General features: G+C 38.8%; 98 protein-coding genes and 2 pseudogenes (1 of these 100 only partly in view). 69 read left to right on the top strand and 31 right to left on the bottom strand.

The annotated features are described in order from the left end of the window. The first annotated feature begins 57 nt into the window (after positions 1-57). The 10 genes from RCG21_RS01020 (at position 58) to RCG21_RS00975 (ending at position 10,296) form a co-directional block, all read left to right on the top strand. Entirely contained in the window at positions 58-510 is a 453-nt protein-coding gene (locus RCG21_RS01020) for a NanQ anomerase/TabA/YiaL family protein (protein ID WP_308912771.1), read from the top strand. Positions 511-521: 11 nt separating this feature from the next. Continuing rightward, complete coding sequence (locus RCG21_RS01015; protein ID WP_308912770.1) at positions 522-2,183, top strand: FAD-binding protein; 1,662 nt, start codon at positions 522-524, stop codon at positions 2,181-2,183. A gap of 129 nt (positions 2,184-2,312) precedes the next feature. After that, complete coding sequence (locus RCG21_RS01010; RefSeq protein WP_308912769.1) at positions 2,313-3,227, top strand: dihydrodipicolinate synthase family protein; 915 nt, start codon at positions 2,313-2,315, stop codon at positions 3,225-3,227. Between the two features lies 1 nt (position 3,228). Beyond that, positions 3,229-3,867, top strand: a complete 639-nt coding sequence (locus RCG21_RS01005; protein ID WP_308912768.1) for an SGNH/GDSL hydrolase family protein — start codon at positions 3,229-3,231, stop codon at positions 3,865-3,867. A 14-nt stretch (positions 3,868-3,881) separates the two neighbouring features. Further along, the gene (locus tag RCG21_RS01000) at positions 3,882-5,264 is read left to right on the top strand and encodes an ABC transporter substrate-binding protein (RefSeq protein ID WP_308912767.1); all 1,383 of its coding nucleotides are present in this window, start codon (positions 3,882-3,884) and stop codon (positions 5,262-5,264) included. Positions 5,265-5,333: 69 nt separating this feature from the next. Beyond that, the gene (locus RCG21_RS00995; RefSeq protein ID WP_308912766.1) at positions 5,334-6,209 is read left to right on the top strand and encodes a carbohydrate ABC transporter permease; all 876 of its coding nucleotides are present in this window, start codon (positions 5,334-5,336) and stop codon (positions 6,207-6,209) included. Positions 6,210-6,211: 2 nt separating this feature from the next. After that, positions 6,212-7,060 carry a carbohydrate ABC transporter permease gene (locus RCG21_RS00990; protein WP_308912765.1) on the top strand — a complete coding sequence of 283 codons (849 nt, stop codon included), beginning with the start codon at positions 6,212-6,214 and terminating at the stop codon, positions 7,058-7,060. A gap of 717 nt (positions 7,061-7,777) precedes the next feature. Continuing rightward, entirely contained in the window at positions 7,778-8,467 is a 690-nt protein-coding gene (locus RCG21_RS00985; protein ID WP_308912764.1) for an N-acetylmannosamine-6-phosphate 2-epimerase, read from the top strand. 75 nt (positions 8,468-8,542) lie between these two features. Then, positions 8,543-9,430 (top strand): ROK family protein, encoded by an 888-nt coding sequence (locus RCG21_RS00980; RefSeq protein ID WP_308912763.1) that lies wholly within the window; start codon positions 8,543-8,545, stop codon positions 9,428-9,430. A 14-nt stretch (positions 9,431-9,444) separates the two neighbouring features. Further along, positions 9,445-10,296, top strand: a complete 852-nt coding sequence (locus RCG21_RS00975; protein WP_308912762.1) for a MurR/RpiR family transcriptional regulator — start codon at positions 9,445-9,447, stop codon at positions 10,294-10,296. A gap of 650 nt (positions 10,297-10,946) precedes the next feature. On the opposite strand, the gene RCG21_RS00970 is transcribed toward RCG21_RS00975, so the two are convergent. Both RCG21_RS00970 and gudD read right to left on the bottom strand, forming a co-directional pair. Then, positions 10,947-11,648, bottom strand: a complete 702-nt coding sequence (locus RCG21_RS00970) for a FadR/GntR family transcriptional regulator (RefSeq protein ID WP_308912761.1) — start codon at positions 11,646-11,648, stop codon at positions 10,947-10,949. 131 nt (positions 11,649-11,779) lie between these two features. Continuing rightward, complete coding sequence (gudD, locus tag RCG21_RS00965; RefSeq protein WP_308912760.1) at positions 11,780-13,138, bottom strand: glucarate dehydratase; 1,359 nt, start codon at positions 13,136-13,138, stop codon at positions 11,780-11,782. A gap of 230 nt (positions 13,139-13,368) precedes the next feature. On the opposite strand from gudD, the gene kdgD reads away from it, so the two are divergent. The 8 genes and pseudogenes from kdgD (at position 13,369) to RCG21_RS00925 (ending at position 23,365) form a co-directional block, all read left to right on the top strand. Continuing rightward, a complete protein-coding gene (gene kdgD, locus RCG21_RS00960) occupies positions 13,369-14,313 on the top strand; it encodes a 5-dehydro-4-deoxyglucarate dehydratase (RefSeq protein ID WP_308912759.1) in 945 nt (314 codons plus the stop codon). Next, a complete protein-coding gene (gucD, locus tag RCG21_RS00955) occupies positions 14,314-15,777 on the top strand; it encodes an alpha-ketoglutaric semialdehyde dehydrogenase GucD (RefSeq protein WP_308912758.1) in 1,464 nt (487 codons plus the stop codon). Positions 15,778-15,792: 15 nt separating this feature from the next. Beyond that, positions 15,793-17,327 (top strand): annotated as a pseudogene (gene garD / locus RCG21_RS00950) (galactarate dehydratase). Between the two features lie 522 nt (positions 17,328-17,849). After that, positions 17,850-19,232 (top strand): glucarate dehydratase family protein, encoded by a 1,383-nt coding sequence (locus RCG21_RS00945; RefSeq protein ID WP_372512738.1) that lies wholly within the window; start codon positions 17,850-17,852, stop codon positions 19,230-19,232. A gap of 232 nt (positions 19,233-19,464) precedes the next feature. Next, on the top strand, positions 19,465-20,784 hold the full coding sequence (locus RCG21_RS00940) for an MFS transporter (RefSeq protein ID WP_308912756.1): 1,320 nt from the start codon (positions 19,465-19,467) through the stop codon (positions 20,782-20,784). 134 nt (positions 20,785-20,918) lie between these two features. Next, positions 20,919-21,737: a sugar nucleotide-binding protein gene (locus RCG21_RS00935; RefSeq protein ID WP_308912755.1), complete on the top strand. Its 819-nt coding sequence runs from the start codon at positions 20,919-20,921 to the stop codon at positions 21,735-21,737. Between the two features lie 117 nt (positions 21,738-21,854). Then, positions 21,855-22,343 (top strand): DinB family protein, encoded by a 489-nt coding sequence (locus RCG21_RS00930; RefSeq protein WP_308912754.1) that lies wholly within the window; start codon positions 21,855-21,857, stop codon positions 22,341-22,343. A 59-nt stretch (positions 22,344-22,402) separates the two neighbouring features. Next, complete coding sequence (locus RCG21_RS00925) at positions 22,403-23,365, top strand: NAD(P)H-dependent glycerol-3-phosphate dehydrogenase (RefSeq protein ID WP_308912753.1); 963 nt, start codon at positions 22,403-22,405, stop codon at positions 23,363-23,365. Between the two features lie 171 nt (positions 23,366-23,536). On the opposite strand, the gene RCG21_RS00920 is transcribed toward RCG21_RS00925, so the two are convergent. Further along, on the bottom strand, positions 23,537-24,079 hold the full coding sequence (locus RCG21_RS00920; protein WP_308914234.1) for a flavodoxin family protein: 543 nt from the start codon (positions 24,077-24,079) through the stop codon (positions 23,537-23,539). Between the two features lie 169 nt (positions 24,080-24,248). Here RCG21_RS00920 and RCG21_RS00915 point away from each other — a divergent pair, with 169 nt between their 5' ends. Next, entirely contained in the window at positions 24,249-25,478 is a 1,230-nt protein-coding gene (locus RCG21_RS00915; protein ID WP_308912752.1) for an ATP-binding protein, read from the top strand. Positions 25,479-25,809: 331 nt separating this feature from the next. On the opposite strand, the gene RCG21_RS00910 is transcribed toward RCG21_RS00915, so the two are convergent. The 3 genes from RCG21_RS00910 to RCG21_RS00900 all read right to left on the bottom strand — a co-directional run bounded on the left by RCG21_RS00910 (position 25,810) and on the right by RCG21_RS00900 (position 29,559). After that, the gene (locus RCG21_RS00910) at positions 25,810-26,268 is read right to left on the bottom strand and encodes a DUF2306 domain-containing protein (protein WP_308912751.1); all 459 of its coding nucleotides are present in this window, start codon (positions 26,266-26,268) and stop codon (positions 25,810-25,812) included. 258 nt (positions 26,269-26,526) lie between these two features. Beyond that, the gene (locus tag RCG21_RS00905) at positions 26,527-27,984 is read right to left on the bottom strand and encodes a C40 family peptidase (protein ID WP_308912750.1); all 1,458 of its coding nucleotides are present in this window, start codon (positions 27,982-27,984) and stop codon (positions 26,527-26,529) included. 219 nt (positions 27,985-28,203) lie between these two features. Then, positions 28,204-29,559, bottom strand: coding sequence for an Ig-like domain-containing protein (locus RCG21_RS00900; RefSeq protein ID WP_308912749.1), 1,356 nt, complete (start codon positions 29,557-29,559; stop codon positions 28,204-28,206). A gap of 236 nt (positions 29,560-29,795) precedes the next feature. Between RCG21_RS00900 and RCG21_RS00895 the strand changes: the two genes are divergently transcribed. Beyond that, the gene (locus tag RCG21_RS00895) at positions 29,796-29,954 is read left to right on the top strand and encodes a YwzD family small protein (RefSeq protein WP_308912748.1); all 159 of its coding nucleotides are present in this window, start codon (positions 29,796-29,798) and stop codon (positions 29,952-29,954) included. 89 nt (positions 29,955-30,043) lie between these two features. On the opposite strand, the gene RCG21_RS00890 is transcribed toward RCG21_RS00895, so the two are convergent. Then, positions 30,044-30,208: an aspartyl-phosphate phosphatase Spo0E family protein gene (locus RCG21_RS00890; RefSeq protein WP_133333064.1), complete on the bottom strand. Its 165-nt coding sequence runs from the start codon at positions 30,206-30,208 to the stop codon at positions 30,044-30,046. Positions 30,209-30,401: 193 nt separating this feature from the next. On the opposite strand from RCG21_RS00890, the gene RCG21_RS00885 reads away from it, so the two are divergent. From RCG21_RS00885 to RCG21_RS00795, 19 genes are all read left to right on the top strand, one after another. Beyond that, the gene (locus tag RCG21_RS00885; RefSeq protein ID WP_308912747.1) at positions 30,402-32,423 is read left to right on the top strand and encodes a PAS domain-containing hybrid sensor histidine kinase/response regulator; all 2,022 of its coding nucleotides are present in this window, start codon (positions 30,402-30,404) and stop codon (positions 32,421-32,423) included. A gap of 65 nt (positions 32,424-32,488) precedes the next feature. Further along, positions 32,489-33,220 carry a LytR/AlgR family response regulator transcription factor gene (locus RCG21_RS00880; RefSeq protein ID WP_308912746.1) on the top strand — a complete coding sequence of 244 codons (732 nt, stop codon included), beginning with the start codon at positions 32,489-32,491 and terminating at the stop codon, positions 33,218-33,220. Positions 33,221-33,970: 750 nt separating this feature from the next. Beyond that, on the top strand, positions 33,971-34,705 hold the full coding sequence (locus tag RCG21_RS00875; protein ID WP_308912745.1) for a YveK family protein: 735 nt from the start codon (positions 33,971-33,973) through the stop codon (positions 34,703-34,705). Next, complete coding sequence (locus tag RCG21_RS00870) at positions 34,695-35,399, top strand: CpsD/CapB family tyrosine-protein kinase (protein ID WP_308912744.1); 705 nt, start codon at positions 34,695-34,697, stop codon at positions 35,397-35,399. The genes RCG21_RS00875 and RCG21_RS00870 overlap by 11 nt, the downstream gene beginning before the upstream one ends. A gap of 100 nt (positions 35,400-35,499) precedes the next feature. Beyond that, on the top strand, positions 35,500-36,264 hold the full coding sequence (locus tag RCG21_RS00865; RefSeq protein WP_308912743.1) for a tyrosine-protein phosphatase: 765 nt from the start codon (positions 35,500-35,502) through the stop codon (positions 36,262-36,264). A 307-nt stretch (positions 36,265-36,571) separates the two neighbouring features. Next, the gene (gene galU, locus RCG21_RS00860; protein WP_308912742.1) at positions 36,572-37,465 is read left to right on the top strand and encodes a UTP--glucose-1-phosphate uridylyltransferase GalU; all 894 of its coding nucleotides are present in this window, start codon (positions 36,572-36,574) and stop codon (positions 37,463-37,465) included. A gap of 18 nt (positions 37,466-37,483) precedes the next feature. After that, positions 37,484-38,155 (top strand): sugar transferase, encoded by a 672-nt coding sequence (locus RCG21_RS00855; protein ID WP_372512543.1) that lies wholly within the window; start codon positions 37,484-37,486, stop codon positions 38,153-38,155. 194 nt (positions 38,156-38,349) lie between these two features. After that, positions 38,350-39,942, top strand: coding sequence for a murein biosynthesis integral membrane protein MurJ (gene murJ / locus RCG21_RS00850; protein ID WP_308912741.1), 1,593 nt, complete (start codon positions 38,350-38,352; stop codon positions 39,940-39,942). Between the two features lie 12 nt (positions 39,943-39,954). Next, positions 39,955-41,076, top strand: coding sequence for a glycosyltransferase (locus tag RCG21_RS00845; protein ID WP_308912740.1), 1,122 nt, complete (start codon positions 39,955-39,957; stop codon positions 41,074-41,076). 36 nt (positions 41,077-41,112) lie between these two features. Continuing rightward, the gene (locus tag RCG21_RS00840; protein ID WP_308912739.1) at positions 41,113-42,246 is read left to right on the top strand and encodes a glycosyltransferase family 4 protein; all 1,134 of its coding nucleotides are present in this window, start codon (positions 41,113-41,115) and stop codon (positions 42,244-42,246) included. 14 nt (positions 42,247-42,260) lie between these two features. Further along, entirely contained in the window at positions 42,261-43,397 is a 1,137-nt protein-coding gene (locus RCG21_RS00835; protein WP_308912738.1) for a glycosyltransferase family 4 protein, read from the top strand. Positions 43,398-43,659: 262 nt separating this feature from the next. Continuing rightward, entirely contained in the window at positions 43,660-44,793 is a 1,134-nt protein-coding gene (locus tag RCG21_RS00830) for a glycosyltransferase family 4 protein (protein WP_308912737.1), read from the top strand. Between the two features lie 100 nt (positions 44,794-44,893). Continuing rightward, a complete protein-coding gene (locus RCG21_RS00825) occupies positions 44,894-46,273 on the top strand; it encodes a sugar phosphate nucleotidyltransferase (RefSeq protein ID WP_308912736.1) in 1,380 nt (459 codons plus the stop codon). A 152-nt stretch (positions 46,274-46,425) separates the two neighbouring features. Next, the gene (locus RCG21_RS00820; protein ID WP_308912735.1) at positions 46,426-46,941 is read left to right on the top strand and encodes a serine O-acetyltransferase; all 516 of its coding nucleotides are present in this window, start codon (positions 46,426-46,428) and stop codon (positions 46,939-46,941) included. Between the two features lie 436 nt (positions 46,942-47,377). After that, positions 47,378-48,697 (top strand): UDP-glucose dehydrogenase family protein, encoded by a 1,320-nt coding sequence (locus RCG21_RS00815; protein ID WP_308912734.1) that lies wholly within the window; start codon positions 47,378-47,380, stop codon positions 48,695-48,697. Positions 48,698-49,732: 1,035 nt separating this feature from the next. Next, on the top strand, positions 49,733-51,070 hold the full coding sequence (wzy, locus tag RCG21_RS00810; protein WP_308914232.1) for an O-antigen polysaccharide polymerase Wzy: 1,338 nt from the start codon (positions 49,733-49,735) through the stop codon (positions 51,068-51,070). Positions 51,071-51,219: 149 nt separating this feature from the next. Continuing rightward, positions 51,220-52,881, top strand: coding sequence for a right-handed parallel beta-helix repeat-containing protein (locus tag RCG21_RS00805; protein ID WP_308912733.1), 1,662 nt, complete (start codon positions 51,220-51,222; stop codon positions 52,879-52,881). A 568-nt stretch (positions 52,882-53,449) separates the two neighbouring features. Then, positions 53,450-53,941, top strand: a complete 492-nt coding sequence (epsC, locus tag RCG21_RS00800) for a serine O-acetyltransferase EpsC (protein WP_308912732.1) — start codon at positions 53,450-53,452, stop codon at positions 53,939-53,941. Positions 53,942-54,344: 403 nt separating this feature from the next. Further along, positions 54,345-56,081: a phospho-sugar mutase gene (locus RCG21_RS00795; protein WP_308912731.1), complete on the top strand. Its 1,737-nt coding sequence runs from the start codon at positions 54,345-54,347 to the stop codon at positions 56,079-56,081. A gap of 1,048 nt (positions 56,082-57,129) precedes the next feature. On the opposite strand, the gene RCG21_RS00790 is transcribed toward RCG21_RS00795, so the two are convergent. The 3 genes from RCG21_RS00790 to RCG21_RS00780 form a co-directional block, all read right to left on the bottom strand. Beyond that, a complete protein-coding gene (locus tag RCG21_RS00790; protein WP_308912730.1) occupies positions 57,130-58,098 on the bottom strand; it encodes an LCP family protein in 969 nt (322 codons plus the stop codon). A gap of 435 nt (positions 58,099-58,533) precedes the next feature. Continuing rightward, the gene (locus tag RCG21_RS00785) at positions 58,534-60,312 is read right to left on the bottom strand and encodes a carbohydrate-binding protein (protein WP_308912729.1); all 1,779 of its coding nucleotides are present in this window, start codon (positions 60,310-60,312) and stop codon (positions 58,534-58,536) included. Positions 60,313-60,651: 339 nt separating this feature from the next. Next, positions 60,652-61,671, bottom strand: a complete 1,020-nt coding sequence (locus RCG21_RS00780) for a LacI family DNA-binding transcriptional regulator (RefSeq protein ID WP_308912728.1) — start codon at positions 61,669-61,671, stop codon at positions 60,652-60,654. A 459-nt stretch (positions 61,672-62,130) separates the two neighbouring features. On the opposite strand from RCG21_RS00780, the gene RCG21_RS00775 reads away from it, so the two are divergent. The 13 genes from RCG21_RS00775 (at position 62,131) to RCG21_RS00715 (ending at position 78,615) form a co-directional block, all read left to right on the top strand. Next, complete coding sequence (locus RCG21_RS00775; RefSeq protein ID WP_308912727.1) at positions 62,131-63,456, top strand: extracellular solute-binding protein; 1,326 nt, start codon at positions 62,131-62,133, stop codon at positions 63,454-63,456. Next, positions 63,456-64,334 (top strand): carbohydrate ABC transporter permease, encoded by an 879-nt coding sequence (locus RCG21_RS00770; protein WP_308912726.1) that lies wholly within the window; start codon positions 63,456-63,458, stop codon positions 64,332-64,334. The genes RCG21_RS00775 and RCG21_RS00770 overlap by 1 nt, the downstream gene beginning before the upstream one ends. After that, complete coding sequence (locus RCG21_RS00765) at positions 64,321-65,151, top strand: carbohydrate ABC transporter permease (RefSeq protein ID WP_308912725.1); 831 nt, start codon at positions 64,321-64,323, stop codon at positions 65,149-65,151. The genes RCG21_RS00770 and RCG21_RS00765 overlap by 14 nt, the downstream gene beginning before the upstream one ends. 20 nt (positions 65,152-65,171) lie before the next feature. Beyond that, entirely contained in the window at positions 65,172-66,767 is a 1,596-nt protein-coding gene (locus RCG21_RS00760; protein WP_308912724.1) for an alpha-glucosidase, read from the top strand. Further along, positions 66,764-67,708, top strand: a complete 945-nt coding sequence (locus RCG21_RS00755) for an MTP-1 family protein (protein ID WP_308912723.1) — start codon at positions 66,764-66,766, stop codon at positions 67,706-67,708. The genes RCG21_RS00760 and RCG21_RS00755 overlap by 4 nt, the downstream gene beginning before the upstream one ends. Positions 67,709-67,838: 130 nt before the next feature. Further along, positions 67,839-68,906 carry a BtaManbiosPhlase gene (locus RCG21_RS00750; RefSeq protein ID WP_308912722.1) on the top strand — a complete coding sequence of 356 codons (1,068 nt, stop codon included), beginning with the start codon at positions 67,839-67,841 and terminating at the stop codon, positions 68,904-68,906. A gap of 72 nt (positions 68,907-68,978) precedes the next feature. Continuing rightward, positions 68,979-71,501: a beta-mannosidase gene (locus RCG21_RS00745; RefSeq protein ID WP_308912721.1), complete on the top strand. Its 2,523-nt coding sequence runs from the start codon at positions 68,979-68,981 to the stop codon at positions 71,499-71,501. Positions 71,502-71,506: 5 nt separating this feature from the next. Continuing rightward, positions 71,507-72,499, top strand: coding sequence for a zinc-dependent alcohol dehydrogenase family protein (locus tag RCG21_RS00740; RefSeq protein ID WP_308912720.1), 993 nt, complete (start codon positions 71,507-71,509; stop codon positions 72,497-72,499). Positions 72,500-72,547: 48 nt separating this feature from the next. Beyond that, on the top strand, positions 72,548-73,759 hold the full coding sequence (locus tag RCG21_RS00735; RefSeq protein WP_308912719.1) for an MFS transporter: 1,212 nt from the start codon (positions 72,548-72,550) through the stop codon (positions 73,757-73,759). A 28-nt stretch (positions 73,760-73,787) separates the two neighbouring features. Then, on the top strand, positions 73,788-74,660 hold the full coding sequence (locus tag RCG21_RS00730) for an ROK family protein (RefSeq protein ID WP_308912718.1): 873 nt from the start codon (positions 73,788-73,790) through the stop codon (positions 74,658-74,660). A 10-nt stretch (positions 74,661-74,670) separates the two neighbouring features. Next, positions 74,671-75,633 (top strand): mannose-6-phosphate isomerase, class I, encoded by a 963-nt coding sequence (gene manA / locus RCG21_RS00725; RefSeq protein WP_372512541.1) that lies wholly within the window; start codon positions 74,671-74,673, stop codon positions 75,631-75,633. A gap of 1,312 nt (positions 75,634-76,945) precedes the next feature. After that, positions 76,946-77,146 (top strand): DUF3311 domain-containing protein, encoded by a 201-nt coding sequence (locus tag RCG21_RS00720; protein WP_133333086.1) that lies wholly within the window; start codon positions 76,946-76,948, stop codon positions 77,144-77,146. Continuing rightward, complete coding sequence (locus RCG21_RS00715; protein WP_308912716.1) at positions 77,143-78,615, top strand: sodium:solute symporter family protein; 1,473 nt, start codon at positions 77,143-77,145, stop codon at positions 78,613-78,615. Before RCG21_RS00720 ends, RCG21_RS00715 begins: the two co-directional genes overlap by 4 nt. A gap of 531 nt (positions 78,616-79,146) precedes the next feature. On the opposite strand, the gene RCG21_RS00710 is transcribed toward RCG21_RS00715, so the two are convergent. Then, positions 79,147-79,821, bottom strand: a complete 675-nt coding sequence (locus RCG21_RS00710) for a hypothetical protein (protein ID WP_308912715.1) — start codon at positions 79,819-79,821, stop codon at positions 79,147-79,149. Between the two features lie 363 nt (positions 79,822-80,184). Here RCG21_RS00710 and RCG21_RS00705 point away from each other — a divergent pair, with 363 nt between their 5' ends. After that, positions 80,185-80,967, top strand: a complete 783-nt coding sequence (locus RCG21_RS00705; protein WP_308914231.1) for a class I SAM-dependent methyltransferase — start codon at positions 80,185-80,187, stop codon at positions 80,965-80,967. A 259-nt stretch (positions 80,968-81,226) separates the two neighbouring features. Continuing rightward, on the top strand, positions 81,227-81,724 hold the full coding sequence (vanZ-A, locus tag RCG21_RS00700) for a glycopeptide resistance protein VanZ-A (RefSeq protein WP_308912714.1): 498 nt from the start codon (positions 81,227-81,229) through the stop codon (positions 81,722-81,724). Between the two features lie 110 nt (positions 81,725-81,834). Here the strand turns inward: vanZ-A and RCG21_RS00695 are convergent, their stop codons facing one another. From RCG21_RS00695 to RCG21_RS00655, 9 genes are all read right to left on the bottom strand, one after another. Continuing rightward, complete coding sequence (locus RCG21_RS00695) at positions 81,835-82,287, bottom strand: hypothetical protein (RefSeq protein ID WP_308912713.1); 453 nt, start codon at positions 82,285-82,287, stop codon at positions 81,835-81,837. 93 nt (positions 82,288-82,380) lie between these two features. After that, a complete protein-coding gene (locus tag RCG21_RS00690) occupies positions 82,381-82,989 on the bottom strand; it encodes a DnaB-like helicase C-terminal domain-containing protein (RefSeq protein WP_308914230.1) in 609 nt (202 codons plus the stop codon). 2 nt (positions 82,990-82,991) lie between these two features. Next, positions 82,992-83,615, bottom strand: a complete 624-nt coding sequence (locus RCG21_RS00685; protein WP_308912712.1) for a DnaB-like helicase C-terminal domain-containing protein — start codon at positions 83,613-83,615, stop codon at positions 82,992-82,994. Beyond that, positions 83,615-84,106, bottom strand: coding sequence for a DnaD domain-containing protein (locus tag RCG21_RS00680; protein WP_308912711.1), 492 nt, complete (start codon positions 84,104-84,106; stop codon positions 83,615-83,617). The genes RCG21_RS00685 and RCG21_RS00680 overlap by 1 nt, the downstream gene beginning before the upstream one ends. 120 nt (positions 84,107-84,226) lie before the next feature. Continuing rightward, positions 84,227-84,598, bottom strand: coding sequence for a replication protein (locus RCG21_RS00675; protein WP_308912710.1), 372 nt, complete (start codon positions 84,596-84,598; stop codon positions 84,227-84,229). A 100-nt stretch (positions 84,599-84,698) separates the two neighbouring features. Further along, positions 84,699-85,220, bottom strand: a complete 522-nt coding sequence (locus tag RCG21_RS00670) for a competence protein ComK (RefSeq protein WP_308912709.1) — start codon at positions 85,218-85,220, stop codon at positions 84,699-84,701. Between the two features lie 292 nt (positions 85,221-85,512). After that, positions 85,513-85,743 (bottom strand): helix-turn-helix domain-containing protein, encoded by a 231-nt coding sequence (locus RCG21_RS00665; protein WP_308912708.1) that lies wholly within the window; start codon positions 85,741-85,743, stop codon positions 85,513-85,515. Between the two features lie 293 nt (positions 85,744-86,036). Further along, the gene (locus RCG21_RS00660) at positions 86,037-86,303 is read right to left on the bottom strand and encodes a helix-turn-helix domain-containing protein (RefSeq protein WP_235824714.1); all 267 of its coding nucleotides are present in this window, start codon (positions 86,301-86,303) and stop codon (positions 86,037-86,039) included. Positions 86,304-86,918: 615 nt separating this feature from the next. Next, positions 86,919-87,272 (bottom strand): DUF898 family protein, encoded by a 354-nt coding sequence (locus RCG21_RS00655; protein WP_133333095.1) that lies wholly within the window; start codon positions 87,270-87,272, stop codon positions 86,919-86,921. A gap of 220 nt (positions 87,273-87,492) precedes the next feature. Between RCG21_RS00655 and RCG21_RS00650 the strand changes: the two genes are divergently transcribed. The 6 genes from RCG21_RS00650 (at position 87,493) to hutG (ending at position 94,471) form a co-directional block, all read left to right on the top strand. After that, entirely contained in the window at positions 87,493-89,496 is a 2,004-nt protein-coding gene (locus tag RCG21_RS00650) for a transporter substrate-binding domain-containing protein (protein ID WP_133333096.1), read from the top strand. Continuing rightward, positions 89,489-90,844 (top strand): sigma-54-dependent transcriptional regulator, encoded by a 1,356-nt coding sequence (locus RCG21_RS00645; RefSeq protein WP_133333097.1) that lies wholly within the window; start codon positions 89,489-89,491, stop codon positions 90,842-90,844. The genes RCG21_RS00650 and RCG21_RS00645 overlap by 8 nt, the downstream gene beginning before the upstream one ends. 147 nt (positions 90,845-90,991) lie before the next feature. Then, complete coding sequence (locus RCG21_RS00640) at positions 90,992-91,801, top strand: transporter substrate-binding domain-containing protein (RefSeq protein ID WP_308912707.1); 810 nt, start codon at positions 90,992-90,994, stop codon at positions 91,799-91,801. Positions 91,802-91,852: 51 nt separating this feature from the next. Continuing rightward, on the top strand, positions 91,853-92,521 hold the full coding sequence (locus tag RCG21_RS00635) for an amino acid ABC transporter permease (RefSeq protein WP_133333099.1): 669 nt from the start codon (positions 91,853-91,855) through the stop codon (positions 92,519-92,521). Next, positions 92,518-93,276 carry an amino acid ABC transporter ATP-binding protein gene (locus RCG21_RS00630; RefSeq protein WP_133333100.1) on the top strand — a complete coding sequence of 253 codons (759 nt, stop codon included), beginning with the start codon at positions 92,518-92,520 and terminating at the stop codon, positions 93,274-93,276. Before RCG21_RS00635 ends, RCG21_RS00630 begins: the two co-directional genes overlap by 4 nt. A gap of 127 nt (positions 93,277-93,403) precedes the next feature. Then, positions 93,404-94,471 (top strand): formimidoylglutamase, encoded by a 1,068-nt coding sequence (gene hutG, locus RCG21_RS00625; protein ID WP_308912706.1) that lies wholly within the window; start codon positions 93,404-93,406, stop codon positions 94,469-94,471. Between the two features lie 191 nt (positions 94,472-94,662). Here hutG and srtD read toward each other — a convergent pair whose 3' ends face one another. The 3 genes from srtD to RCG21_RS00610 form a co-directional block, all read right to left on the bottom strand. Then, complete coding sequence (gene srtD, locus RCG21_RS00620; protein WP_308912705.1) at positions 94,663-95,331, bottom strand: class D sortase, LPxTATN-specific; 669 nt, start codon at positions 95,329-95,331, stop codon at positions 94,663-94,665. A gap of 1 nt (position 95,332) precedes the next feature. Continuing rightward, a complete protein-coding gene (locus RCG21_RS00615; RefSeq protein ID WP_308912704.1) occupies positions 95,333-96,442 on the bottom strand; it encodes a processed acidic surface protein in 1,110 nt (369 codons plus the stop codon). Positions 96,443-97,158: 716 nt separating this feature from the next. Beyond that, positions 97,159-98,514 carry a glycosyltransferase family 2 protein gene (locus RCG21_RS00610; RefSeq protein ID WP_308912703.1) on the bottom strand — a complete coding sequence of 452 codons (1,356 nt, stop codon included), beginning with the start codon at positions 98,512-98,514 and terminating at the stop codon, positions 97,159-97,161. Positions 98,515-98,883: 369 nt separating this feature from the next. Between RCG21_RS00610 and RCG21_RS00605 the strand changes: the two genes are divergently transcribed. Next, positions 98,884-99,006, top strand: a complete 123-nt coding sequence (locus tag RCG21_RS00605) for a hypothetical protein (RefSeq protein WP_308912702.1) — start codon at positions 98,884-98,886, stop codon at positions 99,004-99,006. 466 nt (positions 99,007-99,472) lie between these two features. Here RCG21_RS00605 and RCG21_RS00600 read toward each other — a convergent pair whose 3' ends face one another. Further along, on the bottom strand, positions 99,473-99,757 hold the full coding sequence (locus tag RCG21_RS00600) for a hypothetical protein (protein ID WP_308912701.1): 285 nt from the start codon (positions 99,755-99,757) through the stop codon (positions 99,473-99,475). Between the two features lie 476 nt (positions 99,758-100,233). Between RCG21_RS00600 and RCG21_RS00595 the strand changes: the two genes are divergently transcribed. After that, positions 100,234-101,349, top strand: a complete 1,116-nt coding sequence (locus RCG21_RS00595) for a PepSY-associated TM helix domain-containing protein (RefSeq protein WP_308912700.1) — start codon at positions 100,234-100,236, stop codon at positions 101,347-101,349. Between the two features lie 276 nt (positions 101,350-101,625). On the opposite strand, the gene RCG21_RS00590 is transcribed toward RCG21_RS00595, so the two are convergent. Together RCG21_RS00590 and RCG21_RS00585 are read right to left on the bottom strand one after the other, a co-directional pair. After that, entirely contained in the window at positions 101,626-101,754 is a 129-nt protein-coding gene (locus tag RCG21_RS00590; protein ID WP_308912699.1) for a hypothetical protein, read from the bottom strand. Further along, complete coding sequence (locus RCG21_RS00585) at positions 101,751-101,984, bottom strand: hypothetical protein (protein WP_308912698.1); 234 nt, start codon at positions 101,982-101,984, stop codon at positions 101,751-101,753. The genes RCG21_RS00590 and RCG21_RS00585 overlap by 4 nt, the downstream gene beginning before the upstream one ends. A 961-nt stretch (positions 101,985-102,945) precedes the next feature. On the opposite strand from RCG21_RS00585, the gene RCG21_RS00580 reads away from it, so the two are divergent. Further along, positions 102,946-104,418: a DHA2 family efflux MFS transporter permease subunit gene (locus RCG21_RS00580; protein WP_308912697.1), complete on the top strand. Its 1,473-nt coding sequence runs from the start codon at positions 102,946-102,948 to the stop codon at positions 104,416-104,418. A 436-nt stretch (positions 104,419-104,854) separates the two neighbouring features. Continuing rightward, positions 104,855-105,058, top strand: a complete 204-nt coding sequence (locus tag RCG21_RS00575; protein WP_308912696.1) for a 5'-nucleotidase C-terminal domain-containing protein — start codon at positions 104,855-104,857, stop codon at positions 105,056-105,058. Between the two features lie 216 nt (positions 105,059-105,274). Here the strand turns inward: RCG21_RS00575 and RCG21_RS00570 are convergent, their stop codons facing one another. Beyond that, the gene (locus RCG21_RS00570; RefSeq protein WP_028401851.1) at positions 105,275-105,475 is read right to left on the bottom strand and encodes a cold-shock protein; all 201 of its coding nucleotides are present in this window, start codon (positions 105,473-105,475) and stop codon (positions 105,275-105,277) included. Positions 105,476-105,658: 183 nt separating this feature from the next. Then, positions 105,659-106,132, bottom strand: coding sequence for a hypothetical protein (locus tag RCG21_RS00565; RefSeq protein ID WP_308912695.1), 474 nt, complete (start codon positions 106,130-106,132; stop codon positions 105,659-105,661). Positions 106,133-106,538: 406 nt separating this feature from the next. On the opposite strand from RCG21_RS00565, the gene RCG21_RS00560 reads away from it, so the two are divergent. Both RCG21_RS00560 and RCG21_RS00555 read left to right on the top strand, forming a co-directional pair. Then, positions 106,539-107,660, top strand: a complete 1,122-nt coding sequence (locus RCG21_RS00560; protein ID WP_308912694.1) for a hypothetical protein — start codon at positions 106,539-106,541, stop codon at positions 107,658-107,660. A gap of 36 nt (positions 107,661-107,696) precedes the next feature. Then, positions 107,697-108,698 (top strand): GH25 family lysozyme, encoded by a 1,002-nt coding sequence (locus RCG21_RS00555; RefSeq protein WP_308912693.1) that lies wholly within the window; start codon positions 107,697-107,699, stop codon positions 108,696-108,698. A gap of 332 nt (positions 108,699-109,030) precedes the next feature. Here the strand turns inward: RCG21_RS00555 and RCG21_RS00550 are convergent, their stop codons facing one another. Then, on the bottom strand, positions 109,031-109,987 hold the full coding sequence (locus RCG21_RS00550) for a DMT family transporter (RefSeq protein WP_308912692.1): 957 nt from the start codon (positions 109,985-109,987) through the stop codon (positions 109,031-109,033). A gap of 469 nt (positions 109,988-110,456) precedes the next feature. Between RCG21_RS00550 and RCG21_RS00545 the strand changes: the two genes are divergently transcribed. Further along, on the top strand, positions 110,457-110,897 hold the full coding sequence (locus tag RCG21_RS00545; protein ID WP_308912691.1) for an SRPBCC family protein: 441 nt from the start codon (positions 110,457-110,459) through the stop codon (positions 110,895-110,897). 351 nt (positions 110,898-111,248) lie between these two features. Here the strand turns inward: RCG21_RS00545 and RCG21_RS00540 are convergent, their stop codons facing one another. Together RCG21_RS00540 and RCG21_RS00535 are read right to left on the bottom strand one after the other, a co-directional pair. Beyond that, complete coding sequence (locus tag RCG21_RS00540; RefSeq protein WP_308912690.1) at positions 111,249-112,238, bottom strand: glycoside hydrolase family 43 protein; 990 nt, start codon at positions 112,236-112,238, stop codon at positions 111,249-111,251. A 142-nt stretch (positions 112,239-112,380) separates the two neighbouring features. Further along, the gene (locus tag RCG21_RS00535) at positions 112,381-113,541 is read right to left on the bottom strand and encodes an ROK family protein (protein WP_308912689.1); all 1,161 of its coding nucleotides are present in this window, start codon (positions 113,539-113,541) and stop codon (positions 112,381-112,383) included. A 306-nt stretch (positions 113,542-113,847) separates the two neighbouring features. Between RCG21_RS00535 and xylA the strand changes: the two genes are divergently transcribed. Together xylA and xylB are read left to right on the top strand one after the other, a co-directional pair. Continuing rightward, the gene (gene xylA / locus RCG21_RS00530) at positions 113,848-115,179 is read left to right on the top strand and encodes a xylose isomerase (RefSeq protein WP_308912688.1); all 1,332 of its coding nucleotides are present in this window, start codon (positions 113,848-113,850) and stop codon (positions 115,177-115,179) included. Between the two features lie 67 nt (positions 115,180-115,246). Further along, positions 115,247-115,343 (top strand): annotated as a pseudogene (gene xylB / locus RCG21_RS00525) (xylulokinase) (it continues 1,402 nt past the right edge of the window).

Raw genomic sequence — 115,343 nt, 5'->3', positions numbered from 1 at the left:
ATCCCCCTATGCTATCCTAAACTTGAAAACGAATCCATAAAAAAGGGGCTAATAAGGATGATTGTTGATCACATCCGTAATTTTCATTTCTATAAAGGTATCCATGAAAGAATCAATCAAGCAATCGACTATATCCAACAAACCGATTTCACAAACCTCCAACCTGGCACACATGAAATCGACGGCGAAAACCTATTCTTTAATCTCATAGAATACGAAACCAAAACCCCGCAAGAACGCTTCTGGGAATCACATAAAAAGTATCTAGATGTTCATTATCTATTGGAAGGAACAGAACAAATTGGCTTCGAGCCGTTCGACCAAATGGAAGTCAAACAACCATACGATGAACAAGACGACTACTATCTACTCGAAGGCAACCTAAAATCAGCGGCCACATTACAAAAGGGAAACTTCATGATTCTCTTCCCACAAGATGCCCATATGACCGGAATCAAGGTCGACACATCGGAAAAAGTAAGAAAAATAGTGTTCAAAATAAAAATTTAGGGGGTGAGCTCATGAACCTCCATGAAACCATCACAACCGATGTACTCGTCGTAGGAAGCGGCATCGCTGGTCTTAAAGTGAGCATCGAGCTGGCCAAAGCCGGTAAAACCGTCATCATGTCGACCAAAACGCAAGTTTGTTCCGGCTCAAGCTTCTATCCCCTGAAAGCCTCCCTAGGAACACAGGTGACCAAGGATCATCAAGACAAAGAAGTATTTTTACAAGACATAGAGGCGGTTAGCCATCACATGCATGACAAAGAAATGGCTCAAATCTATGTGAATGAAATCCAGGAACGGGTCCAAGAATTTCCGGAAATCGGGATTGAGCCTTATAAACTGCCTGACGATCGCAAGGCCTGCTTTGCGGAACATAGCCGGACCATCTACATGCTGAGAGACTGGGACCAAATCCGCGATAATGTGAAAACGATTTTCAACCATTACCCTAATATTTCGTTATACGAAAAGTCTGCCGTGATTTCCTTAATCAAGACCGGCAACAAGGTAACCGGAGCTTTCCTATTGGACCACGATAATCACCTTATCATGATCCATTGTAAGGCAGTCATCTTGGCAACAGGCGGTTTCGGGAATCTTTACAAGCATAACTTAAACCCAAATGATGTCGATGGATCGGGGCATATCCTAGCGCTAGAAGCAGGAGCAAGTCTCGTAAATATGGAGTTTATTCAATTCATCCCGGGATTCACCGCACCAAAATATAAGACATTATGGGGCGAGCACACCCTGAATTATTGTAAAGATTTTGTGGATAAAGAAGGGAACAGTATTTTAGAAAAAGTGCTTCCTGACGGGCTCACGAAGCAAGAATGCTTGGAAATCCGGAGTACACATGGGCCATTTACCCACTCTCTCCCGTCAAAATACTTTGATATCGCGATGATGAAAGAAATTATCCGAACCAAAAGCGAAGCAGGTTTCGAGCTTGTCTTTGATGAGGCGATTTATGAGGATCAGCGAGATTTCTATACGATCTATCTTAATTGGCTGAAAGAAAGAGGAATCAATCTTGTGACGGACGCTTGCAAAATTGCTCCTTTTGCGCATGCTAGTAATGGCGGGGTCAAGGTGGATAGCTGTGGACGGACCTCTGTACCAGGACTTTATGCAATCGGTGAGCTCGCAGGAGGAATTGAAGGAGCTAATCGATTGGGAGGAAATTCTACAGGTTCCTGTATGGTTTTTGGAAAAAGAGCCGCCCAGAATTGTCTGGATTATGTGAACAATGGCCGGCTTGAACCGCTTGATATCCAAGCGGCAATCGATCAATTAAACAAGTCCATTCCAAAGACATCCGAGAAGTCCATCACCCCACATCAAGTAATCGAAGAAATCCGGGAACTCATGTGGTTGAAGGCAAATGTGATTCGAGATGAAAAAAATCTAACATCCGCCCTAAAAAAGGTAACCGAATTAAAGGCCTCATTCAATATGAGTCTTCATGTACAGAACGAAAATGAACGAAAAAGTGCATTTAAAGCAAGAAATTTTTTGCTGCTTTCGGAAATTCTGTTAAAGGCAATGTTGGAAAGAAGAGAGAGCAGGGGGGCCCATTATCGCGAAGATTTTCCGAATGAGGACGAAAATTTTCAAAAACGATTATGGATCTCCTTAAAAAACAAAGAAGTAACTCTGGAGTTTCGGGCATAATTTTCAAAAAGGAGAATATTTTTTCCAAAATAAATTAAATTGGTGAAAATTATTTACAGAACCACTCAAGCGTGATATATTTACTTTGTAAACGGTACCAATAAATTCATTTCCAGGTGGCGAAGATAAATGACAAATCAAAAATTTAAAGGTGTTTTTCCAGCATTCTATGCGTGCTACGACGATGCAGGAGAAATATCAGAGAGCCGTACAAAGGATCTTTGTAACTATCTTTATGAAAAAGGGGTTCAAGGTCTTTATGTAAGCGGAAGTTCTGGAGAATGCATTTACCATAACCTTGATGAAAGAAAAGCGACATTAAAATATGTGGCCGAAACCGTAAAAGGGAAGCTGACGCTCATCGCTCATGTTGGAGCACCTTCCACAAGAGACAGTGTGGAATTAGCAAAATATGCGGAAGAGCTTGGCTATGATGCCTTATCCGCCATCCCGCCGATCTACTTTAAACTTCCTGAAAGTTCAATCTATAAGTATTGGACGGACATTATGGATGCAGCGGAGCTACCATTCATCATCTATAACATTCCACAAACAACTGGGTACAATCTATCCATGAATCTATTCAAGCAATTAATTGAGAATAAAAAAGTAATGGGTGTTAAAAACTCTTCGATGCCAGCGATGGACATTGAACGCTTTAAGGCAGCAGCAGGCGAAGACTTTATCGTCTTTAACGGACCTGACGAACAATATGTGGCCGGAAGAATCATTGGGGCTGATAGCGGAATTGGCGGAACCTATGCAGCGATGCCGGAGTTATTTTTAAAAGCCGAACAATTTGTTTCAACCGGAAACTTTGAACAAGCAAGAAGCATTCAACGAGATATCAATGACATTATTATCGCTTTATGTTCCTTAAATGGTTCCATGTATTCCGTCATTAAAGAAGTTCTTAAATTAAATGGCGTCAATGTTGGAAGCGTTCGAGCACCTTTTGAGCCGGTACACGGAGAGGATTTAAATAATATCCCGGCAATTAAAGAGATGATCGACCAAGCAATTCTAAAATACGGAAAAAACTAACATGAAGCGAAGAATTGTCTGCTTCGGAGATTCAAATACATGGGGTTTTGATGCCGCAACGATGGGGAGATTTCCTGAAGGAGTCAGATGGACCAGCTTGCTGGCTGAAGGATTAGGCGATGACTTTCAAGTTGTCGAGGAAGGACTTTCCGGCCGAACAAGCGTCGTAGACGATCCATTGTTTGAAGGCCTAAACGGTTTAACCTATCTTCATCCTTGTTTAATGAGTCATGCGCCACTTGAGTTGGTGGTGATCATGCTTGGAACCAATGATACAAAGGAAAGATTTAATCTCACTTCTTTTAATATCGCTCAAGGAATTGCCAGGCTCGCCCTTAAGGCGAAAAGTACTCCAGCGGGCTTGAATGGCGCACCACCTAAAGTGTTAGTAATGGCGCCGCCTCCCATTGGGAAAGAGTACCTTGACACTGAAGTAGGAAAGTCAATGGGGAAAAATTGTGATCGGAAATCAGCTGAACTGCCCAATCATTTAAAGGAGCTGCTGCAGCTGCAAGAAACTGAGTTTCTCGATTTAAGCGGTCATGTTCCGATGAATACCATTGATTACATGCATTTGAATCAAGAAGGACATCAGCTTTTAGCCAAGATTGTCCTTCAAAAAATAAAAAACATGCTATAAAGGGGGAAAAAGGAATGTTGAAAAAACGCTTTCTGGCCACCGCTTTGACTGGTGTGCTTGCACTTGGAGCTTTAGCCGGTTGTGCAAACAAAGAAACAAGTAAATCAGATGTAGGGGCAAATGGGAAAAAGACAGTTGAATTGTCGCTTATGTTAACACCGCAATGGAAGGGAGTCATGGACCCTACAGAAAAAGGGGCAGACTACGACAGCTTCTTCAAGTACGCGGCAGATAAGTTCTCCAAACAGTATAAAGATTACGATGTAAAAGTGAAGGTAGAAGTAGTAGCTGCTGAACAAAGGGATGAACTCTTAAATGTTAAGTTAAACGGCGGCACTCCTCCAGATATCTTCTTTGAAAACACATTCGCAATGGGTGATTATGCACATCGCGGTGCATTAGTTCCATTAAACGATATTGTCGATGATGCGGCGAAGAAAGACATTGACCAAAAGTACTGGGATAGTGTGACGTTCGGCAAGGATGTTTACTTCTATCCATTCTCTCATATGCCAGGAACCTTAGCGTACAACGCGGATATGTTCAAGGCGGCAGGACTTGAAAAGTATCTTGGTGGCAAGGATGAAATCAAGACTTGGACGTTAAAAGATTATGAAACCATCCTCAATGCGTTGAAGAAGGATTTACCGAAGGATAAGTATCCAATGGCGCTATATGCGTTAAATAACCAAGGCGATACGTGGAACCTAGCTTATTTAAGAATGTTTGGTAATAAGTTCTTCGATGACAAAGGCAACATTATCCTTGATGATGCAAACGGAGTGAAGGCAGCAAAATGGTTAAAGAAAATCTATGATGCCGGATTAACAAACCCAGGTGCAGAATCGGTTTCATCTAATGATGCCAATGCCATGTTCCAAAACCAGAAGCTCGCGATCAGCTTCACAAACTCTGTACTCTTTAACAATGCAAAAGCAGATATGGCAGCAGGTAAAGCACCTAAGTTTGATATCCGACTTGCAAATATTCCATCTGAAAGCGGCGATCCGTTAACCTTTACGTATGTATCAGGTGCTGCTGTTTTCAATACAAAGGACAAAATAAGAATTAAAGTAAGTAAAGATTTTGTTAAATTCTTCTCAACAGATCCTGAACTCGTGAAAGCTTCAAAAAATGGAGTTCCAGTAAGGACTTCTGTAGCAAATGAATTCAAGTCTCAAAATCCATTATTCGCAGCATACGATAAAAACGCAAAGTATTTGTTCAACTTTACTGGCAGTGTTCCAGGCTACAGCGAGCTAAGACAGGCTTTATATCCAGAGCTTCAAGCATTATTAACTGGACAAAAATCAGCGGAACAAGCTGTGAAAGACTATCAGAAAAATGGTAATGGAATTATTGAAAATGCAAGGGCCAACTCAGTTATCAAACAATAGCCCTGTAAACTTTAAAAATTTAAGCCCCTTAAAATCAGGGGCTTAAATTTTAGAAAGGTAATGGTTACGATGAAATTCAATAAGCATACTTTCAAAGAAAATATGACAGGGTATCTATTTGTAGCTCCACAACTTTTACTCTTCTTAGTATTTCTTGTTTATCCCATCATTGAAGGAATTCGGCTAAGCTTGTTCAGAATTAATTACACCAATGAGGTATTTGTCGGATTTGAAAACTACACTAGACTTTTTCAGGATCCTGTTTTTGTAAAATCTACGATTAACACCGTTGTTTTCGTTATCTTCATTGTTGCCTTAACGGTCATATTTTCTCTATTTGTTGCATCGGCTGTTTTTGATAAAAATGCAAAATATGTTTCCTTTATCCGAGGAGCCTACTATATCCCTGTAATGGTTTCGATGGTTGTCATGAGTATGATCTGGAGTTTCTTACTAAATCCAGCCAATGGACTGATCCCGTACGTGGCAAAACAACTGGATTTTTCAAATGTGAACTTTTTAGGGAATCCCCATACGGTATTACCGGTGATCATTTTCGTTACGTTTGCAACCAATGTAGGTCAAGCGATTATCCTTTACATTGCGTCGATGATCGGGGTACCAAAGGAACTATTTGAAGCAGCAGAAGTGGATGGGGCAAGCAGAACGACCATCATCATGAAAATTCTCATTCCCATGGTCAAACCTACTACCATCTATATCACGATTATGAACATTATTGCCGTCTTAAAGATATTCGTTGTCATTCAACTATTAACGGGTGGCGGACCAAACAATGCTTCTACGACTCTTATGTATTTCTTATACAATAATGCCTTTAAGTATAATCAGCTTGGTGTGGCTTCTGCAGTAGGTGTGATTATGTTCTTAATTACATTAATATTATCGGTTCCACAATTAAGAGCAATGTTTAAGAAAGATTAGAGGTGAATTCGCATGAAAACGAAAAACAAGAAAAAAGAGAAACCGTTGACGTAATCGCCAATGCTATCATCATTTTCTTTGCTGTCCTAAATATATTTCCTCTTTATTGGCTTTTTACTAGTTCCTTAAAGAACAGTTCGGATGTTATCAAAATGCCTCCTGATTGGTTTCCGAAAACGATGTCCTTTAGTAACTATGCGGACGTATTCCAGAACCAGCCGGCATTAAGATGGACATTTAACAGTATTATTGTCTCACTGGTTACAACCGTAGCGGTGATCATTGTCAGCTCACTTGCTGCTTATGCGTTCTCAAAGTTGAAGTTTAAAGGGAAAAATGTTATTTATATCATTTTTATATCCAGTTTAATGATTCCAAAAGAGGTCATGATCGTTCCTTTATTCAGGATTATTCAGGAGTTTGGAATGGTAAATTCACTAAATGGCATGATTTGGCCGAATGTTGCCACAGCCTTTGGAGTATTTCTGCTTAAGGGATTTTTTGATACGATACCTGATTCACTACGAGAAGCGGCCCGGATTGACGGAGCAGGGGAGTTTTATACTTTTTATAAAATTATCTTGCCGATTGTAAAACCCGGAATTGGGGCGTTATTCATCCTGAATTTTGTTCAGGTATGGAACGATTACCTCTGGCAGTTAATTGTCGGCCAAGAGGAAACTTCAAAAACGTTAATGGTCGGAATTGCATCCTTGATGCAGGATTTAAGTCCAAACTTTGCTTATAAGATGGCCGGAGCTACGGTGGCTGCTGTGCCAATGCTCGTAATCTTTATCCTATTCCAACGGTATTTTACAAAAGGATTGGCGATTGGGGCAGAAAAGGGATGAACCTTGGAGTTTATCGAGGGTATGAGAGCCAAAACGCATGAGGATATAGGAAGATTTGGTGTTCATCGAGGGTATGAGAGCCAAATCTCATGAAGAGATGGGATAATTTGGTGTTCATCGGCGGTATGAGAGCCAGAACGCATGAGAAGATAGGAAGATTTTGTGTTCATCATCGGTATGAAAGCCAAAACGCATGAGGAGATAGGAAGATTTGGTGTTCATCGAGGGTATGAAAGCCAAATCTCATGAAGAGATGGGATGATTTTGTGTTCATCGGCGGTATGAGAGCCAGAACGCATGAGGAGATAGGAAGATTTGGTGTTCATCGGCGGTATGAGAGCCAAAACGCATGAGGAGATAGGAAGATTTGGTGTTCATCGAGGGTATGAAAGCCAAATCTCATGAAGAGATGGGATGATTTTGTGTTCATCGGCGGTATGAAAGCCAAAACGCATGATAATATAGGGAAATTTTGTGTTCATCGGCGGTATGAAAGCCAAAACGCATGAGGAGATAGGAAGATTTGATGTTCATCATCGGTATGAAAGCCAAAATGCATGAGGAGATAGGAAGATTTGGTGTTCATCAGCGATATGAAAGCCAAAACCCATGAGGAGATAGGAAGATTTGATGTTCATCGGATTGACTCGCAGATCTCCACGGAAAGCAAATCAAATACCAGCCATTTTTTAAATAATCAACTGGAGATGCTTTGAAATGAAGAACAAGGAACAATTATTCGAAAAAATTAAAGGAAAGCTCATCGTGTCCTGTCAAGCACTGCCAGAGGAGCCACTTCACAGCTCTTATATCATGGGAAGGATGGCGTACGCTGCGATGCTTGGCGGAGCGTGTGGGATACGCGCGAATAGCGTGGAAGATATTCGTGAAATTAAAAAAACCGTTTCCTTGCCGATCATTGGAATTATTAAACGTGTTTATGAGGGATCGGAAGTCTTTATCACCCCTACGATGGAAGAAATTGAATTGCTTTATCAAGAGGGAGTCGATATCATTGCATTAGATGCAACGGATCGGATCAGACCGGATGGCAAGACCATTCATGAAATTTTTCCAATCATCCGCAAAAAGTATCCAGACCAAATCTTTATGGCCGATTGCTCCACCTATGAAGAAGGGGAATTAGCGTACGAATTAGGCTTTGATTGTATCGGGACAACGTTAAGCGGTTATACCTCCTACACACACGGTCAGAAACTGCCTGATGTTGAGTTAATAGGGAGATTAAAAAGAGATTTTGAGCTTCCGATTATCGCAGAAGGCGGGATTTGGTCCCCGGAGGATTTGAAGGCTGCTTTTGAACGAGGCGCCCATACAGCAGTTGTGGGTTCAGCGATTACGAGACCGATGGAGATCACAAAAAGGTTTATTCAAGCGATATCTTAGATACAAGCTATAAATCCCACGGGTGATTCTCGTGGGATTTATACCGCCTTAGGAAATGGGTAAAGGGTGAGAAACTTGAAAATATTAGCTGCTGATATTGGTGGAACCTCGATTAAGCTGGGAATTTCCGATGAAAAAGGAAATTTGGCTGTCTTTAAAGAATATGATACGGAAAGCAAAAAAGGCGGAAAATTTGTCGTTGAAAAGCTCATGCAAATTATATCCGAATATGATGGCTTTGATGCCATCGGAATCAGTACAGCCGGTCAGGTGGATCGAGAGCAGGGCTGCATTATTTATGCCAATGAAAATATCCCCAACTATACGGGAACGCGGTTAAAGGATCTGTTAGAAGAAAAATTTAAGGTTCCCGTTAAAGTAGAGAATGACGTGAATGCGGCTGCTTTGGGAGAACAGTATTTTGGTGCCGGCCGGGATTTTCAGGATTTTCTTTGTTTGACCTATGGAACCGGTATCGGCGGTGCCATCATTCAAAATAACGAATTTTATTCAGGATATAATGGGGTAGCGGCTGAATTTGGGCATATCTTGACCCATCCTAAAGGACTGCCGTGTAACTGCGGTGGACAAGGCTGTTATGAACAATATGCCTCCACGACCGCCTTGGTGCGGATGGCAAAAGAAGTGGATCCGGAGTGCCTGAATGGAAAAGTCATTTTTGAAAAACTTTACCACGGTGACAGCCTGATGATCGATGTGCTCAATCATTGGGTATTTGAAGTGGCTATCGGACTTACTTCGTTGGTCCACATCTTTAACCCCCGTGCAATCATCATTGGCGGCGGTGTAATGGAACAGGAAATTTTGGTGAAGATGGTGGCGGCTGAAGTACGGGAGTTAATCATGGAAAGCTTTTCCGATGTAAAAATCTTAAAAGCTTCTCTTGGAAATAAAGCTGGAATTCTTGGGGCGGTTTCGCTTCATCTGAGAAGTGGGAACTAGAAGGAGTGCTATGTATGTCAAAAGTAGATATTTTTTCATTGATTCGTTCAAACTACAATGCCTTTACGAAATCTGAAAAAAAGGTAGCCGACTATATTCTTGAACATATGCAGGATGTCATCTACATGTCGATTACCGACCTTGCGGATGCATGCAATGTCGGCGAGGCCAGTGTATTTCGATTTTGCAAAACCATGAATTTAAAAGGCTATCAGGAATTTAAAATTGCCTTAGCCCATAGTACCCAAGATGAAGAAACGCAGCAAATGTCCGGCGAAATTACTCAGCAGGATACGATCGGCGAATTAGCCTCGAAAATTTTAGCGACGAATATCAACGCGCTAACAGAAACCTCGAATCTCATTAATGAGACAGATATTTCGAAGGCAATTGATTGTTTCATTCAGGCAGACCGGGTTCACTTTTTTGGCGTAGGGTCTTCGTTGATGACGGCAATGGAAGCGAAGAATAAGTTTATGAGGATCACGAATAAAACGGAATGTTCGATTGATTCCCATCTGCAAATTATGTCTGCTTCGTTAATGACAGACAGGGATGTGGCGGTTGCGATCTCCTATTCAGGATCCACGAAGGATACGATTGATGTCGCAAAGGCAGCAAAGGAAAGAGGAGCAAAAGTCATTTCGATTACCCGGTTCGCGAAATCACCCTTAACCAATTACGCAGATATTACCCTGCTTTGCGGATCAAACGAAGGACCGCTCCAAGGCGGCAGCCTCTCTGCCAAAATCTCACAGCTCTACCTGCTCGACATCCTATATGCCGAATTCTTCAGAAGAAACTACAAAGAATCAACACTCAACAAAGAAGAAACCGCAAAAGCCGTTATTGAGAAAATGCTATAAGAATTTGACAAAAATCGGGTGGTGCCTGGCACCACCCGATTTTTGTCGAACAGTAATAAACCATTGAGAACCGTCCCCGTGGATCTTTCGGCCAGAGTGGTGGGTAAACGAGCAAAACCGGAGTGTAAAGTCACGAAACCGGTGGATAAAGGCAATATTTGCAGATTTGTAGGAAAAGCGTGGATGGAAGTTTACTAAAAAGGAAATTTTCCTTTAAAAAAAGGTATTTAAGCCTGGTAGAGGCCTCTTAATGAGGAAGACTTTATCGAAGTGGAGGGTATTTCGCCCAAAGCGGATGGTAAACGAGCAAAACCGGAGTGTAAAGTCACGAAACCGGTGGATAAAGGCAAGGTTTGCAGATCTGTAGGAAAAGCGTGGATGGAAATTTACTAAAAAGGAAATTTTCCTTTAAAAAAAGGTATTTAAGCCTGGTAGAGGCCTCTTAATGAGGAGGACTTTATCGAAGTGGAAGGTATTTCGCCCAAAGAGGATGGTAAACGAGCAAAACCGGAGTGTAAATCCACAAAAGCGGAGGGTAAAGTCCCAATACGGAGCGGCTCTTAAATAGGGGCTCATCTCCCCATGCTGAATAGGTCCTATACATAAAAAAAATCGGGTGATTCACCACCCGAATTTTACCGAAAACAACTCTAATTTATTTGTGAATGTTGAAGTATTTTCTGACGGACATAGTCTAGATGTTTGTACATTTGGTTGAAGGCCTCATGTGGGTTGTGCGCTGCGAGCGCTTCGTAGATGCCTTGGTGAAAGGCTACGGTTAGGTCGCGTTCCCTGTACTGGATGAGGCTATCCGTTTTCTCATGGGTAATCAGCAGGGAGTCAATCATCCCCTCGACAATTGGATTATTTGCACTCATGGCAATAATCCGATGAAATTCCTTGTCGGCCTCACCGTAATTATTATCTTTGCTATTCTTGATGGTCTCAATGGTTTCCTGCAGTCTCGCTAGATCTTCATCCTTAATTTTTTCAGCTGCAATCGTCACAAGTCCAAGTTCAAGAGACATCCGCGCTTCAATGATGGCGGGTAAGTTATCCGTAGCCAGTGCTAACATGATTGAGAAGGGATAGGACCCGACTTTATTATTAAAAAAAGTACCTTCCCGCGTCTTCCGTGTAATCACACCAAGCGTTTCAAGTGAACTAAGCGCCTCGCGTAAAACCGGCCGGCTTACATCGAGTTCCTTCATCAGTTCCATTTCAGGCGGCAGTTTGTCACCTGACTTCATTTGCCCGCTGACGAGCAGCTGCACAATCTGGTCGACGACTTGTTTGGAAAGGGTATTCCGGCTTACCGATTGAACCTCTAGTTTCTTTGCTGATGGTTCCAAAGTATAACACCTCTAATTGACTCCATTAATAGTCATATTGTAATACAATTATACTAACATATTTCCATTTATTAAAGACATATTAAAAAAATAGTGCGCTCCTCGATATCGAGAAACGCACCCTAAAAAAATTATCGAACCAGGCAAGGCTTTTTAGGATCAAACGTCCAGTTCGGAACCAGGTACTGCATACCAATGGCATCATCGCGGGAGCCAAGCCCTTTTTGTTGATAAAGCTGATGCGCTTTCTCGATCCGTTCCATATCAATTTCAACTCCCAGACCCGGTTTCGCAGGGACATCCACCATACCGCCGACAATCTTGAAAGGCTCTTTGGTTAGACGCTGCCCGTCCTGCCAAATCCAGTGAGTATCAATCGCCGTGATTCTCCCAGGCGCCGCCGCTGCAACGTGGGTAAACATCGCCAGTGAAATATCAAAGTGGTTATTGGAGTGCGATCCCCATGTCAGACCCCATTCATGACACATTTGCGCAACGCGAACAGAGCCCTGCATCGTCCAAAAATGTGGATCGGCCAGAGGGATGTCCACAGACTGAAGCTGAATCGAATGCCCCATTTGCCGCCAGTCGGTGGCAATCATATTCGTTGCGGTCGGGAGTCCTGTTGCCCGTCTAAATTCTGTCATGATCTCGCGGCCGGAGAAGCCGTTTTCTGCACCACATGGATCTTCCGCATAGGCTAAAACATGATGTTGATCCCGGCAAAGTCGAATCGCGTCCTGTAATAACCAGCCGCCATTTGGATCAAGCGTAATGCGAGCCTCAGGGAAGCGCTCCGCAAGCGCCGTTACGGCCTCAATCTCTTCTTCACCCCGTAAGACTCCGCCTTTTAATTTGAAATCATTAAATCCATAGCGCTCACGGGCCGCTTCCGCCAAACGTACAATCGCTTCCGGTGCTAACGCTTCTTCGTGACGAAGGCGGAACCAGTCATCTTCCGCTTCCGGTGCGCTTAAATACTCAAGATCCGTTTTCTTGCGATCTCCTACATAAAATAAGTACCCTAACATTTCTACCTTGTCGCGTTGTTGGCCTTCACCGAGAAGAGCGGCAACAGGAACTTGCAGATATTGTCCGACTAAGTCAAGGAGGGAAGCTTCTAACGCCGTAACCGCATGAATCGTGGTGCGGAGGTCGAAGGTTTGAAGTCCTCTTCCTGCTGTGTCACGGTCCGCAAACTGGTTTCGAATCGTAGTTAAAATATTTTTGTATGTACCAATCGATTGTCCAATCACGAATGGTTTCGTATCTTCGAGGGTCTGACGGATTTTTTCGCCGCCTGGAACCTCTCCGACTCCGGTATTTCCTGCATTATCCTTTAGAATGACAATGTTGCGTGTAAAGTAAGGGGCATGGGCGCCGCTCAAATTAAGAAGCATGCTGTCATGTCCGGCAACGGGAACTACCAGCATTTCTGTAATAATCGGTGTACTTGTTTTTTTAGCGTCTTGAACGAATTGTGCTTCCATATCTATCACTCCTTTTAGTAGTAGAACATTGCTTACCTTCTTTCAAAAAGAGACCGGTTACAAAATATGAAAGAAGAGGCGGTAAACATTTATTTTTCTCAAATGGTAAGACAAATAAAATTGTTTGTCAATCATTTGATTTTTAAATTTCAGAAAATAAATAATTGACCGATTAATTTATTTGTCTTACAATAAAACAAACGAACAACCAAACAAAAGGAGGAACAAGGATGACGACAACACGTAAGGCTCCAACAGGAATTTTGGGATTTCCAGTTGCGCCTTTTACCGAAAACAACCAACTGGATGAAAAGGGACTTGCTACGAATATTCAATTTTTAATAGAGGAAGGGCTTGAAGCGATCTTTGTAGCTTGTGGAGCTGGAGAATATCAATCAATAAGTAAAGAAGAATATGAAGCAATGATCGATGTGGCTGTATCTGTTTCAGGCGGAAAGGTACCTGTGTATACAGGGGTTGGCGGCAATATTCAAACTTCTTTAGAGTTTGCGAAGATCTCGGCAGATAAAGGGGCCGATGGCTATTTGATCCTGCCTCCATACCTAGTGGCAGGGGAACAGCAAGGCTTAGCGGGTTATTTTAAAACGATTGCGGAAAGTACCGATTTAAATGCAATTGTCTACCAACGGGATCAGGTTTCTTTATCCGTTTCTGCTTTGGAAGCGCTGGCAGAAGTTCCTCAGGTAGTCGGAGTGAAAGATGGTTTAGGAGATATGGAGCTAAATACGATTCTAACCCAAACCTTTGGAAAGCGCTTTAGCTGGCTGAATGGAATGCCATTAGCGGAAGTAACGATGCCGGCTTTTGTTCCACTTGGCTTTGACTCTTACTCATCGGCGATTTCGAATTACATCCCGCACATCTCGAGGAAATTTTACCAAGCGCTATTGGACGGGGAGCAGGAAGTCGTACAAGACATATTACAACAAGTGATCTTACCTATTAATAATATTCGCCGCCAGGGCAAGGGCTATGCGGTATCACTGATTAAAGCCGGTATGGAAATTATGGGATTGCCAGTAGGGGAAACCGTAAGACTTCCAATTCTTCCGGTAGAAAAAGAACATTATAGAGAACTAGAATCGATTTTGAACAAAGCCATCGATCTTTATCCAAAAAACATACTCGTTCAATCCATAAAAGGAGACTTATAGATGACCACAACTGTTCAAACAAAAACCTATCTTAACTATATTAACGGTGAATGGATCGCTTCAGCTTCTAATGAAGTAGACAAAAGTATCAATCCAGCAAACAGCCAAGAAATTGTCGGCTATGTACAAAAATCAACCGAGGATGATTTGAACCGTGCGGTCAACGCCGCAAAACAAGCCAAAGAGAACTGGCGCAAACTTTCAGGTGCGGCGCGCGGCGAGTACCTCTATAAAGCAGCTGCCATTCTTGAAAAACGGATCGATGAGATTGCTGAATGCGCAACAAGAGAAATGGGAAAAACCTTTGCCGAAACAAAAGGGGAAACAGCCCGCGGGATTGCCATCCTGAAGTATTATGCAGGGGAAGGCATGCGCAAGGTGGGTGATGTGATTCCATCCACTGACAGCAGCGCACTGATGTTTACAACACGTGTTCCGCTTGGAGTTGTAGGGGTGATCACACCATGGAACTTCCCAATTGCGATCCCAATTTGGAAAATGGCACCGGCACTAGTTTACGGGAATACCATTGTTGTCAAGCCTGCAACGGAAACCGCTGTTACCCTTGCAAAAATTATCGAGTGCTTTGAAGAAGCAGGTTTCCCTGCTGGTGTCGTGAATATGGTCACAGGACCAGGAAGTGTGATTGGACAAGGGATCGCCGATCATGAGGATATTAACGGGATTACCTTTACGGGTTCAAACGGTGTTGGAAAAAGAATTGGGCAGGCTGCCTTAAAGCGCGGGGCCAAATACCAGCTGGAAATGGGCGGGAAAAACCCAGTGATTGTGGCAGCAGATGCCGATCTTGACCTCGCAGTAGAAGCCGTCATTGCCGGTGCCTTCCGATCCACTGGGCAAAAATGTACGGCAACCAGCCGCGTGATCGTGGAACAAGGAATTTACGAAGAATTCAAAGAAAAGCTTGTGCAAAAAACACAAGAGATTACAATTGGAAATGGACTCGACAGCACGGTATGGATGGGGCCAAGCGCAAGTGAAAGCCAGCTCAACACCGTTCTATCCTACATAGAGAAAGGGCTCGAGGAAGGCGCCGAACTGCTTACCGGCGGAAAACGCGTCGTAGAAGGAGAATTGGCCAACGGCTTCTATGTAGAACCAACCATTTTCGATCACTGTACAGAGGATATGGCGATTGTACAGGAAGAAATCTTTGGACCTGTCATTGCACTCTTGAAGGCTGAATCCGTAGAGGATGCCCTGAAGATTGCGAACAATGTACAGTATGGCTTGAGCGCTTCGATTTTTACCACAAACATTCAGCATTTGCTTTCCTTCGTCAATGACATGGAAGCAGGGTTGATTCGGGTTAATGCAGAAAGTGCCGGGGTTGAACTGCAAGCGCCATTCGGAGGCATGAAAAATTCCAGCTCGCATTCCCGTGAACAAGGAGAAGCAGCAAAAGAGTTCTTTACATCGATTAAAACAGTTTTTGTTAAATAAAAATACGGGAGGACCATGAACTTGAAAACGATGGTAAAAGAAACACCTCTTTATATTCAAGTAAATGAAAAAGATAATGTCGCCATCGTCGTGAATACGGGGGGCTTAGAACCTGGGACAGTTTTCTCCTGTGGACTCCAACTGATCGACAGAATCCCTCAGGGGCATAAAGTCGCTTTAACCGATATCCAGGAAGATGAAGCGATTATCCGCTACGGGGAAGTGATTGGATATGCAGCTGCCTTCATTCAGAAAGGCAGCTGGGTGGAAGAGTCCCTAGTAAAACTACCAACCTCTCCCAATTTAAACGAGTTACCGATCGCCAATCAGGTTCCCGAAGCGTTGCCTCCATTAGAAGGCTATACGTTTCAAGGGTTTCGGAATCAGGATGGCAGTGCCGGAACCAAGAATATTTTAGGAATTACCACAAGTGTTCAATGTGTGGTCGGCGTTCTTGATTTTGTTGTTCGAAAAATAAAAGCCGAGATTTTACCGAAGTATCCCAATGTCGATGACGTCGTGGCCTTAAACCATAGCTATGGATGCGGGGTAGCGATCAATGCCCCTGAAGCTGAAATTCCGATTCGAACGATTACCAACCTAGCCAAACACCCGAATTTCGGGGAGAAGCAATGGTCATTGGTCTGGGATGTGAGAAGCTCTCACCAATTCGAATCACTCCGGACCGGAATGAAGCCGATATCCTCTCGCTTCAAGATCAGCAAGGGATGATGGGCATGGTTCAATCGATTATGGAGATGGCAGAAGAGAGATTAATCCGATTAAATAGAAGGAAACGGGAAACCTGTCCGGTTTCGGATCTAGTCATCGGCCTTCAATGCGGCGGAAGTGACGCCTTCTCAGGTGTCACGGCGAATCCAGCCGTTGGTTATGCAGCTGATTTATTGGTTCGGGCCGGGGCAACGGTATTATTTTCAGAAGTTACCGAAGTACGCGATGCGATTCATTTATTAACTCCGCGGGCCATCAACGAAGAAGTAGGAAATGCGTTAATTCGTGAAATGGATTGGTATGATCAGTATCTGTCCAAAGGGGAAGTAGACAGATCGGCGAATCCATCTCCAGGGAATAAAAAGGGCGGATTAGCCAATGTCGTGGAAAAATCATTAGGTTCGATTGCCAAGTCAGGGAAAAGTCCGATTTCCGGCGTTCTTGCACCTGGCGAGAAGGCAACTGAAAAAGGGTTGATTTTTGCCGCTACTCCTGCCAGTGATTTTGTCTGTGGAACCTTACAGCTCGCTTCAGGGATGCATCTTCAAGTGTTTACAACCGGAAGAGGAACGCCTTATGGACTGGCGATGGCACCAGTCGTGAAGGTGGCTACTCGTAACGCGTTGGCAGAGCATTGGGACGATTTGATTGATATCAATGCTGGTACGATTGCGACGGGAGAAAGAACGATCGAAGAAGTCGGCTGGGAGATTTTCCACTTTATTTTGGAAGTAGTAAGCGGACGGAAGAAAACGTGGACGGAGCATTGGGGATTGCACAATGACTTAGCCTTGTTTAATCCAGCTCCGATTACATGATCCTTAGAAAATCTCTGTTTATAGGCGACAATTCGGTCTTTCATCCACCTGTTTTGTCGCCAATGAATCTAATAGGAGACATTTTGGGGGGAATCCCCCTGAAAAAATAGCTATTTTCATAGATTTACTTAAAAAAAGTACACATTCAAAAAGATTTATCTGCGGAAAATGAACATTTATCTGCGTTGCTGGGGCATTTATCTGCGATACTCAGCCTTTTATCTGCGAAGCTTTAAAAAGCAAACATTTTTTAGAAATGAGTCCGGATGCGCTAAATTGATAGCGCTGTCACACGACTTTTTGAAAAGCAGTTTTTTACTAAAAAGAAGAAAGGTTGATTTCCGCTTCAGGATGCTCGCTTTCCGCGGGACAGGCGGTGAGCCTCCTCGGTGCTTAAGCGCCTGTGGGGTCTCACCTGTCCCGCTGCTCCCGCAGGAGTCTCGCACCTTCTGCTCCAATCAACATCGCACATAACTTTTTAACAACACCAATCTTTTAGAAAATAGCCTTTTGAAAAAATGTATAAGTGAATCAAGCCAGGAAGGATGGTATGGAATGAGAAGACAAGGATCCCCCATCATCACAGATATGAAAGTGATCCCAGTTGCAGGATATGATAGTGCACTACTTACCCTAAGCGGCTGTCATGGACCTTTTTTTACCCGTAATATTGTGATCTTAGAAGATGAAACGGGGAATAAGGGAATCGGTGAGATTCATGGCGGCGAAGACATTACGAGAATGCTAGAAAGTTATCGCCCATTTGTCGTAGGCCAAGAAATTGCCAATTATCGAGGCTGCCTTACGGCCATAAGAAGCGGAGGCTTAAGTGTAAAGGGTGACTCTGGTGAAGGGTTACAAGGATTAAACTTAGCCAATTTGAAATTTGTCGTCCAGGCAGAAGCAGCAGTCGAATGCGCGATGATGGACTTACTTGGAAAATTCGTGAACCAGCCCATCGCCGCTCTCCTGGGCGATGGAGGCCAGCAGCGGACAGAAGTTCCGTTCCTAGGCTATTTATTCTATATCGCGGATAGCGAAAAAATGAATATGCCTTATTTACGCGAAACACAATGGAAGGATGAGTGGGATCGTGTAAGACGAATGGAAACCTTAACGCCTGAAGGAATTGTTTCGCAAGCAAAAGCAGCCCATCGCCGTTATGGATTTACCAATTTCAAATTAAAAGGCGGGGTCTTGAGCGGCGACGAAGAAATGGAAGCAATTCAAGCGTTACATGAAGCCTTCCCTGAGGCAAGAATCAACCTAGATCCAAACGGGGCTTGGTCCTTAGAAGAAGCCATAAGGCTTTGCAAAGGAAAACATGATATTCTTGCCTATATTGAAGACCCATGCGGTCCTGAAGCTGGATTCTCCAGCCGTGAGATTATGGCTGAATTCAAAGATGCAACGGGGCTGCCGGTTGCGACCAATATGATTGCGACCAATTGGCGCCAATTCCATCATGCCGCTGCACTTCGAGCTGTGGATATTGTGTTAGCCGACCCTCACTTCTGGACATTAAATGGAAGCATTCGGATGGCTTATTTATTGAAGGACTGGGGGTTAACATGGGGGTCCCACTCCAATAACCACTTTGATATTACCTTAGCAGCGTTTGCGCAGGTTGCAGCTGCGGCACCAGGAAATATCTCGCCGATCGATACCCACTATATTTGGCAGGATGGTCAAGAATTATGTGACAATCCGATGCAAATAAGAGATGGAGTCATTAAACTGCCTGATTTACCTGGTCTGGGTGTCGAAATCAATATGGATAAGGTTATGAAAGCAAATGAATTATATCATCGATTACCGTACCATGATCGGGATGATACCATTTCGATGCAATATCTCATTAAAGATTGGCAATACCACTCCAAGAAACCGTGTTTGGTGAGATAAAGAATGAAAAAACGATTGAACTGAAATCATATTCTGGTAAAAAAGTACAATGTTGATTGGAGCGGAAGGCACGAAGACTCCTGTGGGAGTACGGGACAGGGGAGACCCCGCAGGAGCGAAGCGACGAGGAGGCTCCCCGAACCGCCCACGGAAGGCGAAGTGCCTGGAGCGGTATTTCAACCATCCATAAATAATAGTAGATTCGTGTTTTCAAAGAATAGGAGGAAAGTTAATGAATAATAGCAGTGCTCAACGGATAAGCCCTGAGGGTCAGAACCTTAAACAATCCAAAGTCCGGTATTTGATCCTTACCATGTTATTTATCGTTACGATTATTAACTATATCGACCGTTCTGCTCTTGGTATCGCTGCTCCCGTCATGCGAGAAGACCTCGCTTTTGACGCGGTAAAAATGGGAATTGCCTTTTCCGCCTTTAACTGGGCGTACACGATTTTTAACATCCCAGGCGGGTGGCTGCTGGATCGATTTGGCGCTCGAAATGTTTATGGAATTGCCTTATTATTATGGTCCGCTTGTACGTTTTTCCAAGGATTTATTACTACATTAGTTGGATTATTCATTTTAAGATTTTTAGTGGGTATAACAGAAGCTCCATCCTTTCCAGGAAACAGCCGATTAACCACTATGTGGTTTCCGCAGCATGAACGTGGAAGAGCTGTATCGATTTATAACTCCGCACAATTTTTTGGATTAGCACTTTTTACACCGGTTATGACATGGATTTTAAAAGATTTCGGCTGGAGTCATGTATTCTGGGTATCAGGTGGAGCAGGAATCGTGATGGCAATCCTATGGTTTAAGTTTGTCCGTGAACCTTATAATCATCCACGTGTCAATCAAGCAGAAATTGATTATATTAACTCAGGCGGCGGACTCGCCAATGAAGAACAAAAACGAAAATGGAAATGGTCGGATGTTCGTTTGTTGTTGACCAATCGACAAATGGCTGGGATTTATATTGGCCAGTACGCAATGAATACGATTGTATGGTTTTTCTTAACTTGGTTCCCTACGTATCTTGTAGAGGAGAAGGGCTTGACACTCATTCAAACAGGTTTTGCAGCATCGATTCCGTATGTGGGAGCATTTTTTGGAGGGCTTTTCGGAGGATTTATTTCTGACGCCATATTGAAAAGAGGAAAATCACTCGCTGTGGCACGTAAAACTCCAATCATTGCGGGATTTCTTTTGTCAAGCAGTATCGTATTGGCGAACTACACTTCAAATATTTCGATTATTATCATTATTATGACGGTTTCCTTTTTCGCAAAAGGGATGGCAGGGATTACTTGGTCCCTTGTCGGTGATATGGCACCGAAAGAATTGGTTGGTTTAACCGGCGGTATCTTCAATACGATCGGGAATACGGCAGGAATTGTTACACCATTAGTAATCGGATTGATCTTTGCTAAAACCCATTCCTTTAACGGCGCCCTCATCTTTGTCGCCAGCATCATGTTGATCGGAGCCCTATCCTACATCTTCATCGTAAACAAACCGGAAAGACTTGAATTAGCAGATAAAAAATAATCATTTTCGACAAAAATCGGGTGGTGCCTGTCACCACCCGATTTTTGTCGAACAGTATAGTTGAAAATCGCGTATCTTTTTACTGTATTCGATCGTTTAATTATAAAAGCATGTTGATGAATGGGGGAAGTACGATGGAAAAGGTTCTTATTCTTGGTGCAAGTGGTCTTGTTGGGAGAGCTTTAACGGATGAATTAAAGGTTGGTTTTGACGTATATGGAACTTATTCAACAACGTTACCCAGTCTCCCTGATGGTAAGCAGTTTCAATTGGAAGTTAAGCAAACCGATAAGCTGGAGGAAATCGTCCACTCCCTTAAACCCGATATTGTTATTTCTTGCCTAAGGGGAGACTTTGATGATCAGCTCAAGTTTCATAAAGAATTGGCTGAAGAGTTGCGCAATGAGAATGGTCGTTTGTATTTCTTTTCTACCACAAACGTGTTTGATGGCGACTATTCTAGACCCTACACCGAAACAGATCTACCTTTTTCCCAATCCGATTATGGAAACTTCAAAATTGAATGCGAAAAGATGCTGAAGGAAATTTTAGCCGAGCGAGCAAACATTATCCGGATCCCAGCGATATGGGGGAAGGATTCTCCAAGATACAATGCAATCAAAGAAAGTATAAAGAGTCAAAAAATGATTGATGTGTACAGCAATCTCGTTTGTAACAATCTTTTAGATATTCAGTTAGCCAAGCAACTTCGATTCATTATGGAAAATAAGCTAAAAGGGATTTTTCACTTAGGTTCAGTGGATAAGATGACGCAAGGTCAATTTTATGAACAGATAACAAGCAAGCTAGAACGAGACTTGAGCCTATTACGAACCCACTTGTTTCAGGAAAAGGCTGACACTTTTTATTTTTCATTGAAGTCAAATCGAAAGGATATGCCAAGCTCTCTTCAAAGTACGAATATGGATATTATTTCTTACCTGCTGGGATAAATGGGGTTGCAGATCGCAGCCCCTATTTGATTGACCTGACGTAGAAGCGAATTAGGAGAAGGTATTTTTTTACACATATGGAATAAGTAATAGTATTCCTTGAAAGTAGGTGGCATGATGAATCAAAACGAATATGAATGGGTCCGACAAACCCGCGGCACACTATTAGACTTTTGTGCGCAACTAAATCCCAATGATTTTACTCACCAACATGGCTTCGCTTTGCAAAGTGTACGGGACACATTGATACATATAGCAGATTGTTACTATGCATGGCTTGGCTCATTTGTTTTAGAAAAGACAAAGAAGCCGATTACTCCAAAGGAGGAACGGGATCAATTTAATTTGGAAAAAATAAAGGACCGTTTCGAACAGGTAGATTCGATTGTAAATGAGGTATTTGAACTTCCAAGAAATCAATTAAATGAGATGATGGAAAAAAAGATCCCTTGGAGAGAGGCACCAGAAATGCTATCCATCACAACTGGAAAATTGCTCATACATACCATTACACATGAATTCCATCACAAGGGGCAAATTGTCGCCATGTTACGCCAAATGGGGTATGAACCCCCGAACACCGATGTATTAGGGACAGAAGATTAAGGGTTTTAGTTTTTTACAAGTAAGGATGGATAAATTTTAAAAAAGCTGAGGGTGAAATCGTGAATATTTCGGTTTTAGGTTGTGGACGTTGGGGAACCTTTTTGGCATGGTATACGAATAAAATTGGACACAATGTTCAATTATGGGGCAGAGAAAACTCCAGAAATTTCATTGGATTAAAGGAAACCAGAAGAAATGATTACCTGTCATTACCAGAAGAGATCAAACTGACGAATTCATTGGAAAAGGCCGTATCATTTGCTGAAATCATCATCATATCCATTAGTGCACAAGAATTACGCTCATTTGCAACTCGATTAAGCTCGCTCAATGAAATACAAGGCAAAACATTTGTTTTATGCATGAAAGGATTAGAGGCGGAAAGCGGAAAAAGACTTTCTCAAGTATTTGGGGAAGAAGTCGGGAAAAATGTAAATCTAGCCGTTTGGGTAGGGCCTGGACATGTACAGGATTTTGTGAATCATATTCCAAATTGTATGGTGATCGGTTCTGACAATATTGAAGTAACGAAAAAAATAGTCCAAGAATTGAACAGTGATTTAATTCGATTCTACTATGGGCAAGACTTGATTGGAAATGAAATTGGGGCTGCGACAAAAAATGTGATCGGGATTGCCGCAGGAATGTTGGATGGATTACATTATAGCAGTTTAAAAGGCTCACTGATGGCAAGGGGAACAAGGGAAATCTCTCGTCTCGTCAGGGCAATGGGTGGAAATGATGTAACGGTATATGGATTAAGTCATCTAGGAGACTATGAAGCAACATTATTTTCAGATCATAGTCATAATCGAAAATTTGGACAGGCATTAGTGGAAGGAAAAAAGTTTGGGAAATTAGCAGAAGGTGTTGCAACCATAAAGGCATTAAGAACATTATCCATTCAATATGACGTTCAACTTCCGATTAGTCAGGCATTATATGAGATCATATTTGAAAGTAAAAATGCGGAAGAAACCTTAAAAGATTTATTTTTAAGACCTGTGAAATTTGAGTTTTAACCATATCTTTTTCATGATGATTCAAGGTTACGACGCCTTATAAATAGGCTGTTTCGGCAAGAATGTTGTTTTTTCGAAAAGAACCTTTAAATAAGAACCCTAAGATTATCCTAAATCAAGGCAAGCACGCGTATTGTGCTTGCCTTTTACTTTGAAACGCAGCTTTTCAAGTTAGTTTTTAAGTTTCAATTGAAGCTGTTCAGCAGCATATAAGGCAGTTTTGTCCTGCTGGATATCCCCAGGCTTATTGCCCTCACCAATCACATACCCGGCAAACTCCATCCCCATAAAATCAAAAATATGCTTGAATTGCTGGATCATCGGCAGCCCCTTCACATAAGGATTATCCCCGCCAACAGCCACCACATAGGCCTTCTTCGCAGCCATCTGCTTCTTAAAGTCAGGATACTTCGCATCCCGCATCGAATGCGACCAGCGATCAATGAAGTTCTTCATCGTCCCCGACATACTGTACCAATAAACCGGCGTCGCAAAAATCAACGTGTCATGCTCTAAAACCCGGTCCATCACAGCATTATAGTCATCGCCGCGATCTTGGAATCCGGCTTCATCATGGCGCGCATCCTCAATCGGCAAAATCGAAAAATCCCTCAAGTTGATTCTCTCCACATCCAACCCGCGAATCGCATGCTCGGTCAGTGCTTCCGTATTCCCATTTGGACGAGTTCCCCCGTAAAGAACCGCAATTGACATCTGTTCCATCTCCTTTATAAATGGATTTCCCTTCCATCATACCAAAAATTAACCGAAACTCACCAAGCCGTGCTCGAATCGACAAAAACATACATAAAACTACCATTACCACCAAATTTCCCATCAGTGATATAATTTAAGAAAAAGAGAATCGTAAGAGGGCAAGGCCATGAGGAAATCAGGACAAATCACGCTCGTAGGTATTTCGCTATTATTTACTTTATTTCAAAAAATGTATCACCAACAAGTATTTTTCACCCTTGATTTTTTGATTTTCACCGTGATTGCATGGATTGTAGGCTATCAATATGACAAGGCACGTTTTTTTGCCAAAAAGGTCCGGGAGAGTGAGTGCAGCTATAAAAAACTCATCGATTCTTTGCCGAACCCCGTTTACATTTTAAGTGACCAAAAACTACTTTATGTCAACCAAGCCGTTGTCAGGACAGCAGGAGTAAAAATCAAGGAAGAACTGATTGGGAAATCAATTTTTGATTTTATCGTCCCAGAATATCAAGAACGTGCACAAGAAAGGTACAAACAGATTAATAAAGAAAAACAACCGGTCAACACCATCGAATACAAGGCAAAACGTCTAGACGGTTCAACCTTTTTCTTTGAAGTCTCTTCTATGTACATAGTGTTTGGCGGGAAAGAGGCCGTGCTTTGCATTGGAAAGGACATCTCCGAACGCAAAGAAGAAACGGAACAGCTGCTGCAAAAATCCGAAAAGCTCGCTCTTCTCGGGCAAATGGCAGCCGGGATTGCCCACGAAATCCGCAATCCACTCACATCGATCCGCGGCTTTATCCAGCTATTCAAGTCTGGGGAAACGCACCCGGATTACTTTGATATTGTCCTCACAGAGCTCGACCGGATTAACAGCATCGTCGGTGAATTCCTCGTTCTTGCTAAACCAACTGCCGCGGTTTTTATTGAAAAAGATGTGAAAAATTTAATCAAAGACGTCGTCACCCTAATCAATAACCAGTCGATTTTGAACAATGTCCAGATTTACGTCGAGTTCGACAGCGACCTGCCAATGGTGATGTGTGAGGAGAATCAGCTTAAACAGGTCTTTCTTAACCTGATGAAGAATGCGATCGAGGCGATGCCCACTGGCGGCCAAATTGACGTAAAGGTCAAGCGAAAAGAGGACGGCAAGATTTTGATTCAGATCATCGACCAGGGCGTAGGGATTCCCGAAGACCGGATTTCGACACTCGGCGAGCCGTTTTACACCACAAAGGAAAAAGGCACCGGCCTCGGACTGATGACCTGTTACAAAATCATCGAAAGCCATAACGGCGAAATTAAGATTACAAGTGTCTTAGACGAGGGTACTACGGTTGAGGTCACGCTGCCAACGATTACGCAGCCGTTGTTGGTGGTGTCGTAAGGGAATCACGGCTCTAGATTACATAAATAATTTGGATTTATGTTCCTTTTTTAGAGTTTTATGTTCCATTTGCAGCAATATATGTTCCAATCGAATTTTTTCAATTCATAAAGCCAGGCGGATGCCTGGCTTAGGTCACTTTTTCGTTGAATTTTAATGGATTAGACTATTATTCGAGGAATCTCACCCTTTTTAATTCCCTTTTTCAGAAGGCTTTCTACCTTATGTTCCATTCCAATCACATTATGGTCCGTTTTCCTCGTATATGTTCCATTTACTACAATATATGTTCCAAACCATCCATCCTATGTACCGATCTTTTTATTGATCGTTATCTCCGCCTAGGCCGATACCGTCGCCCAACCCTCATAATCAGCGGAGTCCCGACAACGGTCGGTAAGAACCAAAACACCAAAACAGGCCACTCCTTCAACACAGGAATCCTCGGAACATTCACCACCAACGTCGCCGTCACAATCCCAATATACGACCCCAGCATCCCCCCGATATGCGCACCCAACCAATTCTTCCACTTCCGCTTAACCGCCACATACCCATACAAAGCAAGACCATAAGAAAACAACGCAATATAAAACAAATACTGACTCTCCTGCCAATGAAGCACAGACATCACCAATGCCGTCACAAACACCAACACATACGCCCCATGATACACCTCACCAGACATCGTATGCCGGCCCTTCCTCTTCCTCGCAAACATGGCCAGCAACCCACTAACCAAACAAACCGCTCCCGTCACAATATGCGTCACCAAAAACACAGAAAACAATCATCATTCCCCCTAAACTGATCCATAAGCTAGAAAAATACCGATATCCACGACAAAACATCATATGAAAAAGAACCCATCCACATTCCCACTACCTTTTCCAGCGTCCAAAGCCAAACCTCAACCTTAAGAAAGCTAGAAGTAGGGAACTGAGACTAACCCAACAATCTGGGCTTAGCAAAAAAAAAGAAGACAGCGAAAATCTCACGATTTTCATCAAAAAAACCAGCCCCCTTAAATGAGGACTGGCTACGTAAATCAATAGAATCTCTTAAAACTAGCAAAATGCTCTTTGAAATAAGAGATGCTTAGGCTGGAAGTGGCAATACCGCGATCTGGATCGGCGTGGATGAATTGATTGTTGCCGATGTAGATTCCGACATGGGAGATGCCACTTTTATAGGTATTTTCAAAGAATACAAGATCGCCGGCTTTCGGCTTATCCACATAATAAGAACGGTTGTAGTAGCCATCGGCTGTTAAGCGGCCGATTTCGATGCCAGCCTGGTTGGCGACATAATAAATAAAGCCGCTGCAATCAAAGCCTGACGGAGTGCTGCCGGCCCAGACATACGGGATGCCCATTAGGCTTTTCGCCGTGCTGACGATTTTGGCCGATACATCGCCACTTGAGGACGGCTTCTGTGTCTGTGTCTGAGTCGGGTTTTCGGTCTGAGTCGACTCTGTTACAGATACAGAAGAACCCTTAATCTTTAATTTCTGACCGACATAAATCTGGTCGGAACTGAGGTGGTTCAATGTCTTCAACTCTGCAACCGTCATCCCGGCTTTACGGGCAATCCCGCCTAAAGTGTCGCCGCTTTTCACGATATAATCCGTCGCATCTGCCGGAGGTGTCTGTGGTTGATCAGGCTGCACAGAAGGCTTGTCCTGCTGAGTGGGTGGTTCAGCAGCAACAGGCTTACCGGTTACTTTCAACTTTTGTCCAACACGAATCAAATTGGACTTCAAGCCATTAAGTGACTTCAACTCTGCCAAACTCAACCCAAATTGCTTGGCAATCTTGCCTAGTGTATCACCCGATTTGACTGTATAGGTGGACACGTTTTGATTCGTTGAAGTGGTCGTAGTGGTAGTGGTGGTCTGCGCCTTACCAGGAACCTTCAACTTTTGGCCAACATAAATCCGATCAGACTTCAAGTTGTTTAACTTTTTTAATTCCGAAACAGTGGTTCTATATTTCACTGCAATCTTACTCAAACTGTCGCCACTTTGTACAACGTAAGTAGACGTAGTGGTTTTGGAAGGAGTGGACTGCTTCTTATCAACCGACACCGTTGTATAGGTTGCACCCGATGATCCTGAAATCTTCAACACCTGGCCAGGATAAATGATTGTGCTATCAAGCGCATTCCACAGCTTTAAATCGCCAACGCTTACATCATATTTATTGGCAATCTTAATCAAGGCATCTCCACTTTTAACGGTATACGTCTTTACAGGGGAGGATGTCTTAGTAACTGATGTCGTTTTTATCTTTGTATCTGGGAGCTTAAGTTTCTGGTTGATTTGTAGAAAATCTGATTTTAAACCATTCAATGCCATTAATGTGTGTACACTGGTGTTATATTTCGAGGCAATATGTGATAGGTTGTCACCCTTTTTGACTGTATATGTACTAGCGTGTGCCGTCCCTGCGTAAACTGCTGATAAAACGGCTGCTGTCGAAACCGCACGGACTATTGTTTTCTTCATTGAGTCCCTTCACCTCTCTAATTTTTTCACTTTTTAAATATTTTATCATAGTTTGCTAGTGTTTCGGGGCGCAAAATTGAAAAAGATGACAAAAGAGGCAAGATTTTGTGAGAAAGGGGGAGTTTTTGGCTGGGAGAATCGTAGGTGAAAGGGGGTGAAATTGTAAAATTGCGCATAGGTAAAAAGACACTGCTTTTCAGCAATGCCTTGATCAACAGATTATTTAACCTTTATTTTAACAACCTTAGTGTTCCCGGCTGCATCTTTCGCCGTAATTGTTAATACTGTATTTTTTTTCTGGGCTTTAATCTTTAATTTGTAATAACCCTTAGTGTCAGCTTTTCCTTTTGCCAACGTTTTGCTGCCAGCTTTCACGGTTACCGAAACTCTTGCTTCTGTTTTACCGCTAACATATTTACTCGTTTTATAAACTGTATTCACTTTTAAAGCTGGCGAAGTTTTATCTACGACCGTAACAGTCGATGCTTTACTTACATTATTACTCTTGTCAGTAGCCGTAACATACAATTTTGTTCCGGCTTTTACGGGCTTAATCGAAACTTTAAAGTTCCCGTATTTGTCTGTATTCGTTGTAGCGAACGATTTGCTTCCGTTTTTAATCGTAATTTTCGAATACGCTTCGGCTTTACCGGAAATGGACTTATCATTATCATCGACACGATTGACCTTTGGCGGGGCTGGCGGGGTCTTATCCTTTACCGTTAGCGTCGTTGACTTGCTGACATTTCCGGCAGCATCTTCAGCAGTAAAGGTTAATTTCGTCCCAGCTTTAAATGGCTTCGCAAGGTTCACTTTAAACGTACCGGTTTTGTCTGTGGTCACGGTTGTGTACTTTACAGTTCCATTTTTAATCGTTACTTTTGAACTCGCTTCGGCTTTTCCGGAAACCGTTTTATCATTGTCGTCAATTGGGTCCACTTTTGGTGCATCCGGGGCAGTTTCATCGACCATAGCGGCAAAGAGCAAGTATTGATCGTAGGAAACATAATCATCCAAGTTGGCTGCTGCAATATAATACGTTCCTGGTTCGACCGGCAAAAACTGATAAACAATGCCGTCTTCCGAGTCGGCATATTCAGGCTCGACCATTTCTCCGCTTGGATCAAATAAGCCAAATCCGAATCTGGTTAAGCCGTCAATAGGATTAAGTGCGCCAGCAAGAAATAAATATCCAGGTTCGATCACGTTGATTGCAAAAAGATCAAAATCACCATCGCGGGAACCATTGAAACTAAAATCGCCCACAACACCGGTCCCTAATTTAAGCGGGTTGGCCAGCTCAGGCGAATCGTTTGGTTCCTGCTCGATTATGTAGTCGATATCACTCTTGGTTGCAAGACTGCGAAACCCCTCTTTTGACGTTTTGTTCAACATTCTGCTAACATCAAGGTTTTTAAGCTTTGAATCTTTGAAATTTACATGATGGATACTAGATAATTCTGCTACACTTTTTTGCACATCTGCAGATGGACTGGCGGCAAAGGCGGTGGTTGACTGGAATCCAGTTAATAATAGAGCGGCCGCTATCCCAGCATAAGCGATCTTCTTTTTCAAAACATCTTCCCCCAACTAATTATATTTTCCTAGTAAGTATATCACGGTTGTAAAATTATGTATCTTTAAATAAAAATTGTTATTTCTACAATTTCTCCTAAGGGTTGTTCAATAATTTTCTATTAATCTCCAAAATTCACAATAATTCTTTTTATTTCGACTGGTAATCTATTTACATTTCAAAGAGTTAGAGATAAAATTGGGAATTAGGATGATAGTAGGAGGCGACGAAGAACGTGGAAGGCAAGGAGAAGAAAAAACGTTCTGTGGAGCAACAAGTATTTTCAGAAATCATCAAGAACGCTTATGAAAAAGGTATAACAGATCGCAATCTAACCGTACATAAGTTATTAAAAGACTTAGAAACCGAACTGAAAAATATGAGGGTAAGTTAAAAAGATAAAGGAGTCGAAAACATTCGACATCCTTTTATCTTTTTTTATTTTTCCGTCTTAAAAAAGGAGCATTCTCAGGTGAAGAAAATCTACCGAGACTGCTCCTTATTTTCTGCAGTGGTTAATAATAAATGGATGAGAGAATCCAGCTCTTGATTGCATTTAATGGCTTCAGGGGAAGTAATCCCATAGGTTTCCACCAAATCAGCCAAGTCTTTTTTATATTTTTCAATCGTTATGATCAAATGTTGCATGATTTCCGCTCCTTATGAAGCATCTAAATAAGCCAAAGTTAATATTATCATTAAATTTGAAATTTTAAATATCGAGATTCCCATATGGACCAATTCTGGATTATAATGCGGTTAAAGAAGGTTAAATTGAGGAATCCTTGACATGAAAGAGTAAAATTTGTAACAAAGGCGTTACAAAGAAAGTGTGAGAGCCGTGACCCCAAATGTAATCATGCTTGTCGTATTAATAGCCGTTACGGCCCTCGCAGCGTTTGCTGCCTGTGCCATACTGTCCAACAGGCTGGGTTCAAGCGAGCAAAAAAAGAAGTTTCGGAAGCAAACAGAACTAGAAACCGAAATCAAAAAAGCTAAACAAGACTTGCTCCATACGATTCAAAAGCAGCAAGGGTTAACCTTAAAATATGTAAAAAGCGACGATCGATACATTCATACTTTGTGTGAAGGTGAACTGCTAGCCAAATTAGGACTTTCTTCTGAAACAGTAGTAGGAAAAGATTTGCGCGATTTTTTACCACAGAACTACGCGGAAGAAAAGCTTCAGTCCTATCGAAAAGCCTGGGAAGGGGAGCAGGTAAACTACGAGCAAAGACTAAATGGAGTCGACTACCTAGTCAGTTTACGCCCGGTTTTCGAGAATGGCCAAGTGGTGGAAGTGATTGGTTCGGGTGTCGATATTACCCCGCAAAAGGAACACGAAAAAAGACTGAAAGAATCATTTGCCTTAGGAAGAACGTTAATTGATAGTCTGCCACTCGGCATCCTTGTAGTGGATCAAGAGAAGAAAATCATCGCGATCAACGAGGCATGTGGCAAAATGTTTCAATTAGACCAACCGATTCAGTCCTACATGGGAAAAAATGTGGCAGATTACCACCATGTTTATTTTGAACATGTCGAAAAAGAGGGAAAAAGGGTAGGGGAAATGATCCGGAATCATCAGCCCGTAGTGGACGAAGTCTCCTTTAAAGGCGGAAGAATCCTGAGGAGAAGCTACCGCCCTTTTTATATGGAGGAGGAGCTAAAGGGACATCTATGGACATTTGAAGACATTACCGAGCGAAAAAGAATGGAGTTGGCCAATCGAAAGGCCAAGGAAGAAGCAGAAAAAGCAAATCAAGCCAAATCCGAATTCCTATCCAATATGAGTCATGAACTGCGGACACCGTTAAATGGAATTCTTGGATTTTATCAGCTGCTTGAATTGGATGAAACGCTGAACGATAAGCAGCGGGGATTTGTGGCGGAAATCGGTAAGGGCGGACGCCATCTGTTAGAGTTAATCAATGAAATCCTCGACCTTTCCCGAATTGAAGCAGGAAAACTAAAGATTTCGCCGAAGAGGGTCAACATCAACGAATTGATGAAGGAGTGCATCGATTTCACACGTCCATCGGCCGATCAGAAAGGAATCCACATCAGCTATCAAGAAAATGCCGCAACAGACCAATATGTGGTGGCAGATCCTGTTCGTTTGCGGCAGATTATCTTGAATTTAGTAGATAATGCGATAAAATACAACCGAGATAACGGGGAAATTTTGATCGAATATACGAGCCAGGAGGGTTTTCTCTCCGTTCATATCAAGGATACCGGTATCGGTATTCCAAAGGAAAAACAGGACGAGGTGTTTGAACCCTTCTATCGGATTGACCATTCCTCTGTGGAAGGGGCAGGAATCGGACTTTCGGTTGTCAAGCGTCTCCTGGCCTTAATGGGCGGCCGGATGGGGGTAGAAAGCGAGATGGGAAAGGGCAGTGATTTTTGGTTTAGCCTCCCATTGGCCAATCATCATGAGGGGTCAAAAGAAGACACGATTGTACAGGATGCCAAAAACCCCCAAAAACGGGAGCGGACAAAAGTATTATATATCGAGGACAATCTCGCCAATATGCAATTGGTTCATGAGATATTTGAGACGTTTGAAGGAGTATCGTTGAATTCGGCGTTAACCGGCGCGGAAGGAATCAAAGCAGCCCGCGAGCAATTGCCTGATGTAATCCTATGTGATCTCCATCTCCCTGATGTAAGTGGATTTGAAGTCCTCAAAGCACTAAAGGCAAATCCGAAAACCGCCGACATCCCGATTCTGGCGGTAAGTGCGAATGCGATGGAGGAAAACATCCATCGGGCATTGGAGGCAGGTTTTTTGGAATATATCACAAAACCGCTGGATATTGCCTCTTTTATTCAGCAAATTTCCAAGCATTTAGTTTAATGCATAGTTTTCAATAGAGAAGCCAAAATATGGATGGGTAGGCTTCGTTTAAATGGGGGATCAAAATGGAAGAGATTAAGGTGGTCATTGCCGATGATGATCCTTCTTCGAGAATGCTTTTAGCACAATTTACAAAGCTTTTGCCCGACTATACCGTTGCCGGGGAAGCAGCCAGCGGCAATGAGTTGCTTGAATTAGTCATGAAAGAAAAACCGGAAATTGTTTTATTGGATATCCAGATGCCGGACCTAAATGGTGTGGAGGCAGCAAGGGCCTGCAAAATGATTGCTCCTTCTGTACATATCATTTTTACAACGGGTCACGAAGAGTATGCAGTGGAAGCGTTTAACCTTTCAGCGGTGGATTATCTAGTCAAACCGATTGAGAGGACCCGCTTTTTTATGGCGCTGGAAAAGGCAAGGAAGTCGATTGCAGCAGCGAAAGCCATCGAAGTAAGAGCGGCAAAGATGGAATGGAAACGGCTTGCGATTAAATCGAATCAAACCTTTGCCTATGTACCAGTGGAAGAAATTCTCTTTATTGAAAAAGAGGGAAGAAAATCGGTCGTTCATACGGTGGATGAGCGGTTTGAAACGCATGAACCGCTTCTAGATCTTGAGGAACGGCTTCCTGATTATTTTCATAAAACCCACCGTTCCTATCTGGTAAACTTGAAGAAAATAGTTAAAATCGAGGCATTAGGCGAGACCTATTCAGCACACTTTGCCAACTGTGAAAAAACAGCCTATATTTCTAAATTGAAAATCAACGAAATTCATCGATTGATGGGGACGTGAGGAGGTCTTTTAACGTGAGTAAAAGGCCTTTTTAGTTTGGGGAATTCATGGACCTTTAACACCTGAAATGATTTGTCCATTCAATACTATTCGTTTGTGAAACTAATATAGCAATCCTATTAAATTTCACCAACATCATATAGCCATGGATGTCAAAGACTCCTCACTTCATACCTCCTTTACCGCATTTCAATCCGGTATTCCCCCATATGAGGACCTTTCTATTTAAAATTGTAAATTTAGTGTTAAGATTATCTATGGTTTATTCCAACGCTTCATAAGTAGTGGTACTCTTAATCTAGTTGACACACAGTAGATGAGCTTTTTGAACCATGAGCCTCTTCTGTAGCTTGAGAAGCTCTCCGACTATTTTCATAAACTCACCGCTCCTATCAAGTCAACTTGAAGAAATAGAAGCCTTAGGGGAGTCCTATTCGACACATTTCGTCAGCTCTGAAAAAACAACCAATATTTCGATATTCAAAATCAACGAGGTTCATCGATTGATGGGGACATGTTGAAGGTCTTTTTCATTAAGTAAAAGGCCTATTTGCTTTGAATGTAAATACCATTTTGTGGAAAAAACACCCTCAAAGGATGAAAATATGCCAATTTCCTCATCCCCCTTCTAATTTCTTACAAAAGGGTGTTAAATAAGATATATGATAAATATTCGACAACTTACGTAAAACAATGCCAATTTGTGATATAATACACAGTGTTTTGAGTCAATTATTTTAGGAGGACAAAATGGAAGAGACCATAAGTTTAAAAGAATTGTTGGAGACCTTGAAAAAACGCATAGTTTTGATCGTTTCCATAACCTTGATTGCGGCAATAGCCAGTGGCGTCATTAGTTATTTTTACTTAACCCCAATCTATCAAGCTTCTACACAAATTCTTGTAAGCCAAACCAAAGACAAAAATTCAATATACAACCCGAATGAAGTACAAACAAACCTGCAACTCATCAATACTTATATTGGTATTATTAAAAGTCCGGTTATTTTAGAGAAAGTAGCAGAAGAACTGAATTCAGGCATCACCGCGGATCAAATCAGCAAAGAAATCACCGTTGCAAATGAAACAAACTCACAACTAATTAATATCACCATTCAAGATGCGAATGCGCAACAAGCAGCAGATATTGCCAATACAACGACAAAAGTAGTCCAAAAAGAAATTGTCAAAAATTTGAAAGCCGACAATGTTACGATTTGGTCAGAGGCCAAAGTTTCTGACAACCCATCTCCGGTAAAACCAAGAAAATTATTAAATATTGCAATCGCAACTGTTGTTGGATTAATGACGGGCGTAGGACTCTCTTTCTTACTTGAATACTTTAATAACACGATTAAAAACGAACAAGATGTTGAAAATATTCTAGAACTTCCGATTTTAGGGGTTATTGCGACCATTGATGACAAGGCGATAGAAAATGCACAGGCACGCAAAGCAAAAAGGGGTGAGACGATTGGCTCTTAGAAAGAACAAGAAAACAAACAATAAAGACACAAGTAGAAAGCTAGTGACGATGATTGATCCAAAGTCGCCAATCTCTGAACAATACCGAACAATCCGTACCAATATTCAATATTCAGCGGTAGATGGTGATATAAAAACCATCATGGTAACATCATCTGGTCCGGCAGAGGGAAAATCAACGACCGCTGCAAACCTTGCTGTAGCATTCTCTCAACTTGGTAAAAAAGTACTACTTGTGGATGCAGACCTACGTAAACCAACGGTTCACCATACATTCAGACAAAACAACATCCATGGTTTTACAACCGTACTGACTAAACAATCAACTCTTGAAAAAACGATTATAGAAACACAGGAAGATGATTTATTTATCTTGACGTGCGGACCAATCCCACCCAATCCTGCGGAACTATTAAGCTCGAAATCAATGGAACAATTTATGATCGAAGCAAAAGAAATCTTTGATTATATTATTTTCGATACGCCACCATTATTAGCGGTTGCGGATGCCCATATCCTAGCGAATCAATGCGATGGCTCCATCCTAGTGGTATACAGTGAAAAGACGGAAATTGACCAAGCGAAAAAGGGTAAGGAATTACTACAAAATGCCCATAGTAAGCTCTTAGGTGTGGTATTAAACCATAAAGAGGTTCAAAAAGGCGAATATTACTATTATTATGGTGCGAAATAATAAGGATTCGACAAAACCTCACCCTTTACGTTGATTTGTGACAGTGTTACTATTAAAAATGTCATAGAATTTACGCATTTTAATGGAAAGGGTGGGACTTATGGTCGATTTGCATTGTCATATATTACCCGGTATGGATGATGGGGCAAAGGATCTATCTGAAAGTATAAAGATGGCCAAAAAAGCAGTTGATCAAGGAATCCACACCATTGTTGCTACCCCGCACCATTTAAATAACAAATATGAAAACCCAAAACAACAGATTCTAAAAAAAGTAGAACAACTAAATCAGGCATTGACCGAAGAGAAGATTGATTTAAAAATTCTCCCGGGCCAAGAAACCAGAATCTTCGGTGAAATGTTGGATGCCTATGAGATTGGAGAAATCCTGCCGGTTAACCATACCCAATATATCTTGGTGGAATTTCCATCAGGCCACGTCCCACGATATACGGAGAGGTTATTTTATGACTTGCAAATGAGCGGACTGATCCCAGTGATTGTCCATCCGGAACGGAATCAAGAAATCATCGAGCAGCCAGAAATTCTCTATCAACTTGTGAAAAAGGGAGCATTATCCCAAGTCACAGCTTCAAGCATCACAGGGGACTTTGGAAAGAAAATCAAAACCTTTTCACTCCAATTGATTGAAGCGAACCTCACCCATTTCATTGCTTCTGATGCTCATAACACAAACACTCGTACATTCAAGATGCGAGAAGCATTCGATATTGTTCAAACAAAGTACGGGAACGACTTCGTTTATATGTTTGATGAAAATGCAGCTCACTTAATAGAAGGTCAGCATGTCTATAAAGAAATACCAGAAAAGGTCAAAAAGAAGAAGCTTTTTAAATTCTTTTAACTTAGTAAGCCGATGAGAATTTACCCAAATAATGATTTATTTTCAGGTATATTCACCTGATCGGCGACGCTTCCTGTCCGTTATCCATGGGAGCACTCGGTCATACTGTGGGAGGAAACGGTAATCCTCCTTAGACGCGAGTCGTCAAGAGTATGATGTGAGGGCGGGTTAGATGCCCATTTTAAATAAAAAAAATAAATATCTAATGAAAGAATAAGTATGAAAGCACTTGCAATTCCATTAAGTATTTATTTTTTGCGAAAGCATTTAGATACATGAAAAATACACTAATAAGGAGGAAATACCCTTGAAAAGAGTAAGAAAAGCAATTATCCCAGCAGCTGGATTGGGCACAAGATTTTTACCAGCAACGAAAGCAATGCCAAAAGAAATGTTACCAATCGTTGATAAGCCAACTATCCAATACATAGTGGAAGAAGCGGTTGCATCCGGTATTGAGGATATCATCATTGTAACAGGTAAAGGAAAACGGGCAATTGAGGATCATTTTGACTACGCTCCTGAGCTTGAACAGAACTTAGTTGAAAAAGGAAAATTTGACCTGTTGGATCGTGTTCAATATTCTACTAATCTTGCAGATATCCATTATATCCGCCAAAAAGAACCAAAAGGACTTGGACATGCTGTTTGGTGTGCCAGGAACTTTATCGGTAATGAACCATTTGCCGTCCTTTTAGGTGATGATATTGTTCAAAGCGAGACACCTTGCTTACGACAATTAATTAATCAATATGAAGAAACCTTTTCTTCAGTAATTGGAGTACAAACTGTTTCCGATTCAGAAACACACCGATATGGTATTGTCGATCCTTCTACTCAAGAAGGCCGCCGTTATCAAGTTAGTAATTTGGTAGAAAAACCAAAACCAGGGACAGCACCATCGAACTTAGCGATTATGGGACGTTATATTTTAACGCCAGAAATTTTTATGTTCCTTGACCGCCAAGAAAAAGGGGCTGGTGGAGAAATTCAATTAACCGATGCAATTCAAAAGTTAAATGAAATCCAACGAGTTTTTGCATATGATTTCGAAGGCACGAGATATGACGTTGGTGAGAAATTTGGTTTTGTTAAAACAACCATTGAATTTGCTTTACAGCATGAAGACCTCCATGATGATATGCTAGATTACTTGAAAAATCTAGTTTCCAAATTAGAACCAGAAAAAGCTTTGGTATAGAAAGGGAAGGGGTCAAGGTTGTCGAATCTAGCAAATCAAGAAGAAGGCTATTTAAATAAGCAAAAGTTACTGGTTAGTGAGAGAAAACCCTATCTTCTTACAAAGAGATTAATTGACATAATAGGCTCATTATGTGGAATTATTTTATTAAGTTTCCTATTTATAATTGTAGCCATACTTATTAAGATAGAGGATCCAAAGGGGACCATCTTTTTCGCCCAAAAACGTGTGGGGTTAAATGGCGAGGAATTTAAAATGTTTAAATTCCGTTCGATGGTTTCAAATGCTGAGGAAAAGCTGCAAGAATTACTCAAGTACAATGAACTTTCCGGTGCAATGTTTAAAATGAAAGATGATCCCCGTATTACAAAAGTAGGGAAGTTTATTAGAAAGACGAGTATAGATGAGCTTCCACAGCTTTTTAATGTATTAAAAGGGGATATGAGTTTAGTTGGCCCACGGCCACCCCTTCCAAGAGAAGTTGCTGAATATACCAATTATGATAAGCAACGTTTATTAGTAACACCTGGATGTACAGGTTTATGGCAAGTAAGTGCACGTAACAGTGTTGGATTTAAGGAAATGGTAGAGCTTGATCTTGAATATATTAAAACTAGGAATACGTTTTTTGATATAAAAATTATTTTTAAAACAGCTTTAGTGTTATTTGGTTCGAAAAATGCATTCTGATTAATAAAATAAGAAATAGCAATAAACTTATTGTTATTTCAGGAACTCAAGGCTTTTCTGATGATTAGCCTTTATTTTATCTATTTTAACAATATTTATTAAACAAATTAACTTTCTGAAATACTGCCTCTTTTTTGGCCTTTATTTGTATTACTTTTTGTTTAGTAGTGTATATGTAATAGGAGTTGAGCTTTTTGGCTAAAACATCAACTAAGAGATCAACAATATTGATTGCTATCCTTACATTATTTAGTGCAGTTTTAGGATTTGGTAGAGAATCGTATACTGCCTATCTTTTTGGGGCATCGTCATTAACAGATGTATACTTTGTAGCGGGGATGGTTCCTGATGTAATTGCTGGTTGGATAGGGTATACGTTAACAAGAGCAATAGTTCCAAGTATTAAAAAGGAAATAAATAACAAGGGTTCCTCTGCAAAATTAATCAGTGCTACTTTTTATATAACTTTAATAACTTCAATTGTTCTTTCAATAATAACTTTTTTTAGTAAGAAAGAAATTCTTTCAACTTTAGCCTCAAATTTTAATGAAGTACAGTATTCAGTTGGATCAAATATGTTGGGGATAATGGTGATAGCAATTGTATTCTCGTCTCTTTCTGGTGTTTTATGGGGGATTCATAATGCGTATGAAGAATTTTCTTATCCTGCATTGACTGGTGTTTTATACAACTTATTATTTCTTATTACACTAGTATTACTACAACGTTGGTTTGGTATTTATTCATTAGCAATTGGCTTAGTAGCTGGAGGAATAGGGAAATTTATTATTCAGTTTGTTCCTCTTTTTAAAAAGAAAATACTCAATTTGAGATTTAGAGTTTGGCATACGGAAATGCCACTTGTATTTCAATCAATGATTCCAATTTTTTTAAGTCAGCTAGTTGGTCAAATTAATCAGGTTGTAGATAGGATAGTAGCGTCTGGACTTCCACAAGGCCAGCTAAGTGACTTGAATTTTGCATCGAAACTAGGGATGCTTCCAATAAGCTTAATAGGAAGTTCTATAGCAACAACTATTTATTCGCGGTTTGTTACCCATACCTTAGAGAAGGATGAAGTGGAATTAAAAAGATTAATAAGTCTTGGCTTAGGTTGGATGTGCTTTTTCGGAATAGTGATTTTTAGTGGTTTATTTTTCTATAAAAACACTTTAATATCAATATTTTATTATCATGGGAAATTTGCTATTAATGATGTATTTCTTTCTGCAAAGCCTATGGCTGTTTATGGGATTTTTTCAACAGCATATTTGTTTGTCCCAATTCTAATTCACTTTTTCTATGCTAGAAATGAAGGAAAGTTTGTTTTAATTTCCTCTGCTATTGCAGTTGGTTTTTATGTTTTTACAAGTTCTACATTCGTTGAATATTTAGGAATAATTGGTTTGGCTTTAGCAAATGGTTTATCCCAATTAATATATGTAACAATAATGTACAGTACAATGATAAAAAGGCTGAATTGGAGCTTTAGAAGTAGTATTAAGTCAATATTAAATATAGGTTTTCCATCAGGAATAGCATTTTTGATAGGTGTTGTTATAGTTTGTATGACATGGAAAGAGCCAGAATTGGGAAATAAATTAACTATTACAATTAGAGGCGCTTTAGGACTATTTGCTGGTTGTCTAAGTGTACTGATTTATAGTAAGTTGAATCCCAATAATCCAACCTGTACTTTTGTTCTAAACTTCATTTCAAAGATTCAAACTTTAACCCGCAGGGTTTTAAGTAAGTTGAAAAGTAAATTATTAGGTTATGGTAGTTAGAGGTGTGTATAATTGAAATTTAATGAAGGAAAATCTTTAAAAAGGATTTTAATACTACGGGGAAGTTCTCAATATGTTTCCCCAAAAACATATAATGTACAAGAGATTGGTCTTGCAAAAGCTTTGGTGAAATTAGGATGGAATGTTGTAATTGTTTCATCTGGACCGCAAGAATGTAATCTAAAAATAGATGAAAATATTGAGTGGATTGAATTAAAGCGAATTGGTAAAACTTTTGGTTTTCCTAAAGGTGTAGATAAAATTATAAAAGATTTTAAGCCTGATATAATACAATGTCAGGATATCACAAATCTAGCGACTTATCAGGCTTTACTATCAAAGATTAAGCTAAGAGTTCCACTTGTTATTTCCCTTGGGGAATACAAAACCAATGGATTTTTAAAGTCAATCTTTACTCATATAACAGCTCGGTCAATTAAAAATCATACTTCAGCCGTTCTTTGTAAAACAAAATCAGCGATGGAATTTTCAAAAAGGCTAGGTTTAAATTCAACCTTTTATGCTCCTGTGGGAATTGATCGAAACGTTTATGTTGAAAAAGAAGATTTTGATGATTGGTGGATTAGCGAATTACAGACCAGAAAAAGAAATGGAGAACAAATTTTATGTCACATTGGTAGACTGGATAAATTAGACAATGTTGAATTTATTATTAGTGTTCTCAAAAAGTTACCAAAAAACTTTTCACTTCTTCTTATAGGTGAACCAAAAGAATTTGTAAATAAATTTATAGATAATGAAATCAAAAAAAGGTTAATTATAACAGGAGCAGTTCCAAACAAGTTTATTGGCATTGCTCTTTCAAATTCTGATCTCTATCTAGCATGTTCTAAGTATGAAATATTTGGAATGTCCGCAGCAGAAAGTATATTTCATGGCTGCCCCGTATTTGGATACTCAACAGGTGGAATTAAAGAAATTGTAAGGCCAGATCATAATGGTTGGTTATTATCGGAGCGCGACTCTAATGAGTGGGCAAATAAGATAAAAAGCATATTTTCTCATGAAGAAATGGATAATATGAAAAGAAATTGTATGGAGAGCGGAGAAAGCCTCACATGGGATTTTAGAGCAATAATATATAACCAGATATATATAAAATTTATAAATTAGATTATTCTTAAAGGCATTAGGAAAGGAGAAAATTTCTTGGACTTAATAAAAGTGTTGTTTTTTGATCAGTCTGCTAGAATGGGAGGCGCTGAAAAAGTCTTATTTGATTTGCTAGAGAATATAAATCGATCTAAAATATATCCAATTCTCGTTTCACCATCTGGGGAATTAGCTAATAAAGTTCGTGGGCTCAATATTGAATGCATTGAACTAATGGAATTTGAAAATGTAGAAACCACAAGGAAAAGAATGAGAATCCGTGATATTTTTAAAACCATTAAGTTAGTATATAAGCTGAATAATATAATAAATGATGTTCAACCTGATATATTATTTACTAATTCTGTTAAAGCGCATGTATTGGTAAACTATAAAAAAAGAAGAATTCCAAGTATTATCAGATTACATGATTATCCTTCAAGTTTTGGAAGTATATCAGTTAAAATTCTAAAAAACGCATTGAACAATGTAGATAAAATTAGCTGTGTCTCACAAAGTGTTGCAAATGATTTAGGCAAATTATTTCCCAATTGTATTGATAAGTTAAAGGTAACTTACAACGGAATATATAAAAAAACAAATAATTGTAAAAAGCATTTTAAAAAGCCAAGAGTTGTAGTTGCTGGTTGGCTTTTTAGTTGGAAGGGTTTTGATACCTTTATAGAAGCGATGGAGAAATTATCACCCAAAATACCTGATTGGGAGTTCGTAATTGCGGGTGAAGCTGCTAGAGATGTAGAGGAAAGTTTATCCTATAAGGAATTATTATATAAAAGGGTTAATTCCTCATTATATAAAGAAAAATTTGTTTTAAATGGTGGTTATAAATCCTTAGAGGAAATTATCTGTTGTTCAGAACATTGTATATTTGTTCAACCATCAATTAAACCTGATCCACTTCCAACAGTAATCTTGGAAGCCTCTACTTTGGCAGTCCCTACCGTTGCTTCTGATCTAGGTGGAAGTAAAGAAATAATAGAAGATATGGTTTCAGGCAGGCTTATCTCTCCGCATGCCGATGAATTAGCAAATTCGGTAATGGAATTAGTTAGTGATTTAAACCTTCGGGTTAAGTATGGGAATAAAATGAATTTTGAATGTAATAGGAAATTTTCCATGGAAAATTATATCAGGTCAATAACTGAAACTATTGAAAATATAATAAGATAAAGTGAGAGATATAAATGGTTAAAAAGAAAAATGTACTTATTATTAATTCGGGTAGTACACCAATACCACCAACATCCGGAGGAGCGGTTCAACAAGTTTTATTCGATATAGCTTGTGGTTTAATTAATAGAGGATGGGATGTTGGGATATTGACCCCATCTACAAGAGAATCAGAGAGAGAAGGGAAAAAGTGGAACGATAAAATAAGATGGTATTATATACCTGGTTTGGTCAAGTCTGGTGGGATTAAGGGTATATTAAATTCTATTTCTAGTATAAAAAAGAGTTTAAGAAATGTAAATCCGGATGAATATAAAAATATAATAATTTTTGACCCGTATATAGCAAGTGCTGTTTATAAATGGAATAGACATTCAAAAATAATTTGGAGTGCTCACAACGGTAGAGAAAAAACAAAACTTTTAACCAATTTATGGACTAGAAATGTAGAGGATATAGTTTGTATTACAGAATTTTTAAAGAGGGAATTTGTGGAAATAACTAATAGAAGTAAAGATTCAATTAAGGTTATAAATAATCCATTACAAAATTATTGGTTAACAGATAGGATATCACTAGATTATCAACCTAATTCAATATTATTTTGTGGAAGAATTGTGCCTCAAAAAGGACTGGATATTTTAATTAGTGCACTTGAGACTCTATCGGATGATATTAAGAGAAAAATTCAACTAGGAATTGTAGGAAGCACTCATTTTTACGGTGCTAAGGAGTCTAGTTATTCAAAAGCAGTAAGGGAACAAGTTGAAAATAGTGGATTAAACTATAAATGGCACGGATATGTAAGCCATAATAATTTAATTGAGCTATATGATCAATACGACATCTTGGCAGTTCCAAGCAACTGGGACGAACCAGCTACCTTAGTTGCACCCGAAGGGCAAGCAAGAGGGTGTAAAATTGTGGCAACAACAGCAGGAGGATTACCCGAAATGATAGCTCCAGTATGGAGAGATTATTTGGCTGCTCCTGGCGATATAAATGCATTAGCAAATTCTATTCAAAACATTATAAATCTAAACGATGAAAAATCACAATCATTTAAATTAGAGGCATTGAAATGGCTAAGAGAAAAAGTTGGTTTTGAAGAAGTTATTACGAAGTGGGAGAAACTCATATTAGAGGATTAGTTGCACAATAAAATATTTAATAAGTAATTTTATTTATGTAGATAGTAACGTTGAAATATGTAAATAAATAAACTTTTTAAAAATGCCTTTTTAATTCCTTTGATTTTAATTAATTTTCAAATCCATTTTAAACATATATAGGAAACTTAAAGATGTATTAATAAATTTATCTACGGTTTTTTTAGATTTATCATTACATTAATGAATTTTTTTTAGCTTTATAATAATTTTAGTTTTAAGGTAGTCGGGGGTTTTTTATACTATGAAGATAGCAATTATTCATGATTGGTTAGTAACTTATGCTGGTGCAGAAAAGGTACTTGAACAAATGCTTGAGGTCTTTCCTGAAGCTGATTTATATAGTGTAGTAGACTTTATTGAGGAAAATCAAAGGGATTTTATTAAAAACAAAAATGTAAAAACTACGTTTATCCAAAACCTCCCTTTTGCGAGAAAAAAGTATAGAAGCTATTTACCTTTAATGCCACTTGCTATAGAACAACTTGATTTGTCAAATTATGAAATTATTATTTCAAGTTCCCACGCTGTTGCAAAAGGAGTAATAACTGGACCGGATCAATTGCATATCTCCTATGTACATTCTCCTATTAGATATGCTTGGGACCTACAACATCAATATTTAAGAGAATCAAATTTGACAAGTGGAGTTAAAGGTTTATTAGCAAAATATTTTCTTCATAAAATAAGAAATTGGGATTATCGCACATCAAATGGAGTTGATATATTTATGTCAAACTCTTCTTTTATTTCTAGGAGAATATGGAAGGTGTATAGACGGGAATCAAGGGTCTTATATCCTCCAGTTGATGTTTCTAATTTCACAATGAAAAGCGATAAATCTGATTACTATGTAACAGCTTCCAGAATGGTACCATATAAAAAGATTGATATAATAGTAGAAGCATTTTCCAAAATGCCCGATAAAAAACTAGTGGTAATTGGTGATGGACCAGATTTTAATAAAATACAAAGAGTAGCTGGGCAAAATGTTAAATTATTAGGATATCAACCTTTTAATGTTTTAAAAAAACATATGCAAAACGCAAAGGCTTTTGTATTTGCTGCTGAAGAGGATTTTGGAATTACACCAGTTGAAGCTCAAGCTTGTGGAACACCTGTTATTGCATACGGAAAAGGTGGGGCTTTGGAAACCGTGAATGGGTTGGAAACCTTCAATCAACCAACAGGTTTACATTTTTATAGTCAAACGCCTGAGGATATTATTAATGCTATAAGTAAGTTTGAAGAAAATCAACAGTTATTTAAGGCGGAAAATTGTCGGCAAAACGCACTAAGGTTTTCCGAAAATCATTTTAAAGATGAGTTTAAAAAGGTTGTTGAAACAGAATACAAAAAAAGAAATAAAAAAATTTAATTTTTTAATTTAGGACAAAACGAAATTTGAAATTTTAAAATAAAAACCAATAAATAAGAATTCCAACTGTGGGCCTTAATGATTTAGGAGGAAATTAAAAATGAATTTAGTATTACTATCAGGAGGGTCTGGAAAACGTTTATGGCCATTATCAAATGATGCTCGATCTAAACAATTTTTGAAGGTTTTGCAAAAAGAAAATAATGAATTAGAATCTATGATACAACGAGTTTGGGGACAATTAGATAAATTAGGACTAACTAAATCGGCAGTTATCGCTACAAGTAAAACACAAGTAGAAATGATTCGTAATCATATTGGAAAGGGAATATCGATAATTGTTGAGCCGGAAAGAAGGGACACCTTTCCAGCAATCGCATTAGCAGCTTCATTTTTGTATTCTAATAAAAAAATAAGTCGTGATGATGTAGTTGGTGTTTTACCTGTTGACTCATATGTAGAAGATAAATTCTTTGCTAGATTACTAGATTTAGAGGATGTTTTATTAACTTCTAATGCTGATTTAGCATTAATCGGCGTGAAACCTACTTTCCCTTCTGAAAAATACGGTTATATTGTACCAAAAAAAGAACAATTAATAAAAGATGTTATAAGTGTAAGTCATTTTAAAGAAAAACCTAAATTAGAAGAGGCCAGGTTGCTATTGAAACAAAAAGCACTTTGGAATTGTGGTGTATTTGCTTTTAAATTAGATAAGGTTTTATCTTTATTAGAAGAAAAAGGATTACCTGTAAAATACGAAGAATTATCAAAAATGTATAATCATTTACCAAAGATAAGTTTTGATTACGAAGTAGTGGAGAAGACTGAAAATATTGTAACGCTTCCATATAACGGCGAGTGGAAGGACTTAGGTACTTGGAATACTTTGACTGAAGAAATGGCAAAACCTATTATTGGAAGAGCAAAAATGAGTTACGATTCAAGTAATACACATATAATCAATGAGTTAGATATTCCTGTTTCTGTACTAGGTTTATCAAATATTCTTGTTGCTGCAAGTCCTGACGGAATATTAGTGACAGATAAAGAAGCAAGCCCACGGGTAAAAGAATTGGTTGGAGATTTGGAACAAAGACCTATGTATGAGGAACGTCGATGGGGATGGTATCGTGTGCTTGATCATACAAAATATGATGAACAAACAGAAGTATTAACAAAACGTATTAATATTTCAACTGGAAAAAACTTAAGTTATCAATATCATAATTACCGTAGGGAAATTTGGACAATTCTTAAGGGAGAAGGTATCCTCTTTTTAAGTGGGGAGTTTAAAATGCTTAAACCTGGAGATATAGTTGAAATTCCTGTTGGTACTAAACATGCAATAAAAGCTGTGACTGATCTAGAATTGATTGAAGTGCAAATTGGCAGTCAATTAGTTGAAGAAGATAATAATCGTATCCTTTTAAAATGGGAGGATATCGAAGAATTAAGCTATTCGGTAAATAAAAGATAATTTAAGATGGTTGCTATTGTTAGTGACCATTTTTTTGTTTAGAATCCAATTATTAGTAAATGAGGAATTAGACATCAAATAAAAATCAACCGGTAGATTCGTAAATATTTGCGGTCAAAGTTTCATTTATGAGATTAAAGAGGGGTTGGGCTATGGAAAATTTAAAAAGGGATATAAAAGTTAACAAATTTAGCGACCCAACCAAGGCCTGTTTATTTATTACATACAGGCTTGGTAATTGGGTTTATTATAATTTGAAAATTCCCTTATTCAGGGAATTAGTGTTATTTATCTATAAAATTTTAGATTTAATTTTTATTAGAATAATCAACAATGCTCAAATTCCAGCTAGAGCAAAAATTGGAGGTGGCTTAAGACTTCCGCATGGAGGAAACGGCATTATTATTCATCCAAATGCAGAGATTGGAGAAAATTGTACCATTTTTCATCAGGTTACAATTGGCTATAAAGATTCTCCTACAAAAAGTTATGGACCACCAATCTTAAAAAATAGTGTATATGTAGGAGCAGGTGCTAAGATATTAGGTGATATTATAATAGAAGATGAATCGATTATTGGGGCAAATGCAGTGGTCGTTAAAAATGTACCTTTGAAGTCAACAGCCGTTGGCATACCAGCGCAAATTATTAAGCAAGCTAAAAAGTGAAAAAATGAGATCATTTAATTATGTGGATTAGGAATTAATAGTAACAATTAATTTGAAAAGGGAGGGGATTGAGTATACATTCGTCCTTTCCTTTGTATTATTTATCCAAGTAAAAAAGAAAAATGGGTACTCTGTAGATTTAATATTACTTGAGTTAGAATATATTAGATGAAACCAAGAAAAGTATATTTTAAACTGTAATTGTTTAATATATTTATAAAATAAAAGTAGGCACTTAACAATCTTTTTTGGAAATTAAAGATTATTATCTTTTAATAGCTTATATATTGGTTTTATTATAAATATCCTTTTAATCTATAGATAACTAAAAATATTAAATTTATTTCCCATTGGGTAATAAATTTTTTAGATAAATATTATTTCAAGTGGAAAATATCATAATATAAATAATTCTTTTAGAAGGTGGAATAAAAAAGTGAAAATTGCAGTCGCTGGAACAGGTTATGTTGGCTTAGTCACTGGTGTTTGTCTTGCGGAAATGGGACATTCAGTTTTTTGTGTTGATATAGATGAGGGCAAAGTTGCATTAATGAGTTCTGGAATTAGTCCTATATATGAACCTGGACTTGAAGAAATAATGGTTAAAAATATGGATAAATTAAACTTTACGACCAACTACAAAGAAGCATACAAAGATGCAGATGTGATTTTCATTGGTGTAGGAACCCCGGAAAAACACGATGGTTCAGCAAATTTATGCTATGTTTATTCAGCTGCTGAACAAATTGCTGAAAGTATAGAGAAAGATTGTGTTATCGTAGTAAAATCTACTGTTCCAATAGGAACCAATGATAAAATTGAGGATATAATTAAAACAAAATTAGTTCACAATGTAAATGTATCAGTTGCTTCTAATCCAGAGTTTTTATCACAAGGAACGGCTGTAAGAGATACCTTACATGCTTCTAGGATAGTTATTGGGGTAGAGGATTCATCGGCAGGGGAAGTATTAAAGGAAGTTTATAAGAATTTTGGAGCACCTATCTTGGTTACTAACAGAAAAAGTGCAGAAATGATTAAATATGCTTCAAATGATTTTCTTGCTTTAAAAATTTCCTTTATCAATGAAATTGCAAACCTTTGTGAAATAATTGGTGCAAATGTTGATGATGTTGCAATTGGAATGGGATATGATAATAGAATTGGAAATAGATTCTTAAATTCAGGAATTGGTTATGGGGGATCTTGTTTCCCAAAAGATACAAAAGCATTACATTGGCTAGCAAATTTCCATGATTATGAACTAAAAACAATTAAGGCAGCCATTGATGTTAACGAAAACCAAAAATTAAAATTAATTAAGAAATCCCGGAAATACTTTGATAGTTTAAAGGGTTTAAATGTTGCGGTATTAGGATTAACGTTTAAACCTGGTACAGATGATTTAAGGGAAGCTCCATCACTTGTTAATATTCCAATTATGCTAGAGGATGGTGCAAAAGTAAAAGCTTGGGATCCTGTTGGTATCAATAGCTTTCAAAAATTACATCCGGATAATATCACGTATTGTTATACAATTGAAGATACTCTTAAGGATGCTGATGTTTGCTTTATTTTTACCGAATGGGATGAGGTTAAAGACCTTGACTTATCAAAATATAGCAAACTAATGAAGAACCCAATTATTTTAGATGGGAGAAATTGTTACAGTTTAACTAGTGTTAAAAATGCGAACATTATATATGATTCTATCGGAAGAGAGACTATTAATAGTTTAGAGACTTTACTAGTATAGAAGAGTCTAGGGTTGAACATTGTACTAATAAACCCTTGCCTATAAATCTAGGCAAGGGTTTATTAGTTTTACTTGATTATAGATGGGTCCAAATTGAAACTATATTTCAAAATAACTAAAAAAAATTTATTAAAATCGATTATATAATAATAAAATACACTAGATAAAAAAGTCTTAGAATAAGAAAATACAGAATGACTTGGTTAGGGATTCTCAGAAGAGTGATTTCTATTTAATAGATTAGATAAAGGGTTAAAAGGAAAATTACTTTAAGTTGAGAGCATAAAAGCTTGCTGAAGGATAGCTTTTATAAACACTTAGAATTTGGCACAGGTGGCATGTTGAAAAACTTGAACCTGGAATTAATCGATTAAATATTTTTGCTAACTGTAGAGCAACAAAGGGAGACTTGCTCAATATATCACAGAACAAGGTGAAGATACAAAATAGTAGGGTTAGGTAATTGCCTATGATTCCCGTACAATTAACTACAACAGGGGGTGGTTTTTCAGCCCTACATTTAATTGATACACCAATTAAACAGGTCTCTACTCAGCACATTATTATTGTGAATGGTGGAAACATTCTAGTTGAAGGTGGTTATTGGACATGGAATTCCACTCCTCAAGTTGTATCAGCTTTCGTAGTAAAAAATTTTAAATGCCGGTAGGCTATGGTTTGCGCCTATAGCTTAAATTCTCTAGTGTCGTAAGTTTCACTGGTTATATAAATTATTATATTTATCTTTTCTGTTCATTGAATAGTTTGGTTAAAAATGGATAAAACGGGGAATTTCATCCCTACTTGGTACCGAAAAAGGGTATTGTTAAAAACAGACCCTTTTGTCAATTAAGAGTAAAAGTGGATTCAGTTCAAGTAACTGCTTGTATCGCGCCATATTAATCCACAATATAATCTTCGTTCCGGAAATGGAAAATAAATACAGGTGTGGCGTAATTTCGTGAAAAAGGATATAATTCTTTAGTCTGTTTAGTTAAAAGTATAAGTAGGGGGTGAGGGAAAAGTGGTAATTTTATCATTATTATTGACATTAGCAGTACCTTTTTTTGTAATCTGTTTCGAACAAGTCGCCAAATTAAAATTGCAGCTTGGTTTTTTATAATTATGCAACTGGTTGGCGTTTATCCTCGTGCATTAATAACTAATAGTGGATTAGATTCGTATATTGGGCCACATAGCAATGAATGGATTGAAAAAACTTATGTAGTTTTAATACTGTATAACTTATTTTTCTTAGTAGGAATATTTTTGAGCCAATTGATATTAAATCGAAAAACAATTAAAAACAATCAAACATCGGTTGAGTCAAGCCTGTATAGCGATTTAAAGAAATATGTTGGACCAAATGGTATGTTGTTATCTTTAATAATTTGTTCACTTCCTGGAGTAATTTTATTACTTACAAACCATAGTACATTAATTAATGATTCAGATATTGCTAATACACGGGCACAAACACAAGGTGCAGGACCCAAAATTATTCTTACTGAAGTACCATTTATGGCAGTTGCAATTTGGTATTCCTTCAAAAAAGGGATTGTCAAATGGAAATGGTGGATATGTACATTATTTTTGTTAATTTTATCACTTCTTTCAGGAAGTCGGTCTCAAACGTTAGATTTTATTTTAGTTTTAGTCGCTTTACGATTTATCCAAACTGATTTAAAACTTAAAATTAGAACTATATTATCACTTTCTATTCTTGGATTTATTCTTGTATACGTGGGTTGGATTATAGTATATGCCAGAGGTATGATGAGAGATTTCGGAGGATCCTTCTTTATGTGGGCTTCTTCCGCAATTAAAGATAACCCTATAAATGTATTTAATCTTCTTACACGTAAATCATTAAATGGTTATGATGGGTTAGTTTCGGTAGTGGGTACCGTTCCTTCATATTTTAATTTTCATCCAGGACAATTATGGTTTGAAATGCTGACGATTTTGGTGCCAAGATCGTTATGGCCCGGAAAATGGGATGTTGATTTAGTTAGTAACTTCACACAGATAGTTTGGGGATGGGGAGCAGGAGGAAACTTTGTTACAGGCGCTGGTGCATTATTCATAGATAGCGGAATGTTAGGTGTTGCATTAGGTTCTCTATTGATTGGAATTCTCACTTCTTTTATATGTAGAGCTCGTGTCGCGGAAAATACTAATCATTGGTTTGCTAAAGTTGCTGTGGCGGTATGGTGTTTTTTTCTAGCCAGGTTTACATTTGCTGGGGGAGCAATGGATGCCAATGTAGCTGGACGTATGCTAATTGAAGCTATTTTTATATTTATCGTGGTTAAATTTGTCACATCTTATATAATTGTAGTTAAACCTCAATACAAAATAGAAAAACATTAAAAATTTTTTAAATGACTCATTTTAGCACCTTTAAAGGGCTTTTTCTTTTGTCGACTAATGGTTAATTTTCAATAGTCGGTTATTTTGAAAATTAGCTTTCTTTATAGAAAGCTAGTATTAAAGTATAATAATTTTTCGAGGTGAATACTTTGAATCGAAGAAATTTTATAATATTACTTTTGATACTTGCTTTCTTTTTTGGCTACACAATTCATAAAAAGATCTCAGAAAAAATAGATGCTGTTCCAAGTCAGTTGGCATATATGATAAATCATAAAAAGGAAATAAGCGTTAAATCATTCGGTGCAAAAGGTGATTGTGTACTTGATTCGAACGGTAATTATGAATCAGGCACGGATGATACTCAAGCTTTTATTAAGGCTATTAAAGCGGTTCCCGCTGGTGGAGTACTATTAGTTCCACCCGGAAAATATTACATTAGTTCTATTAATTTAAATAGAGGAAATATAACCATTTCTGGTTATGGTGCAACTTTAGTTACATCAATTGATGTTTCTACTGGTTCCAATGTGTTCCAATTAGAGGGGGATAACATTAGCTTAATTGGACTTAGGCTTATGACAGCGACTCCATTTAATGTGGACACGACTACAAAAGCACCGTCAAGTGCAGGAGGTTTAATGATTCGTTTAGGATCTACTACTGCCTTTCATTCAAATATTCTTGTTCGTGATGTTACAACCAATGGCGGTTTTGGTGGAATTGATATACAACGTTCAAGTAATGTGCGTGTAATAAATTGTCATGTTATAAATGCAATAGGAAATGGAATTAATTTTGCAAATTGTCCAAAAGACATATGGTGCGAGGGGAATACCGTTCAAAATACACGTGATGACAGTATTATTTGTGTTTGTGATGTAAGCTTTACGCAAGGAACAGAAAACTGGATTGTTAGAAATAATAAAGTAGAAAAAAGCTATGCAAAAGGTATTGGTTCATCGGGTGTTAGTTCAGCTATTATTGCAAATAATAACATTAAAAACACATGGTCAGCGGGTATTCTTATATTTCAGGATACTTATTACAAACTTGCAAAGAGCCAGAACGTAAAGATTAAGGGTAACACAATTATTGATGCTGGTAAAAACTTCGGACCAGACCAATTTAAAATAACTGTTTCAACGAGTAACGATGGTGTTTATGTTTACAATGACACAAAAAATGTTGAGGTAATTGATAACAGCATTATTTCTCCTTCACGCTTTGGAATTAATATTGGTAATGGTGCAAAAGCGGTTAAAATCGGTAACAATGAAATTTTAGCTACAGGTTCAACAGGAATTTCAATTGGAGATGCAAATAATACGAGTTATAATTCAGCTTTGGATATCACGTTAACAGATAATACCATTATTGATACACAAGGACATGGTATTTCAATAGGAGGAGTAAACGGAGCACATATTACACGAAATAAAGTAAAATCCTGGTTAGATGGAAGCAGAAGTATTTACATTAAAAACGCTCAAAATATGTTGGTTGCTGAAAATACCTCGAATAACAAGATAACGTCTGTTTGGTCACCTAACCACTACTATTTTGCAGGTCAGTATATCGTTCCAGCTACATTTAATGGACACGCTTATAAATGTATAATTAGTGGTCTTTCAGGTTCAACTGAGCCATCATGGAATATAGCAGGCGGTAAAAATAAAGATGGAGGAGTAGCATGGTTTGATTATGGGAAAAAAATTACTAGAGGTATTCCTGGAACTCCTTACGTAGATGGTAATGGCTCATCTGTAGATGTTCAAGTAACAACGGATAATCATTCATTAAATAACTAATTCGAACTTGGTGAATTAGATAAATGATTATGTATATTAAACAAAAAGGAGACTATCCAGTCACTCAAACGGAATAGTCTCCTTTTTTTAAATAGTTTCGTTACCGCAGAATTCACCATCTTCTGAACGAACTTTTAAATTTTATTTGTTTCAATAAAAATGTGTCCCTTTGTGATGGGGACAAAAGTTTTACAAGTTGGACAGTTATACTCTATTGAATAAATTTATACCATTGTTTTACCCCCCTTTTACTTATCTACCAAATTCAACATAAGGGGGGGGTTTCTGTACAATGTAATTCAATATTTAATAGATTGGATAAAAAATATTCTTGTGAACTCAAAGAGATAATACCTTCCTCCCCTAAATGTGATGCTCACATTTCTATTTCTGAGTTTTTACCATTAGACAAAGACTATAATATTATTTCTTAATTGATATTTTGTATTGGTGCAGTATAGTTAGGCGTGTATTTCTTACGTGATGAAGTGGGGAGGGAATTGTAAAAAGTACAATATTAAAAAGATTAGATTAAAAGCCAATTGGAAGTTTATGGGGGGATATTGTAATGAATTTACCAAAGAAGTTGTATCATTTTATCGTAAACCCAGGTGTACAAGCTATTGTTATTCACAGATTAGCTCATTTGCTGTGGAATCACCGATTAAAACCATTAGCACGTTTTATTACTATGCTTAGCCGTTCTTTTACTGGTATTGAAATTGAACCGGGAGCCAAGTTGTCTAAAACAGTAACCATCAGCCATGGAATGGGCGTTGTAATTGGTGGCGATTCAATTATAAAAGATAATGTAGTAATTAGACAGAATGTAACTCTTGGTGCGAAAGACGACAAAAATACAGATGGCTATAGGTATCATCCAACAATAGATAATAATGTTTCTATTGGAGCCGGCACTGTGATACTTGGACCAATCACAGTTGGAGAACACTCAATTATTGGTGCGAATTCTGTTGTAACAAAAGATGTACCACCTTATTCCGTTGTTGCGGGCGCGCCGGCAAGGGTGATAAAAATGCGTAATAAAGATTCCGTATGACCAAATTCTCGGGAATTGTAAAATGTAGTCAAAAAATAAATAAGAGTTATTTCGAATAAAAAAATTAATTCTTAAAAGTTGCATATTTGGCCAATAACGACATAATTATTTCGTATTTTGGCACGGTAAATTACACAATATTAGTAATTAAAGGGTGCCTTTTATGAATGCAGGAGAGCAGTATATTTTCTAAAGTTACTACTGTCATTTAAGGGGTTCCGATTAACTAATATGTAGAAATTGATTTATTGGGAATTTAAATGTTCATACTTTCAAATTATATAAAAAAACGTATTAAAAATTAATGTGGGTATTTTTTTGTAGAAAGATAATGATTAAAATAGTTACAGACTTACTAAAAAATAAAACTTTTTATAGGGCTATAGAGGAAGGGGAGTTTAGGTTGACTTGGCTAGATAACTCAGAAAAATGGTTTTCATTTACTAGATTAGATCAAGAATTAAGAGGGAAATTACGTGAAGAGGAAAGTAATAAAAGTTTACTAGAAGACAGTTTTTATAAACACCTAGAATTCGGTACAGGAGGTATGAGAGGAGAGCTTGGTCCTGGAATCAATCGCTTAAATATTTACACGATCCGTAGAGCAGCAGAAGGACTTGCTCTATACATCACAGAACAAGGTGAGAAAGCCAAACAACGTGGAGTGGTTATCGCTTATGATTCCCGCCATAAATCACCTGAGTTTGCTTTAGAGGTTGCTAAAACAATTGGCAAGCATGGGGTTAAGGCATATGTGTTTGAAGAACTTCATCCAACACCGGTTCTTTCATTTGCTGTTCGTTATTTAAATGCTTTTTCCGGAGTCGTGATTACGGCGAGCCATAATCCACCTGAATACAATGGCTTCAAAGTTTATGGGGAAGATGGCGGCCAGCTTCCACCTGAAGCAGCAGATACCATTATCAAATATGTAAACGCTGTTGAAAATGAGCTTACAGTAGAAGTTGCCCAAGAGCAGGAGCTTCTTGCAAGTGGTTTATTAACCTACATAGGTGAAGAAGTTGATAACGCTTATATTGAACAATTAAAAACATTGCAGCTAAATCCAGAGCTAGTAGCCAATGTAGCAAAGGATCTGAAGATTGTATATTCCCCGTTACATGGTACAGGAAATAAGCCGGTTCGTGCCGGACTAAAAGCATTTGGGTTTGAAAATGTTACGGTTGTAAAGGAACAGGAATTGCCGGATGCGAATTTTTCAACTGTTACCTCTCCAAACCCGGAAGAGCATGCTGCTTTCAAGTTAGCCATCCAATATGGGGAACAAATCAATGCGGATATCCTCATGGCAACAGACCCAGATGCAGACCGTTTAGGAGTAGCGGTTAAAAATAACGATGGAGAATATGTCGTTTTAACCGGTAACCAAATGGGGGCTTTAATGCTTGAGTATCTTCTTTCTCAAAAGCAAGCAAAGGGGATCCTTCCAGATAATGGAGTGGTGATTAAAACCATTGTGACATCCGAAATTGGCCGTGCCATTGCGGAACATTATGGCATGGGCGCGATAGATACTCTAACAGGCTTCAAATTCATTGGAGAAAAGATTAATGAGTTTGAACAGACTGGAAAGAATACCTTCCTCTTTGGATACGAAGAAAGCTATGGTTATTTGATCGGCGACTTTGTCCGTGATAAGGATGCGGTCCAATCGGCCATTTTTGCAGCGGAAGTGGCTGCTTATTATAAATCTAAAGGCATGACCATGTATGAAGGCTTACTGGCTATTTTTGAAAAGTATGGTTTCTATAAAGAAGGTCTTCAATCGATTACCTTGAAAGGAAAAGATGGGGCAGAACAGATTGCTGCATTAATGGATACCTTTAGAAATGAAAGTTTAAAAGAAATGGCTGGAATAGAAGTTACGGCTAGTGAAGACTATTCGACTTCTTTAAGGGTTGAAAAGGGTGTTGAGAGTTTAATCGATTTACCTCAATCGAACGTTTTAAAATACTATTTAGCAGATGGTTCATGGTTCTGCCTTCGTCCTTCTGGAACAGAGCCAAAAGCGAAGTTCTATTTTGCGGTGAAAGGTGAATCGTTGGAGGATAGTCAAGAGAAGCTTTTATCACTTCAAGAGGCTTTGATGCAGAAGGTAAATGATATATTAGCTCGATAATCTTCTTTTTAGGTTTGAATTATAAATAGCGGCACCCTTGTTGTTAATGGCAAGGGTGCCATCTTTTCGTGATGTCTTAATTGATGGAGGAGGGGGATTATTTATATATATAAATGGGGTATTCAAAATTTAATAATATAGGTAAATAAAATGGAAACAAAAAAGCAGATCAAATAGCCCGTAAGGGTTATCTATACATCCCCGAGGTTTCATAACACGAACTTAACTGGCTATCGTTCTAACAAAAAGAGATTGCCCCCATCAGAAACTATCACCCCCTCGTAAAACATCCCGCAATAGCCGGAAAACTCTTGAATTCCTTCTTCATGTCCCGAAACGAAATGACACCATTTCCTCTAGTAAGCTCCAAATCTAGCGGATATTCGTGACAGTTCAATGGAGCTTTATTAAAGGATTGGACATAGAATTGGATGGCCTCTTCCTGACTGTTCGCATAGATAAAGGCAAATGCCTACTTGTTCATCTTTAGGGAATAGATTCCAACCGTATGAACACCTAATACATTGTGTTGAATCATTCCCGCATTCCCCTTTCTTTTTAATGCGTTGAAAACAGAAGGTGCCTCTGTAAATAAGATGAGGTTCTGTAGATTATTTTCATAGTTTTTCCTGAAACTGCATGGCCTCTTGCTCAGATATCCCAGTGCTGAGGCTTTCTAATGTAGCCATGATTCTGAGCAGTTCCAAAGAAATGTTCCCTTGCGTGTAATCCTTCCAAAAATGACCACTATCAGCTCTGAATTTTTTATATGCCGTATTGAAATCAGGCATGGAGGGCCAATTTTAAAAAGTATGAAGCAGGGCATTGGCAAAAGGGACCTGATGATCATGCAACGTATCATCCAAATCGAAGAAAACAGCTTTAATCTCTATCACGAACTCCTTTCAATCTCAATCAAAAAGAGATACAAACTCTTACTCGATTATACATCAAAGCCGAACAGTGACAGGCACCGCTGAAATTTGTCGAATTAAAAAAATCGCAAAGTGACAATGATGATTCATGTCACTTTGCGATTTTTTCCCCGTTAAAAGTACTTGGACATTATTCCTTTTATTTGCTGCGAATCCAAAACAATCTCTGCGTTGTTTGCTTTTAGGATATCATCGTACATGGTTTGACCTACACCGTGTAATTGGTAGTACGTCAATTGTTTGTTGGGATTAAAGTCTTTTACCGATAGACCAAGGCTTAGCATATCGGATGTCGACATATTGGTTGCTACAACAAAATCCGGGATTGATTGGATCAATGAAGGCAGTTTTGTTAGATTACTTGGATCTAACGCCTTTTTTGCAATTCCCTTCATCGCCTCTTCTTGCAATTGTTGGCGGCCATATTCTCCATTTTTTAGTGAATAGCGTTCGTGCACTACCTCTGTCACCATTTTTCCATCGAAACGATGAGTGCCGGCTTGGATCACTTTATTTTTATTTTCTTTATACCATGGATGGGTTAAGGTCACATTGAAAGGAACATGCATATCAATGCCGCCTATAGCGTCCACCATCGATTGGAAACCCCAATAATTGGTTTCTACATAGTAGTTAATCGGAACCCCAGTAAGTTCTCCAACTGCTTTGACGGCCGCCTCTACGCCTGCTTTTTTTCCTTTTGTCGCCTGCATGATATATTGGACACTTGTCAGTTTTGTGTAGCCATAGCCATCTAAATGAACCCGTGTATCACGCGGAATACTGACTGCATGGTATTGATTCTTTTGTAAATCGACATGGACGAGCATCATCGAGTCAGAGTGACCGGCTTTATCCCCCTTTCTCTGGTCAGATCCTATTAATAACACGTTAAACACACCGTTTTTTGGCGGTTTTACGGTTTGATTGGTATTAGCTGAACTAACCACGGGGACATTTTTGAAATGATTTTTGGGCTGCAATTGTTGATACCCAATAGCAAGGGCTGCAATCGCAATCACCATAACACCCAAAATACTAAAACCAACGATTTTTCGTTTACTTTTACGTTTTTTCTCCATGATTTCCTCCATTGTATAGGACTAGATTAGGAAACTATAAAATATATAAAACAAACCCAAAGCGGTATGCTGATCAAACAACCCCAGAATAAGCCTTTAAAAAAGTAATTTGGCATTAAACCGTCTACCTTCTTTCCATTGCCTATTAGGGTATTATAAGTAGAATATTTTAAAAAAACATAAATCACAAATTAAACTTTCATTAATCCCCTGCAAGGTTCGACAACTTTTTTATGGAAATAATGGTAGAAATCTTTATATATCAAAGGTTTTAGTGATTCTAATCAAACGTTTGTTTAAAGAAAAATTTGCTCGAGGATTGTCCTTTTACGACAGATATTAAGAAGAATGGCTAAGAGCTATCTTTAATGATGCTATATAAAGAAAGCTCACCTATAAAAATATAAGTGAGCTTGAAGAAATAGAAAAAATATATTATTTTTCTTTATATTCTTTAACAAAATTTTTCTTATGAATAAAGTCCCGCTCTAGTTTAATCCTATTATTCTCTGTTTGAAAGAGTACGGATTCTACTGCAGGCTGAACAATAATATTGTCTAAGTGTACTGTTGTGCTTTTTCTGCCGCGTATTGAAACAGTGATTGTATTACTGCCTGCATTCAGTTCAGCAAATTTTCCAACCTTCACAAGTGTTAAATAGTCTGTGTCAGGTGAATCGGCAACATTAGAACTTCCAACCAGATTGTTATTTACATATACATCTACGAAAAGGTCACCTTGAGGGAGATGTTTCTTTTCAACTGCAGCATATAAAATAACATCTTCTTTTTTATTGCTATTATATGTTGTTTGGAGACTGTCCCCAGGAACCAATCCTACGATGTCGCCGCTATAGGATGCGTCACCCGTCCATGTGCTTTCTGGTTTTATGATTTGCGGATTGCCATTAGACGTTGAGAACTGCTCTGCTTCTAGCACAGAGTTTGTATGTCGCTTGGTTGTTTTTGCATATAAATATTTTTGTGCATCTGGGAGGTTACGGATGGATTGTAAAGCCATTAAAGCTTCAATCGTGGATTCCGCACCGGAATTCATATTCACTTTTTTCGTCACCCCGTTAATGCCATCATAGCCTCTGCCGGTGTTTGGATCATACATCACAAATTGTGCATCATTGTTTCCGGTAAACCAGGATGCGGCTAAACCTGCATATTTTGCATAGGTTTTATTATGGGTCACCTTTGAAAGTTCAGAAAATCCTTGTACAAGCATATCGACTCCATAAGCAATTTGTTCATCCTTTGCCATGGTCGGAGCCATTTCTTTTATCATGCCCGTAACAAGAATATGAGTAAACAGATAATCTGCCTCTTTTTTAGCGGATTGAATCCATTTTGGTTTATGTAAAACATTACCCGCTTTCGCTAATGCGAAGGTTTGTGAGCTTCCCCAGGCATGCCATAGTGTTAGTGATCCGCCCCAATCAAGATGTGCACTGTATGGATATTCATCAAAACTACCGAACTGAAACTTTGTTAACCCTTCCCCAATCTTGATCATAGAATCTTTTACGACAGGGTTATGGTTGATAGAATAATATTCTGATAGTCCCAATAAGGCATTGGACATCGCATCGAATCCATCAATCCAGGCAGGAACCTGATATCCATGAATCGTTGTATATTCTCCGTATTTTTCGTTTAATTTCTTTTGAAGAGCTTTGTTTGCAAGTAAAAAGCTATTGTTTAATTCTTTTGCAAATGCTGGATCGGCTTTGCTGAATACTTTATATCCATATCCTAATGCCCAGGTTCCTCTTGCTGCCCACCAGTCAAATGATTTTTTGCTGGTAGAACCCGTCTTATTAATCGACAGATCCTTGTTGATGAAGTTATAGAACTCCCCATCCTCAGCCTGCATGTACATGACAAAGTTGAGAGCGTTTCTTGCTTTTTCAAGAGAATCCTTATTTTTTGTCTGTACATAGTCATTTAAATAGACGATTGTGGCATGGGCGACATCATCTACACATGCAATTCCTTCTCCCGATGCATCTACCCATTGATAGTTAGGATATTCAGAATAAATATGGGTGAAGAGCATGTCTTTTCCATCAATCGTGACTTCTTCATTAAGAAAATTGAGATGAGATAAATTGATGTTGATTCCTGGATTTTGTGTTTCCTTAGCAGAAACTGGAGATACAAAAGATAATAAAAGAATAAGAGAAAGTAAAATCTTGATTTTCTTCAAAAAAACCACTCCTAAATAAAATGAATTTAACTCATTGATTTCTTGTGGCCCTTTGTGTCGAATCACATGATGTACTAACTGAGAGGGAGTGTCAGATCCATCCTCCTTTCAAAAATGATTGCAAGCGTTAACAAAAAGGGATGTTTCATTACATAAAGAGACTTTGTAACGTTACCATATGTTAACAAAAAACATTATAATTCTTGTATATTTAAAAAGTCAAATCACTTTTTTGAATTTTCAAACTATTTTGAGGGCAAAATAGAGTTGGTGAGGGTGGGAAGACCAATAAAAAAAGCCTGCTTTTTCTTAAAAGCGGGCTTTTTTATCGAACTCAAATTACTCTTTTTTATTTGAAGTCGATTCTCTCACAATTAACTTGGTTGGCAATAGGATTTCATGAACTGGTTCAGCTTTATTCTCCATCCGCCAGCAAAGCTGCTCAACTGCTTTGCTGCCATAGTAATTTAAATCGATATCCATCGTGGTTATTTTTGGGATGGCAATTTGGGATAGCTGCCCATTATCAAAGCTGCAGACAGAGGCATCTTCTGGCACTTTAAAGCCCTTTTGCTGTAATCCTGATGTGACAAGGAAGCCAAGTCCGTCATTTACAGTAAACCATCCTGAAGGCTTAGTCGACAGGCTGTCGAAAATATGATGGATTCCCTCTTGATCTTCCTGGGCATTTGCAAAAATAAACTCCGGATTTGGTTCAATTCTATATCTTTTTAAAGCGAGTAGATAGCCTTCTAATCGTTCCTGGTAGCTAGGAGAAATGTCCACATTGCCGACAAAGGCGATGTCACGATGCCCAAACTGGATTAAATGTTCAACTGCCGTATAAGCACCAAATCGATTATTCGTTAAAATCGAATCTGCCTGCAGATAGGGGGAGTGATGGTCAATTAATACGGTAGGAATACCCGTGTCGATTATTTTTGCAATATAATCTGTGCTGATATGAGATAAAATTAAAATTCCATCCATCTCATGATTGGCTAGCAAGGAGGGAAGCTGCAGTTTCTCTTTTGCTTCCTGATTAATGGATTCAATAAATAAATTCATTCCTCGTTCTCTTACTTCTTTTTCAACGCTTAAGTAAATTTCACCGAAAAAGCTTTTGAGGGAAAAGGCGTATTCCGAAGCGATTAAGGCAATATTTCTAGGGTTCTTTTGATCAAGTTGATTTTGTTTCCTTGTTGTTGAATAGCGATAGCCAAGTTCCTCAGCTGTCATTTGAACAAGACGCCTTGTTTCCTCACTTACTCCTGGTTTCCCAGACAATGCTTGAGAAACCGAATTTTTCGATATATTTAGGTGGTCTGCGATATCCTGCATGGACACTTTTTTATTCATATCTAAATGTTCTCCCTTTATTGATCACGATCAAGTCAATTTACATAATTTATTTTGTAATTATATTGTAACGTTACAAAATGGATAATTCAACATTATATTAAAAGATTAATTAGGGAAATTTTGTTTTGTTTTTGTAAATTTTTCTTAAAATTATGTTTGACATTACAAAATCACGGTGTAATAATGTAATTGTAATGTTGGTTATTGCATTACAGAATTATTTGTAATGATAAAATCGTTTTAGAAGTGAGGGATTTTGGCACATATTCCATTTTTAAAGTTCATTACACTTTTTATTTTACTTTTTTTTAAAAGACAATGATAGCGCTGCCAATCATTTTTTCGCGGATCATTGGATTTCAGTTTTTATTAGATTACTAGTTTGAATGAAAACAACATTTTTTCAGATCAAATTGCTAAATTTGGTAATGATATTTAATAATCGGAGGGGTTAGGATGAAAATTAAAAAAGTGGCGTCTGTATTGTTTGCAGCTTCCCTTACTCTTGGCGGACTGGCAGCTTGCTCTACTGGAAACACCGATACAAAAACGGCAAGTTCAAAGGATGGGGTAACAACCATTGATTTCTGGGCTGCACCAAACCCAACACAGCAAGTGTATTGGAAGGAAGTAGCTTCGGAGTTTACGAAAGAAAATCCTAAAATCAAAGTGAATGTAAGTCCAATGAAGGAAAGTCCAACATCAGAGGCAAGTATTCAATCAGCCATTGCAGGGAAAAGTGCTCCAACGATGTCGGAAAATATTAACCGCGGTTTTGCGGCCCAATTGTCTGATAGTAAAGCATTGGTACCTTTAGACACATTAGATGGTTGGGATAAAGTAAAACAAGAACGTCATATGGAAAACACGATGAAGGGCTGGGAGTTTGCTGACGGTCATCAGTATGTACTGCCAATCTACTCCAATGCGATGTTATTTGGCTGGAGAATCGATATTTTGAAAAAGCTAGGCTTTAATGAGCCGCCAAAAACCTATAGCGAAATGTTAGATGTAGCAAAGAAATTAAAAGAAAAATATCCGGATAAATATGTTTGGGCGAAAGCAGACCTTGCTGACCCAACTGCATGGAAAAGATGGTTTGACTTCTTCATGCTCTATGATGCGGCTTCCAATGGTAACAAGTTTGTCGAAGGAACGAAATTCACAGGTGACCAACAAGCCGGAGAAAAAGTACTTGGTTTAATGAACGATCTTAATAAGGAAAAAGCTTTATTAACAAGACAAGCAAAAGATCCATTTGAATCTGGATTAGGGGTATTCATTGATGTTGGTCCATGGACGATTCCATACTGGGCAGATAAATATCCTAATATGAAATTTAACGAAACGTATACATTAACTACGCCGCCAGTTCCGGATGGTATGGATACAACAAATGTTAAGACATTTGCTGATACAAAAGGTCTTGTCATTTACGCTTCTGCAACAAAAGAACAACAGCAAGCAGCAATGAAATTCATTCAATGGGTGTATTCAAATCCTGATAATGATGTGAAATGGCTTGAAAAAACAAGCTTGCCACCTGCTCGTGATGATTTAACAACAAATGATGCCTTTAAAGCGTTCTTTGATAAAAACCCAGCATTACAACCATATGCTGCAGCCGTTCCAAATGCGATTCCGCCAATGGATAACGCAAAATACAATGATATTCAGACCTTAATTGGTCAACAAGCTTTCAATCCAGTTGTAAAAGGTGAGAAAGATCCGAAAGCTGGATGGGAAGATATGCAAAAGGCAATTGAGGGGGCTCTTAAATAATGAGCACAAAGCAAGGAAGGTTGGGCTGGCTATTTGCCAGTCCTTATCTTATATATGCGGTCGTATTTTTTCTCATCCCACTTGTGTGGTCCCTGTTTTTATCGTTTACAGATTGGAATTTAATTGCACCGACGTTTAGTTTTGTAGGAATTGCAAATTATGCCGCAGCCTTTAAAAGTCCGGGTGTGCAAAGTGCATTTTTCGTTGCGTTTAAATTTATGGCTTTATTTGTGCCAATGGTTGTGGCTTCATCGATTATTGTGGCTCTAATCATTCATGGATTGCCAAAATTTAAAGGCGTGTTTTTAATCGGCTTCTTCCTGCCGTATTTAGCTTCCGGTGTTGTATCATCGCTGATCGTAAAAGGGATTTTATCCTACAACAGTCCGGTGAATGAATTTTTGCGAAAGTCTCTTGGCTTGGATATTGACTGGCTCGGTACACCTTTTGCCGCACTGTTCGTCGTGGCGCTGATTATTGCATGGAAGTTCACTGGATACTATGCCCTGATTTTAACATCCGGTTTTGAAAGCATTAGTAAAGAAGTCTATGAAGCGGCGCTAATTGATGGAGTTAACCCATGGCAGCGTTTTTGGAAAATTACCTTTCCACTCTTATACCCTGCATTATTTACGGTGTTAATCTTAGCGATTGGAGTTACCTTCGGGATCTTCACCGAAGTGTATCAATTAACAGGCGGCGGACCAGACTTTGCAACCAATACATGGCAAATGGAGATTTTTACACGTGCATTTTCAAATCTTCAAGCAGGCTATGCTTCTGCTATTGCGATTATCGCTTCCGTTGTCACGTTTATTTCCATTTTCATTATCCGAAAACTTTTAGAATTGTGGGGGAAACGAAATGGCTGGAGCTAAGAATAAAGGATTGTGGTTTCGTTACCTGATTGCCATTGTTCTCTTATTGATTATGATTTTTCCTTATATTTATATGGTCTTGAATTCTTTTGCTGATTGGGATCAAGTGGATAAAAAACTGTTTCCGACTCATTTCACAATGAAATCGTATCACTGGTTGTTAGCTGGGGGAGAAGCGGTTATTCCAAGACCTTGGCTACATGCATTTTTTAATAGCTTTGTCGTTTCAGCTGTATCTACACTTTTGATGATGGCCACTGGGATTATGGTGGCCTATGCGTTAGCGAAAATCCAGTTTAAAGGTAGGGATACAATCAACAACGTCATTCTTTTTCAAATGTTCTTCCCGGCGATCATTCTATTAATTCCAACGTTCCTAGTCATTCAACGCATTGGAATGTATGACTCTTACTGGGGAATGATTTTGCCGAAGGCCGTTAGTTTATGGGCAGTATTTATGTATACAAACTTCTTCAAGGCAATACCGGATACATTTATTGAAGCGGCGAAATTGGACGGGGCTAGTGATCTGCAAATTATGTTCAAAATCGTCATGCCGATGTCTAAATCGATTACAACGGTTATCTTCTTGTTCTTGTTCATGGAAAGATGGACAGAGCTTTTATGGGATATGTTGGTGGTAAAAAGCGATAATATGCTCACACTGAATGTTCTCTTGTCGCAAATGTTCGGTCCATATGGCGGATATCCAGGTCCGATGTATGCGGCATCTGTATTACTAACACTACCAATTATTATCATCTTCTTGCTATTTGCGAAAAAGTTCCAAGAGGGAATGCAGTTTACTCTTAAATAACAGAAGTGGAGCCTTTATAAATGACGAAGTGGTGGAAACAATCCGTTTTTTATGAAATTTATATGCCGAGCTTTAAGGATGGAAATGGGGATGGAATCGGTGACTTTGCCGGAATTTCCTCCAAGCTTGATTATTTAAAAGACCTGGGAGTCAATGGCTTGTGGCTTACTCCCTTTTATCCATCTCCCAAGGTCGATAATGGCTATGATATCGCGGATTATTATGAAATTGATTCGGATTATGGCACGATGGCTGATTTTGAGGTTTTTATTAAAGAGGCTCATCAGCGGGGGATTAGGGTGATTGCTGATTTAGTGTTGAACCACACTTCTTCTGCGCATCCATGGTTTCAAGAGTCTAAGTCATCCAAGGATCATCCGAAACGGGATTGGTATTTATGGAGGAATGAGCCAAATAATTGGGAATCGTTCTTTGGCGGCTCTGCCTGGGAATATGACGAGACGACGGGGCAATATTATTACCATGCTTTTGCTAAGGAACAGGTCGATTTAAATTGGACCAATCCTGAAGTGAAAAAGGCGATGTTTGACGTCATGAAGTTTTGGCTGGAAAAGGAAGTAGACGGCTTCCGTCTGGATGTAATCAACTTTTTAAAGGTGAATGATTCTTATCAAGATAATCCGTATGTAGGTGAGGAACAAACTCACTTATACGATAAAGACCAAGAAGGAATTTTAACGACTATTGAAGAGATTGCAGCGTTTGTGCATCAATATCCTGATAAATTCCTTGTTGGCGAGGTAGGTTCCGAGGACCTCGAGATTTTAAAACGCTATTCGGGGCTTGAGTCTTTGGATGTCGTGTTCAATTTTAATATTGGCAGTGTTGAAACGTTTGACAGTGAGCGGATTTTCCGCGGGTTAGTGGCTACGGAGGAGGCGTATCGGGAGGATCAGATTCCCACTCTATTCTTTTCCAGTCATGATATGTCGCGGTTTATTTCTAGATTTGGCGGTGATTTGGACAGGGCTAAGTTAGTGGCTGCCCTGATGCTAACAGCTAAGGGCGTTCCGTTTATCTACTTTGGTGATGAAATTGGCATGAGGGATTGGGTGACCGATGATATCAACAAAATGAAGGATGTTCAAGGGTTAATGGGTTATAAGCTGGCATTGGAATCGGGCAAAACTTCTGAGGAAGCATTGCGGGTCGCCAATGAAAAGAGCCGTGATAAGTCACGTACTCCGATGCAGTGGGATGAGAGTGAATTTGTTGGGTTTTCTGATGTTCCACCGTGGATTACGGTTCCGGATGATGCTCTTGAGGTCAATGTCGCGGATCAGTTAGATGATCCAGATTCGATGCTTTCTTTTTATAAAAGCTTGCTTGGGCTACGGGGGGAACATGCTTCCTTACAAGTAGGAGATTATGAATTTCTTCGGTATGAGGATGGAATGATTTCCTTTGGTCGAACCGATGGGATTGAAAAGGTAATTGTGTTGTTGAATTTTTCGGACGTGGTGAGAGTGGTTGACGGTTTGGGAGAGAACTTGGAGTTTTTGTTGTCTACTAAGCGGAATGATCTTGAACTGGGTGAAGGGATTACAGTTTTTGAAAATGAGGCGTTGATTATAAAGGAGGTTTTATCAAGATGACCGTTTTAACGAAAGGGAATGTTAAGACCTGTGAACAACTGTTAGAGGAACTTTCTTCAAGAGCCCTACCGGCAAATGCCGAGAAAATTGTATTTGCTGGCATTGGTGAAAAGGATGTTTATAATATTACCGCTCCGTTTGAGGATCAAGGTAAAAAGGTGATTGCGGGCCGGGTTGAATCACGTGACAGTGAACAATCGGAAGTATTTTTCTTTGTTGAGCGAAATGGCGAGTGGGTTCCGAGAGAAGGTGCACCGGTATTTGCTTTGCAGGATCCTTTTTTTACAAGAATTGCGGGCGAGCTAGTCTTGGGTGGTGTACAAACTTTTCCACATCCAACACTTGAGGAAGCACTTGGCTGGCGGACGGTTTTTTATAAAGGGAAGTCGATTGCCGATCTACGCGAATTTGCTAAGGGTCCAGACGGGATGAAGGATCTTCGACTTGTTGAGCTTAAGGATGGAAGTATTGGAGTGTTAACAAGGCCGCAAGGGGAGAAAGGCGGCAGAGGGAAAATTGGTTGGACACGTATTTCCTCTTTAGCTGAATTAACGATTGATGTGATTAATGGAGCTCCGTTGCTGGAAGGTCAATTTATAGATGAACAATGGGGCGGTGCCAACGAGCCGCATTTGTTGTCAAACGGCTTAGTCGGTGTGTTAGGGCATATTGCTTCATTTGATGAGGAAGGTAATCGTCATTATTATCCAATGGTATTTGCGCTGAATCCTGATACCGGTGAGTTTTCCGATATCGAGTTAATTGCGACGAGAAGTCAATTCTTGCCGGGACCTTCGAAGCGTCCGGATTTGGTGGATGTCGTGTTTAGCGGCGGATTGGTTCGGAATGGTGACGGCACTGCTGATGTTTATGCAGGGATTAGTGATGCGGATGCGCAGAAGATTAGGATTGTGGACCCGTTTTTGAAGTTTGAAAAATAATCATGCTTTTTCGTTACGCAGATAAATAAGTGAGTAACGCAGATAAAAATGATTTTACGCAGATAAATCATGATTTTTCGCAGATAAAATGATCATTAACCAATATTTTTATTAAAAGGAGTCTATAAAAATGAACGTATATCGATATGAAGAGAACCCGTTAGTTACTCCAGCGCATGTTTCGCCGCATCGCCCAGATTTTGAAGTAATTGGTGCGTTTAATGCAGGCGTTACCACTTATAATAATGAAATTATCATGCTGCTTCGTGTGGCAGAGCGTCCGATTAGCGAAAATCCTCAAATTATCAAAGCGCCAATTTATCAGCCGGAAACAAATGAATTGGAGATTTTAGAGTTTCGTTTAGACGATCCGGCCTATGATTTTTCTGATCCACGTGTAATTCGGATGAATGGTGAAAACCAAGGGTTTGCCTATTTAACTTCTTTATCCTATTTACGGATTGCCAGAAGCAAGGATGGCGGCCACAATTTCTCAATTGATGAAAAGCCATTTGTCTATCCGTCTAATAAGCTTGAAACGTTTGGAATTGAAGACCCGCGCATTACCAAAATAGAGGATACCTACTATATCTATTTTAGCGCCGTGTCACCTGTTGGGGTTGGAGAGTCCCTGGTTTCCACAAAGGATTTTGTGACGATTGAGCATCATGGGATGATTTTTGCGCCGGAAAACAAGGACGTGTTAATTTTTCCAGAAAAAATTAACGAAAAATATTATGCAATCCACCGCCCTGTTCCGAAAAGTACGGGGGAGCCAGAAATGTGGATTGCGGAATCTACCAATCTCTTACACTGGGGAAATCACAAGCATTTATTAGGTTTACGTTCGGGTATGTGGGATAGCGCACGCATGGGTGGAGGAGCAGTTCCGTTTAAAACGGAAAAAGGCTGGCTTGAGCTTTACCACGGAGCATCTAAGGACCACCGCTATTGTATGGGTGCGGTTTTACTAGATTTAGAGGATCCTACAAAGGTCATTGCCCGCTCTGATAAACCAATTCTAGAGCCGGAAGCTGATTATGAAGTAGAAGGATTCTTTGGAAATGTTGTCTTTTCCTGCGGAGCAGTTGTTGAAGGTGATGTGGTCAAAATGTTTTATGGAGTGGCCGATACATCTATGGCTTGTGCAGAGTTAAGCGTACGAGAAATCCTTGATTCTTTGACATATTTTGAATAATTTTTTTAGTGCCAAAATCAGTTTCCCCGATTTTGGCCTTTTATCTGAAAAAACAAGGCAGGTGACATGGCAATGTTGTTAAATCAAAACTGGAAACTGCGACATTTTGATGTTGGGGCTGCTCGAGACCTTGAAGTAGCTTCTCCTGAATATATTGATTATTTTTGGATGACCACCAAAGTCCCTAGTGATGTTCATTCTACCTTAATAGAACGGAATCTAATTGAGGATCCCTTTTTCGGTCATAATGATCTGAAATGCCAGTGGGTGGAAGAAAAGGTTTGGTGGTATCGGAATACGTTTGAATTCAATGAAGAACTTTCCAACGGTGTCCGCTATGAGTTAGATTTTGAAGGACTGGATACCTTTGCTACCGTTTATCTGAACGGAGTTGAGCTCGGCTCAACTGATAATATGTTTATCAGCCATACCTTTGAAGTGACACGGGAGCTGAAGCAAGGAAAAAATACTTTAGCCGTTAAATTTGACCCCGTTCATGTGCATGTGAAGGAGAAGGTTCAATATTATTGGTCCGGGTTTAGTAAAAAACGAATCTGGACACGAAAAGCACAAAGCCATTACGGCTGGGATTGGGGTCCGCGCTTAGTTGCAGCGGGGATTTGGAAGGATGTTCATTTAAAGAAAATAACCATTGCCAAGATTGATCATGTTTTTGCGAAGACATTATCCATTTCTTCTGAAAAAGCGATTGTCGAAGTGGATGTTGAAATTACTAAGTATATGAAAGAAAAAGATTATGAGATTCAGGCGAGCTTAACGCATGGTGATGAGAGTTTTTTAGCTAATGCAAAGGTTAATGGTAGAAAAGCAACGGTCATTTTAGAGGTACCGAACCCGAAGTTATGGTGGACCCATGATGTAGGAGAGCCGTATTTGTATCAATTAAAGGTTGAATTGCTTGCCAATGGTGAGAAGATTGATGAATCCCGTGAAAGCTTAGGAATTCGCACGATTGAAGTGCAGCAGACGGACGAAGCGGGAAATCCTTCTTTTACGTTTGTATTAAACGGAGAAAAGCTTTTTGCCAAAGGTGCAAATTGGATTCCGATTGATAGTTTCATCGGAGCGGTACCGGATTCCCGGTACAAGCATTTAATCAAGATGTCTAAGGATGCGAATATGAATATGCTGCGCGTTTGGGGCGGCGGCATCTATGAAAAAGACGTCTTTTATGAAGAATGTAATCGACTAGGGATATTAGTCTGGCAGGATTTTATGTTTTCGTGCGCGCTTTATCCTGATTATAATAAAAACTTTATGGTAAATGTTCGGAATGAAATTGATCAGGTGGTAAAACGGCTGCGGAATCATCCTTGCTTGGCGATCTGGTGCGGCAACAATGAGAATGATTGGCTGTATGAGGCGCTTTATTCATCGGGTGAAATCACGCATCCATTCTACGGTGAAAAAATCTATCACGAATTGATGCCGGAATTGTTAGAAGAACTTGATCCAACAAGATTGTTCTGGCCAAGTTCACCTTTCGGCGGAAATGATCATAACTCAAGAGAAGTGGGTGACACCCATAATTGGCAGGTGTGGCATGGAAATATTGAGCCAAGAACGTTTGGCGAACCGCAAAGAGTGAATTACAGTATTGAAGGTCTGTCCTTTAAAAATTTTAAAATTGATACTACTCTTTTTGCAAGTGAGTTTGGTATGCACGCCTCTTCTAATCGATATACTTTAGAACGGAATATCTCTAAAGATCAATTTTTCTGGGGCAGTGAAGAAATGGCGTACCGTAACAAGGATATCCACCATCCAAAAGGGATTCTGTTAATGGAAGGATATACAGGGGCTCCAAAGGATTTAGAGGAGTATATTTCTTTTTCCATGTTAACTCAGGCCGAGGGCTTGAAATATGGTATTGAGCATTACAGGCGTAATAAGCCTCATACAAGCGGGGCATTGTTTTGGCAGTTAAATGACTGCTGGCCGGGTACCAGTTGGTCTGTGATTGATTATTACTTGTTGCCAAAGGCGTCCTATCATTATGCACGGAAATTCTACCGTCCGATTCTTTTAACGCTTGATCATACGCCAGGAGAGGATATGGGCATTTGGGTTGTGAATGATCGATTAGAGCCTTACCAGGACGAAATTGAATTGGTTGTGATGGACTTTAATGGAAAAAGAGCGTTTTCGAAGGAATGGACCGTTGGGATTGAATCCAATGTTTCGAAACAGGTGGATGTAGTCTTGGAAAAAGACGTACTAGGGGGACTCTTGCCAGAAGAGGCTGTTATGGTGATCCGCTCTAAAAATCAATTAAACTATGAAAATATTTATTACTTCCGTGATCAAAAAGATTTGAATTTGGGAGAGACGGAATTAAAAGTTTCAATTAATCACCAGACGAACGAGTTGACCATTTCTGCTAGTTCGCAGGCGCGAATGATCACGATTGAAATGGATCTAGAGCAGCTGGTGATGGAGGATAATTTCTTCGATTTGTTAGCAGGAGAATCGAAGACCATTAACGTGGAGCAGGCTCAAGGGAAGGCAATTCCTTGGAATACGTTAAGAGTTAAAGCGATTAATAGTGTAAAGACCATTTTAGAAGAGGGGTGAGCAAGATGAAAGCAGCAGTTTTACAAGGAATCAAGAAAATGGATGTATTGGATTGGCCAAATGGCTCACTTTCAAGTGGAGAGGTCATTGTAAAAGTGAAAAGCTGCGGAATATGCGGAACAGATCAGCATATTTATCATGGTCATCCTGGTTCAGCTGAAGTTCAACCGCCAATTATTCTGGGTCACGAATTGGCCGGAGAAGTGGTGGAAATCGGAGCGGATGTTACCAATGTTCAAATCGGTGACCGTGTTTCGATTGATCCAAATATCTATTGTGGAGTGTGCGAATATTGCCGCAGTAACCGTGCTCATCTTTGCACCCAGCTTCAGGCGGTTGGTGTAACAAGAAATGGCGGCATGGCAGAGTTCTGTACCGTACCATCAGTGAACTGCTACAGAATTCCGGATGGGATGACTTTTGAAGAAGCTGCACTTGTCGAGCCTCTGGGTTGTGTGTTGCATGGTTTTAAAAAGATTACCTTGTCGCCCTTAAGTAATGTGTTAATTATTGGTGGCGGCTTTATTGGACAATTGTTTTTGCAATTGGTGAAGGGGCAAAATGTTCAATCTATTACGATGAGTGAACCAGCTGAAAATAAAAGAGAGCTTCTTTATAAGTTTGGTGCGGACAAGGTAGTCCATCCTGTTGATGCGATTGATCTTCATGTGGATGTAGTCATTGAATGTGTTGGCAGACCTGAGAGTATGGAACTTGCAGTTAAGTCGGCGGGAAAAGGTGGTCAGGTTTTACTTTTTGGAGTAGCGGCACCTGAAACAAGGATTTCCGTGTCTCCATTTGAAATTTTTTCAAAGGAGCTTACCATTAAGGGTTCATTTATTAATCCGTATACTCATGATGAAGCGATTTCACTAATTTCCAAAAAAACCGTCGATGTTCAGTCACTTATTACCCATCGATTTAAAATGGAAGAGCTTCCGGAGGTAATGGCTAATTATCCTCAACTTAACGTTTCAAAGGGAATCCTGATTCACTAAATAAAGTTGTCGGCCTTGTGCCGGCTACTTTTTCAAAGGGAGAATCTAATGTTTTCTATATTTAAATCTTTTTCAACAGAATTGAAGTTTTACTTGTTGATGAATTGCTTTTTTTCATTTGGCGGGGCGTTATCAGGTGTGTTTCAAAGTGTTTTTCTATGGAAACTAGATAAAACTTATTCACTCCTTGCCCATTATAGTTTGTATTGGTCGATTTCTATTATTTTTTGCTTCGGGCTCTGTGCATGGATTGCAAGGAAGACAAGCCCGATGATTACCATGCGTCTAGGATTTGTTTGTTATCTGTTAACTTATTTAATTATGCTTATCTTCCATGATACATTAGGTGAGCATATCATTCTATTAGGCAGTTTGACGGGGTTAGCCATGAGTTTATATTATGTAGGAGTGCATATGGCTGTCTTGGATTTAACAACGAATGATAAGCGCGACCAGTTTTTATATATTCAAGGAATCTTGCTTACCATTGGAGGAGTAATAGGACCGCTCCTAGCTGGCATCCTAATTTCTCAATTTAAAGGGATGACGGGGTATTATATTGTTTTTATTGCAACATGTGTTTTCTTTTTTATTTCGTTTTTGGTGTCTCTAAAAGTGAAGGGGAACCCGGTTGCAACGAAAAGTTATTTTTGGGATGTTATCCGCTCTCCATCACAAGAATGGAAGAAAATGTACAAGGTTATGTTTGCTGATGGAATTGTGTCAGGTGTTTATACAACTTTTTTGATTACGATGATGACGTTTAAGGTAGCGGGGGGAGAATTAAGTTTAGGGGTCTTTAATACAGCTGCAGAAATTGTTTCGATAATTGCTTTCGCAGTACTTGCAAAGTTCTCGAATCCAGATTATCGCATCACCATTTTTGCTATTGGTGCCGTTAGTATATTCTTAAGCTCCTTATTGCTTTCGGCTCTTCCAATTTTAATCTCGCTCATTATTTTTGCCATCATTCAGCCGGTTTCCATGAATATGATCACTACCTCGATGAATGCCATGATTTATGAATCGATTGAAAAGGATCCTGAATATAAGAAAAGGCGTTTGGATTATATCATCATTCGAGAAGTTCCTCTTGGGGTTGGAAGAATCATTGGCGTATTTCTTTTTCTAACCATGAAAAAGTATTTCGATATTGAGCAACTTCTTATGATATCCTTCAGTCTATTTCCAATTGTTTATGTCATCATGATACCGTTCCTAAAGAAGGTCAATGTGGTACCTGCCACCAACCGGCTGTAATCAGATTTCGTAGTAAGGAGGAATTTATATGTTAGGTGCAATTGAAGCAGGCGGAACTAAATTTGTTTGTGCTGTTGGGGATGAATCGGGGAAGATCGTTGAACGAATCCAGATTCCGACAACTGTTCCGGAAGAAACGATGGCCGCGGTTATTGAGTTTTTTAAAAAGCATCCTGTAAAGGCCATTGGGATCGGTTCATTTGGTCCAATTGATGTGAATAAAGATAGCCCTACTTACGGGTTTATTACATCCACACCAAAAAGCGGTTGGAGGGATTTTCCGTTTGTCCAAGCTATTAAGGATGAATTTTCGATTCCTGTTGGATTTAATACGGATGTAAATGCTGCTGCGTTAGGAGAGAGCACTTTTGGAGCTGCAAAGGGCTTAGATAGCTGCTTGTATATTACAGTTGGTACAGGAATTGGGGCAGGTGCGGTTGTACAAGGGAGGCTTCTACAGGGGCTTTCCCATCCTGAGATGGGGCATATTCTTATTAGAAGGCATCACCAGGATGTATATCAAGGAAAATGTCCATACCATAAGGACTGCTTAGAAGGTCTTGCTGCAGGACCGGCTATTGAAGAACGCTGGGGTTCTAAGGGGAATGACTTAGTTGATCGGTCAGAGGTATGGGAGTTAGAGGGGTATTATCTTGCCCAAGCTCTTATGCAATATATTTTGATTCTCTCTCCGAAAAAGATTATTCTTGGTGGTGGAGTAATGAATCAAAAACAAGTCTTTTCTTCTATTTATCAGTACTTGCCGGATTTCCTGAATGAATATGTGGGATTACCGGAGTTATGTGATTATATCGTTCGTCCCGGTTTAGGGGATGCCGCGGGAATTACTGGCTCCCTCTTGCTTGCACATCAGGCACTTCAAGAAGAACATCAACGTTAAAAGTTAGAGAATGGCTGGAGGTATAAATGTGAAACCATTATTTTTAAAACCTGTTTTTAAAGAACGAATTTGGGGAGGCACTGCCTTAAAAGAGGAATTTGGCTATCAGATTCCAAACGATCACACGGGGGAATGCTGGGCGATTTCCGCTCATCAGAATGGACCTTCTATTATAGAAAATGGACCGTATGCTGGTCTGGCTTTGAACGAGCTATGGCGTGAACATCCTGAATTATTTGGGAATCCAAAGGAGGAAGTTTTTCCTCTTTTAACGAAGATATTAGATGCGAACATGGATTTATCCGTTCAAGTTCACCCTGATGATTCCTATGCAATGGTAAATGAAAATGGGGAACTGGGGAAAACAGAGTGCTGGTATATTATCGACTGCAAAGAAGATGCCGACATGATTTTCGGTCATAATGCCCAATCAAGAGAAGAATTAGTTGGAATGATTGAAAAGGGCGAATGGAATGATTTATTGCGAAGAGTCAAAATCAAGCCTGGTGACTTTTTCTATGTGCCAAGCGGGACGATTCATGCATTATGTGAAGGTACGCTTGTTTTGGAAACACAACAAAGCTCTGATACAACGTACCGGGTATATGATTATGACCGCAGGGATGCAGAAGGGAATCTACGCGACCTGCATTTGGATGAAGCAATAGAAGTTACCACGGTCCCACATCAAAATGCTGTGACAACTCCAAAAATCGAAGAGCGCGAGAATGCGAAGATTACCTCATTCGTGGAATCAGAGTTCTTCTCAGTATACAAATGGGAAATTAGCGGTCAAACTACTTTTTCCTTTACAGACAAATATCTGCTCCTAAGTGTGATTAAGGGAGATGGTACATTAATTCATAATGGAGAACAATATCCTTTGAAAAAAGGAACCCATTTCATCGTACCGGTTGGATTTGGAGAATTTGAACTAGAGGGTCAATGTGAATTGATTGTTTCACATACTTAATGTGGTATTCAACAAAATTCGGGTGGTGCCTGGCACCACCCGAATTTTGTCGAGCCTATTATATAAATCCTATTGAAGATGAAATTTTCTATTTTACGAATAAACCAACCATGATTTTGACCCAACCAAAAAATGCAATCCACAATGGAACACTAAGAGATGTACCCCAAAATAAACCAGTCAAGAAGTTGTCTTGTCTTTCCATTTTAATCCACTCCCTTTGAAGTTGTAGATTACTATTTTTGATTTTCAATTGTGTTTATTAAACTATAAATGATAACGCTTCCATTAACAATAGGATTATTAGCAGAATTTTTAGTCTTTTATGTTAACTAATAAGATGTCTTTATACCTACTTATTTTGTTTTCCTTACTATAACAAATATTAGAAGTAAAAAAAGTAGAAGCTTGGCAGGGAGGTAGCAAATGTTTTCGACAAATCCCAATGTGAAAATAAAAGTTTATTAAAAATCTCGGGGTCAGACCCCCACTCAGTTAAAGTTTAAAGCGGCAAAGTAAAAGAATCCCTGCTTCATTAGCGGGGATTCTTTTACTTTACATTGCGGGGGGAGCATTTTTTACTCCTTGTTTTGTATTATTAGAAGAATAGTTTAACTAAGAATTATAGAATCCATCTGGTATATTTATTGAAGGAAGAGCGGGCATCCAGACATGTCCGCTTTTTCTTATTTTATTATTAATGGATGTACCCGGTGTTAGTTCATTTTCCGCTTCCATTAAAACCTATGAAATCTCTGACGATTTTTACAGCCAGAATTAAAAGCTACCCCCGATTTATCCCCCTTTTACCAGCAATCAATTTTGTTTGTTCCATAATAGGAGTTGTAACGCCCCATACATACGAATCTCCAAAGTAAGTCAATTCCTCCTCTCGATTTATTAAACTCCTTTTTCGTTTTTAATATAAATATTTTTCGAGCCTCTTATACATGGTGGATAAAAGAGAGTCTATTTTTTTATTCTTCTGTATAATAGTGGAAATTCTAAATGTATAATACAATTTAATTATTCTAATATTTGGCAATACATTTTGATAGTTTAGAAAGAGGGATTAATACATATGGAGAAACGTGAATACCTAATTTAACCGGTATTAGGAGGTATATATTCTATTGCCCTATATGGAGAGGGATTTATATCTATGATCTTGAAGGTAATAAATATATTGACGGTTCTCCGGGTGCAGTAACAGTAAGTATTGGACATGGTGTACAAGAGACTATTAATTGCGATGACGAGCCAAGCACAAAAGATTGGCGCAATTGGTTCATGGCAGGAGGAGGTATATTGGATGAAAAATTATCATTGGTTGGCTTTGATTCCGTTTATAGGTATGCTGGGTGGATCAATCCTTTTTAACAGAATGACCCCATATGTTCTGGGGATGCCATTTATCCTTTTTTGGATTGTATTATGGGTAGTCATAACATCGTTTATATTAGCAGTTATTTTTAGATTTGATTTGGCAAATAAAGGGGGAGATGCGGAATGAATGTTGCACTAATTATGATATTTGGATGCTTACTAATCTCCCTTTATCTTGGAATTAAGGCGAGAAAAGGGAAAAATATGAATCTGGAAGAGTGGGCAGTTGGGGGAAGAGGATTCGGTACAATCTTCACCTTTTTTCTGGGAGCCGGCGAAAGCTTTACAACGTTTACCTTTCTTGGCGCAAGTGGGTGGGCATATTCTAAGGGGGCGCCTTCGTATTACATTCTTGCTTATTTATCCCTTGCGTATATTCTAGCCTATTTTATACTTCCGAAAATTTGGCAGTACGGAAAAAAGCATAATCTAGTTTCACATCCTGACTTATTTGTTTCAAAGTATAAGAGTAAATCGTTGGGTGTTCTCGTAGCTTTAGTCGGGATGCTGCCAACTATTGCGTATATTGTCCTTCAGTTTAAAGGGTTGGGAATTATTGTTTCTGCAACCTCCTATGGAAAGATCTCTCCAGATTTGGCGATTTGGATTAGCGTTATTTCCGTGACGATCTATGTGATGATTTCAGGTATACATGGATCGGCATGGACAGCTGTTATGAAGGACATTTTAGTCTTATCTCTAGTTGTTTTTATCGGAATTTATATGCCTTTTCATTACTATGGGGGTATTCATCCCATGTTTCAAGCTGTTTCAGAAGCGAAGCCAGACTTTTTCACTTTTCCTGAAAAAGGGTTAAATCTTACCTGGTATATTTCAACAGTTTTTTTAACTGTTATTGGCTATTATATGTTTCCTCATACATTTGGCCCAATTTACTCAGCAAAGAGCGGAAATGCTCTACGCAGAAATGCTGTCATTACACCATTGTACACGCTTATGCTCCTATTTATTCTCTTTGTCGGGTTCACCGCCGTGTTGCAAATTCCAGGGTTAGAAGGAGCTGCCGGCGATCTAGCTTTACTGAAACTTGTTACTAAAACGTTTGATCCGTGGTTTGTCGGACTAATCGGAGCCGCAGGATTATTAACCGCTTTAGTACCTGGTTCCGTCCTATTGATGACTGGTGCAACAATCCTTACGAAAAATGTGTATACAGTATTTTTTCCTAATACAACGGATGAAAAGTTATTAATAAAAACCAAGTTATTGGTCCCAGTGTTATCGGCGATTGGTTTATATTTTGCTTTAGATAAGGGGAATTCACTTGTCACACTTTCCCTAATGGCATTTAATTTAGCTACACAGTTTTTCCCGCCATTAGTTGCCGCTTTCTTTAAAAATAGTGTTGTAACCAAGCATGGTGCATTTACTGGAATTATTGTAGGTGTAGGTATCGTTGCATACGTAACAATCACCAAAACATCAATGGCTACACTATTTCCGTTCATGCCGTCATTCATTCAGGATTTAAATATCGGTTTTATTGCTTTGGTGATTAATGCTATTTCAATGGTAATCGTGAGTATAATATCTCAAGCAATGGTAACTGTGAAAGATAAATCACAGACTATTTGATCCTCGAGTATGTGTAACAGGGGCTTTGACGAGTTGTTTCTAGGATGACGTTGAGTATCGGTCATCTTATGTCTGCGGTGACCGACAGGCTATGAAAGTTTTGAGTAGCCTATATAAAACTAAAAATTGACCAATCCGAATTAGGATTGGTCAATTTTAGTTTTACTCATTTGTTTCTATGTTTTTGTTTGTTCCAGGGGCAGACCTCCACTAAAATAAAACCTTAAAAGTGTTAAATAGAAGAATCCTAAAAATTAATTATCAATTCAATAAAAAAATATAACAAGTAAAATTCTCTACATGATAGCAGAATAGAGCTTGGACGGAATGCTTGGGCCCATTGTAGAAATAACCACCGGCAGCCGTTGCAATTATCGCTGTTAGCAATGGGCACAAGTATTAAATCTAGCATACTAGAAAAGGATATGATGAGATTACATGGCTCCAGACCAGTACAGAGATCTAATAAAGAAATTAAGCAAATAGTCTAAGATTCCTATTAAAATCTATTTATTTTCTCCTTTTGTTTATTTATCGGAATTTCAAATCGAATGTTTGTTCTGTCCCTATATCATTATAATCCGCATCGTATGCAGGGTCCAAATCAAACTTGATCGAGTTAATCGAATCTAAGTTACTACTCTTTACTTCGAGAACTACCTTTCCGCTCTTTGTTACGCCGCCCAATAAGAAATTATCGTCTACATCAGAGGAATAAGAACTATCAATTTGCTCACCAGTATTTAAGGCGTACAATCCATTATCTAAATGCCATCGTAATTTTTTAGTTGATGTATTGGTGACTTTAACATCCAAGATAATAGCCTTGATTGGTGTTGAGTATTCATCTTCTTTATACTTTGAATCAATTGTTACCTTGCTGATATGAAGTTTCATAGCTCCTGACGTTTTGTTAAGGTTTACAGTGTACGACTTCTTAGAGGTTGGTGTAGCGGGCTTATAATCTTTTGATGTTACGGTATATTTATTGTTCTTTTTATCGTATGTAACCTTTCCATTGAACCAAGATACTGCATCTTTTAATGGGACATATGCATTATTATTAATGACTTTTATACTAGTGCTCTTTTGTTTCCCATTGTAGAAAAGTGACACCTTTGTTGCAGCCATTGCCCCTAGAGTGAATGAAAGTGATACAGCTCCAGTAATAGCTAATGTTGTTCCAAGCTTTGTAAACTTCCGCATTTGTAGTCCTCCGATTTGTTGGTGTGTCGTTTCATGAGCATAAACTCATGAATACATATTATTTGCTTTGTAAGATGTTAGATATTTATACAACAATTGCTTTTAAATAATCCCTAGAAATATTCTAACGTACTTCTAGTCTATTAGCACTATTTTTTAAAAATTTTTAGTTAGATATTCCTCTTACAACTTTAGGGTCAGACCCCTGCTTAAGGCTCTTTTATATAAAAACTTAGTTCCAAATTACTTTTTGTGGCTGGTTAAATAACTAGGTCTACAAGCCCGTATTTAAAAGAATGGGCTATGGGGTCAGACCCCCAAGCACGTTATAATGATAACAAGCAAAAAATAGATTACTTTGGGATGGCTGATAACTTGAAAACAAAAGCTAGATATCAAACTTGGATTCGAATTTACAAACTACTTATTTTTTTGGTTATTTCACTCATTTTTCTCTGGGTAACATTATTACCTGTTCATTTATATCTGCGAGTCCTGTCAGGGATTTTAGCGTTGCCTTTTATTTATATAGCATTTATCCTTTCTTATTCTGTTTATCAATTCGCAGCATTTGGGGGGAATTATCAGTCAAAAATACATGATTTAATGGTTGCCAAGGTGAATTGGGATGGAAAAGGAAAAATACTAGATATAGGAACCGGCAGTGGTTCACTGATTATTAAACTGGCAAAGACCTTTCCTAATTCCTTTTTAACTGGAATTGATTATTGGGGCGGGAATTGGGAATATTCGAAAGCTCAATGCCACCAGAATGCTGTAATAGAAGGGGTATCGGAAAGGATTGATTTTCTGAAAGCAAGTGCTGCAGATCTCCCTTTCCATGAAGATGAATTTGATCGAATTGTAAGTTGTCTAACCTTTCATGAAGTAAAAGATCGAAGAAATAAAACCGAAGTAATAAAAGAGGCATTAAGAGTGTTAAAACCTGGTGGTGAATTTGTCTTCTTAGATTTGTTTATGGATGAAAAAATATTTGGAGATGAAAAAGAGCTCTTAAATATCTTAAAGAAACATGGGGTATCTGAATTGAATAGCTGCAAACTTGATAAAGTAATGAAATTGCCTAAGCTTTTATTGAACAAAAAAGTATTAGGAAATGCAATGATTTTGAGTGGAAGGAAATAAGAATTTCCTAATTTGGTTGTGATTTCGGGGTCATAACAGGCAACAATATGGATGGGGTAATTGTGACAGTGTTTCCCGGATTAACACATAGGCATCTCAAGGAGGTAAGGATTTGCGGAATGAAAAAAACGAAATGAATGAACAACATTATGTACCAGCACCATTTGGGGTAACACCAGCTTTTAACATAAACCCCATGTTAACTAGGAAATCGGGTATACTTTTTATACACTTAAACAAATAAATTAGAGGAGATTATATGGGGAAAATAGTATCTAGAGGATTGCTAGTTTTGTATTTAGTGATACTAATCTGGTTAGTGTTATTCAAATTACAATACAATATTTTGTCAGTATTTAATTATCAACATAGAAGTCTTAACTTGATTCCATTTGCAGCTCCTTCAATCGTAAATGGAAGTTTCAGAGAGATGATCGATAATGTTATAATCTTTATTCCTCTTGGCTTGCTTTTGAATGTCAATTTCAAAAAAATTGGATTTTTACCTAAGTTTGCTTTGATACTGGTTTTGAGCCTTACTTTTGAATTCATTCAATTTATCTTCGCTATTGGTGCGACAGACATAACAGATGTAATTACAAATGCTGTTGGAGGCCTTCTTGGACTGAAATTATATGGTTTATGCAATAAGTATATTCATAATAAAAAATTAGACAGAGTGATTATTGTTGTTGGTATACTTTTGCTCCTATTATTGCTCTATTACCGTACCCATTTAAGAATTAAATATTCTTAGTTTATTTACTTTGCGAACAGATATTAAGGCATAAGAAAAATCAAAGGCGCAACTGGCTAAAAATCTACTAGTTGTGCCTTTTTGCGCGCAAAACTTCCGATTGTCCCCTGTTAGAACCGTCCCTGTGGATCTTGTGGGATTCGCCCTCTCACAAAATATCCCGCTATAGCAGGAAAACTTTTAAATTCCTTTTTCATATCCCGAAAGGTTAGGACACCATTTCCTCTAGTAAGCTGCAAATCTAGCGGATATTCATGACAGTTCAATGGAGGTTTATGAAATGATTGGATATAGTATTGGATGGCCTCTTTCTGGCTGCTCGCATAGATAAAGGCAAAAGCCTTCTCGTTCATCTTTAGGGAGTAGATGCCCACCTTATGAAATCCTAATACATTGTTTTCAATCATTTGCGCTACTTTCTGATGATCCGCATGGTTTAAGTCTATTTTGGTAGAGTCGCTCTCTAATGAGATTTTTTTCTCCGCTAACAAATGATAGAGGTAATGGGCCAATGAGGATTCCTCATAAAGTATACAATCCTGGTATAGATCCTTCACAAGCATGTGACAACACCTCGTTATTCGATCTTTTCATCCGTGCGCTTATGTTTAAAAGGGCTCAATATAGGCTATTCAAGGGTAAGACTCGGTTTCTTTTCATTCCTCAATCCTTCCTGTATGCTCGTTATAATTCACTCGGATGGTTCCAACCGGACCATTTCGGTTTTTGGAGACAATGATTTCAAGGGAATGATCGTCGATTTCCTTGTCATAATACGCTTCACGGTACAAGAACAAAATGACATCGGCATCCTGTTCCACACTGCCTGATTCCCGAATATCCGACATCATTGGTCGTTTAATTGCCCTTGATTCCACCGATCGATTGAGCTGCGCCAGACAAATGACGGGACAATCAAAATCCTTCGCCATCGTTTTCAGGGATTTGGATATTTCTGTTACCTGCAAATGAGCATTCTCGCCGTAAAATTGACTGGAATGGATCAGGGTTAAGTAATCAATAAAAAGGATTGGTTTCTTGTAGGGAAATTGATGCATCATCTTCCTCGTTTTCGCTCTCATTTCGGCAATCGTCTGTCCGGCTCCATCAAAAATTTGCATATGGGTTTCCGTGAGATCCCCAATCACATCCGACCATTTATTCTTTTGATTTGGAGTAAGCATTCTTTTTGGATCCCGCATTTTTGCCCGGTTAAAGCCCCCTGTAGAAGCGATTAATCGGGATGTGATCTGTTTTTCAGGCATTTCTAAGGAAAAGACGAGGGCAGAAATCCTGCCCAACCTGTCATTTTGGAAAAATGCAGCATCACGTCAGTTTTTCCCATCGATGGTCGTGCTGCCAGAATCGTTACTTCCCCGTTCTGAAAGCCTCCCGTCACTTCGTCGAGCTTTATAATACCCGTTGTCGCACTTTTCGAGGCTGCCTGATCCTCCCAGGGTGCCTCATAGACATTGGCCAGCGCCTGTTGTAAGGACGTATGATCTTCCGCCTTCAATTCGTTAATTTTGTCCAATTCGGCAATGACTTTCGTAATTTCCCAATCATTGATGGCGGCAACGCTCAAGATATTTCGCTTTTCCCGCTCTTTCCACAGTTCAAGAATGAGCTTCTCCGTCCCGCCAAATTTCTCCACATCAGCGTACGATAACAGCTCCGAGAGGTAAGACATTCCACCGAGTGTTTCGAGGTCGGAGAGGGTGGTGAAGGTGACTAAATCAATATTCTTACCAGCCCGTTTTAACTCGGTCATTCTTCGCATTATTTCTTGATGCCGGATACTTTCCAGGTGTTCTGGTTGAATCACAGTATCCTTGAGTAAGTACTCCGCCTTCATTAAGCTTCCCAGGAAAGCTTTTTCAGCAATGCTCATCACACTTCACCTGCCGTAAGGTCGAGTGTAAATTCACTTGGAATGGCTCTTCCGGAAGGAGGCGATCCGGTGAAGGGCTTAGACTTAAATACAGGCTTTTGGTTCTCATAATAAGAGTCAATTTCTTCTATGGTCCGTAAAGATTCATTTTCCCAGTTTTTGAGAATCCCAACGATATAGTTTAGCCTTCGCTTGTTATTGGCATAGGCGATATTCATGGCTTTTAAAATCATTTCTTTCGGCTGTAAAAAGCTAGAATCATCTAACCAAGATAACAGCTGCTCTTTTGCATTTAGGTTCGTAAGCCCAAATCCATTCGTGTCCCAAAACTCAATAATTTCTTTCACTTCTTGATCACGCTGCAAGGGACCTTCTATATCTGGATGATTTCCGGTATTTGGGTAGTAAGTTTTTTTCTGTTGTTTTTCTTTTTCATCTTCTTTTTCTTTTTGTCCACGTATCGTATGACGATACAGAGACGGATCGTCCAATTCTTCACGTTCTGTTCTATATGTATCCTTTTCATTTGAATCAATATCTTCGTTCCAGAAAACCTTCTCTGCTTGGTTATAAAAACTCTCATAAAGGCTTTTTATTTCCTGTCTTTCAATCTATTCCGAAACATAACAGATAAGCGAACGATCCTCGACCTTTTTTAATTCAGAATTAATACAATCCATGACCGGTTTTCCGCCCTTTTGCAGGTTATCCTTCCCCCAGTATTTAATAGCAACTTCTCTTGTTTCAGGATTATAGCGTATCAATTTGTAATCGTTGATGAAACGTTCCATTAATGGATGAATCATCTCAATTGGATAGTCCAAAGCAAAGGCAATTTGTTTTTTGGTAATTCTATAGATTCCAATTTGAGTTGTACGAGAATTCGAAAGCAAATAAATGTAAAAAATTTTTTCCTCCATAGACATTTCTTCTACAGTCGGATTCTCCCAAAAATCAGTATGTAACATTCTATATTTTGCCATTATCCATCACTGTCCTTTCTTTTGATCAAGGGGTTTCCAGGGTGTCCAGGGGGGCGGTTCTAGCGGCTTTTTTGGACCATTAGAACCGTCCCTATGGTCTTTATTGCTTTTTTCGCCCTAGCTCCATGCGCTTCCTCTTCGGCTCTAGAACAAAACAAAGAGGATCTCTTGCAATCCCACAAGTAATCCTTCTAAACTGTTCCGCTGTCTGCAGCTTTGTGTTAAAGGCAGACAGCCTGCAGGGAACAATCAGCATATGTCCGTTCTTAAATTCTACTTGTGTCTTGTTGTAATAGCTGCTCGTCCGGAGGATTTGGTCTGGGTTCAACCAGATGGAATCCTCATTTTTGATTGATCTTGTTGGGAACACGACGATTCTTTGAATCGGATTCACCATAATGGGGCACATATAGGAATCCCCCATGATCCATTTGGATGTTTCCAAGGCCCCTTTGAAATTAAAACCAATGCACCGGATGCTATCATTGAGAATTTGGACAGGGGACTTGTCGACAAGGATGATTCCATCTGTTTGGGTTACCTTTGAACAAAGCTTCGCGAACCGGTCGACATGGCCTTCCATGTACATGAAAGACGGCTTAATGATATGGAATTTTTCCATAAACGTTCCACAACTCCTTCATTTATTTAAAGAAAAGATTACAAACAAAGAGTGAGAGCTGTTCTATTTAAGCGGTTACAAAAGTAAGGGATTAAATTTTGGCAAACGGTTTTATTGCCTGAGGATTTGATACTAACATTTTGGGGTCGAATGTAGGTGCCGAGGCTGAATGTTAAAAAACAATTGAATATCCAATTCTCTTAAACAATTTGATTTTTGTTCCCATTCGCCAAGATAAAGGGCGGCAATAAACATTATGTATGTTGATCAAAAGCCGCCCCATTGAAGATCATTACAACGATTCGGTAGATATGTCTACTAGGTCAATAATTTCGCGAATATCATTGATGCCAAAGAAAGCACAAATCCGCGATATATGGTTTAAATGAATATTTTGTATTTCTTGGCGTATTAATTTACGTATAGTAGAACGAGGAACATCCGTTAATCTGGACAACTCTCTTGAGGACATATTATGTTCCTGTAACAAACTTTGCAATTTGACAATCACTTTCTTTTCCATTTCTCTGCCTCCACTTTTTGAATTCTCTCTCTAGGACAAAAGTAACATAAAAAAAATATCAGTGTGGAATACGCTCATTTCCCATTTGGAAGTTTCTATACAATTGTTCGAGATTTCGTCAAATTTTGCGGTCCACCCTTCGACAACTTTCTTATTCAACCGAATAGAGAAAGTCGGTTATAGGAAGGTGTGTTACTGAATTTAATCAAACGATTGATGAGTAAACGCGTTTGTCGAAAATCATTTAAGATTGTAAGAATTGGTAGAGCATTACTTTATTAGCTTAAATCATTTTAATCGTTGTCTTTTCTGAATGGTTTTCTAGCTTCCAGTGCCTGGTCGGCCATTTCGCCGAGTTTATTGAATAGTAAAGAGGGCTTAACTTCCAGCTTTTCAGCTAGTGTACAAGTTAAATCATAGGTTGGTACAGCTTTATCATTTTCAAGTGCACTTATATGCTTCCGGCTTTTCCCGCATAAGAAGGCAAGTTCATCTGAGGATAGTCGTTTTATTCTCCTTAATCTTGCTAATAATTCACCAAAGGTTTCATTCGGTCTCAAGGGAATTCTCCTTTTTAAGACCATTACATAACCTGGAAACCATTTGCTCCACGTACTGGAGGTTACATATTTTTACCTAAGGAAACATTGTTGGGCGGGTGTTAATTTTGTCCAAACTTTCGACAACTTTTTTGCATTTTTCTGTTTAGAAATCTAATCATTACAAGGGTTTGCTCAGTTTCTAATCAAACGTTTGTGTAGAAGCCCTGTTTGTCGAAATTGGTACAATTTTGAGAGATAAAGTCATAATTGAGAGTTTGGGAGATAAATCGCGAAGAACGGAACGAATTGGTCGACAATAAATTTGCAACGGAACTGAACATTGTTCGTTTTTTCAAAAGGCTTTGCAGAGGTTTTAATCAAACGATTGGTTAAAAATAAAAGCGTAGGATGCTGTCGATTTTTCATGATTGCTGTCATGATTCATTCGATTAGCAGTACCCCATCTCAAATAATTCCTCAAAATAGAGCTCATCAAATTTTTTCGAGAATGCCATAATAGGCAAAGAGATTAAGAGTTTGATTCTATCAACAAATTAAATCATCCCCTTGCATCAAATTGCAAGGGGATCGGTGTCCTCTCAGACTACTACTCATAGACATGATATTAACTATTTAATGAGCGAATATGGTATGTTTTGTTTTCCATTTTTCCATTGCAATAAATAACCAAAAACTATAGATCCCTAATGTAATGACGCAAAGCAGCCACCATTTAATCCAATTCCCGAACAATCCGATTGCCGAGCCTGTAAATACTAATCTCCTGCCATTAATTACAGTATGACGGGCTTTCCAACCAAGAATCATTGTAATGGACCAAGGATAGCAGATTCCTAATGTACATACTGTTACTAAAAAGCCAAGGATTGACCAACCTATATACTGTAGCAATCCACCATCAAAGTAAGACTGCTCCTCAGATTCAGCAGAATAATTTTGCAGAACCTTCCCGTTTGATTCACTCATAATTTTCCCCCAGTTTTCTATTTATGGGAAAATTATACCATGGACAATTGGATCGTTTATAGCAATATTGTCAATAAACGATAGTGACTAATGCCATATACCAACTTACCCATTCAAATTTTAAGACGGAAATGGATCTGAAGGAGGAAGGGGCGTCTGGAATCATGGCATGAAAATTGCATTAATTCATCAAAGAAGCAATTAGTGAAGGAGAAGTAAGATGCCAAGCCCCATTATTATTCGAATTTGTGTAACGATACCCGTGTTGTTATTGTCCTTTGTTCTTTTTCCTTGTACTGCTTATCAAGAGAGTAATAAGGTCATTCGGATTGCGGGGGACAACAATTTCCCGCCATTTGAATACCTAAGTGGTTCTGGTGTATACACCGGTTTTAACGTAGATGTCATGAATGCCATATCCATTCAAACGGGAATCAAGATCGAATATTATCCCATGCCGTGGAATCAAGCGTTAAAGGCACTTAAATCTGGTAAGGTAGATGCCATTCAGGGGATGAAAGACTATCCTTCACGCAGAAAAACATATGCCTTTTCTAATGATTACTTTATAAGTTCCCAAGCTATTTTTGTTTTAAAAGATAATATGTATATTCGGCAGATGGATGATCTGGAAGGGAAGAAAGTCGCGGTGCAAAAAAGCGATGTTTCCAATGATTTATTGAATAAAGTGAACAATGTGCATTTAATTAAAACGGATAATCAACAGGCTGCTGTTCAACTACTCGTAGAGGGAAAGGCAGATGCATTCGTTGGGAATCGAATTACTGGCCAGTATGTTCTGCAAAAAAGCGGAAAGCAGTCGAAAATTAAAATCGTTGGCGATGAAATAAATCCGACGAATTACAGTATTGCTGTTTTACCGAAAAACAAAGCATTATTAACGATATTTAATAAAGGGCTCTCGCAAATAAAAAAGGATGGAACGTATGAAAAAATAGTAAAAAAGTGGTTTGGTGAATACATCATGCCCTCCGCTCCCAGGCTGCAAAAGGTAATCAAATATTTAGAGGTCGGCCTTTTCGTTACAATTATTATCATAACAGCTGTACTTTGGTGGAATCGCATATTAAAGAGGAAAGTAGCAAGTCGGACGAGCCAGATTGAAAGGATAAACAAGAAACTGGAAGAAAAGATGATTCTACTTCAAGAGAATAATAACTTTCAACAGCAGTTATTAAACAGTACCTTAAGCTCATTTGTAACGTTGGATAATAGAGGCCATATATCGATGATCAATCAGAAAGCGATCGATTATTTGAAGCTGAATGAAGATATTGTAGGATTGCCTTTCACCCAAACCATTTTGGAAGACTTTATTTCGAAGGAAGAAATACAGAATGTCTTAGAGAAAAAGGAGATTGTATTGCAGAAGGAAGTAACATGGGAGCCTGTTGTTTCTCTAAAAAGAATCCTAACCTATAGTATTTACCCCATTGTGTCTACAACTGGGAATAGTAAAGGAGCTGTATTAAATTTTCAGGATATTACGAAACAAAAGGAGTTTGAAAAAAAGGTTGCCCAAGAAGACCGCTTACGTTCACTGGGTCAGCTTATGATGGGGATTGCCCATGAAATTCGTAATCCACTGACGTCCATTCTTACTTATACGCAACTGCTGCCGAAAAAGTACGAGAATCTTGAATTCCGCAGCTTTTTTTCTCAACATGTGACAAGTGAAATTACCCGTCTAAATTCATTGATTAATGACTTATTGGATTATTCGCGTCCGAAGAAATCGGAGCCGGTTCTCTTTTTTCTATACCCGATGATTCAATCGACTTTACAGTTATTCAAACAAAAAATCAAAGAAAAAAATTTAGGGATTGTTTTTGAAATGGATGAGGAGCTTCAGGCATATGCTGATGTCCTGCAAATTAAGCAGGTTCTCGTGAATATTATTTTAAATGCGATTGAAGCATTGAAGGAACAGGGGAACTTAACCATTCGCGGGTATTATCAGAGAGAGTTTGCTGTAATCGAAATTGAAGATAATGGAATTGGAATGTCAGATGAAGTGGCATCCAAGATATTCGACCCTTTTTACAGTAAAAAAGTGAATGGGGTAGGATTGGGTTTATTCGTTTCCTATCAGCTGCTAGAAGAAAATCAATGCAGTATAAAAGTAGAAAGTACAAAGGGGAAAGGGACTGTAATGACAGTATATTTGCCATGTCCAAGGAAGGGGCGAGAAGAAAATGCATAATGTAATTATTATTGATGATGAAGCCACTATTTGCCAATCACTTACTTTTGCTTTAGAAGATCAGTACCATGTATATGCCTTTACTGATCCAAGAGAGGCTCTCCCTCTTTTTGAAAGAATAGAAGTCGCCATTGTTTTACTTGATTTAAAAATTGGCGAATATGACGGAATTGAAATTTTAGAAGAAATAAAGCGTGTTTCTCCTGCTACAGTTGTGATTCTGATGACTGCATTTGGAAGTATTCCTTCTTCCGTGGAAGCCATGCGCAAGGGAGCTTTTTCCTACGCTACAAAACCTCTTCACCTTGATGAATTGGAAGTATTAATGGCCAAGGCGGAGGAGTTTTATAATTTACAATCCAAAGTTGAATTTTTAAGTAGTGAGCTTAATAAGATGGGAGAGGCACAGGGGTTAATTGGTGAAAGTTACGCGATTCGTGAAATTCTTTCTCTAATAAAAAAAGTAAAAGATATCGATTCGTCTATTCTCATTACGGGGGAAAGCGGGACGGGAAAAGAAGTAGTTGCCAGGACGATCCATTATCAAAGCAAGCGGAGAAATAAAAAGTTCCAAGTGATTAATTGTGCCGCCATTCCGGGTCATCTTTTGGAATCTGAATTATTTGGGTATGAGAAAGGTGCCTTTACGGGAGCTGTTCAGAAAAAGCAAGGTCTCTTTGTCCTTGCTGAAGGTGGAACTATTTTTTTAGATGAAATAGGAGAAATGGATCTCGGTTTACAAAGTAAGCTTTTGCGCGCCCTTCAGGAACGGAAAGTAATGCCAGTAGGTGGAACACAGGAAATTGACTTCAATGTTCGGATTATTTCGGCCACGAATCGTGATTTGGTAAAAGAAGTGAAGGAGAATCGTTTTCGCGAAGATCTCTATTATCGGCTCAATGTGATTCCGGTTAAACTTCCACCTCTAAGGGAGCGAAGGGATGATATTCCTTTGTTGGTAGAGTTCTTTATCAATCGAATTGGAGACAAAATCGGAAAACCAATTGATGGAATTTCTCGTGAAGCCCTGGAAATTCTAAAGCAGTATTCGTTTCCAGGCAATATTCGTGAGCTACAGAATATCATGGAACGAGCCATTGCTTTAACCAGCTCATCGATTATTGAGAAGGTGGATCTTCCTACGGAAATTCAACTGGAAAATCGTGTTTTTAGCGACAATACATTGATCCCTGTCTATGTAGGTGAAATGTTGGATGAGATTGAAAAAAGAGTCATTTTCCATAATTTAGCTGCGTTTAATGGAAATCGAAGAAAGACTGCCCAAGCGATTGGAATGGGAGAAAGAACATTACGAGAGAAATTAAAAAAATATCGGGAAGATGAGTAGGCGAAAATGGCCGGTCGGCGGTTTTCGCCGCTTTTTTATTTTAAAGAAAAGCTCATTTTTCCTAATGTTACAACTATTCCGAGTTGGCATAATATTTGCATATTAAATAAATGTAAGCGATTCAATTAAATATACAGGAGGTTCCTTATGAAAAGATTGAAAAGAAGTTTAACTGGAATAGTAACACTGGTGCTCTGTCTGACCCTTGCATTGGTTGGATGTGGGAAAGCAGATCAAGCATCCAAACAGGGGCAAAACGGTGATGAAGTATTACAAAAGATAAAAGCAGAGAAAACGTTGGTTGTTGGAACAGATGCAACATTCCCGCCTCTTGAATTTAAAAACGATAAAAAAGAATTTGATGGATTTGATATTGATTTGATGCGTGCAATTGGAAAGGAATTAGGAGCGGAAAAAGTAGAATTTGTCGATACGGAGTTTAAAGGTCTTATCCCTGGCCTAGAGGCAAAAAAGTTTGATGTGGTTGCTTCCGGAATGTATATAACTGACGAAAGAAAGAAGGCCATTAATTTCTCAGATACCTATTACCCAGGCGGACTTTCTCTTTTAATTAAAAAGGATAATCAATCCATTAATAGTATAGAAGATTTAAAAGGGAAAAAAATCGCCGTTCAAATTGGGACAAAATCTGTACAGTTCCTTCAAGAAAACTACCCTGACATAAAAAGAGTAGAAGTAGAGAAAAACGTTGAAATGTTTCTAGAACTTAAAAGTGGACGAGTAGATGCTGTTTTAACTGGCCTGCCGGCAGCCAAGGTATATGCAATGCAAGACAACTCTGTGAAGGTATTGGATAAGACATTAACAAATGAAGAGTATGGATTTGGAATTCGTAAGGAGGACTCCTCTTTTACACAGGCAGTAAATAAAGCATTAAAGACATTAAAAGAGAACGGGAAATACCAACAAATCAGCAAAAAGTGGTTCGGGGAATAAATCGAAGAAAGAGGGGGACTCCTCCTCTTTTATTAGAAAGGAGCAGAATCGATGGATTTTAATGTTTTATTTGAAAATGGCAATTTTCCCTTTTTACTCAAAGGGTTGAGCATTACCCTTACGATGACTTTTTTTGCACTTATATTAAGTTCTATTATCGGCTTGCTTATCGGGATTGGAGGTATGTCAAAAAATAAAACGATTTCTTTCCTTTGTTCCGTGTATTTGGCTTGGTTTAGGGGAACCCCACTGCTTGTACAGCTGATGATCCTTTATTATGGGCTGTCCATTGGCTTGGGGCTTGATTTGACCGCTACGGTTGCCGGTGTTTTAGGGATGGGAATGTACAGCGGGGCTTATGTTTCAGAAATTGTTCGCGGATCGATTCAGTCTATTGAAAAAGGACAAATGGAAGCTGGGCGTTCACTTGGATTAAGCCATTGGCAGACGATGAGAAAAATTATCTTACCACAGGCATTGCGAAGAATGCTTCCTCCATTGGCCAATGAATTTATTGCCTTAACAAAGAATTCCTCCTTGCTGTCCGTTATTACTGTACCTGAATTGATGAGGGCAGGAAATTCGATTGTATCCAGTAACTTTAAGTATTTTGAAATCTATATCGCAATCGCGGTTTTATATTTTGTGGTTAACTTCATGATTTCTAAAATCATTAGCTATTTCGAAAAGAGATTGCATGCAGGGGTGGCGCGTGTATGATTACAGTCAAAGAGATCAACAAACATTATGGGACACACCATGTTTTAAAAAATATAAGTTTGGAAATCGAAAAAGGCGAAGTCGTTGTCATTATCGGTCCGAGCGGTTCAGGAAAAAGCACGTTTCTGCGCTGCCTAAACTATTTAGAGCAAATCCAAGATGGTGTTATTGAGATTGAAGGGGAACCAATCGGGCTTCTACAGCAAGGCCCCAAAAAAGCAGAGATGGCTCAAAAAGAATTGAATGCAATGAGAGAAAAAGTGGGGATGGTATTTCAAAATTTCAACTTATTTCCTCATAAAAGCGTCCTGGAGAATGTGATCCTCGCCCCTCTGACTTTAGGAAGGATGAAAAGGAAAGAATCAATAGAAGTGGCGAAGGAGCTGCTAAAAAAGGTAGGATTAGCTGAAAAAGCAGAGGCCTATCCAGATAATCTTTCTGGCGGACAAAAACAAAGGGTAGCGATTGCACGGGCATTGGCCATGAAGCCGCATATTATGCTGTTTGATGAGCCTACTTCGGCACTGGATCCGGAACTCGTAGGGGAAGTGTTAGCTGTAATGAAAGAACTTGCAGCGGAAGGAATGACCATGATTATTGTAACCCATGAAATGGGATTCGCTAAAGAGGTGGCCGACCGTGTTGTGGTGATGGATGATGGGCGGATTATTGAGGATGGACCGCCTTCTATTATTTTTTCAACTCCACGAAGTGAAAGAACGAAGAGTTTCTTAAGTAAAGTACTAGCACATTAAATAAATCGTGCGGGCCAGGCTCCAACAAGGTTAATAAAAAAAGTAGGTGAAAATTCCAAGCGGCAATTTTCGCCTATTTCTTTTTTAGGGATTTTCCTACAATTACAAGGAGAGGACGGTAAGCAGTATGTATACGATTACAGCAAAAGGGATTTGGTCAGGGCGTGTGGACAGCGAAAACGTTTCTGATCTGTTTCGATTACATCAAGTTATTCATATTGAGGATTTATCTGCTTTTCAGGAAGTGCAAACCACCCCAGCGATTGGAATCATCGGCTTTAAATGTGATGAGGGGGTTAGAAGGAATAAAGGAAGGGTGGGCGCTTATCATGCACCGGATGAGATTCGGAGAGCACTCTCTTCCATACCAGGACATTTGGTATCTAGTGGGAAACTGTATGACTTCGGCAATGTTAGCTGTGATGATGGGAATTTGGAGCAAGCCCAAGCCGAACTAGGTGAATATGTCCAAAAAATGATGAGTTTCAATATTTTTCCGGTCATCATCGGCGGCGGACATGAAGTCGCATATGGGCACTTTTTAGGGTTAAAGCCATACTGGAAACAAGGCAGGCAAGTTGGGATCGTTAATTTTGATGCCCATTTTGACATGCGTCACTATGATGAAACGACGAGTTCCGGAACGATGTTTAAGCAAATGGCAGATGAACTGGCAAACGAAAACCTTGCATTCGAATATATGTGCATAGGCATTCAGCGCTACGGAAATACAAAGCATCTATTTGATACGGCAAAACAATACGGATGTGAGTATATTCTAGAGGATGAGATGGCACAACTTGGTATGGAACGGGTCATTAAGCAAATCAATGCGTTTATCCAAAGGAATGATACGGTGATGGTAACCTTATGCAGTGATGTCATTGGAGCTGGCTATGCCCCCGGTGTAAGCGCCCCACAGCCCTTTGGAATGGAACCGAAAGTACTGAGGGCATTATTAAAAGAAGCGGTGAAGCATAAGAAAACAGTAAGTTTTGATATTGCTGAAATTAACCCAAAGCTTGATTTGGACAATCGAACGGTTAAACTGGCAGCTGCTTTTATTGTAGAAGTAATTGATAGTGTTTTGTCAAAGGAGAGTGACCATGGGGACGGTTTTCCCGGCTTTTTTTATAATGATGATGAATACAACAGATCCTTATTGAGCAGGAGCTTTAGTGAGGCTCCAATTTAATAGCTTTTTTACATTTTTCATTTTAAGAAATCGGGCACGTTTCTAGAACAAAAAAAGTGATTTTCTAAATAATTCAGATTGTTTAATAAATAAATCCCAATTTCTCAGTTATGACACTGAGAGATTGGGATTTTTAATACTTGAATATCCTTAAGGTTGCCCTAGACGCAGGCAATTAGTTTCTTTTTTCTTTAAACAGACTTTTTCAAAGTACCGGTTTGTTTAGATTCATTTGTTAATTGACTTGATAATAGATAGGCAACTAAAATGTATCTTTTGGGTGCATCTCCGATAAAGTTAAATGGATAGCAGGTTGAAACCGTTAGCGTGGCTACCGGTTTCGGAACGATAACCGTCCTATCATCTTTATCAACGATTCTTACCTTTTTTATCTTATAGGTAAACTTGCCCGCTGAAGTAGTAACAACAAGCAGGTCTCCTTTTCCAACCTGTCCCAGCCTTCGAAAAACGGTAATCCGATGCCCTGATAACACGGAATTATCATTTTCCCCAGGGAGAACACTTTGCGCATAATGCCCAACACCCTTTGATAATTCATCTTCATCTGAACCTTCAAAAATAGGTAATTCAGCTTTAAGCTTAGGAATGTATAATTCCCCAAATTGTTCATCTTTTTTCGGACGAACGGTGTATAATTCTTGGGACATGGCCACTTGTTTGTTTTGGACTTCAGGCTTTTTAGTTGAGTTAGAAATGGCTGAAACTGTGTCCGGTTTATGCATTTTGTACATAAAATATCCCAGTAAGAACTTATAGCCATTTGTGGTTGAAATAGCTAAACCTGTTGCGATCAATAGAATCGAAACAATTAGGGTTATTTTTGTCTTTTTTCTTTTCATCCTAAGCTGCCTTTCTTCTTAAGGAAAAGTAAAGACCGGCCCCTCCTAAAATCAAGAGCATTCCAATGAGAACATTCTGAACATAATTTCCAGCCGTATTCGGAAGCTCACCGCCTTTTACAGTTTTCATCACAGGATGTAGAACTGCCTTTTTCCCTTTTACAACATGCTTTGCGATTGGCTTTGCCTTCACAACCTCTTTCACTTTGTCAGTTGTAGTGCTTAAATCTTTACCAACTTGTTTAACGGTATCAGAGTCCACCATTTCTCCTGTGATAAGTAGGTCCGCCAAAAAGTTGCCGTCCAAGTCTGAAATGGTTACTTTCAATTTTGCATTAACCAGTTCTTCCATTTTTAATATATCTAGTATAGTTAAAGGTGTTTCATTTTCCCCTTTTACAAGAACGAAATCTATCTTTAACTCCAGCATCGTTGTTAACTCTTGATAAATGGACAAAAGTTCCTGGATCTGGTCGGCAGTTAACTGGTCTATCGTTTGAAATTGTTGAAAAGCTTCCATTCTTTGTGCCAATTTGTCCATTTGATCGAGGGCTTCAGGTGTGGATAGTTTCTCCTCTAATCCTTTTAAATGGTCCGCTAAATTTGTTAATTCTTGATCTGTAAGTCCAAATTCATCCTGGAACATAGTTAACAGTTCTTTAATAGAATCTGGGTCCAGTTCATTTCCTGATCCGCTGTCATCCGGATTTAAATAAAAGTAGACTGCTTGATCAAGATCGTCTACAAATACATAGTCGTTGATGTCTTCACCGTTTTCTTTTAATAAGGCAGTAATTTGTTCAATGGATAAACCGTAATCATCCTTCATATAGGCTAAATTACTATAATCCGATTTAATCACTTCACCAAGAAATTCCTTTAATCCATCGGGACCGTTCACGGTTTTAAAATTCCCCAAAGTTTCATCATAATTACTGAGAGACATCTCAATGTCATCTTTTGATACTGTAAACCCGCGGGTCTGGCTGACTTCATTCAAATAAGTTTGTAAATCAGCATCAAAATCGGAGTTTTCGGCTGCAAATGCCAGCTTTGGTATGAATCCTAAAAATAAAACTAATGAAATGACAATCCTAGCAATTTTCCCCACACTTCTTCCTCATTTCTACATTTCTAGTTGATATTCTTCCAATAAATTATACTTTTAGAATCACCTTAAGTAATTATTAATTTCTTTTTTTAAAATAATTAGGAAGAAATGCACATCCGAAAAAGGGGATTGATGGTAGTCCCTAGTACTTTTTTCGTGATAATTGTTAAATATTATCTTGGACCCCCACTCAAGAGCCCGGCTCAGCTAAAGTTTAAAGTATTAAAGCGCGGTTGATGGAAAAGATTGAAAAAGAGTTTAACTTCAGTTTCTAATTAAACGTGTGTGTAGATGCCCAGTTTGTCGAAACGAGTATAATTATGCGTGATGTAGTCATTGTTTGATAGTTTGGGAGATAAATCGGGAAAAATTAAACAAAATTATCGACAAAATATTTCCTCGGAAAGAGGACAATGTTCGTTTTCCAAAGGGCTTTTGGCGGTTTTAATCAAACGTTTGTTTAAAGCTTGAAGTCGTCGAATGATGTCATTTAAAACCATTTTTGCCGGGGACTGGTCAGTTGGAAGGTCTATTGACCCGGTTACCTTTGAACATAGCTTTCCGTTCCAATCCACATGATCGATCCTTTACATGAATGATTGCCCAATGATAACTATTAAATAAATAAAAAAACACAAAGCAGATGCTTTGTGCAAAATAGGGATGGCTAAATTACTAACAGGTTGAGGAGGTGATCAGAAAATGTTCCCATTCTATTACTTCCAGTTCCTTTTGAATTTAAAAGTCTCTTGTATATAACCATAAACGGACACGGGGGACATAATCATTTGATAGCCTAGAACGAAAACAATAAAGCCAAAGATATTTTTACGGATTCTAAGGTTTAAAGGTTTAAATACATAATTTCTTTGATAGAAATAAAGAATGCTATAGCTTATTAATGTTAAGGGAAGAACCAGTAATGTCATCGGCCCGACAATCCAGTAGTATCCAAAAAACATCAATATCAATCCAGGAATCCAACATAGTGTATAGGTAAGATCTAAATACGGCATGATTAAATTAATGCCGGTTAAGTATTTTACATAAGTTTCAGGCTGATTCCAGGGTTTTATTTCATTTAATCCTTCTATCATTCCTCTTGCCCATCTTGCTCTTTGGCGGACAAAGTGTTTAAGGTTGCTAGGAACCTCGGTGAAAGAAACGGCCAGCGGCTCAAAGTATACTTTCCATTTTTTATTGAGTAAACGCCAGGTTAAGACAATATCTTCACCAATTGCATCTGGCCAGCCGCCGACTTCTTGAATGCATTCTGTTTTATAAAGACTATAAGCACCTTGGGCTACCAATGTCCCTTGATACAAACCTTGTAGTCTTTTAATCGATGCGATCCCCAAGAAGTAATCCCATTCTTGAATTTTTGTCCATAAATTCTCCCGGCTGTTTTTCGCTAGAACGGATCCGGCAACGGCACAAACATCATTCGGGCTGGATTTCATCCGTGCTACAAGATAACGAATCGATGATGGATGAAGCAGGGTATCTGCATCAATGGTAATGACGTAAGGAGTTGTAACGAGCGCTAACGCCTTGTTTAAGGCATGGAATTTACCCGGTTTCTCTTCATTAAGTACTTCAATATCCATGCTTAATTGTTTTTTTGCTTTTAATGTTTCCTGGACGGTTTGATCGGTAGAGCCATTATTGATGACAAAGACTTTAATTTTTCCTTGATAATCTTGTTTATCAATGTAATCCAGCGTTTGATAGATTTTTTCTTCTTCATTGTGGGCAGCAATGAGGATGGTGATCTTATCACTAGGAAATTCGTTTTTATAGGCTGGCTGGCGGTCTAGAATTAAGCTAGCGACTAAAAAGGCATTCATATATCCGGGAATGTAAGAGATCCCTCCGATGATGAGTAATGCAATTGGAAAAGAAACAATATGGGAGAGATCTTTTAGCCAGGGGAGTGCTATATAAATTGAAAAACACATCCATACGAATGCAGTGAAATGGCTGATCCAAAACTTTGTTTTTATTGGAATGTAAAATCTGTTTTTGTACTCATTATTTATTCTGGTGTTGATGGGATTGAATGTAGGTTTCATAGGAGTTTAAGCCTTTCATAGGAAATGAATATAAAACTAATAATTTATAAAATATCACATCTTACAGATTTTGTAATGAATTTCTACGTTTTTTCGACAAAGTATTTTTTGGAAATGGGTCAAGGTTCGATTTTAAAAGCTTTTTTGCTTCATCATCGCATGAATAACTGTCGTTAGCCCTTTTGAAATTTGAGATATGTTGAAAATCATCAAAAATTGGAGATGGGAATAAGTACCTATAAACTAGCACAAGCAATCTGTTTAAATGAGAATATACTAAAAAGAGAAATAAAAGAAATCACATAAGCATATTGAACTTACAAATGAATTACTTTATAAAATGACTTACGTTAAAGGGGTGATTGGTAATTGGAGACTAAGAAAATAAAAAGAACTGCAGTCGATTCTATCCTTTATACAGAAGTTGACGATTGTAAAACGGACGATCAAACAGATGATTGGGATGTCCAATTTGAAGGAAGTGAAAGTTAAAAGACCATGGGGACGGTTCTGTCGGCTTTTTTATTCCAATAAATTTATAAAATAGGCCAAGATAACTGAAGTGCCCCTATTGCAAGGAAACAGCGGATAAGGGATCTTGGGGAAATCCTTAGAAAACAATCATCTTAAGTGTAGATAGGGAAAGAGAGAAGTGTTCAGAGCACTTCTCTTTTTTGAGATCAACAAATTTTAAAGCACGAAAACAGCTTTAAATAAAGACAAAAACATTTCTTTTAATAAAAAACTTCACCTGCTATAACACCCAAAATAATAAGAATGTCTAATGTTACAAGTATCCTCATCCATAATTTCATAGAGTGCCCTCCAATCTTTCATGTTTTATATAAGGAATTTTCTATCGAATAAAACAAATACCACATTAATAAATATACGCGTAACCTTTAGGAAGATGAAAAGGAATTGAATATATAACGAAAGTAAAGGCTATCCACTACTTTTATCTTTTTCTTCCCTTCTTAAAACCTAAGTAAAACACACTCAAACTATAGGCTGCAAATCCAAAAATAGCCATAATAACTTTCTTATGCGATTTCCATAGTAAGGCCATATTGGAAATAAGAATTCCTTTCGTATGTAAATAATAGAGATAGACGATTAGCAGGGATAGGAAAATAAGAAAGATCACCTTAAGTAATTGAAAAAAACTTACATTTTCAAGAAAAGCTGTTTTCTGTTTCTTCTTTTTTGAGGAAGATTTTTTTATTGCCCTTGTTTCAGTCATCGGATGCTCCTTTCGATTTTTAGTTAGAAAGAATATTTTTGGTATATTCGAGATTTGTATTAAAACGATATTGTTTTTTATAAGCATACAAAATAAATAATACGAATTAAATAAGAAAGCTCTGATCAGGAATAGGAAGATAGATGATAAGAAAGGAAGTGGTATTTATAGGAAAAATATATTGACGTTGATAATCATTCTCATATAAAATATTGAATGAAAATGATAATCAATATCAATTGTTTTCCCTCAACCCTTTTTTGCATTTCAATTAAATAAATGAAGCAGCAATAGAATGATAGAGTGAGTGGTTATGAATGTTGATTATGCTGATGATAGATGGAGGGGGTGTAGAAGTATGGCATGTTCAATACTTGTTGTAGGTGGGATTATTTAGACGTGAGTGCTAAAAATTATGAACGGATTGTATAAATCATTATTTTAATCTTATTGGTTGGAAAGTAGGTTTTTATGATATGCGGAAAATCATTGGAAAAATTCATTTATGGTTAAGCATGCTGGTAGGTTTATTTATCGTACTGATTGGAATAACAGGAAGTGTACTTGTTTTTGAACCAGAATTAAATCACGTTATAAATCCTCATTTATTTAACGTAACAGAGGGGGAAAAAGTAACCTACCAACAAGCTTTGGATACGGTATCAAACAAATATCCAAAAGGGGAAATTAAACGTGTATATACACCAGATGAACCAGATGCGAAAGGAGTTTACTTATTTCGTCTGAAAGAGGGTGAAAAGCAGCAAGAGATCTATGTTGACCCGGGAACCGGAGAGATCAATGGAACATTAGATGATCATGCATTGCTTAATATCCTCCTTGATTTTCATAAATCACTCCTCCTTGAAGATTTTAAAGGTGAGAATATTGTCGGTATCATTGGATTTCTATTCTTCTTTATCACGTTGTCAGGAATCTATTTATGGTGGCCAGGAATAAAAAAGTGGACAAGTGGTTTTAGAATGCGACGCAATAAAAACGTTTTTGTGAAGAATTACGATTTACATAAAGTCATCGGGGCAGTATCCCTGCCATTTTTATTGATTGTTTCATTAACAGGTGCTCTTTTTACATATGACGAGGCCCTTTTTGGCTGGTTTGGCGTTAAGGCAAAGGTAACACCTCCAGAGGAGAAACTTATTTCTAAGCCTCTTCCAACTGGTAAGCTTCCACTAGACCTTTTATTAAGTAGTGCTGAAAAAGAAGTACCTAATGGAATGATTACTCAAGTTAGAATGCCAGAAAAAATGGAGCAAGGAATGTCTGAAGGGGCTGTAGAAATTCGCCTTAGCCGTTCTTACGATCCTGGAGATGGAAACATACGAGTATGGGTAGACCAGTATAGTGGAAAAATAGTAGGAAAGTTAGATCCAAAAATAAACCGTGGGCTACTTTATCAAATATGGCATTTTCCCTTACATACAGGAACTTTTGGAGGAATATTCACAAAAATTTTATATGCAATTGGCGGTCTTACTCCATCCATTCTCATGATTACAGGAACTTATATGTGGTGGTTTAAGAAAAAGAACAAAAGAAAACAAAGAAAGAGAACCGTTCAAGCTGCATAATGAAAACTTGTTTTCATTTTCGTTAAATCTTTTGTTTTTTGATATTTAGGGGTGAGGCCCTCATTTGACATGATCTCAGTATGTATAACGAAAGATTAAAACTCGCCAAAAAATCATCCGGCGAGTTTTTGGGTTTTAATTTACTATTAGATATATCAAATTATGACCTCGAAACTATATCATGAAACAGCAGAACCGTCTGCAATTTTTACGTTCTAGCAGCTGGGCGAATGACCCTGCCGGCTCTTGCACCAGTATATTCACCATTATGAACGGTTAGCTGGCCATTAACAGAACATGGTGAATACCCGTTGGTCCGACTAAAGGGTTATGAAACGTTCCGCAATCGGCGATTGTGTCAGGGGCAAAGACGACAAGATCGGCTTGATAGCCAACCTTTATCATCTACCGTCATGAAGTCTCATTAATTGCGCAGGAGCACTGGTCATTTTTCGAATGGCCTGTTCAAGCGTTAATGCTCCATCTTCTCTTACGTATTTTCTCAGGACCCTTAGGAAGGTACCGGTTAACCTTGGATGTCGCTTTCCGCTAAAAATACCATCGGAGCCAACCATTTGCAAGGGATGGCACATGCCGAGCAATACGTCCTCTTCCAGTCCCCAATGAATCACCATTGTGACACTTCCTCTTTCTTCGATTAAAAGGTCGAAAGCGGCGTGCTCAGGTGTTTTTCCATTCAGTTCAGCAATTTCGATGACACTTTTTCCTTCTATAGGCGGCAATTTCGATTAAGGGGGAAATTCTCTAATACTGTCCAAACTTCCGACAACTTTCTTGCATCTCTTTATTAAGAAACCTATACAATAGAAGGATTTACTCAGTTTCTAATCAAACGTTTGTATAGAAGCCCAGTTTGTCGAAACTGGTACAATTATTCGAGATAAAGTCATAGTTTGATAGTTTGGGAGATAAATCGGGAAAAGCTAGAAAATATTATCGACAAAATATTTCCTCGGAAACTAGACAATGTTCGTTTTTCAAAAGGCTTTGAGGTGGTTTTAATCAAACGTTTGATTGAAAAAATTTGTATCAGAATTTGTCGGTTTATACGGATTAGGCGCTCTCTTCTTAATTTTAAAGTGGTCATGAGCGAATATCTTACGAGAACCGGTGCGGCTGACTAAACCGGCAAAGCATTGTCTATGCGAAGAGCTAAGCATCTCTGGGGGCTACTGATTTCGTTGCAAATAATAAATGTCCCTCTTCAGAAGAGGGACATTTATTATTGTGGTGGAAACAGAAACTCTTTTCATGTAGTAGAATTTGTTGACTAAAGGGCCTTTAGGTTGCCTCAGTAAACCAGCAGAACCGTCCCCGTGGGTCCTTTTCACATTAACCTTTGTGCAGTACACAATGAGGTTAAGTAGTTAAAATAGGTCATTTTATTTTTAAAAAATATGTGGTAGAATATACCGAATGTTTGTTCTGTATTTTGGATAGAATAAGAACATGGACATAACGATGGTACAGGATGGGTACCAAGGGATTGGCACGAAAATGAAATATAAAGCCATGCATATGGATTTGATCGAAAATCCTAATGGATAGGTTTATGGAAACGAAAGGGGAAAGAATATGATTACACAGAACGAAACCTCTCAAAATGGAGGGACATTTGGGAGCTTAAGTAATTTATTATTGGTCATTATCATGATTCTTGGTGTGTTTGTAGCTATTTTGAATGAAACGCTGCTAAATGTAGCTTTATCAAAAATTATGAATGATATTGGAATCACACCGAGTACTGCGCAGTGGCTGTCAACGGGATACCTGCTGATGATCGGAGTGCTTATACCAGTTACTGCTTATTTGATTCAACGGTTTACCACTAGAACCTTATTTCTTGGGGCTATGTGCTTGTTTACGGTGGGAACATTTATTGCGGCGATCGCACCGGGGTTTACCACGCTTTTATTAGGGAGGGTGCTCCAAGCTTCGGGTACCGGGCTGCTCTTTCCTTTACTAACCAATGTAGTATTTTCTATTGTACCGATCGAAAAAAGGGGTTCGGCAATGGGGACGATTGGAATCGTCATAACATTTGCTCCTGCGATTGGTCCCACTCTTTCAGGAATCATTGTCGAACATTACAGCTGGAGGGTTCTCTTTTATGGTGTCCTGCCGATTGCGCTATTTGTCATCCTCTTTGCCTTTTTTAAGCTCAAAAATGTAACGGAAACGACGAATCCAAAGATTGATCCGATTTCGCTTTTGCTTTCAACCTTAGGATTCGGGGGCATTGTATACGGATTCAGCAGCTCCGGAACTGAGGGCTGGTCAAGCCTTGGAGTCCTTATCCCGATTGCTATTGGTGTTATTGCCTTGGTGCTGTTTACTTGGAGACAATTGACCATTTCACACCCGTTGCTCGATTTAAGAACATTTAAATACACTATTTTTAGACTTTCTACGCTTATCATGATGATTATCATGATGGCAATGTTTTCTGCGATGATGCTGCTGCCGATTTTTCTGCAGAATGCGTTAGGGTACAGTCCGTTTAAGGCCGGTTTAGTCATGCTTCCAGGCGGAATTGTTATGGGGATAATGTCGCCAATCACAGGCCGATTATTTGATAAATTCGGCGCGAAAGTGCTTGCGTTAGTTGGTTTAGGATTAATTGCGATTACCTTATGGCAATTTGCTTTTATTACATTATCAACTTCCTACAGCACCATTATGATTTTCAATACATTATTAATGTTAGGTATTTCGATGGTTATGATGCCGGTTATGACTAACGCATTAAATGAGCTGCCCCCTGCGTTATATCCGCACGGTACAGCGATAATCAGCACGCTTCAGCAAGTGGCGGGTGCTGTCGGAACAGCATTGCTTGTGTCTGTTATGACCAATAGCTCTAGTCGCTTTATGGAAAATACGGTGATGAAAGATGATTCAACCTTACCCATTTTAGCGATGATTGCTGGAATGAAAAGTGCGTTCTTACTGGCATTCGGATTAGTTGCCATCGCATGGATTGCTTCATTTTTACTTAAACGGGCGTCATCTCAAGAATTAAATATGAAGCAGCCGTCTCCGAATTGATAATTCTGATTTGGCTGAATAGGAGTTTAAATGATTTGTTTTCTGTTGCATTCTTAATAATGGGATATAGAGAAAATGCTGTGTGAATTACCACACAGCATTTTTTTCGTGTTGTATATGCGGCAGTGATTCATTGCCGATAACCTTCTAAGGCATTATCTTGAAGAATCGCATACATTTTCAACATCTTTAAAGATTGACGGATTTATTCCTGTTATTTCCTTTACTTTCCTCCAACTCCCTATAATGTTTGATTTTTTCTTCAATCTTAAAAAGATTATTTTGTAAATCTTTTATTTGTTCCAGAACATTTTTTTGATGTATTTCTAATAATTTACGCCGCAAACTTATTGTAGAATCGCCTTTACTTCGCAGGTCAGAAAACTGTTTCATTTCAGCCACGGGCATATCGGTTATTTCAGGGAGGGGGTTAGATATGCAATCCGTTATTAACGGAAGTCAAATTAAGGAAGCTTTAAACGAACAATGGCTAAACCCTGATAAAATGGTGTTCATGCAATCATCGGGTATAAAATACACTTACGTTGACTGCAATAAGGTCCCTGGATGCAATCAAACCTATTGTGTAAAAGATATGTATTTATCTGATGGAACAAAAATGGATATGGACGGGATCTAGACAGTTACATTAAATGAATTTTTGGCAACTCTCTACGAATGCTTTTAAATGTTTATTCAAAGTTAATTAGGATAATTGGTGATTATGTGATACACTTTGTTTACCATTTGATTTACTGTTTACATGTACCCTACTCATTCGTGAGTGGGGTTTCTTGCTTTTAAGATAAATAAAAAACAGACTCTATAAAGAGCCTGCTTAAGGTTAGGTTTATTATTAAGCTTTACGCACGTTAGCTGCTTGAGCACCACGTTGACCTTGCTCAACATCGAAAGTCACAGCTTGACCTTCTTCTAAAGATTTGAAACCTTCGCCTTGAATAGCTGAGAAATGAACGAATACGTCTTCTCCACCTTCACGTTCGATGAATCCGAAGCCTTTTTCGCTGTTAAACCATTTTACTTTACCATTTTCCATTTTTGTTGCCTCCTAGTGTGTAAACACACACATTGTATTACTATCCTTGCTCTCAGTGATCATCAAGACGAAAAGTTTTACTCATACAATCCTTTACACCGAACAAAAATAATTCTTATATAGATTAACATTTTTCACAAGTATTTGCAAGAAGACCATGGGGACGGTCCGTCCCCATGGTATTTATTTTTTTTCCGCCTTCAAAAAGGCCGCGAAGTTTGCTGCCTTTTTGGGTGAGGCAGTGAGGGATTGTTCATACCCTTTCTGGAAGCCTTTTTCGTACGCTGTCACAAACCTTTGACCAAGTATCCGCTGGGCCGCCTGTACCGCATTCATTTCTGGATGGGCATGCAGGTAGGCGTCGAATTTTTCGCCAGAGGGAAAGGAGAGGTATACCTCCCGGAGAAGTCCTATTTTCATGAGGGACTGAGCAACCTCCTTCTTGTTGTTCAAGCGCAGCTGGGAGGGCGGCATCTGCTGCCAAGCACGGGAAATCCTAAAATTATGGCGGTCTTCAAGCCCTGAATGGATTCCTTCATAATATCCTTTTTTCATCCCCATCTGGATCGGGTCCGGCGGCGGTTGGCCGTCAGTGTGAAGACCGCCGGCGAAAAGAAGGACGGCAAAGAGGAAAAAGACCCAAAGTTTCCGTATCAAAAGCTTTTCCCCCTTTCTGTGTAATTTATCTCCTTTAGTTTAACCAGTCATTTCCTTCAAATACCAAAGGAACAAGATCAATATTTGGTTAACGCTCTATACCTTCATCCAACACTTCAAATTCTTCCTCATCTCGTTCGATTTGTTACTCATCGGACTCTGTCTTTTTCTTTCTGACATCAAAAATTCACATGTTTATGCTCTCAATCTCCATTTCTTATTTTGCAAAACAAATAGTGTTATAACCTATGAGTAAAAGTCCCTTTGTTCAAGGAATTTCGACTAATCCATTATAGATCCAGCTTAGGTTAAAAGAACGCTTTCTTTGTTAAATGAACGAACAACCGACAAAAATTTAAAAACATTGTCGAATACTGTCCGAGAAAGTTTGAGGGGAGGTGAGATTATGCAAATCCGGAATTTTATACTAGTAGGTATATTTTTAGGGGCGGCCGTTTTCTTGCCCAATATTGCATTTGCCGAGAAAAACGGACCCACCGTTCAATCGGGACCTCAAAATTCTACAGTACATACTCGCGCTTTAAAGAAAATGGAATATCCAGTGACTTCGGAAAAAGCAGTTCCCGTTACACCTGAAATCGTACATAAAAGTAAAGGTGAAGTGGTTCAAAAACCAATGTCGAATCCTAGTACCCAGCATACCGTACCAATAAAACCTGTTCCAAGGTCACCAAACAAGGCCAATAGGAGTATTGAAAAGGCAGGGCCTTCTTTAGAAAAGAATAGAAGAGCTGGTGAATCAGCAGAACAGGCTGCTAAGGTGAAAGATACAGGACAAGCAACAGAAGCCGCTGTAAAGGTGAAAGATACAGGACGAACAGCAGAAGCGTCTGCAAAGGTGAACCATACAGGACAAACGACAGAACCGGCCGCAAAGGTAAAAAATACAGGACAAACCGCAGAACCGTCTGCAAAGGTGAAAGATACAGGACAAACGACAGAACCGGCCGCAAAGGTAAAAAATACAGGACAAACCGCAGAACCGGCTGTAGAGGTGAAAGATACAGGACAAACAGGAGGAACAAAGCCAAATGCTGTTACGAGCAAGCTTCCGGAGGTCCCTAAGTCACTCTCCTCAAATCAAACAAATTCTGAGGCGGAAACCAACAGCCAGTCTTCAGATTTAAATCCTAAGTCAGAAGCTTTTACAGAGGGTACCGAATCCGCAGTATCAATAAAGACGAGTAGTTCTCTGACCTTGGCGCAGAAACCGTTAATAGATGATGAAAATAAGACTCCACCTAATAGGAAGAATCTTGGGGACATTGAGATCATGAATAACCCTTCGCAACGAACGCAATCCTCTAGAGGGCAATCAAATGAGCTGTTCAGCACGGGGGCAGGCACAATAAGCTTTAGTGCAAATCGGTTTGATTGGGATAAATATTTTGGTGTAAACCTTGGCCAGATTTATACTTCCCGCCATGCTAAGTTCTATCATCAATGGATCAATGCTCCACCTTCACCACCACCAAAAGCAGCTCCTTTTTTTCTTAACGTTATTTAGCAGCATGTAACGAAATTAAAAAGGAGCAAAATTGGAATGAAAAAATACCGTAACACAATGAAAATTATAAAATCTTTCGTATTCACTACAGTATTGTCTTTTGGACTTATATCAGAAGGCCATTTTACTGAAGCGGCTGGACTTGATAAAACAAAAATGGAACCTGTTAAAGCTGTTCAAGTAAACAGTGCCCAACAGCAAGCCAGCAAAAAAGCAACTTCTGCAAAGCCTAAAGCGAAAGTAAAAGCTAAGGTTCAGCATAAGAAAAAAAGCAAAATTGTAAAATCGCAGGCAAGTGTACATACCAGTGAAACAGCAAAAAGGCATGCTGCTTCAAACTCAGCAATCTTTGCCAAAAAAACATTGGCAGAATCCAATGGAACTGAGGCCGCTGCAAAATATGTATTCGGATCCGATTCCGCTTCATCAGCGAATCCTAAAGGGGAAGAGCTTTATCTAGGAAAGTTAGGGTATGGCAGCAAAGTACAATTCGATGCAAGCACGGGAAGTGGAATTTATTTCAGTAGCGCAAGGGCACAGAAGGCCAGCTATGTTTACGGCTATTGGTTTTTAACTGGTATACAAAAGGCGCCATCAAGAACTTCTGCAAGTGAATGGGGAAGGCAACAGGCAAAATTAGCACTAAAAACCTATGAAGCTATGAAGAATGTATATGGTTCGAAAGTTAGACCTGTGATTTTTATTGATGTGGAATCAGCTTTAACCGGTATGAAGGACAATGACTTTGCAAATAATCGTTCGATTTATAACGCATTTGTAAATTATCTAAAGCAATATGGACAAGGTGCAAAACCTGGTACCTATTCGTCTACTGGGAACTGGAAACTGACGATGGGGGACTTTTCACCAAGCACTCCGGGGGCGTATTGGCTTGCTCATTACCCTGGTGACATCCCTTCAGATTTGACAACAAGCAATTCGTATTGGGGCAATTTCCCTGGAACAAACGAAAAGGCAGAAATTTGGCAGTACTATGGTGGTACCAATGACTATGATGTAGCTTGGAAACTTCCGTAACGAAATATAATGGGGAGCGGGTAAGTTTAGAGTTTAATAGATTTTTATCGGTTCCCTATTGTCCATAATTACCCTATGTGTTCTAGTATGCACTCTGGACAATAGTATGAGAAAACCTTGGTGGTGGGATGTCAAACGGGTGGCAAAATAAAACATTCTGTCGCCAATATCATCTCTTAAATCATTTATTATAAAAAAAGCCTGTTGTATCAGGGGTTACAAAGCTTTTCTGTTGTGTTAAAAAGGGCTGCTCTTTTTTGATAAAAGTAATTTACAAACAAAAAGACGCTTGAAGGTTTCAGCCTTCAAGCGCTAGCTTAATTGTCATAGGATTATAGATTTTTAACGTTTCCTCGATGAGCAGGCATCTTTTTCAGTCTAGACTGATGGAGGAATTCTTCCAGTGCCCCTGACCCAAATAAAACCCCGAATAAGATAAAGAGAAACCCGAGGATTTGCGGGGAGGAGATTTTTTCACCAAGGAACAGTACGGCGCCAACTAAGGCGAAGAAGGGATTCAAATTGATAAAAATCGCCGATTCCGTCACGCCCACTTTTCCAATCGCACTGTTGTAAATCATATGTCCAATCGCAGTGGCAATGACAGCCGAAGCGAGAAAAATCATCCAGACCTCCAAGGAACCATGCGGAATTTTCTTTAATCCACCGGGTTCAGCAAATAAACTTATAAAAAATAAGACGATGCTGCCAAATAGAAGCATATAGCCGGTCATCAAGCGCGGATCCAGCGTATTGGAGATTTTTTTTATCAGAACAAAACTATACGATTGAGTAAAAATCGATAAAAAGACGAACAAATCTCCATTTGAGATTCCTCTTAGGGATAAGCCGCCATTTCCTGATGCCACGATAAAGGCAACACCCGAAAAACCTAAAATGATGCCTACAATCTTAGGGATCGTTACCCTGCTTTTTAAAAACAGAAAGGCAACAATGGTCGATAGCAGCGGTCCTAGTCCTAGAATAAGCCCGCCGTTAGAGGCTGTGGTTTTCGCTAATCCCATCGATAAAAAGAAATGGTGGCATACGACATTAAAAAAACCGGCAGCAAGAATATAACGTAACTCTTTTTTGTTCGGCAGTCGGACCATTTTAAAAATAGATAGGATTAGAAAGACACTAATAGCTGCGGTGAAAACCCTTATGGATGTTATGGTCAACGTAGGAAAGGTTGTGACAAGGATTTTTGTTGCGATGACATTAAACCCCCACGCAGCCATCACAAAAACTAAAAGCAAATAAATTTTATATTTCTGTGCTTTGGGCATAATTCCACTTCTTTCCTTTATCACTTTAACGAACATTATACAACAATGGCAGCCAGTTATGGGGTGTTTTTTTCGATTGTCGAAATAAAACCATGGGTTCTGTTGCATTTTTGGACCATGAGAACCGCCTTGTGTTGAGAAGAGGGGTGGAAAGGGATTATGTTTCGGTGACTAGCAATGGAATGATGAACAGTTTTTTAGGATATCGACACTTTTTCACTAGATATCGACACTTTTTGGCCGGATATCAACACTTTTTAGCGGGATATCAACAAAAAATTAGATGATATCAACACTTTTGGCAGCATATCAACACAAATTTGGGTTTTATCGACAATTAGTTCCTTTATTTCTTCTACCAAAAAAAGCTAGCAGAACCTTCCCCGTGGTTAATTTATGCTTTTTATGTAATAATAAATTGGTAAAAATGTAAATTCACAATTCATACGTAGTGAAAGTGGGGATTATCATGGCAACGGGAACACATACAGTAGAAATTCCAGTAGATGTACATACAGTTTGGGATTATGTCAGCGATCTTGAAAAATGGGCAACGTCAGTACCAGCCTATAAAGAACATGAAATCATTAATGACAGGCAATCTATTTGGACATTTGAAGGTAGTGTGAAAAGTATTAAAAAAACAATACAAGCGCAGGTAGATATTACCGAATGGAATGAACCTTCAAATATTAAGTTTGAAATAAAAGGTTTATCAGATAAATTTACAGGAAGCGGTCACTTTACTGCAGATGATGTTAATGGTAAAACAACCATGACTTGTACGGTAAACGTCCAAGCAGGTGGACTTTCGGGTGCTGTGTTATCACCCATTATTAAATGGGCTGTTCCAAAAGTAGCATCTCGTTTAACAGAATCAATCGCACGTAAAATTGTAGTATTCTCATAGTTTGCAAAGATTGAAAGCCGCTTCATTTTGGAGCTATTCTCCGAAGTAAAGATGGTAACATTCTGAATTGACCATTGTAAGGATAAAGAGTTTTACTAGAAATTTTATAATTAGCGGAAAGGGGGCTATCCAAAAATGGATGGCCTCCTTTTTGCGAACGGGAATTCTCGAGGCCTGACCCCCACTCAAGATCTTTTTCAAGCAGACAAAGGAGGGAGACCCTATCAAGATAAGGTATTAGAGTTTTTTATATTTGAAATTACATAGAGGTAAGCAAGGTTGCGTGAACATTCGTGAAAATGGCAGGGGGATTAAAAAAGCTGGTCTCAACGAATGAGGCCAGCCGTCAATCTATTTATTTTCCCCATAGGGGTGAATGGTTTGAATCGTTCCATCTTCATTATATTTTAGTTCTGTGTATTTTACAGAGCGCTTATGGTTCACGCCGTCCGATAACGAGCAATCATGATAAAACAGATACCACTTATCCTTAAACTGGACAATTGAATGATGGGTAGTCCAGCCGATTACTGGTGTAAGGATCGTCCCTTTAAACACAAACGGGCCCTGTGGATTTTCACTTACAGCATAAACAATTTTATGAGTTGTCCCCGTTGAATAGGAGAGATAGTAAAGACCATTGTATTTATGAACCCATGGACCTTCGAAATATCTGCGGTCCTCGTCACCTGCAAGAATCGCATTTCCTTCTTCATCTACAATCGAGATTTCGAGGGGGGTGCTTTTAAAAGTCAGCATGTCATCACTTAATTCAGCTACTCTTGGTCCTAAGGCAGGTTCCGTTAGTGCCGGCCCTTCGGCTTCTGGGTTAAAGGATCCTTCTGCCCACTTTTCCAGCTGTCCCCCCCAAAGGCCCCCAAAATAAACATAGGCTCTTTCATCCTCATCCACTAACACAGCGGGGTCAATACTAAAGCTTCCTGGTATGTAATTTTCCTCTGGTGTAAAGGGTCCTGATGGATCAGGGCTTGTCGCGACACCCATTCTGAAAATGCCATCTTTATCTCTTGCAGGGAAAAATAGATAATACATATTATTTTTGTATGCTGCATCGGGTGCCCAAAGCTGTTTACTTGCCCAAGGAACATCTTTTAAATGGAGCACTTCGCCGTGGTCTACACAGGGTGCGGTTAGATCATCCATCGATAAAACATGGTAATCTTCCATCGCGTATTGGTCGCCATTATCATTCGAAGGGCCATCATGATCGAGATCATGAGAAGGGTAAATATAAAGCTTTCCTTCAAAGACATGTGCAGAAGGATCTGCCGTAAAAATATGTGTAACTAAAGGTTTATTCGGTTTAGAGTTTTTACACATAATATCTCTCCCATACTAGTGATAGAATATTTACAAATTTAGTATAACGAAAGTGAATTGACTTTGTATATCCAAAAAACTAACTTTTTCAACTTAAAAAAACCAGAATAGGATGATAGGATCGTTAGCGCCAAAAAGAAATTTATGCCATTTTTGCTTTCCCTGTAATAAAATTCTCAATGACAAAAGCAGATACACCCAATGCAGCTGAATACTTTTCAAGTTTCGAGAAATCTACTTGCAATTCATTTTGATTGTATTCTAGTGCATGACTTTTAATCGTCGTCCGTATCGGTTGTTCAATCCATTCTTTTGCCAATGCTAATCGGTTCCCAATAATAATCTGATCAGGGTTAAATGTATTAATGATGTTATTAATCCCATATCCTAGGTAAATGCCTATTTGGTTAAAGAGATTTTGTGCATTTTCCTTCCCATTTTTTGCTTCTTCTATCAAAGCCTCAAGAGAATCCGGTTTATTGTCAGCCATCTCCAACAACGCATGTTCAGAAGCGTAGGTTTCCCAACATCCTCTGCTGCCACAGCTGCATGGCTTACCGTTATGATCAATAATCATATGTCCCATTTCTCCAGAAAAGCCATTTTTCCCTTGATATAATTCTTTGTTTAAAATAATCCCTACACCGATTCCGATTCCGGCGCTGACATAGATAATGTTTTGGAAGTCTTGGCCGGCGCCGAACTGCTGCTCGCCAAAGGCTCCTGCATTTGCCTCGTTTTCAATGATGACGGGGACTTGGTAAAGCTTCTCCAGGTCGTTCTTTAATTGGATATTTGTCCACCCTAAATTGGGGGCAAGAAGAATCACACCCTCTTTGTGTACAATCCCAGGTACACCGACTCCGATCCCAACAATTCCATATCTGCTGCCAGGCATTTCATCCATTAAGGCCTGAATCATATTTTGAACGATGCTCATAATGGAAGGGTAGGGAGTCCGGTTAACAAACTGATTTCTTTCAATGAGAATATTGCCTTTTAGGTCGGTGAGAACACTTAATACATAGTTTACTCCGATATCGATCCCAATCGCATATCCGGCTACTTTGTTAAAATGCAGGATAACGGGCCGCCGGCCGCCGCTTGATTCTCCTGCACCGGATTCATAAATAAGTTCTTCCTCTAATAATTCGTTTACTAAAGAGGAAACGGTAGTCTTATTTAGTCCTGATATTTGGGCAATGTCTGCCCGTGAAATGGGCTCCTTTTCCATAATTAATTGTAAAACGAGTGCTTTATTATTTTTTTTGACAACCTGTTGATTCCATGTAATGGTTTCCACTTATAAAAAACTCCTTAGTTGGTAGTAATATTAGCATAGCACAAACTTTGTCTATTGGATATACAAACTTTAATACAGATGGTATACTGAATTCAAGATATTCATATTTATAAATTATTCCCAAATAAATAAGGGATGAAAGGTAAAAGAGGAAAATTTTTAAAAATCTTAGTTTGTCTGATAGACAAACCAAGTTTAGGGTGCTATAATTCGATTAAATAAAGGTTTAAAGATTAAATAAAGAAACCTTTGAGAGCCTTTACACTATTAATCTGAAACCATAAATTTACTAGGAGGAATAACCGCATGGCTTATTTCGAAACCGTTAACAAAATCAAATTTGAAGGAGCAACATCCAAGAATCCTTTATCATTTAAGTATTATAATCCGGAAGAAAAAATGAATGGAAAAACAATGGAGGAAATTCTTCGCTTTTCTGTTGCATATTGGCACACATTTACAGCCGATGGTACGGATCCATTTGGTGTAGGTACAGCAATCCGTCCTTGGGACCACCTAAAAGGATTAGATTTAGCAAAAGCACGTGTTGAAGCGGCATTTGAATTTTTCGAAAAATTAAATGTTCCCCACTTTGCCTTCCACGATGTAGATATTGCTCCAGAAGGAAGCACGTTGAAGGAAACAAACGAAAATCAAGATGTAATTGTTGCGATGATTAAAGAATACATGAAAACAAGCAAAGCAAAACTGCTTTGGAATACGGCTAATATGTTTTCCAACCCGCGTTATGTACATGGTGCAGCAACTTCTTGTAATGCGGATGTATTTGCTTATTCTGCAGCAAAAGTGAAAAAAGCCCTTGAAGTGGCAAAAGAGCTTGGTGCTGAAAACTATGTATTCTGGGGCGGCCGTGAAGGGTATGAAACGCTTTTAAACACGGATATGAAGCTTGAGCAGGACAACTTGGCACGATTCTTCCATATGGCTGTTGACTATGCGAAGGAAATTGGCTTAAATGTTCCATTCTTAATCGAACCAAAACCAAAAGAGCCTACCAAACACCAATATGACTTCGATGTGGCTACTGGTCTAGCCTTCTTGCAAAAATATGATTTAACAGACTATTTCAAGTTCAATATCGAGGCAAACCATGCTACACTTGCGGGGCATACTTTTGAACACGAACTGCGTGTTGCTCGTATTAACGGTATGCTTGGATCTGTTGACGCAAACCAAGGTGATATGCTTCTTGGCTGGGATACAGATGAGTTCCCAACAGACCTTTACACGAACACATTAGCCATGTATGAAATCTTAAAAAATGGCGGCTTAGGCAGCGGCGGCATGAACTTTGATGCAAAAGTCAGAAGAGGTTCGTTTGAGCCGGAAGATTTATTCCACGCACACATTGCGGGGATGGATGCCTATGCGATCGGTCTAAAAGTAGCCAACAAGTTGATTGAAGATAAGGCCCTTGACAGCTTTATTGAAGAGCGTTACAGCAGTTATACAAAAGGAATCGGTTTAGAGATCGTGGAAGGAAAAACAAACTTCCGTGAGCTTGAAGCCTATGCCCTTCAATTAACAGAAATCAAAAATCAATCAGGCAGAACAGAGCGCCTAAAAGCTTTAATTAACCAATACCTGCTTGAAACTCTATCAAGTGTAACTGTATAAATGACTAAAAATGTGCTGGCAGTAGTTTACTCCAGCACATTTTTATAGAAGAAAAGGATGATGGGAAATGAAATATGTCATTGGTGTTGATCTCGGAACAAGTGCTGTGAAAATTTTACTTGTGAATCAAAATGGTGAAGTATGCAATGAAGTGTCTAAATCTT

It is taken from the genome of Bacillus salipaludis, from assembly GCF_030938565.1.
GTDB lineage: Bacteria > Bacillota > Bacilli > Bacillales > Cytobacillaceae > Neobacillus > Neobacillus salipaludis_A.
This window is presented reverse-complemented; position numbering and strand designations above follow the sequence as displayed.

Coding starts and splice junctions, on each gene's coding strand:
- RCG21_RS01020 (WP_308912771.1), top strand. CDS start 58: ATGATTGTTGATCACATCCGTAATTTTCATTTCTATAAAGGTATCCAT.
- RCG21_RS01015 (WP_308912770.1), top strand. CDS start 522: ATGAACCTCCATGAAACCATCACAACCGATGTACTCGTCGTAGGAAGC.
- RCG21_RS01010 (WP_308912769.1), top strand. CDS start 2,313: ATGACAAATCAAAAATTTAAAGGTGTTTTTCCAGCATTCTATGCGTGC.
- RCG21_RS01005 (WP_308912768.1), top strand. CDS start 3,229: ATGAAGCGAAGAATTGTCTGCTTCGGAGATTCAAATACATGGGGTTTT.
- RCG21_RS01000 (WP_308912767.1), top strand. CDS start 3,882: ATGTTGAAAAAACGCTTTCTGGCCACCGCTTTGACTGGTGTGCTTGCA.
- RCG21_RS00995 (WP_308912766.1), top strand. CDS start 5,334: ATGAAATTCAATAAGCATACTTTCAAAGAAAATATGACAGGGTATCTA.
- RCG21_RS00985 (WP_308912764.1), top strand. CDS start 7,778: ATGAAGAACAAGGAACAATTATTCGAAAAAATTAAAGGAAAGCTCATC.
- RCG21_RS00975 (WP_308912762.1), top strand. CDS start 9,445: ATGTCAAAAGTAGATATTTTTTCATTGATTCGTTCAAACTACAATGCC.
- gudD (WP_308912760.1), bottom strand. CDS start 13,138: ATGGAAGCACAATTCGTTCAAGACGCTAAAAAAACAAGTACACCGATT.
- kdgD (WP_308912759.1), top strand. CDS start 13,369: ATGACGACAACACGTAAGGCTCCAACAGGAATTTTGGGATTTCCAGTT.
- gucD (WP_308912758.1), top strand. CDS start 14,314: ATGACCACAACTGTTCAAACAAAAACCTATCTTAACTATATTAACGGT.
- RCG21_RS00940 (WP_308912756.1), top strand. CDS start 19,465: ATGAATAATAGCAGTGCTCAACGGATAAGCCCTGAGGGTCAGAACCTT.
- RCG21_RS00935 (WP_308912755.1), top strand. CDS start 20,919: ATGGAAAAGGTTCTTATTCTTGGTGCAAGTGGTCTTGTTGGGAGAGCT.
- RCG21_RS00930 (WP_308912754.1), top strand. CDS start 21,855: ATGAATCAAAACGAATATGAATGGGTCCGACAAACCCGCGGCACACTA.
- RCG21_RS00920 (WP_308914234.1), bottom strand. CDS start 24,079: ATGTCAATTGCGGTTCTTTACGGGGGAACTCGTCCAAATGGGAATACG.
- RCG21_RS00915 (WP_308912752.1), top strand. CDS start 24,249: ATGAGGAAATCAGGACAAATCACGCTCGTAGGTATTTCGCTATTATTT.
- RCG21_RS00905 (WP_308912750.1), bottom strand. CDS start 27,984: ATGAAGAAAACAATAGTCCGTGCGGTTTCGACAGCAGCCGTTTTATCA.
- RCG21_RS00890 (WP_133333064.1), bottom strand. CDS start 30,208: ATGCAACATTTGATCATAACGATTGAAAAATATAAAAAAGACTTGGCT.
- RCG21_RS00880 (WP_308912746.1), top strand. CDS start 32,489: ATGGAAGAGATTAAGGTGGTCATTGCCGATGATGATCCTTCTTCGAGA.
- RCG21_RS00875 (WP_308912745.1), top strand. CDS start 33,971: ATGGAAGAGACCATAAGTTTAAAAGAATTGTTGGAGACCTTGAAAAAA.
- RCG21_RS00865 (WP_308912743.1), top strand. CDS start 35,500: ATGGTCGATTTGCATTGTCATATATTACCCGGTATGGATGATGGGGCA.
- RCG21_RS00835 (WP_308912738.1), top strand. CDS start 42,261: ATGGTTAAAAAGAAAAATGTACTTATTATTAATTCGGGTAGTACACCA.
- RCG21_RS00830 (WP_308912737.1), top strand. CDS start 43,660: ATGAAGATAGCAATTATTCATGATTGGTTAGTAACTTATGCTGGTGCA.
- RCG21_RS00825 (WP_308912736.1), top strand. CDS start 44,894: ATGAATTTAGTATTACTATCAGGAGGGTCTGGAAAACGTTTATGGCCA.
- RCG21_RS00820 (WP_308912735.1), top strand. CDS start 46,426: ATGGAAAATTTAAAAAGGGATATAAAAGTTAACAAATTTAGCGACCCA.
- epsC (WP_308912732.1), top strand. CDS start 53,450: ATGAATTTACCAAAGAAGTTGTATCATTTTATCGTAAACCCAGGTGTA.
- RCG21_RS00790 (WP_308912730.1), bottom strand. CDS start 58,098: ATGGAGAAAAAACGTAAAAGTAAACGAAAAATCGTTGGTTTTAGTATT.
- RCG21_RS00780 (WP_308912728.1), bottom strand. CDS start 61,671: ATGAATAAAAAAGTGTCCATGCAGGATATCGCAGACCACCTAAATATA.
- RCG21_RS00775 (WP_308912727.1), top strand. CDS start 62,131: ATGAAAATTAAAAAAGTGGCGTCTGTATTGTTTGCAGCTTCCCTTACT.
- RCG21_RS00770 (WP_308912726.1), top strand. CDS start 63,456: ATGAGCACAAAGCAAGGAAGGTTGGGCTGGCTATTTGCCAGTCCTTAT.
- RCG21_RS00765 (WP_308912725.1), top strand. CDS start 64,321: ATGGCTGGAGCTAAGAATAAAGGATTGTGGTTTCGTTACCTGATTGCC.
- RCG21_RS00760 (WP_308912724.1), top strand. CDS start 65,172: ATGACGAAGTGGTGGAAACAATCCGTTTTTTATGAAATTTATATGCCG.
- RCG21_RS00755 (WP_308912723.1), top strand. CDS start 66,764: ATGACCGTTTTAACGAAAGGGAATGTTAAGACCTGTGAACAACTGTTA.
- RCG21_RS00750 (WP_308912722.1), top strand. CDS start 67,839: ATGAACGTATATCGATATGAAGAGAACCCGTTAGTTACTCCAGCGCAT.
- RCG21_RS00745 (WP_308912721.1), top strand. CDS start 68,979: ATGTTGTTAAATCAAAACTGGAAACTGCGACATTTTGATGTTGGGGCT.
- RCG21_RS00740 (WP_308912720.1), top strand. CDS start 71,507: ATGAAAGCAGCAGTTTTACAAGGAATCAAGAAAATGGATGTATTGGAT.
- RCG21_RS00735 (WP_308912719.1), top strand. CDS start 72,548: ATGTTTTCTATATTTAAATCTTTTTCAACAGAATTGAAGTTTTACTTG.
- RCG21_RS00730 (WP_308912718.1), top strand. CDS start 73,788: ATGTTAGGTGCAATTGAAGCAGGCGGAACTAAATTTGTTTGTGCTGTT.
- manA (WP_372512541.1), top strand. CDS start 74,671: ATGGCTGGAGGTATAAATGTGAAACCATTATTTTTAAAACCTGTTTTT.
- RCG21_RS00720 (WP_133333086.1), top strand. CDS start 76,946: ATGAAAAATTATCATTGGTTGGCTTTGATTCCGTTTATAGGTATGCTG.
- RCG21_RS00715 (WP_308912716.1), top strand. CDS start 77,143: ATGAATGTTGCACTAATTATGATATTTGGATGCTTACTAATCTCCCTT.
- RCG21_RS00710 (WP_308912715.1), bottom strand. CDS start 79,821: ATGCGGAAGTTTACAAAGCTTGGAACAACATTAGCTATTACTGGAGCT.
- RCG21_RS00705 (WP_308914231.1), top strand. CDS start 80,185: ATGGCTGATAACTTGAAAACAAAAGCTAGATATCAAACTTGGATTCGA.
- vanZ-A (WP_308912714.1), top strand. CDS start 81,227: ATGGGGAAAATAGTATCTAGAGGATTGCTAGTTTTGTATTTAGTGATA.
- RCG21_RS00695 (WP_308912713.1), bottom strand. CDS start 82,287: ATGCTTGTGAAGGATCTATACCAGGATTGTATACTTTATGAGGAATCC.
- RCG21_RS00690 (WP_308914230.1), bottom strand. CDS start 82,989: ATGCCTGAAAAACAGATCACATCCCGATTAATCGCTTCTACAGGGGGC.
- RCG21_RS00685 (WP_308912712.1), bottom strand. CDS start 83,615: ATGAGCATTGCTGAAAAAGCTTTCCTGGGAAGCTTAATGAAGGCGGAG.
- RCG21_RS00675 (WP_308912710.1), bottom strand. CDS start 84,598: ATGGCAAAATATAGAATGTTACATACTGATTTTTGGGAGAATCCGACT.
- RCG21_RS00670 (WP_308912709.1), bottom strand. CDS start 85,220: ATGGAAAAATTCCATATCATTAAGCCGTCTTTCATGTACATGGAAGGC.
- RCG21_RS00665 (WP_308912708.1), bottom strand. CDS start 85,743: ATGGAAAAGAAAGTGATTGTCAAATTGCAAAGTTTGTTACAGGAACAT.
- RCG21_RS00655 (WP_133333095.1), bottom strand. CDS start 87,272: ATGAGTGAATCAAACGGGAAGGTTCTGCAAAATTATTCTGCTGAATCT.
- RCG21_RS00650 (WP_133333096.1), top strand. CDS start 87,493: ATGCCAAGCCCCATTATTATTCGAATTTGTGTAACGATACCCGTGTTG.
- RCG21_RS00645 (WP_133333097.1), top strand. CDS start 89,489: ATGCATAATGTAATTATTATTGATGATGAAGCCACTATTTGCCAATCA.
- RCG21_RS00640 (WP_308912707.1), top strand. CDS start 90,992: ATGAAAAGATTGAAAAGAAGTTTAACTGGAATAGTAACACTGGTGCTC.
- RCG21_RS00635 (WP_133333099.1), top strand. CDS start 91,853: ATGGATTTTAATGTTTTATTTGAAAATGGCAATTTTCCCTTTTTACTC.
- RCG21_RS00630 (WP_133333100.1), top strand. CDS start 92,518: ATGATTACAGTCAAAGAGATCAACAAACATTATGGGACACACCATGTT.
- hutG (WP_308912706.1), top strand. CDS start 93,404: ATGTATACGATTACAGCAAAAGGGATTTGGTCAGGGCGTGTGGACAGC.
- srtD (WP_308912705.1), bottom strand. CDS start 95,331: ATGAAAAGAAAAAAGACAAAAATAACCCTAATTGTTTCGATTCTATTG.
- RCG21_RS00610 (WP_308912703.1), bottom strand. CDS start 98,514: ATGAAACCTACATTCAATCCCATCAACACCAGAATAAATAATGAGTAC.
- RCG21_RS00600 (WP_308912701.1), bottom strand. CDS start 99,757: ATGACTGAAACAAGGGCAATAAAAAAATCTTCCTCAAAAAAGAAGAAA.
- RCG21_RS00595 (WP_308912700.1), top strand. CDS start 100,234: ATGCGGAAAATCATTGGAAAAATTCATTTATGGTTAAGCATGCTGGTA.
- RCG21_RS00590 (WP_308912699.1), bottom strand. CDS start 101,754: ATGATAAAGGTTGGCTATCAAGCCGATCTTGTCGTCTTTGCCCCTGAC.
- RCG21_RS00585 (WP_308912698.1), bottom strand. CDS start 101,984: ATGGTGATTCATTGGGGACTGGAAGAGGACGTATTGCTCGGCATGTGC.
- RCG21_RS00580 (WP_308912697.1), top strand. CDS start 102,946: ATGATTACACAGAACGAAACCTCTCAAAATGGAGGGACATTTGGGAGC.
- RCG21_RS00575 (WP_308912696.1), top strand. CDS start 104,855: ATGCAATCCGTTATTAACGGAAGTCAAATTAAGGAAGCTTTAAACGAA.
- RCG21_RS00570 (WP_028401851.1), bottom strand. CDS start 105,475: ATGGAAAATGGTAAAGTAAAATGGTTTAACAGCGAAAAAGGCTTCGGA.
- RCG21_RS00560 (WP_308912694.1), top strand. CDS start 106,539: ATGCAAATCCGGAATTTTATACTAGTAGGTATATTTTTAGGGGCGGCC.
- RCG21_RS00555 (WP_308912693.1), top strand. CDS start 107,697: ATGAAAAAATACCGTAACACAATGAAAATTATAAAATCTTTCGTATTC.
- RCG21_RS00550 (WP_308912692.1), bottom strand. CDS start 109,987: ATGCCCAAAGCACAGAAATATAAAATTTATTTGCTTTTAGTTTTTGTG.
- RCG21_RS00545 (WP_308912691.1), top strand. CDS start 110,457: ATGGCAACGGGAACACATACAGTAGAAATTCCAGTAGATGTACATACA.
- RCG21_RS00540 (WP_308912690.1), bottom strand. CDS start 112,238: ATGTGTAAAAACTCTAAACCGAATAAACCTTTAGTTACACATATTTTT.
- xylA (WP_308912688.1), top strand. CDS start 113,848: ATGGCTTATTTCGAAACCGTTAACAAAATCAAATTTGAAGGAGCAACA.